This window comes from Pseudomonas sp. LS_2, from assembly GCF_042709235.1.
Taxonomy (GTDB): Bacteria; Pseudomonadota; Gammaproteobacteria; order Pseudomonadales; family Pseudomonadaceae; genus Aquipseudomonas.
Window position 1 is genome coordinate 1 of sequence record NZ_JAVAYC010000003.1, and the last position, 115,343, is coordinate 115,343.

General features: G+C 65.2%; 79 protein-coding genes (1 of these 79 running past the window's edge). 38 read left to right on the plus strand and 41 right to left on the minus strand.

Annotated elements, in window-relative coordinates; translation table 11 throughout:
* Positions 1–2,022, minus strand: a 2,022-nt coding sequence (locus RAC97_RS03455; RefSeq protein WP_375097877.1) for a condensation domain-containing protein, incomplete at its 3' end; no start/stop codon positions are given.
* A 426-nt stretch (positions 2,023–2,448) separates the two neighbouring features.
* On the opposite strand from RAC97_RS03455, the gene lexA reads away from it, so the two are divergent.
* Genes lexA through RAC97_RS03475 form a run of 4 tightly spaced genes read left to right on the plus strand, consistent with a single transcriptional unit; the run spans position 2,449 to position 8,169 of the window.
* On the plus strand, positions 2,449–3,063 hold the full coding sequence (gene lexA / locus RAC97_RS03460) for a transcriptional repressor LexA (protein ID WP_375097878.1): 615 nt from the start codon (positions 2,449–2,451) through the stop codon (positions 3,061–3,063).
* A complete protein-coding gene (gene imuA / locus RAC97_RS03465; protein ID WP_375097879.1) occupies positions 3,063–3,683 on the plus strand; it encodes a translesion DNA synthesis-associated protein ImuA in 621 nt (206 codons plus the stop codon). The genes lexA and imuA overlap by 1 nt, the downstream gene beginning before the upstream one ends.
* Positions 3,683–5,101 carry a DNA polymerase Y family protein gene (locus tag RAC97_RS03470; RefSeq protein WP_375097880.1) on the plus strand — a complete coding sequence of 473 codons (1,419 nt, stop codon included), beginning with the start codon at positions 3,683–3,685 and terminating at the stop codon, positions 5,099–5,101. Before imuA ends, RAC97_RS03470 begins: the two co-directional genes overlap by 1 nt.
* The gene (locus RAC97_RS03475) at positions 5,098–8,169 is read left to right on the plus strand and encodes an error-prone DNA polymerase (protein WP_375097881.1); all 3,072 of its coding nucleotides are present in this window, start codon (positions 5,098–5,100) and stop codon (positions 8,167–8,169) included. The genes RAC97_RS03470 and RAC97_RS03475 overlap by 4 nt, the downstream gene beginning before the upstream one ends.
* 1 nt (position 8,170) lies before the next feature.
* On the opposite strand, the gene RAC97_RS03480 is transcribed toward RAC97_RS03475, so the two are convergent.
* From RAC97_RS03480 to RAC97_RS03495, 4 genes are all read right to left on the minus strand, one after another.
* The gene (locus tag RAC97_RS03480) at positions 8,171–8,998 is read right to left on the minus strand and encodes an aldo/keto reductase (protein ID WP_375097882.1); all 828 of its coding nucleotides are present in this window, start codon (positions 8,996–8,998) and stop codon (positions 8,171–8,173) included.
* Complete coding sequence (locus tag RAC97_RS03485; RefSeq protein WP_375097883.1) at positions 8,995–9,822, minus strand: hypothetical protein; 828 nt, start codon at positions 9,820–9,822, stop codon at positions 8,995–8,997. Before RAC97_RS03485 ends, RAC97_RS03480 begins: the two co-directional genes overlap by 4 nt.
* Positions 9,819–9,947, minus strand: coding sequence for a hypothetical protein (locus RAC97_RS03490; RefSeq protein ID WP_375097884.1), 129 nt, complete (start codon positions 9,945–9,947; stop codon positions 9,819–9,821). Before RAC97_RS03490 ends, RAC97_RS03485 begins: the two co-directional genes overlap by 4 nt.
* Positions 9,948–10,215: 268 nt before the next feature.
* Positions 10,216–11,100: a LysR family transcriptional regulator gene (locus RAC97_RS03495; RefSeq protein WP_375097885.1), complete on the minus strand. Its 885-nt coding sequence runs from the start codon at positions 11,098–11,100 to the stop codon at positions 10,216–10,218.
* A 120-nt stretch (positions 11,101–11,220) separates the two neighbouring features.
* Between RAC97_RS03495 and RAC97_RS03500 the strand changes: the two genes are divergently transcribed.
* From RAC97_RS03500 to RAC97_RS03515, 4 genes are all read left to right on the plus strand, one after another.
* Positions 11,221–11,919, plus strand: a complete 699-nt coding sequence (locus RAC97_RS03500) for a CoA transferase subunit A (protein ID WP_375097886.1) — start codon at positions 11,221–11,223, stop codon at positions 11,917–11,919.
* 49 nt (positions 11,920–11,968) lie between these two features.
* Positions 11,969–12,625, plus strand: coding sequence for a CoA transferase subunit B (locus RAC97_RS03505; RefSeq protein ID WP_375097887.1), 657 nt, complete (start codon positions 11,969–11,971; stop codon positions 12,623–12,625).
* A 170-nt stretch (positions 12,626–12,795) separates the two neighbouring features.
* Entirely contained in the window at positions 12,796–14,214 is a 1,419-nt protein-coding gene (locus tag RAC97_RS03510) for a short-chain fatty acid transporter (RefSeq protein WP_375097888.1), read from the plus strand.
* A gap of 167 nt (positions 14,215–14,381) precedes the next feature.
* Positions 14,382–16,607: a TonB-dependent siderophore receptor gene (locus tag RAC97_RS03515; protein ID WP_375097889.1), complete on the plus strand. Its 2,226-nt coding sequence runs from the start codon at positions 14,382–14,384 to the stop codon at positions 16,605–16,607.
* Between the two features lie 110 nt (positions 16,608–16,717).
* Here RAC97_RS03515 and RAC97_RS03520 read toward each other — a convergent pair whose 3' ends face one another.
* Both RAC97_RS03520 and RAC97_RS03525 read right to left on the minus strand, forming a co-directional pair.
* Positions 16,718–17,611, minus strand: coding sequence for a dihydrodipicolinate synthase family protein (locus RAC97_RS03520; RefSeq protein ID WP_375097890.1), 894 nt, complete (start codon positions 17,609–17,611; stop codon positions 16,718–16,720).
* 34 nt (positions 17,612–17,645) lie between these two features.
* A complete protein-coding gene (locus tag RAC97_RS03525) occupies positions 17,646–18,428 on the minus strand; it encodes an aldolase (RefSeq protein WP_375097891.1) in 783 nt (260 codons plus the stop codon).
* 150 nt (positions 18,429–18,578) lie between these two features.
* On the opposite strand from RAC97_RS03525, the gene RAC97_RS03530 reads away from it, so the two are divergent.
* Positions 18,579–19,121, plus strand: a complete 543-nt coding sequence (locus tag RAC97_RS03530) for a helix-turn-helix domain-containing protein (RefSeq protein ID WP_375097892.1) — start codon at positions 18,579–18,581, stop codon at positions 19,119–19,121.
* 10 nt (positions 19,122–19,131) lie between these two features.
* A complete protein-coding gene (locus tag RAC97_RS03535) occupies positions 19,132–19,908 on the plus strand; it encodes a helix-turn-helix domain-containing protein (RefSeq protein WP_375097893.1) in 777 nt (258 codons plus the stop codon).
* A 37-nt stretch (positions 19,909–19,945) separates the two neighbouring features.
* Here RAC97_RS03535 and RAC97_RS03540 read toward each other — a convergent pair whose 3' ends face one another.
* A complete protein-coding gene (locus RAC97_RS03540) occupies positions 19,946–20,530 on the minus strand; it encodes a LysE family translocator (protein ID WP_375097894.1) in 585 nt (194 codons plus the stop codon).
* A gap of 259 nt (positions 20,531–20,789) precedes the next feature.
* On the opposite strand from RAC97_RS03540, the gene RAC97_RS03545 reads away from it, so the two are divergent.
* Positions 20,790–22,361 (plus strand): transporter associated domain-containing protein, encoded by a 1,572-nt coding sequence (locus tag RAC97_RS03545; protein WP_375097895.1) that lies wholly within the window; start codon positions 20,790–20,792, stop codon positions 22,359–22,361.
* Here the strand turns inward: RAC97_RS03545 and rarD are convergent.
* Both rarD and RAC97_RS03555 read right to left on the minus strand, forming a co-directional pair.
* On the minus strand, positions 22,324–23,211 hold the full coding sequence (rarD, locus tag RAC97_RS03550) for an EamA family transporter RarD (protein ID WP_375097896.1): 888 nt from the start codon (positions 23,209–23,211) through the stop codon (positions 22,324–22,326). The two genes, RAC97_RS03545 and rarD, sit on opposite strands and share 38 nt — an antisense overlap.
* Positions 23,212–23,238: 27 nt before the next feature.
* Entirely contained in the window at positions 23,239–24,825 is a 1,587-nt protein-coding gene (locus RAC97_RS03555) for an EAL domain-containing protein (protein WP_375097897.1), read from the minus strand.
* A gap of 312 nt (positions 24,826–25,137) precedes the next feature.
* Between RAC97_RS03555 and hppD the strand changes: the two genes are divergently transcribed.
* The gene (hppD, locus tag RAC97_RS03560; protein WP_375097898.1) at positions 25,138–26,214 is read left to right on the plus strand and encodes a 4-hydroxyphenylpyruvate dioxygenase; all 1,077 of its coding nucleotides are present in this window, start codon (positions 25,138–25,140) and stop codon (positions 26,212–26,214) included.
* 17 nt (positions 26,215–26,231) lie between these two features.
* Here hppD and RAC97_RS03565 read toward each other — a convergent pair whose 3' ends face one another.
* From RAC97_RS03565 to RAC97_RS03580, 4 genes are all read right to left on the minus strand, one after another.
* Positions 26,232–27,032, minus strand: coding sequence for a CSS-motif domain-containing protein (locus RAC97_RS03565; protein ID WP_375097899.1), 801 nt, complete (start codon positions 27,030–27,032; stop codon positions 26,232–26,234).
* A 211-nt stretch (positions 27,033–27,243) separates the two neighbouring features.
* Positions 27,244–28,845, minus strand: coding sequence for an ATP-binding protein (locus RAC97_RS03570; RefSeq protein WP_375097900.1), 1,602 nt, complete (start codon positions 28,843–28,845; stop codon positions 27,244–27,246).
* Between the two features lie 98 nt (positions 28,846–28,943).
* Complete coding sequence (locus RAC97_RS03575) at positions 28,944–29,999, minus strand: tetratricopeptide repeat protein (protein ID WP_375097901.1); 1,056 nt, start codon at positions 29,997–29,999, stop codon at positions 28,944–28,946.
* Between the two features lie 108 nt (positions 30,000–30,107).
* Positions 30,108–30,806, minus strand: coding sequence for a pirin family protein (locus RAC97_RS03580; protein WP_375097902.1), 699 nt, complete (start codon positions 30,804–30,806; stop codon positions 30,108–30,110).
* 175 nt (positions 30,807–30,981) lie between these two features.
* On the opposite strand from RAC97_RS03580, the gene RAC97_RS03585 reads away from it, so the two are divergent.
* From RAC97_RS03585 to RAC97_RS03595, 3 genes are all read left to right on the plus strand, one after another.
* A complete protein-coding gene (locus RAC97_RS03585; RefSeq protein ID WP_375097903.1) occupies positions 30,982–33,417 on the plus strand; it encodes a UvrD-helicase domain-containing protein in 2,436 nt (811 codons plus the stop codon).
* A 97-nt stretch (positions 33,418–33,514) separates the two neighbouring features.
* A complete protein-coding gene (locus RAC97_RS03590; RefSeq protein WP_375097904.1) occupies positions 33,515–33,925 on the plus strand; it encodes a VOC family protein in 411 nt (136 codons plus the stop codon).
* A 209-nt stretch (positions 33,926–34,134) separates the two neighbouring features.
* A complete protein-coding gene (locus RAC97_RS03595) occupies positions 34,135–35,811 on the plus strand; it encodes an MFS transporter (protein ID WP_375097905.1) in 1,677 nt (558 codons plus the stop codon).
* A gap of 36 nt (positions 35,812–35,847) precedes the next feature.
* On the opposite strand, the gene RAC97_RS03600 is transcribed toward RAC97_RS03595, so the two are convergent.
* Together RAC97_RS03600 and RAC97_RS03605 are read right to left on the minus strand one after the other, a co-directional pair.
* Positions 35,848–36,408, minus strand: coding sequence for a hypothetical protein (locus tag RAC97_RS03600; RefSeq protein ID WP_375097906.1), 561 nt, complete (start codon positions 36,406–36,408; stop codon positions 35,848–35,850).
* A 43-nt stretch (positions 36,409–36,451) separates the two neighbouring features.
* Positions 36,452–36,838, minus strand: a complete 387-nt coding sequence (locus RAC97_RS03605; protein ID WP_375097907.1) for a VOC family protein — start codon at positions 36,836–36,838, stop codon at positions 36,452–36,454.
* Between the two features lie 377 nt (positions 36,839–37,215).
* Here RAC97_RS03605 and RAC97_RS03610 point away from each other — a divergent pair, with 377 nt between their 5' ends.
* From RAC97_RS03610 to RAC97_RS03620, 3 genes are all read left to right on the plus strand, one after another.
* The gene (locus tag RAC97_RS03610; protein WP_375097908.1) at positions 37,216–38,589 is read left to right on the plus strand and encodes a hypothetical protein; all 1,374 of its coding nucleotides are present in this window, start codon (positions 37,216–37,218) and stop codon (positions 38,587–38,589) included.
* A gap of 185 nt (positions 38,590–38,774) precedes the next feature.
* Positions 38,775–39,248: a YbjN domain-containing protein gene (locus RAC97_RS03615; protein ID WP_375097909.1), complete on the plus strand. Its 474-nt coding sequence runs from the start codon at positions 38,775–38,777 to the stop codon at positions 39,246–39,248.
* A complete protein-coding gene (locus RAC97_RS03620) occupies positions 39,245–40,171 on the plus strand; it encodes a peptidylprolyl isomerase (protein ID WP_375097910.1) in 927 nt (308 codons plus the stop codon). Before RAC97_RS03615 ends, RAC97_RS03620 begins: the two co-directional genes overlap by 4 nt.
* Positions 40,172–40,225: 54 nt before the next feature.
* Here the strand turns inward: RAC97_RS03620 and alkB are convergent, their stop codons facing one another.
* The 12 genes from alkB to RAC97_RS03680 form a co-directional block, all read right to left on the minus strand.
* The gene (gene alkB, locus RAC97_RS03625) at positions 40,226–40,870 is read right to left on the minus strand and encodes a DNA oxidative demethylase AlkB (protein ID WP_375097911.1); all 645 of its coding nucleotides are present in this window, start codon (positions 40,868–40,870) and stop codon (positions 40,226–40,228) included.
* A gap of 113 nt (positions 40,871–40,983) precedes the next feature.
* Positions 40,984–42,936 (minus strand): acetoacetate--CoA ligase, encoded by a 1,953-nt coding sequence (locus RAC97_RS03630; RefSeq protein WP_375097912.1) that lies wholly within the window; start codon positions 42,934–42,936, stop codon positions 40,984–40,986.
* A 56-nt stretch (positions 42,937–42,992) separates the two neighbouring features.
* Positions 42,993–43,763, minus strand: a complete 771-nt coding sequence (hbdH, locus tag RAC97_RS03635; RefSeq protein ID WP_375097913.1) for a 3-hydroxybutyrate dehydrogenase — start codon at positions 43,761–43,763, stop codon at positions 42,993–42,995.
* Positions 43,764–43,773: 10 nt separating this feature from the next.
* Positions 43,774–45,165, minus strand: a complete 1,392-nt coding sequence (locus RAC97_RS03640; protein ID WP_375097914.1) for a GntP family permease — start codon at positions 45,163–45,165, stop codon at positions 43,774–43,776.
* A 292-nt stretch (positions 45,166–45,457) separates the two neighbouring features.
* A complete protein-coding gene (locus RAC97_RS03645) occupies positions 45,458–46,849 on the minus strand; it encodes a sigma-54 interaction domain-containing protein (protein WP_375097915.1) in 1,392 nt (463 codons plus the stop codon).
* 151 nt (positions 46,850–47,000) lie between these two features.
* A complete protein-coding gene (locus tag RAC97_RS03650) occupies positions 47,001–48,017 on the minus strand; it encodes an ABC transporter permease (protein ID WP_375097916.1) in 1,017 nt (338 codons plus the stop codon).
* Positions 48,017–49,075 (minus strand): microcin C ABC transporter permease YejB, encoded by a 1,059-nt coding sequence (locus tag RAC97_RS03655; RefSeq protein ID WP_375097917.1) that lies wholly within the window; start codon positions 49,073–49,075, stop codon positions 48,017–48,019. The genes RAC97_RS03650 and RAC97_RS03655 overlap by 1 nt, the downstream gene beginning before the upstream one ends.
* On the minus strand, positions 49,072–50,910 hold the full coding sequence (locus RAC97_RS03660) for an extracellular solute-binding protein (RefSeq protein WP_375097918.1): 1,839 nt from the start codon (positions 50,908–50,910) through the stop codon (positions 49,072–49,074). Before RAC97_RS03660 ends, RAC97_RS03655 begins: the two co-directional genes overlap by 4 nt.
* A gap of 7 nt (positions 50,911–50,917) precedes the next feature.
* Positions 50,918–51,199: a peptidylprolyl isomerase gene (locus tag RAC97_RS03665; protein WP_375097919.1), complete on the minus strand. Its 282-nt coding sequence runs from the start codon at positions 51,197–51,199 to the stop codon at positions 50,918–50,920.
* Positions 51,200–51,291: 92 nt separating this feature from the next.
* The gene (locus RAC97_RS03670) at positions 51,292–52,353 is read right to left on the minus strand and encodes a 3-deoxy-7-phosphoheptulonate synthase (RefSeq protein ID WP_375097920.1); all 1,062 of its coding nucleotides are present in this window, start codon (positions 52,351–52,353) and stop codon (positions 51,292–51,294) included.
* Positions 52,354–52,987: 634 nt separating this feature from the next.
* Positions 52,988–54,139 (minus strand): acyl-CoA dehydrogenase family protein, encoded by a 1,152-nt coding sequence (locus tag RAC97_RS03675; protein ID WP_375097921.1) that lies wholly within the window; start codon positions 54,137–54,139, stop codon positions 52,988–52,990.
* 17 nt (positions 54,140–54,156) lie between these two features.
* Positions 54,157–55,227 carry an enoyl-CoA hydratase/isomerase family protein gene (locus RAC97_RS03680; protein WP_375097922.1) on the minus strand — a complete coding sequence of 357 codons (1,071 nt, stop codon included), beginning with the start codon at positions 55,225–55,227 and terminating at the stop codon, positions 54,157–54,159.
* Between the two features lie 519 nt (positions 55,228–55,746).
* Between RAC97_RS03680 and hisN the strand changes: the two genes are divergently transcribed.
* Together hisN and RAC97_RS03690 are read left to right on the plus strand one after the other, a co-directional pair.
* Positions 55,747–56,538 (plus strand): histidinol-phosphatase, encoded by a 792-nt coding sequence (gene hisN / locus RAC97_RS03685; protein ID WP_377747874.1) that lies wholly within the window; start codon positions 55,747–55,749, stop codon positions 56,536–56,538.
* A gap of 130 nt (positions 56,539–56,668) precedes the next feature.
* On the plus strand, positions 56,669–57,400 hold the full coding sequence (locus tag RAC97_RS03690) for a hypothetical protein (RefSeq protein ID WP_375097924.1): 732 nt from the start codon (positions 56,669–56,671) through the stop codon (positions 57,398–57,400).
* A 106-nt stretch (positions 57,401–57,506) separates the two neighbouring features.
* Here RAC97_RS03690 and RAC97_RS03695 read toward each other — a convergent pair whose 3' ends face one another.
* Positions 57,507–58,391 carry an alpha/beta hydrolase gene (locus RAC97_RS03695; RefSeq protein ID WP_375097925.1) on the minus strand — a complete coding sequence of 295 codons (885 nt, stop codon included), beginning with the start codon at positions 58,389–58,391 and terminating at the stop codon, positions 57,507–57,509.
* A gap of 345 nt (positions 58,392–58,736) precedes the next feature.
* Here RAC97_RS03695 and RAC97_RS03700 point away from each other — a divergent pair, with 345 nt between their 5' ends.
* Complete coding sequence (locus tag RAC97_RS03700) at positions 58,737–59,693, plus strand: AraC family transcriptional regulator (RefSeq protein WP_375097926.1); 957 nt, start codon at positions 58,737–58,739, stop codon at positions 59,691–59,693.
* A gap of 128 nt (positions 59,694–59,821) precedes the next feature.
* Here the strand turns inward: RAC97_RS03700 and RAC97_RS03705 are convergent, their stop codons facing one another.
* Positions 59,822–60,418: a class I SAM-dependent methyltransferase gene (locus RAC97_RS03705; protein ID WP_375097927.1), complete on the minus strand. Its 597-nt coding sequence runs from the start codon at positions 60,416–60,418 to the stop codon at positions 59,822–59,824.
* A 12-nt stretch (positions 60,419–60,430) separates the two neighbouring features.
* Positions 60,431–61,183: a PIG-L deacetylase family protein gene (locus RAC97_RS03710; protein ID WP_375097928.1), complete on the minus strand. Its 753-nt coding sequence runs from the start codon at positions 61,181–61,183 to the stop codon at positions 60,431–60,433.
* A 248-nt stretch (positions 61,184–61,431) separates the two neighbouring features.
* Between RAC97_RS03710 and RAC97_RS03715 the strand changes: the two genes are divergently transcribed.
* The 3 genes from RAC97_RS03715 (at position 61,432) to RAC97_RS03725 (ending at position 62,561) form a co-directional block, all read left to right on the plus strand.
* Positions 61,432–61,839, plus strand: a complete 408-nt coding sequence (locus RAC97_RS03715) for a cupin domain-containing protein (protein ID WP_375097929.1) — start codon at positions 61,432–61,434, stop codon at positions 61,837–61,839.
* Between the two features lie 90 nt (positions 61,840–61,929).
* The gene (locus RAC97_RS03720; protein ID WP_375097930.1) at positions 61,930–62,391 is read left to right on the plus strand and encodes a phosphotransferase system, HPr-related protein; all 462 of its coding nucleotides are present in this window, start codon (positions 61,930–61,932) and stop codon (positions 62,389–62,391) included.
* Positions 62,392–62,393: 2 nt separating this feature from the next.
* Positions 62,394–62,561 (plus strand): metallothionein, encoded by a 168-nt coding sequence (locus RAC97_RS03725; protein ID WP_375097931.1) that lies wholly within the window; start codon positions 62,394–62,396, stop codon positions 62,559–62,561.
* A 12-nt stretch (positions 62,562–62,573) separates the two neighbouring features.
* On the opposite strand, the gene RAC97_RS03730 is transcribed toward RAC97_RS03725, so the two are convergent.
* The 4 genes from RAC97_RS03730 to RAC97_RS03745 form a co-directional block, all read right to left on the minus strand.
* Entirely contained in the window at positions 62,574–63,533 is a 960-nt protein-coding gene (locus tag RAC97_RS03730) for a lysylphosphatidylglycerol synthase domain-containing protein (protein ID WP_375097932.1), read from the minus strand.
* The gene (gene clsB / locus RAC97_RS03735) at positions 63,533–64,735 is read right to left on the minus strand and encodes a cardiolipin synthase ClsB (RefSeq protein ID WP_375097933.1); all 1,203 of its coding nucleotides are present in this window, start codon (positions 64,733–64,735) and stop codon (positions 63,533–63,535) included. Before clsB ends, RAC97_RS03730 begins: the two co-directional genes overlap by 1 nt.
* Positions 64,732–65,523, minus strand: a complete 792-nt coding sequence (locus tag RAC97_RS03740; protein WP_375098092.1) for an endonuclease/exonuclease/phosphatase family protein — start codon at positions 65,521–65,523, stop codon at positions 64,732–64,734. Before RAC97_RS03740 ends, clsB begins: the two co-directional genes overlap by 4 nt.
* Before the next feature lie 239 nt (positions 65,524–65,762).
* Positions 65,763–69,905: a CheR family methyltransferase gene (locus RAC97_RS03745; RefSeq protein ID WP_375097934.1), complete on the minus strand. Its 4,143-nt coding sequence runs from the start codon at positions 69,903–69,905 to the stop codon at positions 65,763–65,765.
* A gap of 305 nt (positions 69,906–70,210) precedes the next feature.
* On the opposite strand from RAC97_RS03745, the gene RAC97_RS03750 reads away from it, so the two are divergent.
* On the plus strand, positions 70,211–70,459 hold the full coding sequence (locus tag RAC97_RS03750) for a DUF6555 family protein (RefSeq protein WP_375097935.1): 249 nt from the start codon (positions 70,211–70,213) through the stop codon (positions 70,457–70,459).
* A 57-nt stretch (positions 70,460–70,516) separates the two neighbouring features.
* Here the strand turns inward: RAC97_RS03750 and RAC97_RS03755 are convergent, their stop codons facing one another.
* Together RAC97_RS03755 and RAC97_RS03760 are read right to left on the minus strand one after the other, a co-directional pair.
* A complete protein-coding gene (locus tag RAC97_RS03755) occupies positions 70,517–70,687 on the minus strand; it encodes a hypothetical protein (protein ID WP_375097936.1) in 171 nt (56 codons plus the stop codon).
* Positions 70,688–70,844: 157 nt separating this feature from the next.
* Positions 70,845–72,173, minus strand: a complete 1,329-nt coding sequence (locus RAC97_RS03760; RefSeq protein ID WP_375097937.1) for an MFS transporter — start codon at positions 72,171–72,173, stop codon at positions 70,845–70,847.
* Between the two features lie 161 nt (positions 72,174–72,334).
* On the opposite strand from RAC97_RS03760, the gene RAC97_RS03765 reads away from it, so the two are divergent.
* Both RAC97_RS03765 and RAC97_RS03770 read left to right on the plus strand, forming a co-directional pair.
* Entirely contained in the window at positions 72,335–73,432 is a 1,098-nt protein-coding gene (locus tag RAC97_RS03765) for a sugar diacid recognition domain-containing protein (protein ID WP_375097938.1), read from the plus strand.
* Positions 73,433–73,546: 114 nt separating this feature from the next.
* A complete protein-coding gene (locus RAC97_RS03770) occupies positions 73,547–74,680 on the plus strand; it encodes a glycerate kinase (protein ID WP_375097939.1) in 1,134 nt (377 codons plus the stop codon).
* A 47-nt stretch (positions 74,681–74,727) separates the two neighbouring features.
* Here the strand turns inward: RAC97_RS03770 and RAC97_RS03775 are convergent, their stop codons facing one another.
* From RAC97_RS03775 to RAC97_RS03785, 3 genes are all read right to left on the minus strand, one after another.
* Positions 74,728–75,672 carry a site-specific integrase gene (locus RAC97_RS03775; protein ID WP_375097940.1) on the minus strand — a complete coding sequence of 315 codons (945 nt, stop codon included), beginning with the start codon at positions 75,670–75,672 and terminating at the stop codon, positions 74,728–74,730.
* 94 nt (positions 75,673–75,766) lie between these two features.
* Positions 75,767–78,094 carry a putative bifunctional diguanylate cyclase/phosphodiesterase gene (locus tag RAC97_RS03780; RefSeq protein WP_375097941.1) on the minus strand — a complete coding sequence of 776 codons (2,328 nt, stop codon included), beginning with the start codon at positions 78,092–78,094 and terminating at the stop codon, positions 75,767–75,769.
* Positions 78,095–78,252: 158 nt separating this feature from the next.
* A complete protein-coding gene (locus RAC97_RS03785) occupies positions 78,253–80,445 on the minus strand; it encodes a TonB-dependent siderophore receptor (RefSeq protein WP_375097942.1) in 2,193 nt (730 codons plus the stop codon).
* Between the two features lie 257 nt (positions 80,446–80,702).
* Between RAC97_RS03785 and RAC97_RS03790 the strand changes: the two genes are divergently transcribed.
* The 10 genes from RAC97_RS03790 to RAC97_RS03835 all read left to right on the plus strand — a co-directional run bounded on the left by RAC97_RS03790 (position 80,703) and on the right by RAC97_RS03835 (position 114,301).
* Complete coding sequence (locus RAC97_RS03790) at positions 80,703–81,506, plus strand: ABC transporter ATP-binding protein (RefSeq protein WP_375097943.1); 804 nt, start codon at positions 80,703–80,705, stop codon at positions 81,504–81,506.
* On the plus strand, positions 81,503–82,483 hold the full coding sequence (locus RAC97_RS03795) for a FecCD family ABC transporter permease (RefSeq protein WP_375097944.1): 981 nt from the start codon (positions 81,503–81,505) through the stop codon (positions 82,481–82,483). The genes RAC97_RS03790 and RAC97_RS03795 overlap by 4 nt, the downstream gene beginning before the upstream one ends.
* Positions 82,480–83,526, plus strand: coding sequence for a FecCD family ABC transporter permease (locus RAC97_RS03800; RefSeq protein WP_375097945.1), 1,047 nt, complete (start codon positions 82,480–82,482; stop codon positions 83,524–83,526). The genes RAC97_RS03795 and RAC97_RS03800 overlap by 4 nt, the downstream gene beginning before the upstream one ends.
* Positions 83,527–83,549: 23 nt before the next feature.
* On the plus strand, positions 83,550–84,500 hold the full coding sequence (locus tag RAC97_RS03805; protein WP_375097946.1) for an ABC transporter substrate-binding protein: 951 nt from the start codon (positions 83,550–83,552) through the stop codon (positions 84,498–84,500).
* A 175-nt stretch (positions 84,501–84,675) separates the two neighbouring features.
* Positions 84,676–85,662 (plus strand): TauD/TfdA family dioxygenase, encoded by a 987-nt coding sequence (locus tag RAC97_RS03810; RefSeq protein ID WP_375097947.1) that lies wholly within the window; start codon positions 84,676–84,678, stop codon positions 85,660–85,662.
* 77 nt (positions 85,663–85,739) lie between these two features.
* On the plus strand, positions 85,740–90,320 hold the full coding sequence (locus RAC97_RS03815) for a condensation domain-containing protein (RefSeq protein ID WP_375097948.1): 4,581 nt from the start codon (positions 85,740–85,742) through the stop codon (positions 90,318–90,320).
* Between the two features lie 41 nt (positions 90,321–90,361).
* A complete protein-coding gene (locus RAC97_RS03820) occupies positions 90,362–99,868 on the plus strand; it encodes an amino acid adenylation domain-containing protein (RefSeq protein WP_375097949.1) in 9,507 nt (3,168 codons plus the stop codon).
* Positions 99,869–99,879: 11 nt separating this feature from the next.
* Positions 99,880–108,903 (plus strand): amino acid adenylation domain-containing protein, encoded by a 9,024-nt coding sequence (locus RAC97_RS03825; protein WP_375097950.1) that lies wholly within the window; start codon positions 99,880–99,882, stop codon positions 108,901–108,903.
* Entirely contained in the window at positions 108,900–112,658 is a 3,759-nt protein-coding gene (locus RAC97_RS03830) for an amino acid adenylation domain-containing protein (RefSeq protein ID WP_375097951.1), read from the plus strand. Before RAC97_RS03825 ends, RAC97_RS03830 begins: the two co-directional genes overlap by 4 nt.
* Positions 112,655–114,301, plus strand: coding sequence for a cyclic peptide export ABC transporter (locus RAC97_RS03835; protein ID WP_375097952.1), 1,647 nt, complete (start codon positions 112,655–112,657; stop codon positions 114,299–114,301). Before RAC97_RS03830 ends, RAC97_RS03835 begins: the two co-directional genes overlap by 4 nt.
* 12 nt (positions 114,302–114,313) lie before the next feature.
* Here the strand turns inward: RAC97_RS03835 and fhuF are convergent, their stop codons facing one another.
* Positions 114,314–115,048, minus strand: a complete 735-nt coding sequence (gene fhuF, locus RAC97_RS03840) for a siderophore-iron reductase FhuF (RefSeq protein WP_375097953.1) — start codon at positions 115,046–115,048, stop codon at positions 114,314–114,316.
* 98 nt (positions 115,049–115,146) lie between these two features.
* Here fhuF and RAC97_RS03845 point away from each other — a divergent pair, with 98 nt between their 5' ends.
* Positions 115,147–115,343 carry the 5' portion of an MbtH family protein gene (locus tag RAC97_RS03845; protein WP_375097954.1) on the plus strand. The gene runs 19 nt beyond the window's last position, so only the first 197 of its 216 coding nucleotides appear in the window; the start codon lies at positions 115,147–115,149; its stop codon lies beyond the right edge, outside the window.

Below are 115,343 nucleotides of genomic sequence, written 5' to 3' on the forward strand. Positions count from 1 at the left end.
ACCGCCGTTGAGCAGGGCACCCCAGATTTCCAGGGTGCTGGCGTCGAAGGCTGGGTTGGCGGCGAGGGCGATGCGGTCCTGGGCATTGAAGTCGGCAAAGCCGTTGTTGATTACCAGGCGCACGATGGCCCGGTGCGGCACTTGCACGCCCTTGGGGGTGCCGGTGGAGCCGGAGGTGTACATCACGTAGGCGATGTCGCCTGCGTTCATCGACTGCGCTGGGGTTGGCGGGCCGTCCTGCTGCTCGGGCAAGGCTTCGACATCGATGAACCGCACGCTGTCGGGCACTGCCGGGCGGGTATTGGCGACCAGCAGCCAGGCGCTGCCGCAGTCGCTTAGTACGCGCGCCAGGTGGGCCGGCGGTGCGTCCATATCGACCGGTACATAGGCTGCACCCCGTTGCACAATCGCCAGGATCGATACCACCAGCGATGCACCGCGCGGTATCCGTAGGGCCACCCGGTCACCAGGGCCGACACCACAGGCTTCCAGGTGTCGGGCCAGGTGCTCGACACGCTGGGCGAGCTGTCGATAGTTCAGGGTGCGCTCGCCTTCCACGAGCGCCAGGGCGTCGGGGCGATGGCGTACCCACTCGGCGAACAACGCAGGCAAGGGCTGCTCGGCCGGGTACTCGCGGGCAGTGGCGTTGAACAGCTGGAGTACCTGGTGCTGTTCATCGGCGTCCAGCAGTGGCCAGTCGTGCAGGGGTCGGTTGGGTTCGGCGAGCACCAGTTCGGTCAGGCGTTCCAGGCGGCGCAGGTGCGCTGCGATCTGTTCGGCACTGAACCGCTGTGGGTCGTAGTTGAATTCCAGGAAAGGCTCGGTCAGCGCTTCGTAGTCGCGCAGGTAGATCGCCAAGGGGTAACGCTCGTAGCCGTTGTGCCACGTGCGCAACACCGTGCGTGTGGCCCCGAACTGGAGGTCGCCTGCGAACTGCTCGACCGACAGCATCACTTCGAACAGCTGGCCGGCATGCCCGGCCTGGGTGCGTAGCTCGCGGTGCAAGGCTTGCAAGGGGTAGCGTTGGTGGCGATAGCTGCGCGGCACCTGGTTGGCGATTTGCTGCACGCTGTGGGCGAAGCCGGCCTGTGGGTCGACCTGGATGGCCAGTGGCAATACCGACGAAAACATGCCCGCCGTACGTTTTTGCAAGGCGTTGGCGCGGTTGTGCACCGGCAGGCCGATGACCACCTGCGGGCGTTGGTCGGTCATGCGGCTGAAGTAGTTCGCCAACAGGGCGCTCAGGCAGTGGCTCAGGCCCGCACCCTGGGTGCGGGCCAGATGCGTCAACGCCTCCAGGCGTCGCCTGCCCAGTGTCCAGGTGGCCTGGGCGCTGGGCCGGTGGGCGGTGCTGGCGACCTGCAGTTGCGCGGGGGTATCGAGCGGTTGGAACAGGGGGTCGGGTAGCGCCGGAAACTGCTCCAGCCAGTAGGCGCGTGCCTTGGCGTAGCGTTCGGAAACCAGGTACTGCTGGTCTTGCGCCGCGAAGTGTTGGTAGCCCTGGGCCAGTTGCTCATCCCACTCCGGTTGCTCGCCCCGCATCAGCTGGTCGTAGGCATTCGTGACCGCGTTACCGACCAGGCTCACCGAGGTGCCGTCGCAGATCAGGTGGTGGTAGCGGCTGTTCCACAGCGCATGGCTGTCGGAGAGCTGGAACCACTGCATGTCCCACAGTGGAGGTTCATACAGCGCAAAGGGCGTGCGGTTCAGTTCGCCGATGGCGGCCAGGGCCTGGGCATGGGCATCGGGTTCTGCGCGCAAGTCGTGGTAGCGGAGCGGGGGTTCAAGGGAGGTCAGCACCCGCTGCCGGGCTTGCCCGTCGTGCTCGCGGAACACCAACCGCAGGGCGTCGTGCTGGGCGATCACCGCGCGCACGGCGCGGTCGAAGACGGCCAGGTCCACCGTGCCATGCACTTCTATCGTGACGCCGATGTTGTAGGAGGGGGTCTCGGGGGATAACAGCTGGTCGAGCCAAACGGATTGCTGGGTAGAACTCAACGAAAACCAATGCGGTTCGATCATGACACGTCCATGAGATAAGAGGGCTGAGGCAAGCCGGCTCCATACCCCCGGAACCAGCACAAGCGTGTGGCGTTTTCCCTGCCACTTAAGCGTCGAAGAACACCGACGCTCGGCTCGGGTCGCTCACTTATCTACCCCTCATGACCTGTCCCGTTCTGGCCGTGCGCAAGGCTAAGCGTGGCTGTGAAGAAGGGTCAACGGGGTGAAAGGCCAGATGGTGAGAGATGTGACGTCTGACACGTAAAGTGGTTCTTGAAACAGTTCGTTCCATACGTGGAACAGTGTTTTGGGTGGCGTGACACCACGACCTGGCGATCCACCCGTTCGAACAGCAAAAGGTGAATCGGTTCCTCAATTGGGTGGGCGACAAAAGGGACTGAATGGGCGACAAAAGGGACTGGCCAGTGTTCGAGCAAAAGAGTACAAATGTGCTCCATGGAAAACATGTCCCCCAAACGCCGCGCCATCCTCGCGTTCATCCGCGAGCGTATCGACCAGGGCCAGCCGCCGAGCCTGGCCGATATCGCCGAGCGCTTCGGTTTCGCCTCGCGCAGCGTGGCGCGCAAGCACATCACCGCCCTGTGCGAGGGCGGCTTCATCGACGTCACGCCCAACCAGGCGCGAGGCATTCGCCTGGCCGAGCCCCTGCGCCGGCCGGAGGTGCTCGACCTACCGGTGCTCGGCCAGGTGGCCGCCGGTGCGCCGATCGGCCCGGACCTGGGTATCCACGAGCAACTGCTGCTCGACCCCAGCCTGTTCCGCCGCCCCCCCGACTACCTGCTCAAGGTGCGCGGCGACTCGATGGTCGACGACGGCATCTTCGACGGCGACCTGGTGGGTATCTGCCAGCAGGGCGAGGCGAGCGACGGGCAGATCGTCGTCGCCCGCCTCGATGGCGAGGTGACCATCAAGCGCCTGCAACGTGTGCCCGGTGGCTACCGTCTGCTGCCGCGCAACCCGGCCTATGCGCCGATCGACGTGGGGCCGGAGCGCGAGTTCTTCATCGAGGGCGTGTTCTGCGGCCTGCTGAGGCGTGACTGATGGCCGCGGCGGTCGACCTCGATGGGCTGCTTGAGCAGCGTCGGGTATGGCGCGGGCGCCAGGCTCAGGCACGCCCGCTGGGGCAGCAGCCCACCGGTCACGAGGCCCTGGATGCGCTGCTGCCCGAGGGCGGCTGGCCGGCGGCCGCGCTCAGCGAGCTGTTGCTGGCCGGCCCCGGGTGTGGCGAGTTGCACTTGTTGTGGCCCAGCCTGGCGCGCTTGACCGCGCAGCAGGGGCGGGTGGTGCTGGTGGCGCCGCCTTTTTTGCCTTATGCCCCGGCCTGGCAGGCGGCGGGTGTCGACCTGGGTTGGCTGGCGCAGGTCGAGGCCGAGCCTGGCGAAACCTTGTGGGCTGCCGAGCAATGCCTGCGCTCCGGCAGTTGCGCGGCGGTGCTGTGCTGGCCTGAACGTGCCGACGACCGGGCCTTGCGACGTTTGCAGGTGGCTGCCGAAACCGGCCAGGCCCTGGCCTTTGCCTGTCGCCCGCAGCAGGCTGCGCACAACCCGTCGCCCGCGGCCTTGCGCCTCGCCATCGATGCTCGCCCGGCGCAGTGGCGAGTACTCAAGTGCCGGGGAGGGCTGGCTCCAGCCAAGCCTATCGCCTGCCCAGGGTGGCGCTGATGCACTGGGCTTGCATCCTGTTGCCGCAGCTGGCGCTGGACACCGTACTGCGCGGGCGCAGCGATGCCGACTCACCCCTGGTGCTGGTCAATGGCCCGAGCCAGCGCCGGGTATTGCAGGCGGTCAACCCCGCCGCCGCTGCGCTTGGCTTGCGCGCGGGGCAGCGGCTTACTGCGGCTCGCGCCTTGGCCGAGGGCTTCACGTGTGTCGAGGCCGACCCTGCACGTATCGATCAGGTACAGCAGCTGCTCGCCGCCTGGGCCTACCGCTTCAGCGCCCAGGTAAGCCTGCATTATCCACGCACCCTGCTGATGGAGGTGGGTTCCAGCCTGAAACTGTTCGGCCCTTGGCCGGCCTTCGAAGCACGTCTGCGCCAGGAACTGCAGGCTCTGGGCCTACGTCACCGGATTGTCCTGGCCAGCAATCCAGTGGCGGCACGCATGCTGGTCAATGGCCATGACGGCTTGGCCGCCACAGGCCCCGAGCAGACCCGCTCTGCCTTGCTGCGCATGCCCTTGACGCGTATCGGCCTGCCCCCCGAGAGCGCCGAGGCCTTTGCCCGCATGGGGCTGCGGCGACTGGCCGAGGTGCTGGCGTTGCCCCGTGAAGCACTGGCCCGGCGTTTCCCCGCACAGGTGCAGTTGCATCTGGACCAACTGCTGGGCTTGCGCAGCCTGGGTCTGGCGTTCTACCAGCCGCCCGATCGCTTCGAGTCGCGTCTGGAACTGAATTTCGATGTCGAGTCACACCAGGCGCTGCTGTTCCCCTTGCGCCGGTTGCTCAGCGACCTGGCTGCCTTTCTTGCTGGTCGCGACTGCGGGGTGCAGCGCTTTGAGCTGCATTTGGAGCACGCCGAAGGGCCAGGCACGGTGCTCAAGGTCGGCCTGCTGGCCGCTGAGCGCGACCCCTCGATGCTTTTCGAACTGGCCCGTGGGCGCCTGGAGGCGCTGCGCCTTCGTGCGCCGGTGCGTAACCTGCGCCTGCTGGCCGAGGACCTGCCGACCTTCGTGCCGCAGCACCAGGCGTTGTTCGACCCGCGCGCGCAGCAGGCCCAGCCTTGGGAGCAACTGCGTGAACGCCTGCGTGCGCGCTTGGGTGATGATGCGGTCAAGGGCCTTTGCGCTGCCGCCGACCATCGCCCGGAACACGCCTCGCTGGCCATCGAGCAGCGTGCAAGGCCCTCCCTGGGTATTGCCCCAGGCAGCCGCCCCGGCTGGTTGCTGCCCCAGCCGCAGCCTTTGCCGCGCAGTGCGTTGCGTCAGCAGGGGCGACCCGAACGTATCGAGTCGGGCTGGTGGGATGGCGGTGACGTGCGCCGCGACTACTACCGCATCGAAACCCGTGAGGGTTTGCGCGGCTGGGCCTATGAAGAGCTGGCCCGGCCCGGCACCTTGTGGTTGCAAGGGTGGTTCGCATGAGCCTACCGGACTACGCCGAGCTGCACTGCCTGTCGAACTTCAGCTTCCAGCGCGGGGCCTCCAGCGCCGATGAGCTGTTCGCCCGGGCCAAGGCACAAGGCTACACGGCCCTGGCCATCACGGATGAATGCACCCTGGCCGGTATCGTGCGCGCCTGGCAGGCGGCCAAGGCCCATGGGTTGAAGCTGATTGTCGGCAGCGAGGTGCAGATACAGGGTGGAGCCAAGCTGGTGCTGCTGGTCGAAGACCTGGTGGGCTACCAGAGCCTCTGCGCCCTGGTTACCCGCGCTCGGCGTCGAGCCGAGAAAGGCACCTATCAGCTGCTTGCCGAAGACGTGCAGGCTCATTGCCAGGGCCTGCTGGCGCTATGGGTCGCACAAGACCCGGCCGATGCCTCGTGGTTACAGGCGTTGTTCGGCGAGCGCCTGTGGCTGGCGGTGCACCTGCACCGGGGCAGCGACGACGAGGCGCGCTTGCAGGACCTGCTGGCCATGGCCGGGCAACTGGGCATCCGCGCCGTGGCTTGCGGCGACGTACACATGCACAGCCGTGGGCGCCGCGCCTTGCAGGACTGCATGACCGCGATCCGCCAGCATTGCAGCGTGGCCGATGCTGGCGAGCACCTGTACCCCAATGGTGAACGGCACTTGCGCCCGCGTGGGCAACTGGCCGAGCTGTACCCCGCCGAACTGCTGGCCGAAACCCTGGCCATCGCCGAACGCTGTTGTTTCGACCTGAGCGAATTGCAATACCAGTACCCTCGTGAGCTGGTCCCCGCAGGCCACAGCCCGGCCAGCTGGCTACGTCATCTGTGCCAGACCAGGCTGCCCGAGCGCTGGCCGCAGGGGGCGAGTGACGAAGTCCTGCAAACCTTGGCGCGCGAGCTGGAGTTGATCGAAGAGCTCGGCTACCCGAGCTATTTCCTCACGGTGCACGACATCGTCATGTTCGCCCGCCACCAGGGCATCCTCTGCCAGGGGCGGGGCTCTGCGGCCAACTCGGTGGTGTGCTACGTACTGGGCATCACCGAGCTCGACCCCACGCTGCACCACCTGTTGTTCGAGCGTTTCCTGTCCCGCGAGCGCAACGAGCCGCCGGACATCGACGTGGATTTCGAGCACGACCGCCGCGAGGAGGTGATCCAGTACGTGTTCCGCCGCTATGGCAGGCACCGCGCGGCGCTCACGGCGGTGGTCAGCACCTACCACGCGGCCGGTGCGGTGCGTGACGTGGCGCGGGTGCTGGGGCTGCCGGCCGACCAGATCGATGCCCTGGCCAAGTGCTGTGGCCGATGGAGCGACCGGATTCCCGACGCAGCACGGCTGGCCGAGGCGGGCTTCGAGGCACAGAGCCCGTCGCTGCGGCGCATCCTGGTGCTGGCGGGCGAGCTGGTCGGCTTTCCCCGGCACCTGTCGCAGCATCCGGGCGGCTTCGTCATCAGCGAGCAGCCGTTGGACCAGCTGGTGCCGGTGGAGAATGCCAGCATGCCCGAGCGCACGGTGATCCAGTGGGACAAGGACGACCTGGACATGGTCGGCCTGCTCAAGGTCGATGTGCTCGCCTTGGGCATGCTCAGCGCCTTGCGCCGTTGCTTCGACCTGCTTGCCTTGCACCGCAATAGCCACTTCACGCTGGCGAGCATTCCTGCCGACGATGAACCCACCTACGACATGATCTGCCGTGGCGAGACCATGGGCGTGTTCCAGATCGAGTCACGGGCACAAATGGCCATGCTGCCCAGGCTCAAGCCACGCGAGTTCTACGACCTGGTGATCGAGGTGGCGATCGTGCGGCCGGGGCCGATCCAGGGCGACATGGTGCACCCCTACCTGCGTCGGCGACTCAAGCAGGAGCCAGTCACCTACCCCAGTGAAAAACTCGAGGCCGTGTTCAAGCGCACCCTGGGCGTGCCGCTGTTTCAGGAGCAGGTGATGGAGCTGGCCATGGTGGCCGCCGACTATACGCCGGGCGAGGCCGACCAGCTGCGCCGCAGCATGGCCGCCTGGAAGCGCCATGGGGGCCTTGAGCCGCACCGTGAACGCCTGCTTGCCGGCATGTTGCGCAATGGCTACGACCTGGAATTTGCCGAGCGCATCTTCGAGCAGATCAAGGGTTTTGGCAGCTATGGCTTTCCCGAATCCCACGCGGCCAGCTTCGCCTTGCTGTGCTACGCCAGCAGTTGGCTCAAGTGCCATGAGCCGGCGATCTTCACCTGCGCATTGGTCAACAGCTGGCCCATGGGCTTCTACAGCCCCGACCAGCTGTTGCAGGAGGCTCGCCGACAGGGCATCGAGGTACGTCCGGTGGACGTCTCGCACAGTGACTGGGATTGCACCCTGGAGCCGACCGGCGATGCCGAGTTGGCCATCCGCCTGGGCCTGCGCCAGGTACGCGGCTTCGCCCAGGATGCGGCGCAACGCCTGGTGCAGGCTCGTGCTCAGCGGCCTTGGCGCGACGTCGAGGACCTGTGCCTGCGTGCGGCGCTGGACAGCCGCGCCCGCGCCCGGCTGGCCGACGCCGGGGCCTTGCAGGCCCTGGCAGGTGACCGGCACCAGGCGCGCTGGCAGGTGGCGGCGGTGCAGGCGCCATTGCCGTTGTTCGCGCAGGTGGAGGCCACGCCGCAAACGCCGGTAAGCCTGCCGGTGCCGACGCTGGGAGAGGACCTGTTCGCCGACTACGCCACCCTGGGCACCACGCTCGGCCCCCACCCGCTGACGCTGTTGCGAGCGAAGCTGCGGGCGCTGGGGTGTCGCAGTTCGGCCGAGCTTGCCGGGGTGGAACATGGCGACAGCATCGCCGTGGCCGGTATCGTGGTGGGTCGCCAGCGACCGCAGACCGCCAGCGGTGTGACCTTCGTCACCCTGGAGGACGAGCATGGCATGCTCAATGTGGTGGTCTGGCGCGATCTGGCCGAACGCCAACGGCGGGCACTGGTGGGCTCGCAACTGCTGAAGGTGAACGGGCGGCTGGAGCAGGAGAATGGGGTGCGACACGTGATTGCGCGGCGTCTGGAAGACGTCAGCCCGCTGTTACGCGGGCTGGATGTGCGCAGCCGGGATTTTCATTGAGTCAAACCATCGCCAAGCGCTGCTTGCGGGTCGGCGCTGGAAATGCCGCGTCGATTTCCCGCAGGTCTTGCTCTGTAAGCACCAACCCTTGCGCCGCCGCATTCAAGCGCACGTGCATCGGGTTCACCGCCTTGGGTATGGCGATCACGCCCTTCTCACGCGTGACCCAGGCCAGGCTTACCTGTGCGGGTGTCACGCCATGGCGCTCGGCAACCTGCGCCAACACCGGGTGGCGCAGCAGGCGCCCGGCCTGGGCCAGCGGGCAGTAGGCCATTGTCGTGAGGCCCTGGGCCTGGCTCCAGGGCAGCAGGTCGAATTCGATGCCGCGCTCGGCCGGGTTGTACAGCACCTGGTTGGTGGCGCAGTCGGTGTTGTCCAGCTCGTGCAGGTCGGCCAGGTCGAAGTTGGAAACGCCCCAGTGGCGGATCTTGCCTTGCTCGCGCAAGCGCTCGAACGCCTCGACGGTTTCCTCCAGCGGGTATTGGCCGCGCCAGTGCAACAGGTACAGGTCGATGCAATCGGTACCCAGGCGCTTGAGGCTGCGTTCGCAAGCGGCCGGTACGCCGCGTTGGCTGGCGTTGTGCGGGTAGACCTTGCTGACCAGGAACACCTGGTCGCGGCGCCCGGCGATGGCCTGGCCCACCACTTCCTCGGCGCCGCCTTCGGCATACATTTCGGCGGTGTCGACCAGGGTCATGCCCAGTTCGATGCCATGTTGCAGGGCGGCCACCTCGGCGGCCCGCTGGGCCGGGTCTTCGCCCATGTACCAGGTGCCTTGGCCAATGGTAGAGACCCGTGGGTCCGTGCTGAAGGGGGTCGATGTCGTCATGGTTCCAAACCGTAGCTCTTGAAGACCATCCGGGCCACCGCCAGGAAGGGCTCGTGAGGTTCCAGGTGACTTTTGGCCTCGGACAGTTGCCTGGCAGCCAATGTGCGAAGCCAGGCCTTCGTCTCAGGGTCTTTCACCACTTGCATGCGCTCGGTAATTTCCAGTGCGCTTTCGATGGCCGCTTTGACACGGGTTTCCTTGCGTTCCCGCGCGGTCACCAGGTCGTCGCGCAGTAGACCATAGACCTTGATCGATGTTTCGCCCTTGCGGCTGAGCGACTGCACGCCGCCCTGGGGCAGGAATTCGAGGTGTTGCGACGGTTGATCCACACAAGGGTCGAGCAACAGCGCTTGCTCGCTGTTGGGCTTGTCGTGGTGGCGCCAGCGGGTCGCCTCATCAACGACCGGAAACAGGTTCGCCTTGCCCGACATGCCCGTGCTTTTGTCGGCGAACATCTTGGTGCGTTTGCGGTTGCAGTCCATGCAGGAGGGCAGCAGGTTGTCCCAGTCCGCCGCCAGCCAGTAATAGCCTGGCTTGGTCATTTTCCCCTCGATCACCACCGCACCCTTGGGGCGGAAGTGTTCGACATCTTCAGGGCCGCCGGCGGCATAGTTGAACTCGCAATAGGCGCATTTCTTGTAAAACAGGGTACGTAGCGCCTCAACGACATCGGCGCCTTTGTAGGCCTTGTAGTCGTAGGGAGGCGTAGGAATCCGATTCGGTGCGTTCATGACCTCACCGATGGCTTCCAGGGTTTCCGTATGGCCTTTCGACGTTTCACCGGTCAGGCTCGCTGGCGCGGGGCCGCGTGGGACGTGGATCATGCTTGATCCTCCTGCCCGTCGTTCGACACGCTGCCGAGCTTGCTCCACAGCGACTGGAGTTCGTTGATGGCGCCCTGGCTGACCTGCGGGGCGAGCGCCTGGCTGGTAGCCATGCGTTGCGGCATTTGTGCGTATCGCGCTCGCCCCACAAGGCCCGGATCGGCGGGTGCACCAGCGCAGCAACAGGCTGGAACGAGAAACGACTCTGCGCGCGCCTGGCCTTGGGTTGGCTATGAAACGCCACTGCCTGGGCACGCAAGTCCGCCAAGCGCTCTGAGGCAAACACATCCGGCGCTGGCCCTCGGTCGAATCTGATCATCCCTGATGCTCCTGTGGGGGCGAAGTGTTGGAACCCATCCTAGCGTAGAGGCATTTTAATGGCGACGCTCTGTACTAGACAGGCGGGTTTTCCATCAACACCTCCAGCAGCGCCTGGGCCGCGGTCGACAGCTTGTGGTCGGCCAGGGCGATCACGCCGATACGCCGCTCCACTGCCGGCTCCACCAGCGCCACGCAGCACGCACCCAGCTCCTGCATCTGCTCGATGCACAACGCCGGCACCGCGCTCACCCCCAGGCCATTGGCCACCATTCGCCCGATGGTCGACAGCTGGTGGCTTTCAAATGCCACCGCCAGCTTGCCGTGTGCAGCCGCCAGGTGCTGTTCGAGCAGCAGACGCACTGCCGAGGGGCGCTGCAAGGCGATGAAGTCCTCGGCCAGCAGTTCGCTCCAGCGCACCTCTGGCTGTTGCGCCAGGGGCGAGTCGCTGGGCACCACCGCGACGAAACGGTCCAGCGACAGCGGGTGAAAGCACAGCCCGTCGAGGTTTTCCGGCTCGAAGCCAATGCCCAGTTCGACGCGCCGATGGCGTACCAGCTCGATGACCTGTTCGTTGATCACGTCATGCACCGTGACATTCACCCGCGGGTAGTGCTGGCGGAACACCTTCAGCGAGCGCGGCAGCAGGTTGCCGGCAAAGGCCGGCATGGCCGCCACCGATACCCGGCCCAGTTGCAGGGTGAAACGTTGGCGCAGCATTTCCTCGGTATCGTCCCAGTCGGCCAGCAGGCGGCGGGCCAGGGGCAGCAATACTTCACCCTCGGCGGTCAGGCTGACGCTGCGGGTGGTGCGGGTGAGCAGGGCGCCGCCGAGGTTGTCTTCCAGCGCCTTGATGGTAAGGCTCAGCGCTGGCTGAGAGATGTGCAGGTGTTCGCCCGCTTGGGCAAAACTCTGGTACTTGGCCACGGTGACGAAGGCACGCAGTTGCTTGACGTTCATGGCTGGCTCGGTCGTTGTTTTGCAAAAGTTATCAATCGATGACGAAAACAAAATTAACAAATCAGTCGCCAGCGGTGAAGATGCCAGCACTCGCTCAAACAACTACAAAGGCGGATCAGCATGGCCGGACTGGACAAGCGCGTAGCAACCTATGAAGAGGCCCTCGACGGCCTGACCGACGACATGACCGTACTGGCCGGTGGCTTTGGTCTGTGTGGTATCCCTGAAAACCTCATCGCCGAAATCAAGCGCCGTGGCGTCAAGGGCCTGACCGTGGTGTCGAACAACTGCGGCGTCGATGGCTTCGGCCTGGGCGTACTGCTCGAAGACCGCCAGATCCGCAAGATGGTTGCCTCCTACGTAGGCGAGAACGCCGAGTTCGAGCGCCAGCTGCTCAGCGGCGAGCTGGAAGTGGAACTGACCCCGCAAGGCACCCTGGCCGAGAAGATGCGCGCCGGCGGCGCTGGCATTCCGGCTTTCTACACCGCAACCGGCTACGGCACCCCGGTTGCCGAAGGCAAGGAAGTGCGCGAGTTCAACGGTCGCAAGTACATCCTCGAAGCATCCATCACGGGCGACTTCGCCATCGTCAAGGGCTGGAAGGCCGACCACTACGGCAACGTGGTGTACCGCAACACTGCGCAGAACTTCAACCCGCTGGCTGCAACCGCCGGCAAGATCACCGTGGTCGAAGTGGAAGAGATCGTCGAACCGGGCGTGTTGCTGCCCAGCGAGATCCACACCCCGGGCATCTTTGTCGACCGGGTCATCGTCGGCACCTTCGAAAAGCGCATCGAAAAGCGCACCGTCAAGGCCTGAGCAGCGCCCCTAGAACAACCGCCCACAGAACAACAAAGAGACCCCGACCATGGCACTGACCCGCGAACAGATGGCGCAACGCGTCGCCCGTGAACTGCAGGACGGCTACTACGTCAACCTCGGTATCGGCATCCCCACCCTGGTGGCCAACTACGTGCCTGCCGACATGGACGTGATGCTGCAATCGGAAAACGGCCTGCTCGGCATGGGCGAGTTTCCGACCGAAGCCACAATCGACGCTGACATGATCAACGCTGGCAAGCAGACCGTCACCGCCCGCCGCGGTGCCTCTATCTTCGATTCGGCGCAATCGTTCGCCATGATCCGCGGCGGCCATGTCGACCTCACCGTGCTGGGCGCCTTCGAGGTAGACGTGGAAGGCAACATCGCCTCCTGGATGATCCCCGGCAAGCTGGTCAAGGGCATGGGGGGGGCGATGGACCTGGTGGCCGGTGCCGAGAACATCATCGTCACCATGACCCACGCCTCCAAGGATGGCGAATCCAAGCTGCTGACCCGTTGCAGCCTGCCGCTGACCGGTGCGGGATGCATTCGCAAGGTACTGACCGACCTTGCCTATCTGGAGATCGAAAACGGCGCGTTCATCCTGCGTGAGACCGCGCCGGGTGTGAGCATCGAGGAAATCGTCGCGAAGACTGCCGGCAAGCTGATCGTGCCGGACGATGTGAAGGAAATGACTTTCTAAACGCTGTACCCACCCGACCCTGTGGGAGCGGGTTTACCCGCGAATGCGTCAGTGAATTCACTGGCCTGTTCGCGGGTGAACCCGCTCCCACAGGGTTCAGTGCTGTTATACCGACATTTGACTGACCAACACGCAACATCCACCAATAAAACCAAAAAAGGAAAGACTCTGTGGCCGCTGAAATACAAGACAGCCGCTCTGCGCGGTTTGCCCTGCGTTGCTCCAACTGGGCTGAACGCTGGTTCCCCGACTCCTGGGTGTTCGCCGCTCTGGCGGTGATGATCGTGACCGTTGGCGCCTTGGCGATGGGCGCCAAGCCCACCGACACGGCCAAGGCCTTCGGTGACGGTTTCTGGAGCCTGATCCCCTTCACCATGCAGATGGCCTTCGTGGTCATCGGCGGCTATGTGGTCGCCAGCTCGCCTCCTGCGGCACGCTTGATCGACCGTCTGGCACTGCTGCCGAAGAACGGTCGCTCTGCTGTGTGCTGGGTCGCGCTGATCTCGATGATCGCATCCTTGCTCAACTGGGGGCTGTCGCTGGTGTTCGGCGGCCTGCTGGTACGTGCCCTGGCGCGTCGTACCGATCTCAAGATGGACTACCGCGCCGCCGGCGCTGCTGCCTACCTCGGCCTGGGCGCCGTATGGGCCCTGGGGCTGTCGTCGTCCGCTGCGCAGTTGCAGGCCAACCCGGCCAGCCTGCCGCCTTCGATCCTGGCGATCACCGGGGTGATTCCGTTCACCGAAACCATCTTCCTGTGGCAGTCGGGCGTGATGCTGCTGGCGCTGGTGATCGTCTCGCTGATCGTCGCCTACGCCACCGCACCTGGCCCGAACAGCGCCCGTAGCGCCGAGGACTGCGGCGTCGACCCAAGCTTCACCGCACCGCCTGCAGCCAAGCGCACCCGTCCAGGCGAGTGGCTGGAGCACAGCCCGATCCTGATCCTGTTGCTGGTGGCCCTGGCCGCTGGCTGGCTGTACCAGGAGTTCGCCACCAAGCCTGCGATCACCGCGATCTCCGGCCTTAACACCTACAACCTGCTGTTCATCATGCTCGGTGCCTTGCTGCACTGGACCCCGCGCAGTTTCCTCGATGCGGTGACCCGCGCCGTGCCGACCACCACCGGGGTACTCATCCAGTTCCCGCTGTACGGCTCGATCGCGGCCATCCTCACCCAGGTCAAGGGTGCCGATGCGCAAACCCTGGCGCACCATATCTCGGTGTTCTTCACCCAGATCGCCACCCACGACACCTATGCCTTGCTGATGGGCGTGTACTCGGCGGTGCTGGGCTTCTTCATCCCATCCGGTGGCGGCAAGTGGATCATCGAAGCGCCATACGTAATGCTGGTGGCCAACGACCTGCAATACCACCTGGGCTGGGCGGTGCAGATCTACAACGCCGCCGAGGCCTTGCCGAACCTGATCAACCCGTTCTACATGCTGCCGCTGCTGGGCGTGCTCGGCCTCAAGGCGCGTGAGCTGATCGGCTTCTCGTTCGTGCAGTTGCTCGTGCACATACCGCTGGTGCTGATACTGCTATGGGCATTGGGCACGACGTTGCAGTACACGCCGCCGGTCATGCCGTAAGCGATACACGTCTCTAGCGACACCAGGAAGGACGGGATCATCCCCGTCCTTTTTTTCGTTCTGAAGGATTATCGATAACGATTCCTATTGGAGATTCGTTTTCATATGACTGTCAGCAGTTGGCAGCCCATGGATATTCACCAGAACGAACAAGGAGAAAGGCCGCGATGTTTGCGCCCATCAACCGTCCCATTACCCTTGCACTGGGCCTGTGCAGCAGCGTCATCAGCCAGCAGGGCTTGGCCGAACAGCCTCAGGAGCACCCCACGAACGGCGTACTGGAACTTGGCTCCACTGAAATCCTCGCCCAGGGCCTGGGCAGCATCACCGAGCATACCGGGGCCTACACCACTGGCAGCATGAGTGCCGCCACCCGGCTGAACCTGGCGATCAAGGACACCCCGCAGTCGGTCTCGGTACTGACCCGCCAACAGCTCGACGACTTCCAGCTCGACACGCTTTCCGAAGCCATGGGGCGGGTCACCGGCGTGACCGTGCAGCGCAACGACTCGGAGCGGCCGACGTATTACTCGCGAGGCTACGCGATCAACAATTTCCAGATCGACGGCATGCTCAACACCTTCTCGGGGCTCAAGTCGGACTCCGACACCCTCATCTACGACCGTATCGAGGTGGTGCGGGGTGCCACCGGCCTGACCGCGGGGGCAGGGGACCCATCGGGCACCATCGCCATGGTGCGCAAGCGCCCGACCGCGCAGCTGGCAGTGAAGAGTGGCGTCAGTGCCGGCAGCTTCGACACCTACCACAGTTACCTGGACGTCGGCGGGCCGCTGGCCTGGGACGGCCGTCTGCGCGGGCGCACGGTGCTGGCCTACCGCGACAGCAAGTCGTTCATGGACAAGTACGCCAGCCAGCGCGAGGTGGCCTACGGCATTCTTGAGGCCGACCTCGGCGACACCACGGTGCTCGCGGTGGGCTACGACTACCAGAACAAGCACGTGCAAGGCGCGTCCTGGGGCACGGTGCCGTACTGGAACGCCGACGGCGGCAAGGCCAACCTGCCGCGCTCGACCAACCTGGCCACGTCCTGGTCGTCGTGGCCGCTCAAGGACCAGACGGTGTTCGTCACCCTCGACCAGCGACTGGCAGGCGACTGGCTGTTCAAGGCGGCCTACACCCATCGCCAAAGCGACAGCGACGGCAAGGTGTACTACGGCGGCAATGGCTTTCCGGCCGCCGACCGCAGCGGCATGACCGCCTGGAGCAGCCACTTCGCCGGTGTGGAGAAAATGGACGCGCTGGATTTCAACCTGGCCGGGCCTTACCCACTGCTTGGGCGCAGTCATGATTTCATGGTCGGCTATGGCGTATCGGAGCGGCGCAACCAGTCGCCGTTCTTCGCCGGGCGCGTGGATGCGCCGGGTTATTCGAGCATCGGCGACTGGAAGTACATGGGCGGTATTGCAAAGTTCAGCGACTACGACACCGGCCTCGATTCGTCGCGTTCGAGCACCGAGCAGAAGGCCGGCTATATTGCCACGCGCCTGAACCCCACCGATCGCCTGCACTTTGTGCTGGGCAGCCGCTATGGCAGTTGGAAGAGCCAGAGCAAGTCGTGGAGCTACGACGACAACCTGGCTTTGACACGCAGCAGCCGCAGCGAGCAGACCCAGAACGACCAGTGGACGCCCTATGCCGGTGTGCTCTACGACCTGACCGAGCAGTACACGGTCTACGCCAGCTATACCGATATCTTCAACCCGCAGACGGTCAAGGACGTCAGCGACCAGTATCTGGAGCCGATCGTGGGCAAGGTCTACGAAGTGGGCCTGAAGGGCAGCCTGTTCGACGAGCGCGCCAACCTCAGCACTGCGGTGTTTCGCAGCAAGCAGGACAACGTGCCGGAAATCGACGATTCCGTACCCCGTGGCCCGAATGGCGAGCAGTACTACAAGTCCGGAGGCAAGGGGGTGGTGGTCGAGGGCTTCGAGGCGGAGCTGGCAGGCGAGGTGGCCAATGGCTGGAACATGAGCCTGGGCTACAGCTATACCCACGCTGCGCGGGGCGACAGGAGCCGCAAGGACCCCGCCCAGCCGTTGAATTTGGTGCGCTTCTCCAGCACTTATGCCGTGTCACCCAAGCTGACCGTGGGCGGCACGCTCGACTGGCAGAGCAACACCTTTGGCTTGGGCCAGCGTCCGGTGGGGCGTGATGCCGCAGGGCGGATCGTCACCGAACCGCAGCGCATGAGCCAGCGTGCGTTCTCGGTGGTCGGGCTGATGGGGCGCTATGCGTTCGATGAACACCTGTCGGCGTCGGTGAACGTGAAGAACCTGTTCGATGAGCATTACTACAACAACCTGGGGTTCTATAACGGGGTGTACTACGGCGAGCCGCGAACCTTGATGGTAAGCCTGGACTGGAAGCTCTAGCCCACGGTGGCTGCTTCGCGGGCAAGCCCGCTTCTACAGGATCACCGGCAACCCTGTAGAAGCGGGTTTGCCCGCGAACACCGGCGCAGCCGGTGCCAGACGAGGCGCTATCAGCTTGCTGGCGCAAGCTCGGCCACCAACGCCGCCAACGCCGCCTTGCCTTGCTCATCCAAACCGAACACCGGACGACGCGGCTCACCCACCGGCAAGCCGGTCATGCCCAAGCCGGCCTTGATGGTCGCGGGCAACCCACCCTTGAGGATGAAGTCGAGCAACGGCAACTGGCGGTAGAACAGTGCCTGGGCCTTGGCCAGGTCACCGGCCAGCACGGCCTGGTACAGCTGCTGGTTGAGCGTCGGGATCAGGTTCGCTGCGGCGGTGCACCAGCCTTTTGCGCCTGCCACGAAAGCTTCCAGCGCCAGTGGATTACAGCCGTTGTAGAACGGCACCTGGCCTTCGCCCAGCAGTTGCAGCTTGTGCATGCGCTGGATGTCGCCGGTGCTCTCCTTGACCATGGTTACGTTGTCCACCTCGCGCACGATGTGCAGGATCAGCTCCACCGGCATGTCGGTGCCGCTGGTAGCCGGGTTGTTGTAGAGCATGATCGGCAGGTCGATCGCCGTACCTATGCTGCGGTAGTGCTGGACGATCTCTTCAGGGCTGAGCTTCCAGTAGGCGCTGGGCAACACCATCACCGCATCGGCGCCGTGCTGCTGGGCGAAGCGCGCACGGCGCACGGCCCCGGCGGTGGTGAGGTCGGAGACGCTGACGATACTCGGCACGCGCCCGTCGATGTGTTCCAAGCTGTACCGGGCTACCTGCTGCCACTCGCTGTCGCTCAGGTAGGCACCTTCGCCGGTGCTGCCCAGCGGTGCGATGGATTGCACGCCACCGTCGATCAGGCGGTCGATGGACTTGCCCAGGGCCGGCAGGTCGAGCTGATCGCCCTCCTGGCTGAAGGGGGTGATGGTGTAGCCGATGATGCCGTGGAATTCAGTGGTCATGGTTATGGGCTCCGCAAGCAAGACATTTAGGGAATCAGTTCAGGCAGTCGGGGTGACTACGCAGGCACTGCCGGGCGAAGTAGTTGAACGAGGCCGAGTGACGCTTGGGGCGGTCGATCCAATCATGGGCTTCGCGGCCCAGGGCCGGGTCGATCGGCTTGATGGTGCCGGCGGACATCGCCAGCAGTTGCAGGCGCGCGGCACGTTCGATCAGTTGGGCGTAGATGCACGCCTGCTCGATGCTGATGCCGGTAGAGAGCTGGCCGTGGTGAGAGAGCAGGATGGCGCGCTTGTCGCCCAGGGCCTGGCTGATGATCTCGCCTTCTTCGTTGCCCACCGGCACGCCGGGCCAGGCGCCGAGAAACGCGCAATCGTCATACAGCGGGCACAGGTCCATGTGCGATACCTCCAACGGTACCTCCAGCATCGACAGTGCGGCGACGTGGGTGGGGTGGGTGTGGATGATGCAGTTCACGTCCGGGCGGGCGCGGTACACCCAGCTGTGGAAACGGTTGGCCGGGTTGGCCATGCCTTGGCCTTCGAGCACCTCGAGGTCTTCGTTGACCAGCAGCAGGTTGCTGGCGCTGATTTCGTCGAAGCCCAGGCCCAGTTGCTGGGTATAGAAAGTGCCAGGTTGCGGGCCGCGGGCGCTGATCTGCCCGGCAAGGCCGGAGTCGTGGCCGTGGTCGAAAAGAATTCGGCAGGTCAGCGCCAGCTTTTCCCGCACAGTCCACGTATTATCGGCGAGCGAACCTTGCATCTGCGCCAGGGCCTTTTGCACCAGCTGGTCTTTGCTGTCGGTCAGGGTCTTGGCCATGGGGGCTATCCTCTGTGGCTGATGAAGTATCGATGCTTGCCCGCTCCCTTGCTTTGGACGGTGTGGGGGCGGTCAATCAGATGACACAAATAATCCTATATGACACAAAGTGTCATATGCAAGAGCGCTTTCTGGAGAAAATCGCGTCGCATGTCTATCCGCTTGAAATTGCTCAGAAAGAAATTGGGCGTCACCTTGGAGGTGCTGGCTGAGAAGTCGGGCATGACCAAGAGTTACCTCTCCAAGGTCGAGCGTGGCTTGAACACGCCATCCATCGCTGCCGCGCTCAAGCTTGCCAAGGCCTTGAACGTCAACGTCGAGGAGCTGTTCGCCGAGGACCACGCCAACCAGGCCCGCTACAGCCTGGTACGCCGCGACGCCCGCCAGGCGTTGGTCGGCGATGGCGCGGGGCCGGGTTATGCGGTGCTGACCTCGCAGGTCGGCCAGCGCAGCCTGCTGCCGTTCATCATCCAGCCGCCACGTGAATTCAGCGACCGCACGTTCAAGGAACACCAGGGCGAGGAGTTCCTGTTCGTCCATGCAGGCCAGGTGGAGGTGGACTTCATGACCGAGCGGGTGCTGCTGGAGCAGGGCGATGCCTTGCACTTCAACGCACAAACCCCACACCGACTGCGCTCGGTCGGCGAGCACCAGGCGCAGTTGCTGGTGGTGGTGCAGGGCGGCGACGAGTGAGGGCAGGGCGATGATCGAGGCCTCGCGTTTCTGGCGCGACCCGTGCCTGCCTTTCGTCGAGGCGCGGCGGGTGGGCGATGGGCGGCAAGCCTGCTACGGCGCGCATTCCCACGAGAGCTTTTCCGTTGGCGTGATCACCGGTGGACGCAGCACCTACCTCACTGGCGGGCAGTGGCGGGAGCTGGCGGCGGGCGCGACGGTGCTGATGAACCCAGGGGCGGTGCATGCCTGCAACCCTATCGAGGGCGAGGTATGGTCGTACCTTATGCTGTTCGTCGATATGCCTTGGTTGAACGGGCAGGGGTTCGTGCTACCGCAGGCCACCCATAGCAGCTCGCCTGCGTTGTATGGCCGGCTGCTGGAGGTGTTCGCCGGGTTGTTCGACGAGCAAGGGGAGGGTCGCGAAGCCATGCTCGCGGGGTTCTTCGCTGACTTGCCAGGGTATCTGGAGGCAGCGCCTGGGGCACGGCAGGCCCAGCATCCGCGCCTGGAAATGGCGGCAGCGTTCATTCGCGCGCACCGGCTCGACCCGCTGAGCCTGGAGGACATCTGCGCTGCCGCCGGGTTGTCGCGGGCCTACCTGATTCGAGCGTTTCGCCAGCGCTTCGGCCTGACGCCCCATGGCTACCTGGTGGACCAGCGGGTGCAGCATGCGCGGGCACAACTACGCAAGGGCCGGGGTATCGCCGAGGTGGCGCTGGAGGCGGGTTTTGCCGACCAGGCACACCTGCAACGGGCATTCAAGCAGCATTTGGCGGCGACGCCGGGGCACTATCGCAACGGCTGAGGCCTGTGTCGGTCGTGCTCGCGAACAGGCCGGCAAATCACCCCAGAATCAGGTAGACCGCACTGGCCACCAGCAGTACCGCCAACCCCCGGTTGAACAGGCGCATGCGCCGTGGCTCGGCCAGGTACTGGCTGATCACGCTGCCGGCCCAGGCCCAGCTGGCCACCGAAACGAAGCAGATCGGCCCATAGAGCCAGGTGAACAGCCACAGCAGGTGCTGCTCGCCGCCGGTGTAGGCGCCCACTCCAGCCACGGCCGCCAGCCACGCCTTTGGGTTGAGCCATTGCATCAGCGCGCCGTGCCAGGCTGATGGCGGGCGCTGGTCGTGGGCCTTGCCAAGTTGCCCATCGTCGCTGGCCAGCTTCCAGGCCATGTACAAAAGAAACGCCACGCCTCCCCAGTGCAACAGGCGGCCCAGCAGTGGCCAGCGTAGCAGCAGCTCGTGCAGCCCAAGACCCACCAATACCAGCAACAAACAGAAACCCAAGGTGGCCCCGGCAGCATGCGCAAGGCTGGCGCGCAGGCCATGACGGGCGCCGCTGCCCAGAGCGACGATATTGACAGGGCCGGGGGAGATGGAGGCCGCCAGAGCAAAGGCGGCCATGGACAGGGAGAGGCTCATGGAAGGTTTCCTTGTGGTCGTGAATGCCCCTCATCCTGGCTGACGGACCGAACCGTGTATTGAAGCAAAGTGCCCAAGGCTATTTGTTACAGGTTTTGAAATAGTTTCCCTCTGTCGGTAAAACCTGCTTCGATTGTAGGATCTACTCCCATTTTCTTACCAAGGTTTATATGAGCACCTTCGCGGAGCCCCCCAGTTTCTGGCCTTCCCGGCCTTCTTCCCCCCGTCTTCGTGACGCTTCCCTCGTGAGTACCCGCTAATGGAATGGTTAGCCGACCCCACGGCCTGGCTAGGCCTGCTCACGCTCATCATCCTTGAGTTGGTGCTGGGTATCGACAACCTGGTATTCATTGCCATCCTTGCCGACAAGCTACCGCCCGAGCAGCGTGACCGCGCTCGAGTCATTGGCTTGAGCCTGGCGCTGCTGATGCGCCTGGGCCTGCTGGCCAGTATTTCGTGGATGGTGACCTTGACCGAGCCGCTGTTCGAGGTGTTCGGCAAGAGCTTCTCGGGCCGTGACCTGATCATGCTGTTCGGGGGCGTGTTCCTGTTGTTCAAGGCCACCATGGAACTGCATGAGCGCCTTGAAGGGCATGTCGCGCAGGCTACGGGCGTGGTTCGCCATGCCGCGTTCTGGCCGATCATCGCGCAGATCGTGGTGCTGGATGCGGTGTTCTCGCTGGACGCGGTGATCACGGCCGTGGGCATGGTCGAGCAGTTGTCGGTGATGATGATCGCGGTGATCTTCTCCATCGGTATCATGATTATCGCCAGCAAGCCGCTGACTCGCTTCGTCAATGCCCACCCCACGGTCATCATGCTGTGCCTGGGCTTCCTGATGATGATCGGCTTCGCCCTCACCGCCGAGGGCCTGGGCTTCCACATTCCGAAAGGCTACCTGTACGCGGCCATTGGTTTCTCGATCGTGATCGAGCTGTTCAACCAGCTGGCACGTGCTCGCCGCAAGCGCAGCTTGCAGCAGCACCGCCCGATGCGTGAGCGTACCGCCCATGCGGTGCTGCGCCTGCTGGGTGGTCGCAAGGTAGAGGCCGATGAGGTGGGTGAGGAAATCGCCGACCTGGTCGAAGGTGGCGGGGAGCATGTGCTGTTCGACCGCCGCGAGCGGGTGATGATCAGCGGTGTACTGAACCTGGCGGAGCGGCCGATTCGCAGCGTCATGACCGTACGTGCGGAAGTCGACGCCATCGACCTGTCGCAGTCGCCGGAGGCGATTGCCGAGGCCTTGGCCAACTCACCTTACTCGCGCCTGCCGTTGATCCGTGACGGCCGCATCGAGGAACCGCTGGGCTTCGTGCACAAGAAGGAATTGCTCAAGGAACTGTTGGGCGGTAGCCAGCCAGACCTCGAGAGCCTGTCGCGCAAGCCGCTCAACCTGCTGGAAAGCTTCAGCATCCTCAATGCCATGGAGCAGATGCGTGGCCAGTCGACCCACGTGGCGTTCGTGGTCAACGAGTTCGGTGACTTCACCGGCCTGCTGACCCTGACCGACATTCTCGAGTCGATCGCGGGTGAGCTACCGGACGCCAGCGAGGTAGAAGGCCCGGGGATCGTCGAGCAGGCCGATGGTTTCGTGGTCAGTGGTGCCCTGAACCTCAGCCAGGTCCAGGCACGTACCGGCTTCGCCGCTCGCGCCACCGAGGACTACCAGACCATGGCTGGCCTGGTGATGAGTCTGCTGGACCGCCTGCCTGTGGTGGGCGACCGCCTGGCCTGGAACGGCTGGACCATGATCGTGGAAGAGGTGGAGGAGCGCCGGGTTCGCCAGGTGCGCCTTACACAGGACGCCGACGCTGACGCAGCAGGTGCTTGATGCCTTCGAGCACCAGCACCATCACCGCGGCCCAGATCGGCAGGTAGGTCAGCCACTGGTCGGGGCCGATGGTCTCGCCCAGTAGCAAGGCCACGGCCACCAGCAGCACCGGCTCGACATAGCTGAGCAGGCCGAACAGGCTGAACGCCAGCAAGCGGCTGGCCAGTACATAGGCGATCAAGGCACAGGCACTGATCGCCCCGAGCAACGGGATCAACCCATAGAGCGCGGGATGCTCGGCCAGGTCCGCGGCTGACAGCGGGCCCTGTACCACGAAGTACAGGGCCACTGGCAGCAGCAGGCACATGTCGCACCAGAGTCCGCCCAGATGCTCGGTGCCGCAGCGTTTGCGCAGCACGAAGTAGATCGGGTAGCCGATCACCACCACCAAGGTTTCCCAGGCAAAGCTGCCATGCTGGTACAGCTCGTGCCCCACTCCCAGCGCTGCAAAGCCTACCGCCAGTTTCTGCAGGCGTGACAGGCGCTCGCCATACACCAGTCGGCCAGTCATGACCATCGCCAGTGGCAGCAGGAAATAGCCCATCGACACTTCCAGGCTGCGCCCGTGCAGGGGCGCCCAGAGGAACAGCCACAATTGCACGCCCAGCAGCGCCGAAGTGCCCAGCATGCCCAGCAACAGGAGTGGAGCCTGGCGGACACGGGCCAGCAGTTCGCCAATGCGCTGCCAATCCTTGCTCAGCCACATGAACAGGGTCAGGCAGGGTAGCGTGAGCAGGGTGCGCCAGCCGAAGATTTCCTCGCCATCCAGCGGCGTCAACAGGGAGGTGTAGAAATACATCACGGCGAACAGGATGGACGCCATGACGGACGCGAAAATGCCTTTTGACACGGAGGCCTCGGTAGCAAGGGGTAGGGGTTAGCCGGGCATGATCTCAGGGGGCGCGGGCTGCGACAACTGGATGCCCGCAGGCGGGGCCGCCAGGGCTTGGAGGAAGTCTGCAAGGGGCATCGGCCGGGCGTAGAGGTAGCCTTGCTGGAAATCAACCTGGTGGCGCGCCAGGTAGTCGCGCTGCACCTCGGTTTCCACGCCTTCGGCGACGATGCCGAGGTTCAGCTTGGCCGACAATTCGATGATGCTGTCGAGGATGTGCTGGGACAGTGCATCGCCGCCGATCAGGGCAACGAAGCTCTGGTCGATCTTCAGGTAATCGACCTTGAACTGGCGCAGGTAGTTGAGGCTCGACTGGCCGGTGCCGAAGTCATCGAGGGCGATCATCACCCCTATGTCATGAAGTTTCTCGAACAGCTCGAGGGTCACGGGCGTGGCCTCGATCAGCTTGCGTTCGGTGAGCTCCAGGGTCAGTACCACGCGTCCTGGAGGGAAATGCTGGAGGAAGGTCTGGCAGTCGTCGAGCAAGCTCAGGTCGCGGCAATGATCGGCGGTGATGTTGATGCCGATGTGAAAGCCATCCTCCATCAACGCGGCGTAGGGGGCCAGGCCCTGGGCGGTGCGCAGCATCAGCGCGCGGGTCATGGCGACGATCTGCCCGCTGTGCTCGGCATAGGGAATGAACAGGTCGGGGCGCACCAGGCCTTCGCGGGGGTGCTGCCAGCGCATCAGTACCTCGGCCCCGGCCCAGCGGTAGTCGCCTTTGCGTACCACAGGCTGGAAGTACGGCAGGAATTCCTCGGCTTCCAGTGCCCGCTCCAGCTCGGCGCGCGGCGACGAGGCGCGGCGCAGTTGCCAGCGGCAGGCCACCCCGGCCGCCAGGCCCAGGGCCAGGAGCAGGCTGAGCAGGGCCGGGTAGTGGCTGTGCAGCACCTGGTGGGCCTTGCCTTCGGGGTAGCCGCCTTGAATGGAGAACGGGTAGCGGGCCGAGGTCAGCAGGGTCGGGGCGCTGGGGGCGGCTGGCGGTACACCGCGATGCACCACGCCGTCCCTGTCCATCCAGTGGCTGCCGACCTGCAATTGCAGCAGTTCATCGTCACCGATCAGGCGCAGGGCGGTGAGCAGGTGATCGCCATCGACCGTAGCGATGGCGCCGGTTGCTCCGCTGCCGGCGCGCAGTACCAGCAGTGGGTGGCCTGGGGTGACCGAGTTGCCGTCCATCAGCCAGAGTCGACCTGCCACGTAGTCGCTGCTGACTACCGGTTCCCGATAGTCGCCGAACAGCGAGCTGCAATACAGGTTGTTATCTTCAAACAGGTTGGTCGAGCGCACGAACGCATTGCGCGTGACCTGTTCGCGCAGGGCCAGTACCACCTCGGTGCAGGGTCTGCCAGCCAGGGGCAGCAACGCCTGTGACGCAGTGGTGAGGCTGTCGAGGATGTGCTCGACATAGCGCACCACCTGCTGCGTAGTGGCCTGGCTGTTGGCACGCAGTTCGCGCTCGATCTGCCACTGCATGATCGCCAGGCCGCACAGCAAGGGTAGGGTACCGACGGCCCAGGGCAGCAGGCTTTGCCAGTTCCAGCGGGATTTTCGTTTAACCGAGAGGGGCATGCTGACCTAGACTTGATGAACGATAGCCTGCAAAGAATAGCCGTTTGTCGAATCATACGTACGGAGAACTAACGCGCGACAAACCTTTTTACGCACTATAGAATCGCATTACGAATACAAGAATAAGATCTTCCGCCGTCGGAAGATCATTCCCGCCAAAAATGGGTCCATATGGCTTACCAAGGCTTCAAAGTGCTGATTGGTGACTTCCTTTCCCGCAGTGTGAGGGGCATCCCTTGCGCTCCACCTTGCCTGTTCGACATCCAAAGCATGTGACAGACGTTTTTTACCGCTGCAGATGAGGACACGAACATGGCTGATCTCTACGAAAACCCGATGGGCCTGATGGGCTTTGAATTCATTGAACTCGCATCGCCTGCTCCAGGTGTGCTGGAGCCTGTATTCCAGGCCATGGGCTTCACCAAGGTGGCGACCCACCGCTCCAAGGATGTCCACCTGTTCCGCCAGGGTGGCATCAACCTGATCCTCAACAACGAACCCAAGAGCATCGCGTCCTACTTCGCTGCCGAACATGGTCCTTCGGTATGCGGCATGGCGTTTCGCGTGCGCAACGCCCACGAAGCCTACGCGCGCGCCCTTGAGCTGGGCGCCCAGCCGGTGGAGATCGAAACCGGGCCGATGGAGCTGCGCCTGCCGGCGATCAAGGGTATCGGGGGGGCGCCGCTGTACCTGATCGACCGTTTCGAGGAAGGCAGCTCGATCTACGATATCGACTTTACCTTCATCGAAGGCGTCGACCGTCACCCAACGGGTGCCGGCCTCAAGGTCATCGACCACCTCACCCATAACGTCTACCGCGGGCGTATGGCGTACTGGGCCGGTTTCTACGAGAAACTGTTCAATTTCCGCGAGATCCGCTACTTCGACATCAAGGGTGAGTACACGGGCCTGACCTCGAAGGCGATGACTGCCCCGGATGGCATGATCCGCATTCCGCTCAACGAAGAGTCCTCCAAGGGCTCCGGGCAGATCGAAGAGTTCCTGATGCAGTTCAACGGCGAGGGCATCCAGCATGTAGCCTTCCTCACCGACGACCTGGTCAAGACCTGGGACGCCCTGAAGGGCATGGGCATGCGCTTCATGACCCCGCCGCCGCAAACCTATTACGAAATGCTCGAGGAGCGCCTGCCTGGGCATGGCGAGCCGGTAGAGCAATTGCAGGCCCGCGGCATTCTCCTCGACGGCGCCGCGGCCTCGGGCGACAAGCGCCTGTTGTTGCAGATTTTCTCGGAAACCCTGTTGGGGCCGGTGTTCTTCGAGTTCATCCAGCGCAAGGGTGATGATGGCTTCGGCGAGGGCAACTTCAAGGCGCTGTTCGAATCCATCGAGCGTGACCAGGTTCGCCGTGGGGTGTTGAACGTCGAGTGATGCCATGCATGACGCCATCACTTGTGGGTGGCGTCATGTACCGCTTTCTTGCGGCTGCGGAACAGGCCCCAGTAGGTGAAGGCGGAAGTCAGCAGGCCGACCAGTGCGAGTGATGGCAAGGTTTGCAGCGAGGCCTGGAGCAGTTCGTGCTGGCGGTAGCCCTGTGGGAAGCCGACGTTCACCGTGTACCCATACGTTGCCGACGTGTCGCGCTGGAAATACTCGGACTGAGAGGGGCGACCGGCCTCGCGGCTGTCACCGCCACTCCAGATGTAGTGGTCGCCGAACTCCAGCAGCAGCACCAGTCCGCTCTGGAAACCATTGAGCTCACTACGCAGCTTGAGCCCATAGACGCTTGCGATCACGCCGGGCTCCTGGTCGGGCAAGCGGTATTCCAGCATGACCTCGTTGGAAAAGGTCGGTACGTCAAAGGTCAGCTTTACATCCTGTCCCGGCTCGAAGTCGGGGGTCTTCAGCGTGAAGGTCGCGAGGCTGCTGCAATAGACTCGACCGTCCCGGGTCAGTAACAGCGAATGCAGGTGAGGGTTATGCGCGACCAGCTCCTTCAAGTCATACATCACCGACCTGCAAGGCTTGCCACTCAGCGGCAGGGCATTCAGTGCAGCCTGGTGCACCTCATCCAGGGCTCGGTCAATGACGAACAGCGCTTCGCGCATGGACGTGCTGGAAACCTGCTCCAGTTTCTTGTCCAATTGATAACTCATCACCATCAGGCCGGAAGCGATCGGCACCAGACCGACCGCAAGGGTCAACAATACTTCCAGTAAGCTACGTCCCGCATGCGTGGATCTCAGCATGGTCATCTCGCTCCCCGTGTCCAGCTCATCATGGTGGACGGCGAGGGTAGCGATGCTTGCCGGGAGCATACTGTAGGGCAAAGCTTCTTGTGTTGAAGGGCACGATGCAGTTTCCTGCGGGAGTGGCCTGCAATTGCGCCCGCTCCTGTTCTGCCTGCCCGCTGGCCAGACGCTCAACTGCGACCAGTGTCTTTCGATCCGACGGTTACGATCAGCGTTCGCCGAGCATCTGCGCGACACGTTGGCGCAGGCTCGACAATTCGAAGGGTTTGCACATCAGTTGCATGCCAGGGCCGAGGAAACCTTCGCGGGACATGGCGGCCTCGGCGTATCCGGTGATGAACAGCACCTGCAAGTCAGGGCGCAGGGTTCGGGCGATCTCCGCCAGTTGCCGCCCGCTGGTGCCCGGCAGCCCGACATCGCTGATCAGCAGGGCAATCGCTTGTGGCGAACGCAGGATCGTCAAGGCTTCCTCGGCATCGCACGCGGTATGGCAGAGAAAACCGTCCTCGCTGAGCGCCTGGTGCAGCAGCGCTCGCACATGGGGGTCATCCTCGACTACCAGCACCTCGCGGCCGCTGTTGGTCCAGGCCGTGACTTGTTCGCCGAGCGCCTGCGAGCTGCCAATGAAACGCGGCAGGTACAGCTCTACCCGTGTACCACGGCCTATCTGGCTGTGCAGCGTCACATGGCCATGGGACTGTTTGCTGAAGCCATAGACCATCGACAGGCCCAGGCCAATGCCCTGGCCCACGGGCTTGGTGCTGAAGAACGGTTCGAAGGCGTGCTCCTGGACACTTTCGGGCATGCCTTGGCCGTCGTCGCTGATGCTCAATTGCAGGTAGTCGCCACTGGCCAGGCCGCCACCGGCGAAGTCATTGGCGTCCAGTTGCAGGTTGCGGGCCTCGATGCACAAACACCCGCCGCTGGGCATGGCTTCGCAGGCATTGAGCAGAAGGCTTTGCACGGCGTCGCGCAGTTGTTGGTCGTCGGCGTCGACTGGCCATAGGCCCTTGGCCAAGTGCACCTGCAGGCGGATCGAATCGTTCAGGCATTGCCTCAGCCAGCTGGGTTGTAACAGCGTGTACAGGTCTACCGACTGGCTTTGCAGTGACTGGCGCGAAGAAAACGCCAGCAGTCGGTGGGTCAGCCGTGCGGCCCGGGCTACTGCTTCCTGGCCCCGCCTCAGCACTGTTTCGATACCTTCGGTCTTACCCTGTTTCAGGCGTCGGTCGATCAGCTCGAAGCTGCCGCCGATACTGGTCAGCAGGTTGTTGAAGTCATGGGCGACACCGCCGGCCAGTTGGCCGATGGCTTCCATCTTGCGGGTGTGATGCTGTACTTGCTCGTTGGCCAAGCGCTGCAACAACTGGTCCCTCTGGGCCTGGCACTGCTGGTCGAACTGGTCGCGTGCCAGATATTGGCGGCGCCGGGCTCGTAGGGCTTGCGCCACCAGCATCAGCAATTGCGCCTCCTCGAACGGGTAGGGCAGCAACATCAGGTTGCCCAGGCGCTCCCGGTGCGGGGCGCGCTCCGGGGCAGGCATAGGTGCGAGCAGCAGCACCGGCAGGTCGGACCACACCGGTTGCTGGTCGATGAACTGCTGCAGCGCCGATTGCTCATCGTCTGCCAGCACCTGCTCGGCGACGATCACCATGCCAACCCCTTCATTCAGCCATTGGCCCAGGTGCAACACGTTGTTGGTGCAACGCCAGCCGATTCCGGCGCCGGACAGCAATTTTGAGGCGACAGTACCCATCGATTCGGGTGCGAGAATCAACGCACGCTCATCAAGGAAAAGCGAACCCGCCAAGACGATTCTCCCGTGGCTTGGGCCAGCCGCGTATCGGCCTGGCTTAACCACTGGACCACAGCGCTTCGATCAGGGTTCAACGAAGCTGTACAAGACTTTTACAACCCTTGCTGAAGCAGCGGATCGTCAGGGTTCTGCCGCTCCAGTTCGGCCAGCAGCACCTGCACGTTCTGCAGTTGCCCGGTTTCCTTCCAGTACTGGATCAACAGCACCCGCGCGCGGCGGTTGGCGGGCTGCTGGTCGAGCAGTGTCTCAAGCTGCTTCTGCGCCGCCTCGACCTGTTCGAGGTCGTGCAGGGTGACTGCCAGCGTATAACGGTAATCGGTGTTGTCCGGCTCCAGTTCCACGGCGCGGGAAAAGGCCAGCAAGGCATATTCCCGTTGTTCGTGACGGGTCAGCCAGAGGCCCAGCTGGTATTGCAGGAACGCCGAGCCGGGGTTCTGCGCCAATGCCCTGGCCAGGACTTCGCGGGAGGCGTCGTGCTGGTTCTGGCGTTCGAGCAGGCGTACCTGTATGGCCAGGGCGTCGGGGCTTGCCGGGTCCTGTGCAAGGCTGCGTTGCAGGGCACTGGCCGCTCGGGGGTAATCGGCTTGATGCAGGTAGAGGCGTGCCAGGTGCACCTGGGCCTGGGCATCGTCGGGCTTGAGTGCCAGGGCTGCCTGGTATTGCTCCAGGGCATCCTGCAAAGGCCGGAAGTACAGGCCGATGGCGTCCGGTGGCAGCCCGACCAGGGCATCGACCGCCGCGAATCGTACGCTTTGTTCGTCGTCTTCCAGCAAGGGACCGAGCACCAGGCTGCGCTGAGCAGCAGGCACCAGGCGGCGGATGCTGGAAATGGCGGCACGGCGCACCAGCGGGTCAGCGTGCTCGAGGTCCAGGCGGGCCAGTTTCAAGGCCTGGGGCGAAGGATAGTTGGGCAGTTCGTCATAGAGTGCCGCGCGGCGGATGGGCGGCAGGTCGTCGCGTTGCAACTGTTGGTACAGCACTCGTGCGGCGCCGGGTTCGCCCTCATGGGCCTGGCGCAGTGCCTTGGCGTAGCTGTGTGGGGGGAGCGCTGGCTGTGCGGGTTGCGGGGTGCGCCACAGGTAACTGACGGCCCCTGCCACGGCAAGCGCCAGTAGCAGGGCGATCAGGTAGCGGTGGCGTCTGGGCATCGGCAGGTCCGGTGTGGCGTGAAGGGCAGAGCTTGGGGCAGGTGCCCGGCAAATGCAACCGACCCGCCCTTGCCCGGGGTCGCTGTACGACCCCGGAGCGCGCGGTGATCAGGTCACGTCGACCAGGACCAACTCGCTGTCCTGCAACGCGGTGACCTTGATCACGCTTTCCTGCTCTATGGCGACCCCATCGCGGGCATTGACCTGCAGCCCATTCACTTCCACCACCCCTTTGGCCGGCACCAGGTAGCCGCGGCGGCCGTTGTCGAAGCGGTACTCGGCGATTTCACCAGCCCGCAGGGTCGCGGCCGACAGGCGCGCATCGGTACGGATGCGCAGGCTGTCCTCGTCACCCGCACGGCCACTGGCCAGGGTTACGAAGCCTTCGCCGCGCTCACCCTTGGGGAATGGCCGGGTGCCCCACGACGGCGCCTCGCCGACCCGCTCCGGAATGATCCAGATCTGGAACAGACGGGTGTCGACCTTCTCCAGGTTGTACTCGCTGTGCACGATGCCGGTGCCTGCGCTCATGACCTGGACGTCGCCCGCTTCGGTGCGGCCTTTGTTGCCCAGACTGTCCTGGTGGGTGATCGCGCCTTCACGTACATAGGTGATGATTTCCATGTCGCGGTGTGGGTGCGGGGGGAAGCCACTGCCGGCCGCGATCAGGTCGTCGTTCCACACCCGCAGATTGCCCCAATGGGTGCGTGCCGGGTCGTGGTACTCGGCGAAGGAGAAGTGGTGGTGGGCGTCCAGCCAGCCGTGGTTGGCGTGGCCCAGGGTTTCGAAGGGACGAAGTTGCAGCATGATAGGGCTCCTCGGTTCGTTGGAATGGAGCCATCTTGCCTGAGTTAAATATCGAAAATAAGCGTAAATATCGACTTAAAAATATCGATTTATCAGATTTGTTTGCATGTTGAACTGCATTCGTTTCATCGCCTAATTCACTGATCTACAAGCATTAGCTGGTGCTTTTTCGCAGATGGGGCGAACATGCCCACTGTTCCAGAAATGCAATGGAGTGACCGTGTCCACCAAGCTTCCCCCCACACGCCAGTCGTGGTTGCAACGCCTGGCTGCGCGCCTTCTGGGTGGTGACTCGGCCGGCCTGCAGGCCGAGGCGTTGCGCCAGGCCTATGAGCGCGGCCTGGCGGATGGTCGCAAGGCTGCCAGAAAGCCGCGCCAGCCAGTGGCCTCCAAGCCTTCGACGCCGTCCAAGGTAACAACGGATGGCCTGCTGTTCGACGACTGGCGCCTACCGCTCACGGCCGCACTGAAAAAGCGCTTCAAGGCCGATGTGGCCCAACGCCTGCCCGCCGATGCACAACCCAGCACTGCGCAGTGGAAACTTATCTTCAGCGACACTCCCACGACGTCCGTAATAGCGGGTGCAGGCTCCGGCAAGTCGACTTCCCTGGTGCTGCGCTTGTTGCTGCTGCACCACTACCTGGGTTTCGAGCTGGACGCCATGACCGTGGTGACCTTTACCCGTGAGTCGCGCAAGGATTTCATCCGACGCCTGCAACAGGTCTTTGCTCTCTGGCAGCTCGACCTGCCCACGCCTCAGGCACGTGAACTGGTGCGTACCTTTCATTCGCGGATCCTGCCCATGTTGCGCAGCCTGCCTGGCCATGCCCGGGCCCGGGCGTTCGAAGCGCTTGGCAGCGAGGCAGCGGCAGGCCAGGAGGCCGATGCCGACGACAACCCGTTCGACCTGCGCCTGAACGACACCCAGCGCCAGCATATGAACCTCTGCTACCGCGACCTGCTGCGCAGCAGCCCGCGTTTTGCCGAACTGGTCGCCGCGATGCGTCGCGAGTCCTTGCAGCTCAAGCCCATCGACCCGGATCACCCGGACGTGCAGAAGCGCGTGCAGGTGACCCAGCTGGCCGCACGGCGCGACGAGGAGCTGTGCGACGTGATCGAGGACCTGTGGTTCGCTGCCGGTGTATGGCCCATGCCCGGCATCATTCCCTGCCGCGAAACCGTGACCATTCGCGGCAGCCGCTTCCATGTCCACGGTCGCCTCGAGGGTCTGGATGCTTGGGTGGTGCTGGGCTTCGATCCATCGGAAAGCGCCCAGTATCAACGCCCCGGTGCCAAGCTATCGGTGCGCGCCGAGTGGGCTGTAAAGCGCACCCTGTTTCAAGCTTTCTGTGATAAGCCTCTGATATGGCTGGACAACTACGAGATTGCGAAGCGCCTTTCTTCGTCCCTGGCTGGCGATGCCGTGGCCGGGCCTGGTTTCGAATACAAGGTCAAGGGCGAACTGGCCCCCGCGCCGCTGCTCGACGCCTTCGTAGGCGCCGCGAACTTCATCGAGAACCTGGGCCTGGAGGTCGGGGATGCGGTGGCAGGCCTGTGCTTCCCGACCGACGACGGCGATGCGGTGTTCTTCGAAGCCCTGGCCCTTTACTGGAAGGCGTTCGAAGCGCACTTGCAAGCCCAGACCCCGCCGGTAGTGACCTACAACCGCATGTTCGCGCACTTCGGTGAGCGCAGCTCGGAAAACCTGCAACGACTGCCCGATGCGCTGCTGCGTCCGATGGCGCACGTGCTGGTCGATGAATTCCAGGATGTCTCGCCCCAGGTTGTCAGCTGGTTGCGCGCGACCCTGGCGGAGGTCCAGAGACGTGGTGCGGCATTGCACGCCGGGCGACGCGCCGTGCACAGTTCGCTCATGTGCGTGGGCGACGACTGGCAATCGATCTATGGTTGGCGTGGCAGTTCCCCGCACTACTTCATGGCGTTCACCGAGACCTTCCCGTCGCCGACCACTACCCAGGTGATGCTGGTGGAGAACTACCGCAGCCAACAGCACATCATCGATGCGGCCGAGCACTTGGTCAAAGGCGCGCGGGCCATCCGCGGCAAGACAGCCAGGGCCGCAGGCCGGGCGGCGGAGTTGGCCAAGGTGCCGGTGAAGGTGTTCGAGCGGGACGAGGCCGCGTTGGGGCGCACGCTCGTCGAACACTACCAGCGGGGCGAATCGGTGATGATCCTGTATCGAAGAAGCTCTGATAAAGCATTGATTTCAGATCACATTTACGAAGTTGTTAAAGTTGATTCGAGGTTGCCGGTCGAACAGCGTCGCCTGCGCCAGCTTACCTATCACAGCGCCAAGGGCCTGCAAGCCGATGTGGTGTTCCTGCTTGGCGACTGTCAGTACCTGACAAGCTCGCCTTACAAGAACCAGGCCTACCGCCTGGCGGGCATCGGTCAGGCCGACGATGCGCAGCCGTTCGATACGGCACAGAAGGAAGAGGTGCAGAGGTTGGCTTATGTCGGCGTGACCCGGGCGATCAAACAGTGCTACTGGCATGTGGAAGCCAGCGACGGCGAGGCAGCCAAGCTACCTCGTGCGTCGAGCCGGGTCGAGGGACGGCAGGCATACTTCGAGGACCTGCGCGCGCGCTAGTCGTTCACGCGCTGCGGGTGGTCAATTCCCAGCAGCAACTGGTCAACGCGTGAGTGACCCTGCTAGGGTGATTGCCGTGACTACAGGGAACCCCGTCATGCGACCTTTCACCGTCAAGCACATCGACCATGTAGTGCTGCGCGTCAGCGACCTGCCGCGTAGCCTGGCCTTCTACCAGGACCTGCTCGGCTGCCAGCTGCGCCGTACCCGCGAGGACCTCGGCATGGTCCACCTCGCCGCCGGCACAGCGATGATCGACCTGGTCAGCCTCGACGGCCCGCTGGGACGCCCCGGCGGGGCTGCGCCACAGCGCGAGGGGCGCAACCTGCATCATTTCTGCCTGCGTATCGAGCCGTTCGACGAGCAGGCCCTGACGCTCTACCTGCACGCTGCCGGCGTACAGGTCGAACCTGCCGAGAAGCGCTACGGCGCCGAGGGCGAGGGGCTTTCGCTGTACTGCTTCGACCCCGATGGCAACCAGGTCGAGCTCAAAGGGCCTGTGCGCTAAACCTCTTCATCGGCACCTATAGCTATTCGCCATGCTGGCGAGTGGATATCCCCGCAAAGCCGATTATGCTTCAACGTACCTTGCTGCGATCCTGGGCGGTTCGCCTAGTCGTGCTTCGCGCAACCGTAGTCCTGTATCAGCCTAGGGGCCTGGGTGCGGCAATACTGGTGAGGTGCTCCGGCCTGAAAAGAACAATACGGAGGCAACCCATGGCGGCAATCGACAGCACCTCGACGGGCAGCACGCCCCAGCGTGGCATGAGCAAGGAGGAGCGCAAGGTCATCTTCGCTTCATCCCTTGGCACTGTGTTCGAGTGGTACGACTTCTATCTCTACGGCTCGCTGGCGGCGATCATCGCCAAGCATTTCTTCGCCGGCGTCAACGAAACCACCGCGTTCATCTTCGCCTTGCTGGCGTTCGCTGCAGGCTTTGCCGTGCGGCCGTTCGGGGCGATCGTGTTCGGGCGCTTGGGCGACATGATCGGGCGCAAGCACACCTTCCTCATCACCATCATTCTCATGGGTGTGTCGACCGCCGTGGTGGGGCTGCTCCCCAGCTATGCCACCATCGGCGTGGCCGCACCGATCATCCTCATCACCCTGCGCCTGTTGCAAGGCCTGGCGCTGGGCGGCGAGTACGGCGGGGCAGCCACCTACGTAGCCGAGCATGCACCGCCCGGCAAGCGCGGCTTCTTCACCTCTTGGATCCAGACCACCGCGACCCTGGGGCTGTTCCTGTCGCTGCTGGTGATCCTCAGTTGCCGCACCCTCCTGGGCAACGAGGCGTTCGAGGCCTGGGGCTGGCGTATTCCGTTCCTGCTGTCGATCCTGCTGCTGGCGGTCTCGGTGTACATCCGCCTGCAACTCAACGAGTCGCCGGTGTTCCTGAAGATGAAGGCCGAAGGCAAGGCATCCAAGGCGCCGCTGACCGAATCGTTCGCCCGCTGGGAAAACCTCAAGGTGGTGATCATGTCGCTGCTCGGCGGCACCGCCGGGCAAGCGGTGGTGTGGTACACCGGGCAGTTCTATGCACTGTTCTTCCTGTTGCAGACGCTGAAGATCGACCCACAGACCGCCAACCTGCTGATTGCCGGCTCGCTGTTGATCGGTACGCCGTTCTTCATCATCTTCGGCAGCCTGTCGGACCGCATCGGGCGCAAGAAGATCATCATGGCCGGCTGCATCATCGCTGCGCTTACCTACTTCCCGATCTTCAAGGCGTTGACCGAGTACGGCAACCCGGCCGTATTCGTCGCCCAGGAGCAGAACCCGGTAGTGGTGGTGGCGGACCCTGCGCAGTGCTCGTTCCAGTTTGACCCGGTGGGCAAGGCCAAATTCACCAGCTCCTGCGACATTGCCAAGAGCCTGTTGGCCAAACGCGCCATTCCGTATGAAAACGAGCGTGCAGAACCAGGCACGGTGGCGCAAATTCGCATTGGCGAGCGGGTACTACCGAGCTTCGACGGCAGCACCCTGGCGGCGGCCGACTTCAAGACGCAGAACGACGCCTTCGTCGCCACCTTGAGCGGTGCGCTGAAGGAAGCCGGTTACCCGGAAAAAGCCGACCCTGCGCAAATCCATTACCCGATGGTGCTGTTGCTGCTGACCATTCTGGTGATCTACGTGACCATGGTCTACGGCCCGATCGCGGCCTGGCTGGTGGAGCTGTTCCCTACGCGTATCCGCTATACCTCGATGTCGCTGCCGTACCACATCGGCAACGGCTGGTTCGGCGGTTTCCTGCCGACCGTGGCGTTCGCGATGGTGGCCGCTACCGGGGATATCTACTACGGGTTGTGGTACCCGATCGTCATCGCGGTGATGACGGCGGTGCTGGGGATCCTGTTCTTGCCGGAAACCAAGGACAGGGACATCAACCACGACTGAGGCAAAGGGAAAGGGCCGCATGGCGGCCCTTTCTGCCTATCCGCGCAGGGTAAACCGGTACCCCACGTCCACCCCCGCACCGTCGCCCTTGCGCCAGGTCTTCTTCAGCACGAACTCGAACGCCGGCTCGAACAACCCATCACGCCACACCGCACCGCCCAGCACCTCCACGTTGTACCAGCCATTTTCCAGCTCGATGATCGGCCGCCCTGGCTCCTGGTAGCGCGCCAGCAGGTCCCCCAATGTCTTGGGCGTGAGATGTTGCAGGATGCGCCAGGTAAACAGCATCACCGCCCGGTTTTCGACCCTCAGCACGTAACCCGTGCGCCGGTGCTGCACGCGGTTGCCAGGCTCCAGCAGCGCCGGGGTGGGCTCGCCGAGGCTGAAGATGATCCGGTAGGGCAGGTTCTCGATACCCGCCAGGGGCAGCACTACGCCTTCGAGCACCGCCTGATCGCCGATGTCGCTGGTGGTGAAGGCCCGGGCCAGGTCATCGGGCAGGTCGTGGTCCTGTTTGAAACGTTCGAGCAGTTGGATGTCGGCGACCAGGAAATAGTCGACCAGGTCGTTGAGGACTTCGCTGAATTCGTAGCGCATCGGTTTTTTCCTTGTTCTAGGTGCGCTTTGGAAGGGAGTGCGCTCAGTGGCGCTGGGCGATCTGGATCAGGTTGCCACAGGTGTCGTCGAACACTGCCACGGTTACCGGGCCCAGGGCCGTAGGGGGCTGGGTGAATTGCACGCCGGCGGCGCACAAGCGGGCGTATTCGGCCTTGATGTCGCGTACACCGAACGAGGCAGCGGGAATGCCGTCCTGCTTGAGCGCGGCTTTGTAGGTGCGGGCGGCAGGGTGGGCATCAGGCTCGAGCAGCAGCTCGACGCCATTGGGCTCGTTTGGAGAGGTCAGCGTCAGCCAGCGGTGCTGGCCCATGGGAAGGTCATGCTTGGGTTCGAAGCCCAGCACGTAGTGATAGAAGGACAGGGCTTTGGCCTGGTCATCGACAAGAACACTGGTGAGCACGATCTTCATAGGCGTCACTCCGAGGGGCAGTACTCCAAGCAAAGCACATTTGCCGCCGCTCACCGTCCCAGATTCGCGGATAGACAGTGGGGAATCGGCCCCAGGGCGCCACCCTCGGCGGCCAGGGTAGGGCGGGAAACGTCGCCAATGGCCTGTTCGGCCAGGTGGTGGTTTCCAAGGGCGGACGCACCTACCGCAACACTTGCGCCTCGACAGCGGCTCGTGGGTACCCGCGATGCTAGGCGTGGTTGGCAGGCACCTGGCATTTTTACCAGGCGCCTGTTTGTTGCAGGAATGGCTAAATGGCACGGCCGGATAGCGGCTTGCAGCCCTTTCTGCAGACCGCCGGAGGAGGTTCTGCTCCAGACCACCCGAGGAACGCCCCCATGCGCACGATGCCATTGCTGTTGATGCCCATTTTCGCCGGTTGTGCCTCCCACGCACCGGCACCAACGCCTACCTACCTCAGCACGCGAGTCACCGAAGCCGAGGTGATCGTCTCGCACGACCCGGTGTCGGCCACACTCGCCGCACTCACCCAACGCGGCCGTGTGGCGGTCGAAGACCTCAAGCGCTGGTACGACAGCGAAACCGACGACTGCGGCGGCCCGGACAAACCCGGCTACCTGTGTAGCGGCATCGCGCTTCGCACGACGGGCAGCAGCCCGGAATTTCTCCCCTGGAACCCCAGTGCCAGCCAGCTGGAAAAGGGCGCGGTAGCCTTCTCGTGGCTGCGTCATGACACCAACTTCGGCAAGCCCTTCGGCAACCAGAACGGGCTTATTCTCGCGCCACCCCAGGCCGTGCCAGACGGCAAGCTCGCCGCGCTGAGCGTGCTGTGCACCTTCCCGATAAACGCCAATACCAACCAGCGCCCGAGCCTCAATGGCTGCGGCCCGATCAGCGCCTACCCTGACACCGATACCTGCCAGTCACTGGACGTGAACACCGCGCAACAATGGCTCGACAAGTACCCGCAGGCTGGCAATTACCGGGTCTGCGGATGGGACCTTCGCCACTCTCCTGGCAGCTCGGCGCAGTGGTTCCAAACGGCGGTGGAGGCTCGCAAGGGCCTGGCCGATGAACTCTGGAGCGTCAACAACGAAGTGCTGATTTCGGTGTGGAGCCCAACCGACGGCGGCAGGTTGCCGCTGCATGCGTTCTTCTACGTGGAGGGCGAGCGCTCGGCGTTGGCCAAGGCGCAGTACGATCAGATCCGCTACGCGCAGATGTATCAGCAGTCGATCCCCGTGGTGCGAGTAAGCTTCCCCACCCACAAGACCGACGCCATGACCTTCACCTATGACGAGCATGACCAGGCCGTTGGCCGACCCACACCCATACCAGAGGTGGATTTTGATGAACTGGACGTCGGCTCACGTGCCACGGTGACGTCCAAGGGTGTGGAGTTCAGACTCGATCGCGGCCGTCGTGGGGTCAGTGACCAGCCCCATGAGGAAAGCGGCGGCAAGATCATCGGCAAGCACCTGGAGGCAGACACCTCGATTCGCTTCGTACTGGAGGGGCAGGGGCGTCGTGAAGTCACGTTCTCCTGGGGCTGCAACACCTATTGCGGAATGCACCAGGAAATCGCGGGGGAATGGGAGGAGTTGTCTGAAGAGGGGCCAGGCCAGTTCCATTACGGCACCCGCACCTTCACGGTCGATGGCCCAGAGGTAGTGGTGCTGACAGTCGATACGGAAGAGGACGACGCGCTGCTGGTGCTGGACAACCTGAAGGTCACCGCGGCCGGACGCTGACGGACGACTTCGGTAGGGAACTGGCCCTATTGGATCCATGTGCTACTACTTGAAGTCGACACGCGCGATTGCAGCACGGAGGGTCGCAGAGGCAGGGAGTTCGCCAGCGCTGATGTCCTGCCCTAGGTCCAGTCCTTTCCTGAATCGCGCGTGCGTGACGCATTCATCACCACAAGGAAGGCAACATGACCGAAGTCACCCTGATCGAAACCGTGAGCGCCGACTCTCTGACTACGCTGCTGCAGGATGCGGGCTGCCGGGTCAACCGCAACGAGCAGAACCAAGTAGTGCAGTTGCTCAGCGCCAGCCAGGGCGTGGGCTACGCCGTGCGCTTCGGCAACCCGGCGCCAGGCAAGGCTGGCGAGTTCTTCGATTTCACCTTCAGCTGCGCACTGCGCATCCAGGGCGACCTGCCTGCCGGGCTGGTGGAGCGCTGGAATGCCAGCCGGCGTTTTGCCCGCCTGTCCGTGCAGGGTGAATTCCTGGTGCTCGAGCAGGACGTCGTGGTCGCCGACGGGGTGAGCCAGAAATACCTGCTGGGCAGCCTGCTGCTGTGGGACCGGCTGCTCCAGGAGTTCATTGTCTACTTGCGCGACTACAGCCGCAATGTCGCCGACCAGACTTCGGCGCAAGGCGCTGGCGCGGCGCAAGCCTCGTGACGGCCCGTGCGCTGTGGGCCGGTGCGGGTGCACTGGCCCTGGTGGCCGCCGCTGCGGCGCTGGCCATGCGACCGGGCGAGCGGCCCGGCACGGTGGCGCAGGCGAGCGTTTCCGGGCCGGTGCTGGCGAGCCTTGGCGAGCAGCAGGTGGGCAGCGACGAACTCAAGGCCCTGCTGGCGCAATTGCCGCCAGACACCCGTGAGCGTCTGCTCGGCGACCGCCCGGCCTTGGAGGCGTGGCTACGCACCCGTCTGGCAGAGAAGGCGCTGTATCGTCAGGCCGCAGCCAAGGGATGGCCGCAGCGGCCCGAGGTGCAGGCGCAAACCCGGGCTGCCTCCGAGCAGATCGTGCTGCGCGATTACCTGGTGTCGATCAGCGAGGTCCCTGCCGACTACCCCAGCGATGCCGAGCTGCAGCAGGCCTACCAGGCCAACCAGGACGAGCTGCAGATGCCGGCGCGCTACCGCCTGAGCCAGATCTTCCTGCGGGTAGAGAACCCCAAGGACGCGCCAGAGGTGCAAAAGCGTGCGCACGCCTTGCTCAAGCAAGCCCGCGCAGGCGACTTCGCGGCGCTGGCCCGCGAACACTCCCAGGACAGCGGCAGTGCCGCGCAGGGGGGCGACACCGGGTTGCAACCCTTGGCCCAGCTGCTGCCGGAGGTACGTGAGGCGGTGACGCAGCTGAAGATCGACGGCATCAGCGAACCGCTGCGCAGCCCGGCGGGGTGGCATATCGTCAAGCTGGTCGAGCAGCAGCCGGCGCGCGCGGCCACCCTGGAGGAGGTAGCAGCGCAATTGCGCCAAGTGATGCGGGCGCAGCGTCAGGAGCAGTTGGTGAAAAACCATGTGGACGGCATGTTCGACAGTGCCACCTTGAGTATCGATGGCGCGGCGTTGAACCAGGTGTTGGAGGCCAGTCGTTAACGCTAGCCCTACCGCGGGCCTGTCCCGCGATAGGGCCACTGAACCTGTACAGGCCTAGCCGGCCTTGCGCAGGGTCAGGTTGATTCGCCGTTCCCCCATGCGCGGGTGCACGCCGGGCTTGATCGGCAGCACCCCATGAAACCTCAGGCGGTCCTCGCCACCCCACACCAATACGTCACCATGGCTAAGCGGCACATGCCGGGGGCGGTCGCTGCGCTGTAAGCCACCCAGCAGAAACACTGCCGGCAAGCCCAGGGAAATCGACACGATGGGCTGGCTGAAATCGCGCTCGTTGCGGTCCTGGTGCAGGCTCAGGCGGGTGCCGGGCACGTAGTGGTTGACCAGGCAGGCGTCGGGCACGAAACCCTCGAAACCGGCCGCTGCTGCCGCCCTGCCCGCAAGGTCCAGCAAGACCTCGGGCAGGGCGGGCCAAGGCCGACCGCTTTGCGGGTCGAGGGGGCTGTAGCGGTAACCCTGGGCATCGCTGACCCAGCCCAACGCCCCACAGTTGCTCAACGCCACCGCCATGTTCAACCCGCCAGGGGTCTGCATGTGCCGGAACGGCGCGACGCGCAGCACCGGGCGCAGGGCATCGAGCAACGCTTCGAGCGGCGCCAGGGCAACGCCGGGCAGCAGCACGGTGTGCGTGGCCAGGCGTTGCGGCTGGGGGCCGAACAGGTCGAGGTCGGACTGGATCATGAGGGCTATCGGTTTGGCTGAGTGCCAATGGTAGCTCGATTGGGGTGGTTGCTGAACGCAGCTTCGTCGTCTGGTCCAGGCAATGGCCCCGGCGGGTCGGCGTGCACCGGGTTTCATGCGCGCAGCTCCGGGCGGTCACGAAATTGCTCCAGTGCCTCGGGGTTGGCCAGTGCATCGGTGTTTTTCACCGGCTGGCCGTGCACCACGTTGCGAATCGCCAGTTCCACCAGTTTGCCGCTGATGGTGCGGGGAATGTCCTCGACCTGAGCGATCACCGCCGGCACATGGCGCGGGGTGGTGTATTGGCGAATCACCTGGCGGATGCGTTGGCGCAAGGCCTCGTCCAACACCAGCCCTTGACGCAGGCGCACGAACAGCACCACCCGCACATCGCCTTGCCAGTCCTGGCCGATGGCCACGCTTTCCAGCACTTCTTCGACCTTCTCGACCTGACGGTAGATCTCTGCGGTGCCGATACGCACGCCGCCAGGGTTGAGAACTGCGTCGGAACGACCATGGATGACCATGCCACCGCTGGCGGTCTGCTCGGCGTAATCGCCCTGTGCCCAGACCCCGGGGAACTGGCTGAAGTAGGCGTCACGGTAGCGGCTGCCATCGTCGTCGCCCCAGAAGCCCAGCGGCATCGAGGGGAAATTGCGGGTGCAGACCAGCTCGCCTTTCTCGCCACTCACCGGGCGTCCCTGGGCGTCCCACACCTCCACCGCCATGCCCAGCCCTTTGCCCTGTATTTCCCCGCGTCGCACCGGCAGCAGCGGGTTGCCCAGCACGAAACACGAGACGATATCGGTACCCCCGGACATCGAGGCCAGGCACAGGTCAGCCTTGACCTTGCCGTACACATAGTCGTAGCTGTGCGGCGACAGCGGCGAGCCGGTGGAGAGCAGCAGGCGCAGGGTGTCCAGGCGGTGGCTTTGGGCCGGTTCCAGGCCAGCCTGCTCCAGGGCCGCCAGGTACTTGGCACTGGTGCCGAAAGCGTTTACCCCTTCGGCATCGATCAAGTCGAGCAGGCGCTCTGGCCCCGGGTGGAACGGCGAGCCGTCGTACAGCACCAGGGTGGCGCCGACCGCCAGGCCACTGGCCAGCCAGTTCCACATCATCCAGCCGCAGGTGGTGTAGTAGAACAATACGTCTTCGGCGGCCAGGTCGTTGTGCAGCCCATGCTCTTTGAGGTGCTGCAACAGTACGCCACCGGCGCGGTGCACGATGCACTTGGGCACGCCGGTGGTGCCGCTGGAATAGAGGATGTACAGCGGGTGGTCGAAGGGCAGGGCGACGAAGCGGGGCTCGCCGCCAGGGGTGAAGAAGTCGTCCCACAGGCTGACCTGGCGTGCCTGGAATTCCTCAGGGCGGGTAGCCGAGCGGGTATGCGGTACGACCAAGAGATGTTGCAAGGTGGGCAGTTGCGCGACGACCTGGTTGACCTTGTCTACCTGGTCGATGGTCTTGCCCGCGTATTCGTAGCCAGCGCAGGCAATCAGCAGCTTCGGCTCGATCTGCCCGAAGCGGTCGATGATGCCGTGAGTGCCGAACTCCGGCGATGAACTCGACCAGATCGCCCCCAGGCTGGAGCAGGCAAGCATGGCCACCAGGGTCTGCCAGGTGTTGGGCATGACTGCCGCGACCCTGTCGCCGGCCTGGATCCCCAAGGCCTGCAAGGCGTTCTGCAACCCGGCGACCTGGGCTGCAAGTTGGGCATGGGTGAGTACCTGCCGTTGGCCATCCTCGCGGATGGCGACCACTGCCGGGTGCGCGTCGCGGCGGCGCAGCAGGTGCTCGGCGTAGTTCAGCGTGGCGCCCCTGAACCAGCGGGCGTCGGGCATGTGTGGGCCTTCTTCGAGCACCTGGGTGGGCTGCGTGTGCCACCGGACATCGAAATACTCGACCAGGGTCTGCCAGAAGTCGGCGCGCTGCTCGACGCTCCAGCGGTGCAGGCTGGGGTAGTCGTTCAACTGCAGGTTGAAGCGCAGGTTGACCTGGCGGCGGAAGGCGTCGATGCGGCTGGCGCCGATGCGCGCCTGGGAGGGTTGCCAGAGAGGTGTGTTCATGGCGTTTCTCCTTTGATGCCGGCGCCCCGGGCGCCAGCTACCAGCAAGGTTAGTCGCTACTGCGCCAGCCACCCACCATCGACATTCCAGGCCGCGCCGCGTACCTGGCTGCCGGCCTCGCTGCACAGGAACAACACCAGTTCGCCCAGATGCTGCGGGGTGACGAAGGCCAGCGACGGCTGCTTCTCGGCCAGCAGATCATGCTGCGCCTGCTGCGCATTGCCGCCCTTGGCTGCGCGGTCGTCGATCTGCTTCTGCACCAATGGGGTCAGTACCCAGCCCGGACAGATGGCGTTGCAGGTGACGTTGCTGGTGGCGGTCTCCAGGCCCACCACCTTGGTCAGGCCGATCACCCCGTGCTTGGCCGCCACATAGGCGGCCTTGCCGGTCGAGCCCACCAGGCCATGCACCGAGGCGATGTTGATGATGCGTCCCCAGCCGCGTTCGCGCATGCCTGGCAGGGCCAGGCGGGTGCCATGGAACACCGCCGAGAGGTTCAGGGCGATGATCTTGTCCCAGCTCTCTACCGGAAACTGCTCCACCGGTGCCACGTGCTGGATACCGGCATTGTTCACCAGGATGTCGATGCCGCCGAACTCGCGTTCGGCCAGGGCGAACAGCGCTTCGATCTGCCCTGGCTCGGCGAGGTCGGCCGGGTGATGGGCGACCTTCACGCCGTGCCCGGCGATTTGCGCGATGGCCGGGTTGGGGTCGCCGAAGCCGTTGAGCAGGATGTTCGCGCCAGCCTGGGCGAGCACTTGGGCGATGCCCAGGCCGATGCCGCTGGTGGAACCGGTGACCAGTGCTGTCTTGCCGTTGAGATTCATGCGCAGCTCCTTAGACGATGCCGGTGGCGTAGAAGGTCGCGATGACCACGAATACCGCCAGGGTCTTGATCAGGGTAATACCGAAGATGTCCTTGTAGGCCTCGCGGTGGGTGAGGCCGGTGACCGCCAGCAAGGTAATTACCGCGCCGTTGTGCGGCAGGGTGTCCATGCCGCCGCTGGCCATGGAGGCCACCCGGTGCATCACTTCCAGAGGGATATTGGCAGCATTGGCGGCCGCGATGAACGTATCGCCCATGGCCGCCAGGGCAATGCTCATGCCGCCCGAGGCGGAACCGGTGATACCGGCCAGCAGGGTAACGGTGATCGCCTCGTTGACCAGCGGATTGGGAATGGCTTTCAACGTATCGGCCAGTACCAGGAACCCAGGCAGCGACGCGATCACCGCACCGAAGCCATACTCCGACGCGGTGTTCATCGCCGCCAGCAAGGCACCGCTGACGGCGCTCTTGGTGCCTTCGGCCAGGCGCTGGCGGATCACCCCGAAGGCGCATACCAGCACCATCAGGATGCCCACCAGCAGCGCGGCCTGTACTGCCCAGATCGCCGTGAGCTTGGTCACGTCGCTTTGCAGCGGCGCGCTCATGCCCGGCAACTGCAGGCTATGGCTGGCGCCGTACCACTGCGGGATCCAGTGGGTGAACAGCAGGTTCATCACGCCCACCAGCACCAGCGGCGAAAGCGCCAGCCATGGGTTGGGCAGTGCGATGTCGTCGGCGGTCTCCGGTTCGTTGCGTAGCGAGGTGCCGTAGCCCTCGCCCTTGCGCAGGGCCTTGTTGCGCTGACGGTGCAGGAAGAGCATGCCGGCGCTGAACACGAAGAGGGTGCCGATCACCCCGAGCCAGGGCGCAGCCCAGGCATTGGTGTTGAAGAAGGCGCTGGGGATGATGTTCTGGATCTGCGGCGTGCCGGGCAGCGCGTCCATGGTGAAGGAGAACGCGCCCAGGGCGATGGTGGCCGGGATCAGGCGCTTGGGGATGTCGCTTTGGCGGAACATTTCGGCCGCGAACGGGTACACGGCGAACACCACCACGAACAACGACACGCCGCCATAGGTGAGCAGGGCGCAGACCAGCACGATCACCAGCATGGCCTGGCGGGTGCCGAGCAGGCGGATGGCGGCGGCGACGATCGAGCGCGAGAAGCCCGACAGCTCGATCAGCTTGCCGAACACTGCGCCGAGCACGAACACCGGGAAGTAGAGCTTGATGAAACCGACCATTTTCTCCATGAACACGCCGGTGAAGGCTGGGGCCACGGCGGAGGGATCGGTGAGCAATACCGCGCCTAGGGCGGCGATGGGGGCGAAGAGAATCACGCTGTAGCCGCGGTAGGCGGCGAGCATCAGCAGCGCCAAGGCGGCGAGAGCGATGAGCACGGTCATCTGGGTGTATCTCCTGGGTGAGTCTTGTTTTTATTGGGCCCGGTGGAGATAGCGGGAATCGTGCCAGGTTGTAACTTATTGATTTTAATTAGTTATTTTTTAAAGGGGCGTTGGAGTATCTCGGATGTGAGACTGCATTGTTCAAGTTTGCGCAAAACCCTGTGGGAGCGGGTTTACTCGCGAAGAATGCACTGCGGTGGATGGCACCGGCCTTGCCGGTGTTCGCGGGTGAACCCGCTCCCACAGGGGAGGGTGAAATGGCTGCAATCTCCTATTCGAAACGCAAGTCTCTTTATTGAGACGAAATGCCCAGCGCGACCATTTTCTTGTAGAGCGTCGAACGCCCCAACCCCAGCGCCTGCGCCGCCCGCGGTACATTACCCGCGTACTGGGCCAGGGTCTCGACGATCAACTGCCGCTCGAAGCGTTCGCACGCTTCCCGGTAGCTCGCTCGCCCAGCGTCGGGCGCCGCAAGGCTTACAGGCCCCAGCGCCGAATGCAGGTCCGCCAGGCTCAAGCGAGGCTGGTCGGCCAGCAAGGTCGCGCGCTCCAGTACATTGCGTAGCTCGCGGATGTTTCCTGGCCAAGCGTGACGGCCCAGCAAGGCCTGGGCATCGGGCTCCAGTTCGTACTGGCTGTCCAGTTCGGCCAGGATCGCCTCGCACAAGGCCGGCAGGTCTTCCAGCCGTTCACGCAGCGGCGGCACCGCGATCGGCAGCACGTTCAGCCGGTAGTAAAGATCGGCACGGAACCGGCCTTGGGCCAGGGCGGCCTCCAGGTCGATCGAGGTAGCGGCGATGATGCGCACATCGCTGCGCAGCATCTGGTTGGAACCCACCGGTTCGTACTCCTTCTCCTGCAACACCCGCAGCAGCTTGCTTTGCAGGGCCAGGGGCATGTCGCCGATTTCGTCGAGGAACAGCGTGCCTCCTTCGGCCAGTTGCAGCTTGCCGCTGCGGCCCTTGCGGTCGGCACCGGTGAAGGCACCGGGGGCGGTGCCAAAGAACTCGGCTTCCAACAGCGCCTCGGGAATTGCCGCGCTGTTGATGCTGACGAAGGCCTTGTGTGCCCGCGCCGATGCGGCATGGATGGCATGGGCCAGCAATTCCTTGCCGGTGCCGGTTTCGCCCAGCAACAGCACCGGGGAGTCGCTGCCGGCTCCGCGCCGGGCGCGGCGCTTGGCCTCAAGGCTGGCGGCGCTGCTGCCGACGAACTGGGCGAAGCTGTAGCGCGCCTGGCGCGCACGCAGTTGCGAGCGGGTCGAGGCCAGCTCCTGCTGCATGCTCGCGTAGCGCGTGAGCAGCGGCGAGAGGCTGCGCAACTGATCGAACAAGGCAAAGCCGATGGCGCCGATCAATTCGCCATGATCGTCATGGATCGGCAGGCGCATCACCACGAACGGCTCCTTGGCGGTGTCGAGCATGTCCAGCAGGATCGGCTTGCCGTTGCTCACCACCTCGCGCATCAGGCTGCCGGGAATCACCGCCTCGCAGGCCTGGCCGATGGCGCTGGCAGCATCGGCCAGGCCGAAGCGCCGGGCGTAGCGTTCGTTCATCCACACGATACGCGCCTGGCGATCGACGATGATCGTGCCTTCGCTGGACTGTTCGATGATCTCGAACAGCGAGCGGATCGCCAGTTGGCGAACCTGGGGGTAGTCCTTGAGGCTGTCGTTGTCGTGCATAGGGGGCCATTGAAAGAGTGGGGTGTCAGTAACGGCCTCTTCGCGGGTAAACCCGCTCCCACAGGCACCCCACCGCTCTTGAGTACAGTGGAGTTCCTGTGGGAGCGGGTTTACCCGCGAAAGGGCCGGTACTGACGAAAAAGAAAACCGATCAACGCCGCGGATCGAACGCCTCGCGCAACCCGTCGCCGATAAATACCAGCAGCGACAGGATCAACGCCAGGGCAAAGAATGCAGTAAAGCCCAGCCATGGCGCCTCCAGGTGCTGCTTGCCCTGAGTTACCAGCTCACCCAACGACGCGGAACCTGCGGGCATACCAAAACCCAGGAAATCCAGTGCGGTGAGGGTGGTGATGGCGCCAGTGAGCATGAACGGAATGAATGTCAGCGTTGCGTTCATCGCATTGGGCAGGATATGCCGCAGCATCACCTGGCCGTCGGTAAGGCCCAGGGCGCGCGCCGCCTTGACGTATTCCAGGCTGCGCCCACGCAAGAACTCGGCGCGTACCACATCCACCAGGGTCAGCCAGGAGAATAGCGCCATGATCCCCAGCAGCCACCAGAAATCCGGCTCGACGAAGCCCGACAGAATGATCAGCAGGTACAGCACCGGCAGCCCCGACCACACCTCGAGCAAACGCTGCCCGATCAAGTCGACCCAGCCGCCGTGGTAACCCTGCAAGGCACCGGCCGCCACGCCGATGACCACGCTGACCACGGTCAAGGCAAAAGCGAACAACAGCGATACCCGCGTGCCATACAGCACCCGCGCCAACACATCGCGGCCCTGGTCGTCGGTGCCCAGCCAGTTGGTCGCGCTGGGCGGGCTGGGGCTGGGCACTTGCAGGTCGTAGTTGGGCGTGTCGGCACTGAATGGAATGGGCGCGAACAGCATCCAGCCGTCTTGCTCTTCGATCAGTTGGCGCACATAGGCACTGCGGTAGTCGGGCTGGAACGGTAACTGGCCGCCGAACTGCTGCTCGGTGTAGCGCTTCAGGGCCGGGGTGTACAGCTCGCCCTTGTAGCCCAGCAGCAATGGCTTGTCGTTGGCCACCAGCTCCGCGCCCAGGCTCAGCAGCAGGAGCAGCGCGAACAACCACAGTGACCACCAGCCACGACGGTTCTCACGAAAACGCCGCAATCGGCGTTGAGCGATGGGCGAGAGCATCAGTGCGCCCTCGCGTCGAAGTCGATGCGCGGGTCGAGCAGGGTGTAGCAAAGGTCGCCGATCAGGCGAATCAGCAAGCCCGCCAAGGTGAAGATGAACAGCGTGCCGAACACCACTGGGTAGTCCCGCGATACCGCAGCCTCATAGCTCATGCGTCCCAGCCCATCGAGGGAGAAGATCACCTCGATCAGTAGGGAACCGGCGAAGAACACGGTAATCAGCGCCTGGGGCAGCCCGGCCAGTACCACCAGCATGGCGTTGCGCAGTACATGGCCGTACAGCACGCGGCGCTCGCTCAGGCCCTTGGCCCGCGCCGTCACGACGTACTGGCGCGAGACCTCGTCGAGGAAGGCGTTCTTGGTCAGCAGCGTCAAGGTGGCGAAGCCGCCGATCACCAGCGCAGCCACTGGCAGCACCAGGTGCCAGAAGTAGTCGGCCACCTTGCCCAGCAGGCTCAGTTGATCGAAGTCATCCGACACCAGCCCGCGTACCGGGAACCAATTCAACGAAGTCCCTCCGGCGAACAGCACGATCAGCAGCAGGGCGAACAGGAACGAGGGCAGGGCATAGCCGATCACGATCAGCGCGCTGCTCCAGGCATCGAAACGGCTGCCATGGCGCACTGCCTTGCGGATACCCAGGGGAATCGACACCAGGTAGGTGATGAGCGTCGCCCAGAAGCCCAGCGACAGGGTGACCGGGAGTTTCTCCAGGATCAGGTCGGTGACTTTGGCGCCACGGAAGAAGCTGTTGCCGAAGTCCAGACGAGCGTATTGGCCGAGCATCAGCCACAGCCGCTCGGGGGCGGACTTGTCGAAGCCGTACTGGCGCTTGATCTCCTCGATCAACTTCGGGTCAAGCCCTCGCGTGGCGCGGGACTCGCCCTGCACCACCTCGACCTTGGCACCGGGCGCGCCGCCGCCGATGCCTTGCAGGCGCGCCACGGCCTGCTCCACCGGGCCGCCGGGGGCGGCCTGGACGATGGCGAAGTTCACCAGCAGGATCGCCAGCAAGGTTGGGATGATCAGCAGCAGGCGCCGCAGGATATAGCCGGTCATGGTGAGTTCTTCCGGCGCTCGGCCATCTGCCGGTCGGTCAAGGCGTTGGGGCTGACCTCCCACCAGGTGTCCAGCCCTTCGTCATAGGCCGCCTGGATCTTGGGCAGGCCGAAGCGGTTCCACCACACCGTCGAGCTGCCCGGCGGGTAGTAATTGGGGATCCAGTAGTAGTTCCATTGCAGCACCCGGTCCAGGGCGCGGGCGTGGCGCAGCATGTCGGCCTGGGTGTTGGCGCGCACCAGGCCGTCGAGCAGGCGGTCGACGGCAGGGTCCTTGAGCACCATGAGGTTGTTCGAACCGGGGTCGTTGGCGGCCGCCGAGCCGAAGTAGGTATATTGCTCCGAGCCTGGCGACAGGGTCACCGGGTAGCCGGTGACGATCATGTCGTAGTCCCGGCCCATCAGGCGGTTGATGTACTGGGCCGAATCGACGTTGCGAATGTTCAGCTCGATGCCGATCTGCGCCAGGTTGCGCTTCCACGGCAGCAGCAAGCGCTCGAGCCCGGACTGGCCATTGAGGAAAGTGAAGCGCAATGGCTCGCCCTGGGCGTTGACCAGGCGGTCGCCTTCGGGCCGCCAGCCAGCCTCCTGGAGCAGCGCCAGGGCCTTGAGTTGCTGCGGCCGGATGATGCCCGAGCCATCGGTGACCGGCGCCTGGAACACCTGGTCGAACACCTCGTCCGGTACTTGCCCGCGCAGCGGCTCCAGCAGCGCGAGTTCCGCGGCATCGGGCAGGGCACGAGCGGCCAGCGGGGTGTTGGAGAAGATGCTCTGCTGGCGGATGTACAGGTTGCGCATCATCTGCCGGTTGCTCCATTCAAAGTCCCAGAGCATGGCCAGGGCCTGGCGCACGCGGCGGTCTTGGAACACCGGCTTGCTCAGGTTGAACACGAAGCCTTGCGCCGACTGGGGCTTGGCCGGGCCCAGGTGGGCGCGCTGCAGGCGGCCGTCGTCGAGCTGGGCACTGTTGTAGCCGATGGTGAAGGCGGTGGCGGAAAACTCGCGGTTGTAGTCATAGCCGCCGCCCTTCAGCACCTGGCGCGCGACTTCGGTGTCGCCGAAATACTCGATGCGTATTTTCTCGAAGTTGAAGCGACCGTTGTTGACCGGCAGGTTGCGCGCCCACCAGTTGGGGTCGCGCTCGAAGGTGATGCTGCGGCCGTTGTCGATCCGCCCGATGCGGTAGGGGCCGCTGCCGACCGGCTTGTCGAAGCCGGCGCCGTTGGCGAAGTCGCGGTGCTGCCAGTCGTGCTCGGGCAGTACCGGCAAGGTCGCCAGGTCCAGCGGCAAAGTGCGGCCGTGGGGCTGCTTGAAGTCGAAGCGCACGCTGCGCGGGCTTTCCACGGTGACCCCGGCCACTTCGGCGAACTGCGTGCGAAATTTCAGGCTGCCCTTGCTCATCAGCAGCTCGAAGGTGAAGCGCACGTCCTCGGCACGCACCGGCTTGCCATCGGCGAAGGTGGCGCGTGGGTCGATCTCGAAGCGCAGCCAGGCGTCGTCCGGGCCGCGTTCCATGCGCCGGGCGATCAGGCCATAGACAGTGTAGGGCTCGTCGAAAGAGCGTTCGGCCAGGGGAGCATACAGCCAGCCGTCGACCTGGGTGACGCCGGTGCCTTTGTCGATGTACGGCAGGATATGGTCGAACTGGCCGATCTCGATGGCCGAACGGCGCAACATACCGCCCTTGGGGGCACTGGGGTTGGTGTATTGAAAATGGGTGAAGTTGGCGGGGTAGCGCGGGGCTTCGCCGTAGACGGTGAGGGCATGGGTAGGGGCGGCCTGGGTCGTCGTGGCGAACCACAACGCCAGGCCCCCTGCCAGCAAGCGGGTGAACAAGTACGCCTCAGTCCTGGCGGCTGGTGACTTCCAGCAGGTGGTAGCCGAACTGCGTCTTCACCGGGCCTTGCACGGTGTTGACCGGGGCGCTGAACACCACGGTATCGAATTCCTTGACCATCTGGCCTGGGCCGAACGAGCCCAGGTCGCCGCCCTGGCGGCTGGATGGGCAGCTGGAGTTGGCCTTGGCGATTTCGGCGAAGTCGGCGCCAGCTTCGATCTGAGCCTTGAGTTCGTTGCACTTCTCTTCGCTGCTGACCAGGATGTGGCGGGCGGTGGCTCGGGCCATGGGAAATACTCCTTATAGGTAAAGCGGCAAGCCTAACGCACTTGCCTGCGAAATGTCTCGCAAGGCTTGCCGCTGCTTTCTTACAGGGCAGTCTACATACGCTCGGCCGCATCGCGCAGCAGTGCGGCAGTCGACTCCCAGCCCAGGCATCCATCGGTAATCGATACACCGTACTTCAGTGCGCCTTTGCCCAGGGCCTGGCAGCCGTCGAACAGGTGGCCCTCGAGCATCACCCCGACGATCGAGCGGTCGCCGCCCAGGCGCTGTGCCAGTACGTCCTCGAACACCGCTGGCTGGCGCGCCGGGTCCTTGCCGCTGTTGGCGTGACTGCAATCGACCATGATCCGCGGCGCCAGCCCGGCCTTTGCCAGGCCTTGGCGCGCCAAGGCGATGCTCTGGGCGTCGTAGTTCGGCCCTTGGTGGCCGCCGCGCAGCACCAGGTGGGTGTCGGGGTTGCCCAGGGTCTCGATGATCGCCGGGTAGCCTTGCGCGTCCATGCCGAAGTGGCGGTGCGGGTGGGCAGCGCTGCGCATGGCGTCGCAGGCGATGCCCACGCCACCGTCGGTGCCGTTCTTGAAGCCCACGGGCAGCTCCAGGCCGCTGACCATTTCACGGTGGATCTGCGACTCGGTGGTGCGTGCGCCAATGGCCGCCCAGCCCAGCAGGTCGTCGAAGTAGCCGGCGGCCATGGGTTGCAGCAATTCGGTGGCAATCGGCAGGCCACGTTCGAGCATGCCCAGCATCAGCCCGCGCGACAGCGCGATACCCGCATGCATGTCGTCGCTGCCGTCCAGGTGCGGGTCGTAGGCCAGGCCTTTCCAGCCCACGGTGGTGCGTGGTTTCTCCACGTAGGCGCGCATTACCAGTAGCAGCTTGTGGTCGACCTCGCGGCCCAGGGCTGCCAGGCGGTCGGCATATTCCAGGGCCGAGCGTGGGTCGTGGATCGAGCACGGCCCTACGATCACCAGCAGTCGTTCGTCGCGGCCTTCGAGGATGGCGCGTATGGCCTGGCGGTGCTGATGCACCTGTTGAGCAAGTTCGGTTGAAAGCGGCATCTGCTGCTTGAGCAGGTGCGGGCTTGGCAGGCGCTGGCTGACGGCGGTGTTGGCAGCCTGGGGCTGGGTCAGGGGCAAAGCGAGGTTGGACGATTGCATGGCATTTTTTTCCCAGGGCGGACGGCGGGTTCTGGCCCGCGCGGTCGGCCCTATCGCGGTGTTCGACAGATATTCGATTGATGACTGCGTGCAGCATTGCCACCGGTGGAGGACCGAACGGAGGCGGCAGGCTGGCCCGAACGGGATTGGCTAAATCGCCAGGCATAGGTGTCGGCGTAGCGGTAGTTGGCGTAGTTCATGGATCTGTCCTCAGTTCGAATCGGTCTGTAAAGGCCCGGAAAAACAAAACCCCCGGTCGGGGAGCCGACCGGGGGTTTGAGTATTCTCATGTTCGGCGGCCCCTCGAAGGTGGGCGCCGGGTGGGAATCGGCGCCTAGTGGCTAAACCAATACCCAAAATAAAAGCTGGCAACGGCGTTACGACCGGCAACGGCCAGCACAGGACGCGCAGTGCGACCGGTGGTGTTGGCGTGGTTGCAGGAACGTTTCGACATGTTGCTCTCCAGTGAATGAGCCCGAGCTTACTGCACCTTCAACGGCGGGTTCAATGGATAAATGCTATCGGCGCGATAATGCCCGAATCCTGCAGGCACGTGCTTGTCGGGACGCCGAGCCGCCGCGAAGGCAACGCCACGGTGTATGGCAGCGCCTTTGCGGGTGTTGGGCAAGCCCGCTCAGAGGCTGTAATGCTTGAGCTCCCGCGCAATGAGCATGCGCTGGATCTCGCTGGAGCCTTCGTATATCTGGGTGATCCGCGCATCCCGGTAGTACTTCTCCACCGGGTAGTCTTCAAGGTAGCCATAGCCGCCATGCACCTGGATCGCCATCGAGCACACCCGCTCGGCCATTTCCGAGGCGAACAGCTTGGCCTGGGAAGCTTCCGACAAGCACGGCTTGCCGGCGCTACGCAGACGCGCGGCGTGCAGGATGAGCAAGCGCGCGGCATTGATCTGCACCTGCATGTCGGCCAGCAGGTTGGCGATGCTCTGGTGCTCGGCGATCGGCTTGCCGAACTGCACGCGGTCCCGCGAGTAGACCAATGCCGCCTCGAACGCAGCGCGGGCGATGCCCAGGGCCTGGGCGGCGATACCGATGCGTCCGCCTTCGAGGTTGGAGAGGGCAATCGCCAGGCCCTTGCCCCGCTCGCCGAGCAGGTTGGCCTCGGGTATACGGCAGTTGTCCAGGGTCACCGCGCAGGTGTCGGAGGCGCGAATGCCCATCTTGTGCTCGCTGCGGTCGACCTTGAAGCCCGGGTTGTCGGTGGGTACCAGGAAGGCCGATAGACCCTTCTTGCCCAGGTCCGGGTCGGTGACTGCGAAGACGATCGCCAGGCCTGCCCGGCGGGCATTGCTGACAAACTGCTTGGCGCCGTTGATCACCCACTGCCCATCGACGAGCTCGGCGCGGGTGCGCAGGTTGTGGGCCTCGGAGCCGGCCTGGGGTTCGGTAAGGCAGAAGCAGCCGATCACCTCGCCGCTGGCCAGGCGCGGCAGCCAGGCCTGCTGCTGACCAGGCGTGCCATAGGCCAGCAGCGGGCCGCAGCCCACCGAGTTGTGGATGCTCATCAGCGCGCCGGTGGCGCCGTCGCCGGCAGATATTTCTTCCACGGCCAGGGCATAGGCCACGTAGTCGGTGTAGCTGCCGCCGAAATCTTCCGGCACGACCATGCCGAGCAGGCCCAGCTCACCCATCTTGCGCACGACCGCGTCGTCGATCCAGGCGGCCTTTTCCCAGGCCTGGGCATGGGGGGCGATCTCGCCACGGGCGAAATCCCGGGCCATGTCGCGGATCATGATCTGCTCTTCGCTCAGTTCCAGGTCTTGCATGCTGTGTACTCCGGTGCTCAAAGGCCTTCGAAGAATTGTTCAACGCGCTTGTGCGAAAGCCCCGCCAGGGTCGGAGGGTTCCAGCGCGGCTGCTTGTCCTTGTCGACGATCAGGGCGCGCACGCCTTCGACGATATCGCCGTGCTGGAACCACTGGCGGTCCAGGTGCAGCTCCATGGCGAAGCAGTCTTCCAGGCTCAGGTGACGGCCGCGACGCAGCATTTCCAGGGTAACCGCCATCGCCAGGGGCGAGCGGGTTTCCAGCTGGTCGGCGGTGGCCAGCGCCCAGGCATGGCTGTCGCCGATGGCCACGGCGCGCAGTTGTTCGACGATGCTGGGCATGTCCGGCAGGGCGAAGTAGTGGTCGATCACCGGGCGCAGGCGCTCCAGCGGTGCGTCCTGGAGCACCTGGGTGCCGAGCTTGGCCAGCAGGCCTTGCAGGTCTTTGAGCGGGTACTCGCCGAATGCCAGGTGGTCAAGGCCTTCATCCAGCGCGGCCAGTTGTTCGCTGGCCATGTACCAGTCGGCCAGGCCGCAGTACAGGGCGTCGGCAGCCTGGATGTGCGCGCCGCTTACCCCGAGATAGGTACCGAGCTCACCCGGGATGCGCGACAGGAAGTAGCTACCGCCGACATCGGGGAAGTAGCCGATTCCCACCTCCGGCATGCCCAGGCGGCTGCGCTCGGTCACCACGCGCAGGTCCGCCCCTTGGGCCAGGCCCATGCCACCGCCCAGGGTGAAACCGTCCATCAGCACCAGCACCGGCTTGCGGTAACGGTGGATGAGCAGGTCGAGGTCGTATTCTTCCACGAAGAAGGTTTCGTGCAGGGTATCTGCGGCCTTGAAACTATCGTGCAGCGAGCGGATGTCTCCGCCGGCGCAGAACCCCTTGGGGCCCTGGCCACGCAACACCACGGCCTGCACTTGGGCGTCGTCGGCCCAGGCGTCCAGGTGCTGGCGCAGGGTACGCACCATGTCCAGGGTCAGGGCATTGAGGCCGGCGGGGCGGTTGAGGGTGAGGTGGCCGATCTGATTGCGAACGTCGACCAGGATATGGCCCGACGTGTCGGGCTGAGCTTGCGCGGTCATCGCGGACTCCCTGCTTTGTTATTGATTTTCCAAGTGAAGCTGGAATGGCGCTGGAGGATCGAAGGATCCTGCCACGGCTATTTACGCCACACAATTGGCAATTCTGCAGAGGTTGGCTGCATTTTTACGAGACAAGCGCCGGTGTGATGTGTCGCATTGTCACATCGAGGGGGAGAGGAAAGTGAAAAGGGGGCTACCCACTACGGTCGACACAAGCCCCATTGCGAAGGCCATCAGCCCGGTTCGGCCGCTGCGCGCCCGGCTCAGGCATGCCGCTTGAATGCACGCGCCAGGCACGCACCCCGGATGTCGGGAACGGTGATAGCACTCGAATACCGTCGTTGTTCAAAAAAAACCGGCAGCAGTGAACAGATCGCGAGCCGCTCAGTTGACAGTGAGCGCTCACGGTAGGCGATGGTGACCGCAGCGTGGCTGTGGGGAGGGCTTGGGCAAGTGCAAGTGGCGTGGTCAATGATCGACTCAGGTATGATTCGCAGTTTTCCCCGTCGAGGTTTTGCCATGTCCCTGAACGCTGAACAGATCGTCGAGTTCCGCGCATTTGCCGAACAGTTGGCCGACGCTGCCGCTGCGGCGATCCAACCGTACTTCCGCGCAACCCTGGCGGTCGAGGACAAGGGCGGGCGTCTGTACGACCCGGTGACCATCGCCGACAAGGCCGCCGAGGACGCCATGCGCGCCTTGATCCAGGCGCGCTACCCGGAGCACGGCATCCTGGGCGAGGAGCATGGCGCGGCGGTCGGTAGCAGCCCACTCACGTGGGTGCTCGACCCTATCGATGGCACCCGTGCATTCATCACCGGGCTGCCGCTGTGGGGCACGCTGATCGCCTTGAACGATGGCCAACGCCCGTTGGTGGGGGTGATGAACCAGCCGTTCACTGGCGAGCGCTTCGTCGGCACCCCCGAAGGCGCCTGGCGCGGCGCTACGCCATTGAAGACCCGCGCGTGCGCCGATCTCACCTCGGCGACCTTGATGTGCACCACCCCTGACATGTTCGACACCCCGGCACGCAAGGCTGCCTTCGAGCAGGTGGCCGGCCAGGCGCGCCTGATGCGCTATGGCGGCGACTGCTACGCCTACTGCATGCTGGCTTCGGGGTTCGTCGATGTAATCGTCGAGGCAAGCCTGCAACCCTACGACGTGCAGGCGCTGATGCCGATTATCGAAGGGGCGGGCGGGGTGATCACTGCCTGGGACGGCAGCTCGGCGCAGAACGGCGGCTGCGTGGTGGCCTGTGGCGATGCTGCGTTGCACGCCCAGCTGGTACAGATGCTGCGCGGGGCAATGTAAGGCAAGCAGCTCTTGAGCCAGGCCGGGCCGCCTTCTGGCCCCGCCGGCACTTTTTCCGGTTTGCGCGCTCTATGCATGGTCAGGCTGCGCCGATAACCGGCTCGGCCGTTGACCCCGGACCCCGGTGCCAATGCCTGTTCTCGCCTCACGCCGCTGCGCGCACCTGCTGTTGGCAGGCGCTTTGACCACCCTGTGTGCCTGCACCCAGCAGCAGGGCGGCGACATGCTCAACCAACTGCGCGAAGGCAAGCCCAGCGAGCTGTTCCAGACCAGCGTCGACCGGCTGGCGACCCTGGCGATGCGCGACAATCTCGACAGCCTCTACCTACTGATGAACAAGCTGTACCTGCGCAACCCCAACCAGTGGCGGCAGGCCGGCTACCTCGATGCCGCGAGCGCCGAGCGGCAGATCCGCGTGGCCATCGAGCAGCGCACCCCCTTGACGCAACTGGGCGATCGCCGCGACCTGGCGGCCCTGAGCTATGCCTTGAGCCCGGAGTTCCAGGGCGATCGGGTCGGCGCCTTCATCTATGCCATCGGCAGCATGTTGATCACTGCCCACGGCGGGCGAACCGAGTTCTTCATGACCGATACCATCGACCCGCTGTTCGTCAACAACGCCGCGCGCAACATCGAGAAGGCCACCTGGATGCTCAGCCAGCGCCAGGACGCCAACGGCGTGCTGCTGCTGTTTTCCAACGAGATCTCCGAGGAAGGCAGCAACCTGAGCTTCGCCGTGGAGTTCGGCAAGATCGTCGCGCGCCTGGATTTGCTGGCGCACCTGCTGGACGAGCGCTACCGGCGCATCGGCCTGAACTATGCGCAGAGCCTGTTGCTGATGAATTTCTTGCCGGTGCAGTGAGTAAGTGCTGAATCGCCCTTTCCCAGAACTGCCAATAGCAGTTCTGGGAACGGCCCCGTGAACTTTGCGGATCCCAATACAAGAAATGACGCCGCCTTCATTGAGCTCAGAGCAACCCTTCGATTGCCTGTCGATACCGTTGCCCGGCCAACCGCATGCTGTTGTTGTGACTGGCGCCCGGCACCAGCAACAGGGTCTTGGGCTCGCGTGCGGCCTCGAACAACTGCTCGCTGAAACGTGGCGGCACGTAGCGGTCGTCAAGGCCATGCACCAGCAGCAAGGGCATGCCGACGTCCTTGATCTTGTCCAGTGAATCGAATTTCTGCGACAGCAGCCAGCGTACCGGCAGGCGGGTATCGGCGACCACTGCGGCAATGTCGCCCAGGGAAGTGAAGGTCGACTCGAGGATCAGCCCGCGAGCGGGTACCGGTTCACCTCTATCGGTGGCTTGCTGCGAAAGCTCGCGGGCCAGCTCCACCGCCACCGCGCCACCCAGCGAATGGCCGAAGATCAGGCGTTTGCCAGCCTGGGGCTGAAGCTGGGCGAAACGTTCCCAGGCGATGTGTGCATCTTCGTACACCGTGGTTTCGGAGGGCAGGTCGCCACGGCTCTGGCCGAAGCCGCGGTAGTCCACCGCCAGCACCGAGTAGCCCATGGCATGCAACTGCTCGATGCGAAACATCTGCCCGGTGAGGTTCCAGCGCACCCCGTGCAGATAGAGGATGGCCGGGGCATCGGCGCGTTTGGCCGGCCACCACCAGGCATGCAGGCTTTGCTCCTCGGTAAAGCTGCGCGGACGCAGCTCGAGCTCCTGCACGCCTGCCGGCAGGCCCTGGAACCAACTAGCCTGGCCGGGCTCGATACGGAACAGTAGCTCGCGCTCCTTGTGTTGCAGCACGCTACATCCCGCTGGCAGGCCAACGACCAGCAGGGTCACGGCAAGCCAACGAAACCAGCGGCGCTTGAGCGAGGACATCAGGGAATAGGGCATGGCTGACCATCGGTGGGGTGGGACCTGACGGTTTTTATCAGAAGCCTGAAATGCGCTGTAGGAAATATGCCCGAACGGCGCTCCCTGATGTTTGCAATCTGTTTCAAAAAAATGCGTTCGCTGATCGAACGGAGTTAGAGCGCCGCGAGGCGTTTTCGTCGCGCTGACGCCCGTGGTGGCATTGCCGGGTGCTACCGTTTTGCTTAGTGTGGTACCTCAGCCGAGCGTCGACTGCCCCGACGCTGCCTCACTGGCTGGGTGAAAAGCCATGAACGACCGCAACCACTGCCCCAAAGCGTGTAGGAAGCGGCGACCAGAACAATAACGATGCCGAGTGCCTTGCCTATGGAAAGCCGCCTGTTGAGCGAGCAAAGTCGCGTGTTCCTGCACGCCGACCCCTATGCCGTGTCCGACTACGTCAACCGGCACGTGGGCCAGCACTGCATCGGCCTCTCGCGCAGCACCCACCCGCAGGCCAGCCTCAGCCACCGCAAGTTCGCCGACCTGGACCTGTGCCGCATCAGCTATGGCGGCAGCGTGCGGGTCACGTCCCCTGCGCTGGAAACCATCTACCACCTGCAAGTGCTGCTCAACGGCAACTGCCTGTGGCGCGGGCACCAGCGCGAGCATTACCTGCAGCCAGGCGAGTTGTTGCTGATCAACCCGGACGACCCGGTCGACCTGACCTATTCCCAGGACTGCGAGAAATTCATCCTCAAGGTGCCCACCCGGGTGCTCGACACCTTCTGCGAGGAGCAACGCTGGCAACGCCCCAGCGGCGGAGTGCGGTTCCTGCGCAACCACTACCGGCTGGAGGAGCTGGACGGCTTCGTCAATCTGCTGGCCATGGTTTGCCATGAAGCCGAGGTCAGCGACTCGCTGCCCAGGGTGCAATCGCACTACAGCCAGATCGTCGCCAGCAAATTGCTCACCCTGATGAGCAACAACATCCGCCGCGGGCACCTGGACGCCCAGGGCGCCAGCCTGGAGCGGATCCTCGACCACATCGAGCGCAACCTCAAGCTCGAGCTGTGCGCCGAAACCCTGGCCGAGCAGGCCTGCATGAGCGTGCGCTCGCTGTATGCGCTGTTCGACCGCCACTTGGGCACTACGCCCAAGCAGTACATTCGCCAGAAAAAGCTCGAGCGAGTGCAGGCCTGCCTGGCGGATGCCAGCTGCCCGGTGCGCAGTGTTACCGAGCTGGCCCTGGACTATGGCTTCCTGCACCTGGGGCGATTCGCCGAGAGCTACCGGCAGCGGTTTGGCGAACTGCCCTCGGAAACCTTCAAGCGCCGCGGCTGACGCAACCCCTCCAATAGTCGCCCCCACGCTGTGGCGGGCGGCTTAGCAGGTCGCCACAGCGCCAACTGCCTTCACGCAGTGACCCAGGCAGCGGGCCTCGATATGGGCGCGAATGATGACCGCGATCATCAGCAGGTCTCGTCCAGGTCGACCAACGTCGGTTGGCTCGACCAATATTCGAGCAGGAAATCCGCCTCCTCGTGGCGCAGCAGTGGGTACAGCGGCACATGGCGTGAAAGCAGTGCGTGCACTTCGCGGCCATCCTGGGGGCAGCCAGCGATAGGGTGACGCCAATGGCAGGCCAGCAACCCGCCGGTTTCGCTGAGGCTCGCTACCGAACGTTCGATCACCTGCAGCCAGTCGGTTGGGTCGAGGTAGTAGCCGACTTCGCTGAGCACGATCAGGTCGAACTGGCCAGCGGGCCAATCACCAGGCAGTCTCGCCTGCTCCACACTGGCATGGGGAAAATCGTCCAGGCGCTCGCGGGCCAGACGTACGGCTGTGGGGTCGATGTCCTGGCATACCAAGTGGGCGCAGCGCTCGGCCAGTAGCGCGCTGAGTTCACCGTTGGCGCAGGCGGGCTCGAAGATGCGCTGGTAGCACTGCTGCGGCAGGCTGGCCAGCACCAGGTCGCGTTTACGCCGCTCGTACCAGCGGGTACGAAAGGCCCAAGGGTCGTCATGGTGGGCGTACAGCTCGGCGAAGTAACGGGCATCGAGACTCATGGCAGGTCCTTGTCAGATAAACACCAGTTCGAAGGGTTGCAGCAGGCAATCGCGTAGCGATTGCGGCAACACCGGTGGGCCGTCGTCGGCTTCCAGCTGGCTGGCATGGGCACCCAGGGCCTGGCGCTTGCGTGCCAGGCTGCTGTCATCGAGCTGGATGCGGTGGGCGCGGGGCCAGGGCAGGCGGGCGTCGTCCGGGCTCGCCCAGTGCCAGGCCCACACCGGCACTTCGACCAGTTGTGCGCCCCGGGCCTGGGCCGCCTGCGCGCAGGCGCGGCCAACGGCTTCATGGTCGCAGTGCCCATCGTCGCGCCAGGGGCACATCAGCAGGTCGTCGGCTTGCAGCACCTGGCTGAGGTGGTTGACCAGAAAGGCTTCGTCGCGCGGCACACCGCCATCCTTGAGATGCAGTCGGCGCCAATCCAGGGTGTTGAGGTCCAGGTCTAGCTGCTGCAAGGCATGGCGGCTTTCCAGTGGGCGCTGGTGGCGCAGACGGCGCTGGGGCCATAGGCTGGAGTCAGGGTGGCTGCCTTCGCCATCGGTGGCGGAGATCAGCAACAGGTCTTGCTCGCGCCCGCGGAAGTGACAGAGCAGGCCGCCAGCCATGAGGATTTCGTCATCCGGGTGCGGGGCCACCAACACCAGGCGGCGTCCTGGGGGGCAAAGCTGCTCGGGTGATATCCAGGTGGCGCGGGCCAGGTGCGACGAGTGCTGCCATTCACTCCAAGGGGTGCCCTGGGCGCTTTCGATCGGGTTGTCACTCATAGTTGCCAAGCTCCGTCAGGTCGAGGTCCTGGGTGATGCTCATGGTCGGGCTACCCGGCACCGCAAGGCTGTAATGCATGGAGGGGCGCAGGGCGGGCAGAGTTCAAAAAGAAGACCGTTGTATGCCTGTGTATCTCAGGGGCGCTCAGACGCATGCGCATGCAAAACCGCAGGTTTTCGACACATTCAGACCACGCCGTCCCCTTAGCCTGGGGCCTCGAATTTTCCACCTATCGAGGACACCACCCATGCATTACCGTCACCTGATCGCCGCTACCGCTCTGCTTGCCAGCTTCGCCCATGCCGGCGATGCAACGCCGGACAAGGCCTGGCAGCAAGGCATCCAGCGTACCGACCTGGCGCGGCACGACCTGTACATCCCCGGCCAGGAGGTGATACAGGCACGGGTAGACTTCGCGCCCGGCATCGCTTCGCCACGCCACTCACATCCGGGAGTGGAAGTTGCCTATGTGATTTCCGGAAGCTTCGAGTACCAGTTGGAAGGGCAGGCGCCCATACGGCTGAAGGCCGGCGAGTCGCTGTATATCCCAGCGGGAACGCCGCATGTCGCAACCAATATCGGCGATACGCCTGCCTCGGAACTGGCGACCTACATCGTCGACAAGCACAAGCCGGTGCTCAAGCTGGAGCCGTGAGATAACGGGATGCGCCTTCCAGCCGAAAGTGTGAATTTTCCACGTGCCCATGCAGTCGACCGCATGAACCCACCCCGATGGAGACTTCACATGGCCCGGCCAGATACCCCGAACCCCTATACTCCCCGCGAAATCGACACCACCGAGGACCGCATGGGCAGCGTGCACGAACTGGATTTCAGTGAGCGCAACGATGCCAGTGAAGGGCGCATCGGCGACGAGCGCCCGGCACGCGAGGAGGCCCAGGAATTTCCTCCGCAGCGCGTCGCCGAAGGTGGCATGACGGGCGGCGAAGCCTTGAGCGACAGCCTGCACGAGGACAACGTCACCTTTGACGACCTCAGCCCTGACACCCTCTACGACCAGAGCGGCGCCCGCGACCCTCATGAACTGGGGGGCGAGGGGCCGATAGACCAGCACCTGCGCAAGGTCGATGCCGAAGATATCGGTGGCGGCATGGGCCTGGACGAAGCCGAACTGGCCCGCTCCGCGCCGCTGGATGGCGAACCCTGGACCGACCGGGTGATCGATGACGAAGACCAGAGGACCTGACCATGGACAAGCGAGAATGTGCCTGCCCCGATTGCCACTGCGAGGTGCAGGCCGATGGCGTGGTGCAAAAAGGGTTGCTGTATTGCTGCGAGGCCTGCGCTACCGGGCACAGCGAGGGTGAACATTGCGTGCACGAAGGCTGTGAGTGCGCCGGTGGGGCCTCTGAATAAGTCGTAACCTGATCAGGTCTTGCCCAGCGTGCCCTCACCACGCTGGCGCATGGCCTTGGCACGTTTTTCCAGCACCAGGTAGGTCACTACCGCCAGTACCAGCGGAATCAGGTAGTACAGGGAGCGGTAGCCCAACAGCGCCGCCACCAGGCTACCCTGGCCAACCTGGCCCTGGAGCAGGGCGAGGAACACTGTTTCCAACACGCCAAGCCCGGCGGGAATATGCGCCACCACGCCGGCCACGCAACTGATCAGCAGGATGCCGAGAATCGACGGATAGAACAGGTCCCCCGGCAGCAGCCAATGGATCAGCACCGCCATCAAGGCCCAGTTGCTCGCCCCCAGGGCCAACTGGCACAGCGCCAGGCGCCAGGACGGCAGGGTGATTTCGTGCTCACGTACCTGCCAGGTGCGGCGCTTGGCGAAGGCGCAGGCCAGCAGGTAGCCCAGCGCCACGGCAATCATCAGCACGCCGATCAATTGCAGGCCCGTGGCGCCCACGGCCCAGCTTTCCGGCAAACGCACCAGGCGCAGGGTGAACACCGTGCCGGCCAGCAGCAGGTAACCCATCCAGTTGGTTAAAAGACCCAGTGTCAGGATCCGCGTGATGGTCGCAGTGTCCAGGCCGAGGCGGCCATACAGCCGGTAGCGCAAGGCGACGCCACCGACCCAGGTGGTGAAGTTGAGGTTGAAGGCGTAGCACACGAACGCCACCGGCAACACTTGCCGTGCAGGCAGCTTGTGTCCGGTGTAGGCGCGGGCCAGCAGGTCGTAGCTGGCGAACACCAGGTAGCTGGCCAAGGCCAGGATCAGGCCGATCGCCAGGGTGGAGGGCTTGTAGGCCAGCAGCGACTGGCGCACCTCGTTCCAGTCGAGGTTGCGCACCAGCAGGTACAGCAGCGTCGGCACCAACAACAGGAACACCAGGGTAAGCAGGCGTTTGGCCCAGGTTTGCCAGGTTTTCTGCGCCATCAGGTCCGGCCCTCATGACAGTCGCCGCGCGCCTCGGGCTCGGCCTGCAGCGATTGCAGGCGCTGGCGGTGGGCGGGGAACCAACCGGCGATGCGCGGGAAGTAGCGGGTGATATGAAAGCCCATGAAGATCAGCGGTGCCCGCCACCAATAGCCACGGACCATGCGCTCCAGGGTGACCACCTTGCAATGCTGTTCGGCCAACTCGCTAAGGTGCTCGTAAAGCTGCTGGTTGAAAGCCCGGTCGCGGATCAGCAGGTTGGCCTCCAGGTTGAACGACAGGCTCAAAGGGTCGAGGTTGCTCGAGCCGACCGTGGACCATTGATCGTCGACCAGCGCGACCTTGCCATGCAGCGGCCGCTGGCAGTATTCGCGAATGCGCACATCGTCGCGCAAAAGATAGTTATAGAGCAGCCGCGACAGCGCGCGCACCCAACGCATATCCGGTTGGCCTTGCAGGATCAAGGTGACCTCGACCCCGCGCCGGGCCGCATTGCGCAGTTCGCGCAGCAGGCGGTAGCCAGGGAAGAAATAGGCGTTGGCCACTACGATGCGCTGTTTCGCCTGGCGAAATTCCTTGAGGTACTGCGCTTCTATATCGGTGCGATGACGGCCATTGTCGCGCTCCACCAGGTATGCCTGGGCCGTGCCGCTGGTGGCGTTTGTCGGCTTCACCTGGTGTGGCGCTGCCAGCACGGCTGCCATCATGCGCTGGCTGGAGGCGTGTACCTGGGCCACCACCGGGCCGCGGACCTGCACCGCGTAGTCCTGCTTGGCCATTGGGCCGAAATCGCCGAGGTGGTCGGCGCTGTAGTTGATGCCGCCGATGAACGCCAGTTCGCCATCGATCACCAGGATCTTGCGATGCAGGCGGCGGAACAGGTTGGTACGCATGCCTACCAGGCGGGGTTGCGGGTCGAAGCTGTGGAAGCGCACACCGGCCTCGGTCAGCGACGACAGGAATGCCTGTGACAGGTCGGCGGTGCCGTAGCCGTCCACCGCCACCTCCACGCGCACCCCGCGCCTGGCCGCATCGACCAGTGCCTGGCGCAGCTGCTGGCCGACCTTGTCGTCGTAGATGATGAACGTCTCCAGCAGGATCTCCTCGCGCGCCTGGGCGATCGCCTCGAATACGCGTGGGTAGTACTGTTCGCCGTTGATCAGCAGTTCGACCTGGTTACCGGCTACCCATTGACTGTTCACAGGTTCACCTCCGCGGCCAGTGGGACATGATCGGAAAGGTGCGACCAGGGATATTTCGACAGCACCTGCGCGGCGCCCGGCAGGGCATTGCGCAGGTAGATGCGGTCCAGGCGCAGCATCGGCAGACGGGCCGGAAAGCTGCGGGCCGGGGTGCCGAAGCGCTTGCCGAACGCCTCCACCAGATGTTCGCCCAGCACCTCGTCGGCCTTCAGTCGCCAGTCGTTGAAATCGCCGGCGACAATCACCGGGGCCTGCTCGGGCAGGCTGTCGAGCAGCTCCAGCAACAAGGCCACCTGGCGTTGCCGGTGGCGCTCGCGCAGGCCCAGGTGCACGCACACCGCATGCACCTGATCGTGGCCCGGCACGTCCAGGCGGCAATGCAGCAGGCCGCGCTCTTCGTTGCCATCGATGGACACGTCCAGGTTGCGATAGTCGACGATGGGGAATTTCGACAGCAGGGCGTTGCCATGGTCGCCATGGGGGTAGACCGCATTACGGCCATAGGCGAACTGCGGCCACATGCTATCGGCCAGGAACTCGTACTGGGGTGTCTGCGGCCAGCCTGGGTGGCGCACCGCGTGCTGCTGATGGCTGCCATGTACTTCCTGGAGAAACACCAGGTCGGCCTGGGTGGCGCGTACGGCCTCACGCAGCTCGGGCAGGATGAAACGTCGGTTGAGCGCGGTGAAGCCCTTGTGTGCATTCAGGGTCAACACGTTCAGGCGGTGGACCGCAGTGGCCTTGGCCGTTGCTACCGGCGGGTCGAAACGCTCGCGCCCCGGGTTGATGTCGCTCACAGGTACTTTCCTTCGCAAATAGCAGATGAAAGTGCGACCGGAGAAGGTGGGCGAGGGTTCAGTTGGGGTTGACGAGTGGGTGCCAGTCATCAGCACGGCGCGGCCCCTGTGGGAACGGGCTTGCCCGGCGAACCCTGCACCGCCGTGACGGCAGCGCCTGCGCCACCGTTCGCGGCGATCCGGCGCCCCGACAAGCCCGCCCCTACGGGGTCGCAGGGGCTGCCTGGTTTTCAGTAGGGCAGGGAACCGCTCAAGGTCTCGATGGCGTCTACCAGGTCGTCGTAGCCCACCGGCTTGTTCAAATGCCGGTCGAAGCCCGACTGCCGAGACTTGTGCTGGTCGGCACTGGCGCCATAGCCGGTAAGGGCGATGGCGGGGGTATGGCGCAGGTGCTCGAGCGCGCGCAGGGCCTTGATCAACGCATGGCCGTCCATGACCGGCATGCCGATGTCCGAGATGATCACGTCGTACTGCTCGTCGGCGGCCGCTGTCAGCGCCTGTTGCGGGTCGCTGTAGGCCTGCACCTGGGCATTTTCCATTTCCAGCAGCTGTTGCATCACTTCCAGCACCTCGACCGAGTCGTCCACCAGCAATACCCGGGTGCCGCTCAGGCGTCCCTCCGCCTGCTGCTCGGCCGCATCGCCGATTGCCGCGACGGGATTGTCCGAAAGGGGCAGCATGACCGTGAAGGTGCAGCCCAGGCCCAGCCCCGGCGAACGCGCCTTGACCGTACCACCGTGGGCTTCGACCAACTGACGCACCAGGGAAAGCCCGATACCCAGGCCCTCGCGGCTGTGGGAGGAGGCTTGCGGCGCGGCCTGGTTGAACAAATCGAAAATCTTCTCCAGGTTCTCCTGGCTCAGCCCCACCCCGCGATCGATCACCTCCAGTTGCGCATAGGCATCCTGGCGGCCAAGGCGGATGCGGATCTCGCTGCCGACAGGGCTGAACTTCAAGGCGTTGTTCAGCAGGTTCCAGATGATCTGCTCCAGGCGCGTGACGTCGCCATCGATGAACAGCGGCCTGTCGTCCTGGGGCACGCTCAGCAGCACGTCGCAGGGGTGTTGCTCGCTGAGTACCACGGCATGGATGCCCGCCAGCACTGCGGCGAGGTCCACCGGTTCGGTCTTGAGCTTGAGCTTGCCGGTGCGAATGCGCGCCACATCGAGCAGGTCGTCGATGATCCGCGCCTGGCTGGACACTGCTTCGCAGATGGTACCGACCGCCTTGCTGGCTGCGCCGAGGCTCTTGACCAGCGGCAGACGGCGGAGAATCTCGGCATTGAGCTGGATCAGGTTCAGTGGGTGCTTGAGCTCGTGGGACATGATGGCGAAGAACTCGTCCTTCATGTGGCTGCTGCTCTGCGACTCGGCCAGGCGCTTGCTCTGCTCGTCGTGCAGGCGCTTGTGGCCGGTGAGGTCGCGGGCGATCTTCACATAGCCACGCTGGCTACTGTCCTTGAGCAGCGACACCTCGCCGCTGCAATAGAAGCGGCTGCCATCCTTGCGCAGGTGCCAGCGTTCGTCCTGCTCGCGGCCATTGACCCGGGCGCTGCGCAGCTCGCGCTCGGGGATGGCCTGCTCGCGGTCTTCTTCGGTGAAGATCAGTTGGTAGTGCTGGCCGAGCACCTCCTGCTTGGTGTAGCCGAAGATCAGCGCGGCACCGGTGTTCCAGTCGGTGATATGGCCGTGTTCGTCGAGCAGGATGATCGCGAAGTCATGGGTGCTTTCAGCCACCAGACGCATGCGTTCCTCGCCCAGGCGCAGGCGTTCCTCGGTCGCGCGGCTTTTGCTGATATCGACGAAGGTCAGCACCGTGCCGTCGATTTTCTGCTCGCTGGAGCGGTAGGGCAGCAGGCGGGCCAGGTACCAGCGCAGGTCGTGGGTGGCAATCTCTCGCTCGATGGTGGTCTCGCCCTGGGCCACGGCGCGGGCGTCGTCGGCCAGTTCCGGGTAGTCCAGGCGGTGGGTGATGTCGAGCAGCGAGCGACCGGTGTCCACCGGCAGCATGTTGAAGATGTCGGTGGCCCGCGGGGTGAACCAGCGGATGTGCAGGTTGCGATCAACGAATACCGTGGCGATGGCCGTGGAGGCGATCAGGTTGCTCAGGTAGTCGTTGACCTTGTCGGTTTCCTCGACCTTGTTCTTGAGCTCGTAGTTGACGGTGAGCAGCTCTTCGTTGATCGACTGCAATTCTTCCTTGCTGGTTTCCAGCTCTTCGCTGGCCGAGCGCAGTTCCTCGTTGATTGCCTGCATCTCTTCGTTGGAGGCGGTCAGTTCCTCGCTGGAGATTTCCGATTGCTCGATGGTTTCCTGCAATTGCACGCGGGTGCGTTGCAGCTCGCGCTCGAGGTTGGCCAGTACCATGCTGTCGGTCTGGCGGATGCTGCCGGCCAGGGGGAGCGAAGGGTCGGGCGCGCGTTCCTCGAACACCACCAGCAGGCATTCGTTGCCGCTGGGCTCGTCCTTGTGCGGGTGGACGACGATTTCTACCTGCGCGCGGGCATTGCCTTCCTCCAGGTCTACTGGCCGCGAGGTGACCGATTGGGAACCCTGGCGCGCCTGGAACAAGGTGCTGCGCAGGGCCAATCGCAGGCTTGGCAACACAAGGTTGAGCAGGTTGCGGCTCGGCTCGCCGCCGGCCATTTGCAGAAAGCGCCCGGCACCGTCGCTCATGTGCAGGATATTGCCCTCGCCGTCGAGGATCAGGCTGGGCGGGGTATGCCGTGCAAGGGCCCTGTGGTGCACTTCGGCGTAGGACAGCTTGCGGCTGGGGCGGGCCTTGGCGGTGGTGTCGGCGACGGCAGTAGGCAGGTCCGCGCCGGTCAGCTGGCGTCCGGAGCGGCGCTGCCCGCTGACCGTGTCGCGGGCGCGGAAGATGCGGTTGCGCTTGTCCACCGGGGCGAACAGCTCCTCGCTCAGGTCCGCCGACTCGGATGAGCCGAGGAACAGGTAGCCGCCTGGGCGCAGGGCGAAGTGGAACATGCGCAGGATGTCCTGCTGCACCTCGCGGTCGAGATAGATCAGCAGGTTGCGGCACACCACCAGGTCGATCTGCGAGAACGGCGGGTCGGACAGCAGGTTGTGACGGGCGAACAGCACCCGTTCGCGTACCTCCTTGCGTACCCGGTAGCGCTCGTCTTCCTTGACGAAGAACTGGCGCAGGCGGGCTGGGGGAACGTCGGTGACGATGGCCTCGGGGTAGCAGCCACTGCGGGCGTGGACGATGGCGCGTTCGTCCAGGTCGGTGGCGAACACTTGCAGCTTGGCCCCGCTGCGCTCCAGGGTCATCTGCTCGCTGACCAGCATGGCCAGGCTGTAGGCCTCCTCGCCCGTGGAGCAGCCGGCCGACCAGACGCGAATTTCGCTTGGTCCCTCGTCACTTGCGCTTGGGCTGACCAGTTCCGGCAGCACATTGCGCTCCAGCGCTTCGAACGCTTCGCGGTCGCGGAAGAAGTTGGTCACCCCGATCAGCATGTCGGCCAGCAATTGGGTCGACTCGTCGGAGTGTTGTTCCAGGTAGCGGTAGTAGCCGGGCAGGTCAGCCTGGCCGGTGACGTGCATGCGCCGCTCGATACGGCGCAGCACAGTGGCGCGTTTGTAGTGCTGGAAATCATGGCCGGTGTTAGTGCGCAACAGCAGCAGGATCTCTTCCAGCAGCGCCTCGCCGTGCTGCACGGCGTCGTCGCGTGTACCCAGGGGCGGCGGCATGTGCGCTTCGTCGACTTCGGGGAGGCGGACCTGGCGGGCGTTCAGCCACAGCTCGATGAGCTTCTGCGCCATTTCTGCGGCCGGCAGGATGAAGTCCGCCAGCCCCGTTGCGATGGCGGCCCGGGGCATGCTGTCGTACAAGGCGTCACCCGGTGCCTGCACCAGCGTCACGCCACCTTGTTCCTTGATGCGCGACAACCCCACCGCGCCGTCTGCGCCGGTGCCGGACAGCACCACGCAGAAGGCGTGGTCCTTGTGCACATCGGCCAGGTCGCGGAAGAACAGGTCGATGGCCACGTGGTCGCCACGCCGACGATGGGCCGGGGTGACGCGCAGGTAGCCATCGTTGGTGGAGAGCTGGTTGGCCGGGGAAATCACGTAGACGTGGTTGCGCTCGATCGGCACCGGCTGGGTGACCTGCAGCACCGGCATGCGGGTGACGCTCTGGATGATCTGGTCGAGCACGCTCTGGTGATCGGGCGACAGGTGCAGTACCACCACGAAGGCCATGCCGCTGTCGGCGGGCATTTGCGAAAAGAAGGTACGGATGGCCTCGATGCCCCCGGCCGATGCGCCGATGCCGACCACCGGGAAGTCCAGGTGGCTGACGGCCAGCGCCGGGTTGATGGGGGACGCCGGGGCATTTCCATTTGACGGTTTCATCGAGCAGAGCCTTCTGCAGACCTTGTGGTACGGCCCTTCGAGGCTTCGGGGGCGTGTGATGGGCGATTATAGGCAGGGCTTGGGCTGAAGGGCGAGCCAACAGGGTGAAACGTCGCTGGCCCAGGCTCGGGCTGCCTGCAGGTATGACCGCTGGGTCGCGGTAAAAGTCCGAACCTCGCCGACTGTTTCGAAGGCTTGGCAAGTTGCCATCAGCCACTCAGGTGAAAAGTTCCACAAACTTTTGAATTTTCTCGCGGCGCTCCGATCCACCCCTTTGTCATCCACGGAGAAGAGGAGGCCCCGAGATGCCAGCTCCACAGCTCTATATCATCGATTACCGGCTGCACGACGAGCCACGCAGTTTCATCATTCGCCTGGAAGCCTTGGACAGTGCTCAGGCCTGGCATTGGGCCAGTTGCGATGCCGGCGTGGGGATCATTCCCAAGTTCGGCCGCGAGAAAATCAGGAAGATCAGTCGCCCGATGGCCGAGCGCTATGGCATCACCGAGGTGCAATGGCGGGTTTCGGGAGAGCGTGCAGGCGCTGGGAGATAGGCCAAGGCGGGGCGTGCTGCCCCGCGCCTGAATTGGAAACTCGATTGAAAACTTCGTTCAAGCACCTGACTCAGGGTCGCTGGCCGGCACGCCGGGGCGTTGTTCGTCGTCATCGGTGAGGTTGGGGTCGGCATCCGGGTCGTCGACCCGGTCGTGACGTGGGTCCGGTTCAAGGTCCGGCCATTCGGTCTGGGCATCGCCACCGCCCATTCGCAGACTGTCGTTCATCAGCGCGCCCTCGCAGGTAAAAAGGCCCGCCTGAGGCGGGCCAACACAGGAGTAAGGGGCGATAACGACCACCCCTCATAGGCTCAGAACCCCAGCGCCACGAATGGCTTCATGCAATGCGCCCGGCTACCGACCAACGGTATCCGGGCGCATGCTTTCAACGTGCGGCGGCTGCGCTCAATGCCCCGGCACGGGTCGCCCGCAACGCCACCAGGCTACCCAGCACGATCACCGCAGCCAGCGAATACAGCGCCGCATCGGTGGAGCCGGTCTGGTCCTTGATGAACCCGACCAGGTAGGGGCTCAGGAAGCCCGCCATCTGGCCCACCGAGTTGATCAGTGCCAGGCCCGCCACTGCCGCGCCAGCACTGAGCAGGGCAGTCGGCATCGGCCAGAACATAGGCAGGCCGGTAAGCGCACCCATGGTCGCCACCGACAGGCCGAGCATGGCGATGACCGGGTTGCTGGCGAAGTTCGCGGCGATCAGCAGGCCGACGGCACCCATCAGCATCGGCACGACAAGGTGCCAGCGCCGCTCGTTGCGCAGGTCCGCAGAACGCCCCACGACGATCATGAACACGCCGGCCAGCAGGTACGGAATCGCGCTCAGCCAACCGATCAGCAGGGGGCTGTCGAAGCCCAGGTTCTTGATGATCGACGGCAGCCAGAAGTTGATCGCATAGACGCCGCTCTGGATGCAGAAGTAGACGAACCCGAACGTCCACACCAGCGGATTGGTCAGCACCGCCAGCACACTGTCGCCGGTGGTGGCTGGCTTGCGCGCGGCGTCGGCGGCAAGGTCCGCTTCGATGATCTGGCGTTCGCTCGGCGACAACCATTGGGCTGTCTTGTAGCCGTCGCTGAGCAGGGCCACGGCCATGAAGCCCAGCACCACGGTGGGCAAGCCCTGGATCAGGAACATCCACTGCCAGCCCGCCAAGCCATGCTGGCCGGCGGCGAAGTGGTCGAGGATCCAGCCGGAGAACGGGCCGCCCAGCAGCCCCGACACCGGGATCGCCGACATGAACAGCGCCATGATCCGGCCCCGGCGGTCAGTTGGGAACCAACGCGAAAGGTACAGCACCACGCCCGGGAAAAAGCCAGCCTCAGCCGCGCCGGTGAGCAGGCGCAACACGTAGAACTCCATGGGCGTGGTGACGAACAGCAGACAGGTCGACAGGCTGCCCCAGGCAATCATCATTACCGCGATCCAGCGCCGCGGGCCGAAGCGATTGAGTGCCAGGTTGCTGGGCAGGCCGCACACTACGTAGCCTATGAAGAAGATACCGGCGCCGAGGCCGTAAACGGTTTCGCTGAATTTCAGTGCGTCGAGCATCTGCAACTTGGCGAAACCGACGTTGACGCGGTCCAGGTAGTTGAACAAATAGCAGATGAAGATGAACGGAATCAGCCGCAGGGTGATGCGCCGGTACAGCGCATTGCGGGTGCTTGCGTCGCCTTGGTCAGGGGCAGGGCTGTGTGCCATGATGAAATTCTCTGTTGTTATGGTTGTTCCGCCGCGCCTGTTCCGGCGCTCGCCTGACGAGTCTCGGCGAGCGCGGCGCAGCTGTCTTTGTGCTTTTGCACAGCCCCTGGCGCACCCGGCTGTGCCGCCGTACAAACGCCTACGACCCTAAGGATGCCGCAATGTTCGAACTGGACCACGACCTGGCGCAGGATATCGTCGACAGGGCCATGGCCATCTTGCCGTGCAACGTCAACGTGATGGACAGCCAGGGATTGATCCTGGGCAGCGGCGAGCCGGAACGCATCAACACACGCCATGAAGGCGCGCAACTGGTATTGGCCAATGGGCGCATCGTCGAGCTCGACGGCGAGGCGGCCAAGTGTCTGAAGGGCGTGCAGCCTGGGGTGAACCTGCCGCTGATGCTCGATGGTCGGCTGATCGGCGTGCTGGGCCTGACCGGCGACCCGCAGCAGCTGCGCACCTATGGCGAGCTGGTGCGCATGACCGCTGAAATGCTCCTGGCCCAGCGTCACCAGCAGGTGGAACAGCAATGGCGACGCCAGCGCTGTGACGACCTGCTGGCGCTGCTGCTGGGCGGCACCGGCGACTCGCCACGGCTGCTGGACGAGGCCCGGCAACTGGGCCTCAAGCCCCAGCTTTCGCGGGTGCCATGCCTGTTCGAGCTGGATGCAGGACCGCCCGCCGAAGCGCTGTCGGCCTGGCTGATGAGCCGCTACCCGGACAGCTGGTGCGTCAGCCCCGCCCGGCAATCGCTGCTGTGGTGCCGGCCCGCCACCGTGGCGCTGGACGAAACCCGCCTGCTCGAACGCCTGCAGCGTCATGGCTGGCAGGTCCAGCGCCTGGCCCTGGGCAGCGCGGCACCGGGCCTTGAGCAACTGCGTCGCAGCTATCGGCGGGTGCGCGACTTGCTGGCGTATGGTCGCGAAGTGGTGCCGGGCGAGCGGCTGTTGAGCCTGTCGCGCTACCGGCTGCCTGCTTTGCTGTGGCGTCACCGCAACGACGATGCCCTCGATGAGTTGCTGGAGCCTTTGCAGCGTATCCGTGCCAAGGATGCCAGCGGCCAGCTGCTTGCCACCCTGCGCGCCTGGTGCGCCCATGACGGCCAGAGCCAGGCCTGCGCCGATGCCCTGGGTATCCACCGCAACAGCCTGCGCTATCGGCTCGAGCGCATCGCCGAGCTCAGCGAGGTGGACCCGCTGCGCCTGGAGGGCATGCTCAGCCTGTACCTGGGCCTGCAACTGCTACCGGTCGATTGATTCGCACCCGGCGCGGCATTTGCCCAACCGGCACCCCGCCGGTTTTGTGCAAGTGACCGAGGCCGCTGTGGCCCGCAGCTGTCAGCATGCAGCTCATCTGCACAGGAGATTCCCATGAAAGTCGTCATCGCCCCCGATTCGTTCAAGGACAGCCTCGACGCCGCCGCGGTCGCCCGCGCTATCGCGGCGGGCCTTGCCCAGGTGTGGCCTGAGGCCGAGCGTATCGAATGCCCGATGGCCGACGGCGGCGAGGGCACCATGGAGGCGATCCTCGCGGCCAGCCACGGCGAGCTGCGCCGCCAGCGGGTGCGCGGGCCGCTGGGGCGCGAGGTCGAAGCCGGCTGGGGCTGGTTGGCCGACAGCCGCACGGCGATCATCGAGATGGCCCAGGCCAGTGGCCTGCAACTGCTCGCCAGCAATGAACGCGATGCCTGCCGCAGCAGCACCTGGGGCACCGGCGAGCTGATCGCGGCGGCCTTGGATGCCGGTGCTTCGCGCATCGTGCTGGCGATTGGCGGCAGTGCCACCAACGATGGCGGCAGCGGCATGCTGCGGGCGCTGGGCCTGCGCCTGCTCGAGGGTGACGGGCAAGCGTTGCCCGAGGGTGGCCTGGCCCTTGCGCAACTGGCGCGAGTCGACGCCAGCGCCCTCGATCCGCGCTTGGCCGAAGTCCAGGTGGAAGTCGCGGCCGACGTCGACAACCCGCTGTGCGGCGACAACGGCGCCTCGGCGATCTTCGGGCCACAGAAGGGCGCGAGCCCCGAGCAGGTCCAGGCGTTGGATGCTGCCCTGGGGCATTTCGCCGACCATTGCGCGCAACTGCTGGGCGAGGACGTGCGCGACTTCCCAGGTTGTGGCGCTGCCGGCGGCATGGGCTTTGCGGCCAAGGCGTTCATGGGCGCGCGCTTCCGGCCGGGGGTTGAGGTGGTGGCGGAGCTTGCCGGGCTGGATGCGCTGGTGCAAGGCGCGGACCTGGTGATTACCGGGGAAGGGCGTTTCGATGCCCAGACCCTGCGTGGCAAGACGCCGCTGGGCGTGGCGCGGGTCGCCAAGCGCCACGGCGTACCGGTGCTGGTACTGGCCGGCACCTTGGGCGAAGGCTACGAGCAGCTGTATGGGCATGGCATCGATGCGGCCTTCGCCCTGGCCAGCGGGCCGATGACCCTCGAGCGGGCCTGCGCCGAGGCCGGGCAACTGCTGACGGCGCGCGCGCGGGACATTGCCCGTTTGTGGCAGCTGGCGCGCTAGCCAGGGCCGGCCCGCGAACACCGGCCAAGCCGGTGCCATCCACACCGTCACTCGCCGATGCGCAACACCGGCCCGGTAACCGCCAGCTCTCCAAACCCCTGCGCTGCCTCGATGTAACGCAGCGCTGACTTGGCATCCTTCCAGCCCACATAGCTCATCAATGCCTTCAGTTCCCAGCCATTGGCCGACGCCCAGGTCGCAAAGCCACGCCGCAGGGAATGCCCGGTATACAACGACGCCGGCACCCCGGCCCGTTCGAGCATGCGCCGCAACAGGCCGACCAGGCTGTTGCTGTGCAACGCCTCGTCGCCCAGGTTGCCCCAGCGGTCCAGCTTGCGGAACACCGGGCCCTGGGCGATGCCGGCCACTTCGATCCATTGCAGGTATGCCGTCACCGGGCACAACGCCTTGAGCGCCGGGGTGCGGTGCTGCACGCCCAGGGCCTGGCGGTCGCCCTTGCTGTGGGGCAGGAACAAGGTGATCCCGACTCCGGCCTCGGCTTGGATATGCTCCACCCGCAAGCGCGCCAGCTCATCGCCGCGAAAACCGCGCCAGAAGCCCAGCAGCAACAGTGCGGTGTCACGCCTGGCCCGCATCAGTGCAGGCAGGTCGTGGCGCTCGCGGGCTGCGAGCGCTTCCTGCTCGAAGCAGCGCACCGTTGTCTGCAAGTGTTCCAGCAACAAGGGCGCTGCCTGGCGAGGTGGCGCTGGGTGCAGCGTGCGAATACCGCGCAGCACCTGGCGCACCAAAGGCGCCTTGGTCGGGTCGGGAAAGCCTTGGGTCACGTGCCACTGGCTCAAGGCTGCCAGGCGCTGGCGCAGGGTACTGACGGCGTGGCTCTGGGCGTGCTCGGCCAGGTAGCGGGCAATGCTGTCGGCGGTGGCGGGCAGGAAACCGCCCCAGTGCGCCTCGAAATGCTCGACGGCCGACTGGTAGCTGCGGCGGGTGTTGTCACGGGTGGCGGCGCGGACATAGCGCTCGATATCGGTCATCGCGACACGATAAACCAGCGCAGCGCGGCTGTCTTGCGGCTATTGGGCGCTCAGGGCTGTCCGGCAGCATCCGAGGGTCCGCCTGCCAGGGCTTTCAACAGGCGCATGATTGCTCCCGGGTGGCAATGAAGGGCGGGTACTGGCGCAATTGCTCGGCCGACAGCGGCCGGCTGAAGTGGTAGCCCTGGGCGATATCGCAGCCAGCAAGCTTCAGGCACACCACCTGTTCGCGGGTCTCGACACCTTCGGCGACAACCGCCAGGCCCAGGCGCTTGGCCAGAATGATGGTCGAGGAGACGATCGGGCTGTCGTCATGGCTGTTGCACAGCGGGGCGATCAGCGCGCGGTCGATCTTCAGTTTCGACAGCGGCAACGCCTGCAAGTGGGCGAAGCCCGCATAGCCGCGCCCAAAGTCGTCCAGGCTCACGCCCATGCCCGCTGCGCGCAGGCGGTGCAGGTGATCGAGGGCAGTGCCCTCGGGGTCGAGCACCGTGGTCTCGGTGATTTCCAATTCCAGGCGCTGGGGGGCGATGCCGTGTTGCTCGAGGCTGTCGAGCAGGCGTTCGCTGAAATCGGCCTGACGCAGTTGCAGCGCCGAGACGTTCACTGCCAGGCAGGTATCCGGCGCCAAATGGGCCCAGTGCGCCAGTTCTTCGCAGGCCAGGCGCAGCACCTCCCAGCCCAGGTCGACGATAAAGCCGCTGCGCTCGGCCAGGCCGATGAACCGGTCGGGGTAGAGCAGGCCGAACTCGGGGTGGCTCCAGCGTACCAGGGCCTCGTAACCCAGAACCTGCAAGGTGTCCAGGCGAATCTGCGGCTGGAAGTGGAGGACGAACTGGCGCTCGACCAAGGCATTGCCGAAGGCCTGCTCGAGGGTAAAGGCCTGGATGTCCGACAGGTTCAGCGAGGGGTCGAAGAAGCGGTACTGCGCCCGCCCGGCCTGCTTGGCCGAGTACATCGCCGCGTCCGCGCAGCGGATCAGGCTGTCGATGTCCTGGCCGTCGCGCGGGGCGATGCTCACGCCGACGCTGGGGCTGGTGTTGACCTCCTGGCCATCCAGCGCGTAAGTGGCCGAGAGTTTCTCGACCAATGCACGTACCCAGGCATTGATGTGTTCTTCGCTGCGCTCGCCGGCCAGCAGCACCACGAACTCGTCGCCACCGAAGCGCGAGGCCTCGTCGCCCGGCTCCAGCAGGCGCTGAATGCGCCCGGCCACGGCCTGTAGCAACAGGTCGCCGATCTTGTGGCCGAGGGAATCGTTGATCGACTTGAAGCGGTCCATGTCGATGAACAGGATCGCCGTCAGGCGCCTGCGCCCGCGTTGCTGGGCCAGCACCTGGGCCGCGACCTCGACGAACTGGCGCCGGTTGTGCAAACCACTGAGGTGGTCGGTGGCGGCGGCATGGCTGCTACGTCGGTGTTCATCCTCGAGGCGGTCGATCAATTGCTGGTTGACCTGCTGGGCATGTTCCAGGGCGCTGAAGGCCTCCTGGCGTTTGCGCAACAGGCCCAAGCTACCGGCCAGGCCCGTCAGCATCAGCGCCGTCATGCACAGGTTCAGCCAGAACTGCCGGGCATAGGCCAGCGTGGTGGCGGCCAGGATTTCGTCGTGGCGCTGGCTGACCACCACGCTGAAGCCACGGTCCTCGACCCGGCGGTACAGGCTCTGGTAGTCGCCATCGTAGGCGTACTGGGTGAACTGCCCGGCATCGCTTTCACCCTCAGGCAGCGACGGGGTCAGCGACACGCCGGCGGCCACCACGCCGCTGCTGTCGATGCGCAGGCGCTCCTGGCCGTCGTCCTGCAACAGGCGCATCAGGCCGCTGCGGCCCAGGTCGATGTGCTGGAACAGCACCGCGAGGTAGCCGATATCCAGTTGCACCACCAGGATATTGTCGATTTCGCGGCCGTTGACGTCGGTCAACGGCAGCATGAACGGCAGGCGCCAGTTCGGCCGGCTCGATGGGCCTGGGGGCACGCCGATGCGCGGCAGGAACGGTTTGAAACCATGCTCGGCTACATGTTGTTGCAACTGTTCGACCCACTCTTGCGGCAGTTGCGGCGGCTCGTCGATATGGCTGGCGGACAACAACCGGCCGCTGCGGCCATACAGGCTCATGCGCTTGAACACCGGGTCTTCGGCCAGCAGCCGGGCCAGGCTGAGGTTGTCCTGGCGCAGGCTTTTCATATCGTCCTGGGTCACTCGGCCCACCGCCTGGGCGCGGTCCACCAGCTGGCGCAGGCTTTCCCCGACCATACTGGCCAGGTTCAGATGCTCGGCTGCCTTGGCAGCCAATGCGTCGTGGCGCGCGGCGGATTTCTGGGTGATGTGCAACCCCCACAGGAAGGCCAGGGTGATGGCGCACAACAGCAGCAGTAGCAGGGGCAGCAGCCCTGCGGCGGAGGGAGAACGGCGGTTCACGAGGGGTGCTTCCTGCCGGGGTGGTAGCAAGAAAATTAAGACAGGAATGTGACAAGGGAATGACTAGTGGCAAATCGCCTTATCTGCTGCGGGCCAGGTGCTGAATACACCAAAGGCCCGTCATGAGCCTTTGGTGCAGAGCGGGAGGGCGGCAGCGCTTACCACCTGAAGCTTACGGAGGTGACCAGTTCGCGCTCGTCGCCATAACGGCAGGAGGTCGTGGTTTCACAGTAGACGTAATGCTTGTTGGTCAGGTTGTTGGCGTTGACCGCCACGGTCCAGTTGTCGTCGATATGGTAGGTCGCCATGGCGTCGAACAAGGTATAGCCGTCGATATCCTCGGGGATGCCCGGGGCCTGGGTAGCGCCTTTGTAGCGAGCGCCGCCGCCGATGGTCAGCTTCGGCAGGCCGAACAGGGCGAGGTTGTAGTCCGCCCAGAGTGCCGCCTGGTGATACGGTGTGTCGGCGATGCGCTGGTCTTTTTCCGAAGCGGTGATGCTCTTGGTGATGCGCGCGTCCGTGTAGGCGTAGGAGGCGATCACGTTGAGTTGCGGGGTGACCTCGGTCTTGGCTTCGAGCTCCAGCCCGCGCGAGCGCTGCTCACCGATCTGGGTGTAATTGCCCAGGCCATCCTGGCGCAGGGCGTTTTCCTGGGTCAGCTCGTAAAGCGCTGCGCTGAGCAGGGTGTTGCTGCCGGGCGGTTGGTAGCGGATACCGATCTCGTATTGCTTGCCTTCGGTCGGTTCGAAGGTCTGCGGCCCGGCCGTTGCGACCTCGGCAATGGCGATCGGGAAGAACGATTCGCTGTAGCTGATGTAGGGCGCCAGACCGTTGTCGGCCTTGTACACGAGGCCCGCGCGGTAGGTGGTGGCTTCGTTGGCCTGCGAGCGGCTTGCGCCGGTGGCGAAGCCTTCGATGTCCTGGTCTGCCCAGTCGTGGCGACCGCCCAATACCATGATCCAGTGCTCGTCGAACTTGATCTGGTCTTGCAGGTAGACGCCTTTTTGCAAGGTGTCTACCTGTGAACCCCGGTCGCGGCTCAGGCGCTTGTCGACGACTACCGGCTGGCCGTAGTTGAGGGTGTTCGGGTTCAGCGTTGGCGCGGCCCCACGGAAGTTGTGCGAGTCGTAGGAGGTGTCGTAGCCGTCGAAGCCCACCAGGAAGGTGTGCTCCATCCCGGCCAACTGCCAGTTCGACTCGATGGCCGTGTCGCTGGTGACGTTGCGTGCGCGCTCGCGGCGGTCGCTGTACTGGCGCGTGAGCAGGCCGGCGCCGTTCACCCCGGTGATCATCAGGTAGTTCCACTTCACGTCCGACTCGTAGTACCGCGCCTTGTGAATCAGGCGCGTGTGTTCGTCGAAGCGGTGTTCGAACTCATAACCGGCGGCCCACATCTCGCCGTTCATGTCGTCGTAGTTGGGTTCGCCGAAGAAATCGTGACGGCCGAGGCGCACCGGGCCGTTACCGATGCCCTTGGTCATTTGGTAGGGCAGCGGTGCCGAGAAGCGCGTATCGCTCTTCTGGTAGAACGACAGCAGGGTCAGCGAGGTGTCCTCATTGGGGCGCCAGGTGATCGCCGGGGCAATATAAGTGCGGTCATCGTTGATGTGCTTCTGCTGGGTATCGCTGTCGCGGGTCAGCATGGTCAGGCGGTAGCTGAGGGTCTCGCTGTCGCCCAGGCGGCCACCGAAATCGCCGCTCAGTTGCTGGCGGTCGTGGTTGCCGACTTCCAGGTTCAGCTCGTGCAGCGGGGTTTCCGTGGGGCGCTTGCTCACGCCGTTGATCAGGCCCCCGGGGGTGAGCTGGCCGTACAGCACCGACGCTGCGCCGCGCACCACTTCCACGCGCTCGAGACCGTAGGGTTCCTGCACACCGTCGTAGGAGTTCAGTTGCAGGCGCATGCCGTCGCGCAGCATGCCGCCGGTTGCCGACTCGACATCGAAGCCGCGGATGCGGAAGCGGTCGGCGGTGCGGTTGAACGAACTGGGCTGGCTGGTAACGCCAGGGGTGTAGCGCAATGCGTCGGCGACGGTGTCGACCTGGCGGGCGCGCATCTCATCGCTGGTTACCACGGAAATCGACTGCGGCGTTTCGGTGATTGGCGTACGGGTCTTGGTGGCACTGGCATTCTCCAGGGCGACGTAGCCTTCGACACGGTCACCTGCCTGCTCCTGGGCGGTGATGTTGGTTGCATCCAGCTGTACTGCGTTGGCGGGGTCGTTGGTGCTTTCCTGTGCCCAGGCTTGCGTGCACAGGATGCTTCCCAGGGAAATCGCCAGCGTACTGAGCGCAAAGCGCGGCACGCTGGCGCCGCTTCGAACGGCACGACCTTTTCTTGTTGTGTATCGCATTTGAAAACAGTCCTTTGAAGTGTGTTGGGCAAAGGGGCTTGACGCACGACCGTGCGTAACGACGGCAGGGACAGGGCTGTCGGGTGGCGCCAACTTTATCTCAACTGAGAAAGATTTGTATTAGCTTTGATAAAAAAATCGGCATTCGGATCGTCTTGTCATATCCTCTAGCGCCGGAATGGGTAACGAGGCCGAAGGATGCGCGCAACAACGATGTATGGGATATCGGGTCAGCCCGTGCCGAAGGGGCACCTGGCATGCTGATCGGCACGGGTTTGCACCTGCGTTTCGGCGATTTGCAGGTACTGGACGATGTCAGCGTCGAGATCCCGAGCGGGCAGTTCACCGCGCTGATCGGCGCCAACGGCTGCGGCAAGACCACCTTGCTCAACGTGCTGGCACGCATGCAGAAGCCCGATGCAGGCGAGGTTCTGCTCGGCGGCCGCCCGCAGGGGCAGTTTTCACGACGCGAACTGGCCCGCCATCTGGCTCTGCTGCCGCAGCACACCGGCTCGCCCGCCGGCATGACGGTACGTGAGCTAGTGGCCCAGGGGCGCTTTCCCTGGCAGGGCTGGTGGCGGCCCTGGTCGGAGCGCGACCAGCAGGCTGTCGACCGCGCCGCAGCCCTGGCCGGTATCGAAACCCTCCTGGACCGGCAACTGAGCACCTTGTCCGGCGGCCAGCGCCAACGCTGCTGGATCGCCATGACCCTTGCGCAGGACACGCCGGTCATCCTGCTCGACGAGCCCACCACTTTCCTCGACATCGCCCACCAGGTCGCCTTGCTCGAATTGCTCGGCCACTTGCGCGAGCAAGGCCGTACCATCGTCGCCGTGCTGCATGACCTCAACCAGGCGGCGCGCTATGCCGACCACCTGGTGATGATGGGCAAGGGGCGCCTGCTGGCCCAAGGTGCGCCGAGGGCAGTGTTCACCCAGGCCAACCTCAAGGCCACCTTCGACCTGGATGCACATATCATCACCGACCCCCATTCGGGCGACCCCCTGTGCGTACCCATGACCTTGCAAGCACGGCGCGCCGTGGCGCAGGCCGCTTCATGAGAGGCATTGCAGGGCAGGGCGCCTGGCTGCTGCTGCCGTTGGCGATCGTTGCGGCGGCCATGCTCCATCTGCTGGTCGGGGCGCGCGACATTCCCGTGCACGAAGCCTGGCAGGCATTGACCGCCTACGTGCCCGGCAACCCGGAGCACAGTGTGATTCGCGGCTCCCGCCTGCCGCGCCTGCTGATCGCCATGGTGGTCGGCGCAAGCCTTGGCCTGGCAGGCGCCGTCATGCAGGCGGTGGGCGAGAACCCGCTGGCCGACCCCGGTATTCTCGGTATCAACAGCGGTGCGGCACTGTTCGTAGTGGTCGGCTTGCTGGTACTGCCCGGCAACGGCATGGCCGCCTTGCCGCTGTTCGCCTTCTCCGGCGCACTGGTGGCCGCAGCTGGCGTACTGCTGCTGGCCGGTCGCAGCCATAACCCGGTGCGCCTGACCCTGGCCGGCGCCATGGTGGCGGCGCTGTTCAGCGCGATCACCTCGATTCTGCTGTTGCTCGACCAGCAAGGGCTCGACAGCCTGCGTCGCTGGCTGACCGGCTCCATCGGGCTGACCGGTGGCGTACAGCCTTGGCTGTGGCCATGGCTGGTGCTGGGTGTCCTGCTATGCCTGGTCAATGTCGGCGCGCTGAATGCGCATCGGCTGGGCGCCCGCGCCGCCGCCGGCATGGGCGTGAACCTGTTGCGCATGCGCGTGTGCGGCCTGGCTGCCGTGGTGTTGCTGTCGGGCTGTGCGGTCACACTGGCGGGGCCGATCGGCTTCGTTGGCCTGGTGGTGCCACATATGGCGCGGTTGCTGGCCGGTACCGACTACCGTCGCCTGCTGCTGGTGGCGCCGCTGCTGGGCATGCTGCTGGTGATTCTTGCCGATGTGCTGGCGCGTGTAGTGGTGCGGCCCTACGAGGTGAATACCGGGATCGTCACGGCCTTGCTCGGCAGCCCGGTGTTCATCGCTTTGGTATTGAGGCGCGTAGCATGAGCCGGCCTGTCGTCGTGGCGGGGCCGTTGTCCCGCGCCACCCGCTGGGGCCGCCCACGTGACCTGCTGTCTGGCGCCTTGCTGGCGGCTCTGCTCGCATGGCTGGTGCTGCACGCCCTGACAGTCGGTAGCTATCCGCTGAACCTTGCGCAAGCGCTGGAAGCGGTGCTGAGCCCGTCGACTGTCGACCCACGCATCCGCGACGTGGTCTGGGAGCTGCGCCTGTCGCGCATCCTCCTGGCGATCCTGGCGGGCGCGGCGATGGCGCTGGCCGGGCTGATACTGCAGTCGCTGACCCGCAACCCGTTGGCCGCGCCAGGGCTGGTCGGTGTCGAGTCGGGCGCCAGCGTGACCATGCTGTCGATCATCGTGCTCTGGCCGAACCTGCTGCCGGTGGCGCTGTACCCCCTGGCAGCACTGGCTGGCGGCCTGTTGGTGGCCAGCTGCGTGACGGCGCTGTCATGGCGCCAGGGCATTTCGCCGCTGCGCCTGATACTGGTTGGCGTAGGCCTGACGGCAATGCTCAGTGCGGTCGCCGACCTGCTCATTACCTACGGCAATATCGACCAGGTCGAGTCGGCGCTGATGTGGCTGGGCGGCAGCTTGCACCGGGCGAGTTGGAGCCAGGTGTCGAGCCTGGGTTTCTGGTTGGTGCTGGCCGGTGCGCCATTGCTGTTCTGCCACCGACCCTTGAACCTGCTGCAACTGGGCGAGCGTGTCGCCCTCAGCCGTGGCCTGGATGTGCCCAGGCTGATGGCCGCGTTGCTGCTGTGCAGCGTCATGCTGACCTCGGCGGCGGTGGCCACCGTGGGCACCATGACCTTTGTCGGCCTTTTGGCGCCACACCTGGCGCGGCAGTTGTGCGGCGATCGCCACGCGGCGTTGTTGCCCCTGTCGGCGCTGACCGGGGCACTGCTGGTACTGGCTGGCGACACCTTGGGGCGCGGCCTGTTCGCACCGCTGCAAATCCCGGCCGGCCTGGTGGTGGCCATCATCGGTGCGCCATATCTGATCATTCTGTTGGCCCGAAGCTCATCACGCTGAGGGATGCCTGTCTGGAGGGCACTGTGGGAAGGACGTTCAAACACCTGGTTCGTGGTTTGTCGGCGGTGGCGTGTGCGGCTTGGGTGCTGGGCACAGGGCAGGCCTTGGCGAGTGAAACCAAAGCGTTCGAAAACCGCTTCGGCAAGGTCGAGGTGCCGGTCCAGGCGCGCTGTATCGTGTCGCTGCACGACCTGAGCATCACCACCCAACTGCTGGAACTGGGTATCACGCCTTGCGGCTCCACGGGGCGCAAGAAGCTGTTCTCCGAGGTGCTGTACCGCGGCACCGTGCCGCATTTCGACCCCGAGGGCATCCACTACATCGGCTCCCAGCAAGCGCCGGATCTCGAGGCCATCGCCGCGCTAAAGCCAGACCTGATCATCGGTCTGTCCTATCATCAGGACCTGCGCGAGAAGCTGGCGAAGGTGGCGCCGGTGGTGCTGTTGCCGGCCCGCGAAGCCGATATCAAGACCTACAGTGCAGAACTGGCCGAACTGGTCGGGCGCCAGGACCGCTACAAGCAGATGCTTGCCGAATACGACTGGGTGGTGCAGGAATTTCATAAGCGCATCAAGGACCCGGCCAGCATCACCGTCACCACCCTCGAGGTGTACCCGGACAGCTTCCAGTTGATCGGCCGTGGCGGGGTGGACGATGTGATTCGCGACTTCGGGCTCGGACGGGTGAAGGCCTACACCGAAGGGCGGCCCAACGTGCCCTACAGCCTGGAGCGCATCGCTGACTTCGACAGCGACTTCATCATCGACACCTACGAGCAACTGCTCGACTCCGAGGCCAGCACCGCCGCTTTTCGCCAGTCGCCGCAGTGGCAGAACCTGTTCGCGGTGAAAAACCGCCAGTTCCTCTACTTCAACCGCAGCCGCTATGCCGAAACGATGCAGGGCCTGATCGGTTCGGCCTACCTGCTGATGTCGCATATCGCCGAGCGTGACTACGTGCTCAAACCACGCTGAAGCCGGGTTCGGCAGCCCTGTCGAGGGTTGCTGTAACGCGGGGTTACAAATATTTACAAGAAGTGTCGACTACGTTGCAGAGACGTTAAAACTAATCATTATCGTTTGCTGTTACGGTCGGCTTGTACTACCGTACTCGCCTCGGAAATACCCCCTACCCAGGTGAGAACAACAGATGGACGTTGATCTGGCACTTCCCGGGCGGCACGCAACTGCCGCAGGGACCCCCACGCAAATTGATACGCTTCCGTGCACCATCCTCGGCAGTGGCGCTGGCTGGCGAAGCTCCGTAGAGACCATCCGGGAACAGGTCGATGCTTGCCTGGAGCGGGTCGGCGGCGTTCTGCTCAGGGGCTTTCGCTTCGACGGCGAAGCCGACTTCGAAGCGTTCTGCCGCAGCTTTGGCCATGACCTGCTGACCTACGACTACGCTTCCACCCCCCGAACCAAGCTCAACAGCCGCGTCTACACCTCCACCGAATACCCCGCCCACCAGGTCATCCCACTGCACAACGAGCAATCGTACTCGCAGAACTGGCCGATGAAGATCTGGTTCCACTGCGTGCAAGCGGCTGCCACGGGCGGCGAAACGCCTATCGCCGACAGCCGCCTGGTGTACCAACGCATCGACCCGAACATTCGCCAGCGTTTCGCCGACAAGCGCCTGATGTACGTGCGCAACTACGGCAACGGTCTGGACCTGACCTGGCAACAGGCGTTCAGCACCGACGACCGCGCCCAGGTCGAGCAGTATTGCCGTGCGGCCAACATCGAGTTCCATTGGAAAGACGACGGCGAACTGCGTACGCGCCAGGTGTGCCAGGCGGTGGCGCAGCATCCGCGTAGCGGGGAATGGGTCTGGTTCAACCAGGCGCACCTGTTCCACATCTCCAACTTGGCCCCGGCCTTGCGCGAGACACTGGTGTCGATCGTCGGCGAGGCCGGGGTGCCGCGCAACGTTTTCTACGGCGACGGCTCGCCGATCGAGGAACAGGCGCTCAACCACATCCGCGACGTACTGCAGCAAACCCAGGTGGTGTTCCCCTGGCAGGCGGGCGATGTGCTGATGCTCGACAACATGCTGGTCGCCCACGGGCGCTCGACCTTCCAGGGCGCACGCAAGGTAGTGGTGGCCATGGCGGACCCCGCCTCGGCGGCCTGATCCAACCGAATGACCATAGGCCGCACTCCTGTCGCCGCGGCCGGTAGACGCGTGCTCGAACAAACAAGGGAATGCAGATGCTTGAAGGTTTGATGCTTGATTGCCGCTTACGCGGCATCACTGTGAAAGTGCAAGGCGAGCGATTGCTGATTGCCGGGGCCACGGCCGATGCCGTCGATCAGCGGCTGGTCGTTGCCTTGGAGCAGCAACGGGCCGAGGTGATTCGCTGGCTCGACGCACACCCCGAGCACTTTCACTGTCGCCCCTTGACGGATAACGAGCAGGCGCTGTGGTTCCTGCATCAGGTAGAGGCGGGCGGCAACGCCTACAACATCGCCTACGCCGCACGCTTGAGCGCTGACGCCGCCAGCTGCGACCTGCCGGCCCGGCTGGCCGCTGCCTGGCAGGTGGTGCAGGCGCGCCACCCGCAGGTTTGCAGCCCTTACGCGCAGCTCGATGGCCAGGCGGTGCAGCTCGACCACCAGCCCAGGCCGCAGGCCCTGCAGGTGCAGGCAGTGACTGGGCTGGACGAGCCGATGCTGCGCCAGCAGATCCTGCAAGCCGCCGATGCGCCGTTGGCGGTCCATGATGGCGAGTCGAGTCGTGCGGTGCTGTGGTGCAACACGTGCAACGGCCAGGTCGAGTACGTCCTGTTGCTGGTGATACACCACATCGCGGCGGACCTGGCCACGTTCTACCTGCTGTTGGACGAACTGTTCGCCCAGCTGGACGGCAAGCCGTTGCCACCCGTTGCCCCCGATGCCTATCGCCAGTGGTGCGCCGACCTGCAGCGTCGTGCCGACCGGGACGAGCCGAGCGAATTGGACTGGTGGAAGCAGGCGCTCGACGGTGTCGTTGCCCTGGAACTGCCGACCGACTTCGCCCATGGCAGCAGCCAGGACTTTCGCGGTGGCGAGATGAGTCTGCGAATCGACCCGCGCCTGGCTGAACGCCTGCGTGGTCAGGCCAGGCAGCTGGGCGTTACGCCCTACGCCTACTGGTTTTCCTTGTTCCAGTATTGGCTGGGCAGTTTGGCCGGGCAGGACGATTTCGTCGTCGGCACGCCCACCGGCTGGCGCCTCAAGCGTGCCCAGATGGCCTTGCCCGGCTACCTGGTGAACCCGCTGCCCATTCGCTGCCGGCTCAATGCCAGCCTGAGCAGCAGCGCCTGGGCGCAGCAGGTTTCAGCCCATCTGGGTGAAGCCTTCAAGCATCGCCACTACCCATTCTCACGCTTGCTCAAGCACCTCGACCTGCCTCGACAGGCCGGGCGTGCGCCGCTGTTCCAGCATATGTTCACGCTCAACAAGGAGCGCGCCGCGCCGTTCGAGGCCCGCCTCGAACGCCTGTTGTCCGAGCAGCGCGGTGCGGCCCATGAGCTGAACCTGGTGGTGATCGACGACGAGGAAGGCTTCCTCCTACGGTGGCGCTACAGCCTGGCGCTTTATCGGCCGGAGACGATCCAGCACTACGCGCGCCTGCTTCTGAACCTGCTTGAGGCGGCACTGGAGCAACCCGATACACCGCTGGGGCAGTTGGATTGGCTTGGCGAGCAGCCATCTCTGCTGCGCGGCGAGCACTTGCCTGCGGCGCACGCCAGCGCCTGGGACGCATTCGTTGCGCAGTGCGGCACCCGCCCGGACGCCTTGGCGCTCGAGGATGCCTCTGGCGTCATGACCTATGCCGCCTTGGCGCAGGCCGTCGCCGCCCAAGGCCTGCGGCTTGCCGAAAGTGTCGACGGCAGGGGCGGCCGGGTTGTCCTGTGCCTGCCCCGTGGTCGTGAACTGGTCGTCAACATGCTCGCCTGCTGGCAGGCAGGGGCGGCGTACGTCGCGCTCGATCCCCATTGGCCGCAGAGCCGCCAGCAGGCGATTTGTGCCGATGCAGCGCCTCTGGCCTGGGTAGGCGAGGGTGCGCGCCCCCAGTGGCTGGCGCCTACGGTCGACTGGTATTGCGCCGGTGAGCGTCCAGTTACACAAAGGTTGGCGCTTCGTGAGGTCATGCCCGCGCATGCAGTGGCCTACGTCGTCTACACCTCTGGCACCAGCGGCCAGCCCAAGGGCGTACAGGTCACCCACGGCAACCTGCTGCACTACGTGACCGGAGTGCTCGCCCGCCTGGCGCTGGATCCCGACGCCAGCCTCGCCAGCCTGGCCAGTTGCGCCACCGACCTGGGCCATACCGCCTTGTTTGGCGCCTTGCTCAGTGGACGGCGGCTGCGTCTGCTCGATGAAGCATTGGCCTTCGATGCCCAGGCGCTGGCCGACACGCTGCAGCGAAGCTCCGTGGACATGCTCAAGATCGTGCCATCGCACCTCAACGCATTGCTGGTGGCCAGCGAGCCGCAGCGCCTGCTGCCACGCCAGTGCCTGGTCACTGGCGGCGAAGCGCTGAGCCCCGAGCTGGTGGCGCGGGTGCGCGCCCTGCGGCCTGGACTGCGTATCGTCAACCACTACGGCCCCAGCGAGACCACGGTTGGCGTGCTGACCCGCGAAATCGGCAGCGACGCGTCGATCAGCCTGGGCCGGCCGCTGCCCAACGTCGAAGTCAGCGTACGCAACCCGGCCGGGCAGGTATTGCCGGTTGGTGTCAACGGCGAGCTCTGGGTGGCGGGTCCGACCGTGGCGGCGGGCTACTTGAATGCACCGCAGGCAGACCGTGCACGCTTCGGCGCGCAAGGCTATCGCACCGGTGACCGCGTGCGCATCGATAGCCAGGGCCAGGTGCTGTTCCTGGGGCGCCTGGATGAGCAGGTGAAGATCCGCGGCTATCGGGTAGAGCCGGCGGAAGTCGCCGCGCAATTGCGCGCTGTGGAAGGTGTCGGCGACGCTCGCGTGCTGAACATTCCAGCACCACCGGCAGGTAACCGGTTGGTGGCGTTCGTGGTGGCCGCCGAGGCGGCGTTGGCCGAAATCCAGCAAAGCCTGCAGGCGCGCCTGCCCGACTACATGCAGCCAGCGCAATGGCATTGCCTGGACAGCTTTGCCTGGCTGGGCAATGGCAAGGTCGACCTGGGTGCCTTGCGTCGACTGGCGGAGCAAGCGCCTTGTGCACCGGCGAGCGCCGCACCGGCTACGACGTTGGCAAGCCCGGTGGAGCGACAACTGCTGGAGATTGCCGCTGATATCCTCGCGCGCCCGGACCTTGAGCTGGACGACAACTTCTTTGCCATGGGCGGCGATTCGATCCTCAGCCTGCAGATCATCGCCCGGGCCAAGCAGCAGGGCTTGCAACTGACGCCCAAGCAGATCTTCGAGCACCCGACGGTCGCAGGGTGGGCGCGCTGCGCCGTCGAGGTGGCTGGTCAAGCGGCCAAGACTGACAACCTCCAAGCCCTGCCACAGGGCACATTTGCCTTGACGCCCATTCAGCACTGGTTCTTCGCGCAACAGCCCCAGGCCACCCCGCACTGGAACCAGTCCTTGCTGCTGACGTTGCACAGCCCACTGGAGCCTGCGCGCTTGCGCCGCGCCCTGGCCGCATTGTTGCAACGGCATGCCAGCCTGCGGCTGGTGTTCGATACCGACGGCCAGCGCTACCAGCCCTACACGGCGCAAATGGCAGAGGATGTGCTGAGAAGCGTGTTCCAACCGTTGGATGACACCGTGCTGGAGGCCCTGCAACAAGGGCTGCGCCTGGACCAGGCCCCGCTGGTGCGTTTCGTCTGGTGCGAGCCTTCGCGCCAGTTGCTGTGTACCGCGCACCACCTGGTGGTCGACTCGGTGTCCTGGCAGTTGCTGCTGCAAGAGCTGGAGACCCTCTACGTCAACGGCGAGCAACAGCAACTGCCGCCGGTCAGCGCCAGCTTCGCGCAGTGGAGCGAGGCGTTGCAGCGTCATGCACAAACCCAAGCCGTGCTTGAGCAACTCGGCTACTGGCAGGAGCAACTGGCCCACGACGGCGACACGCCTCAGGCCGGAAACCGCTACGGCGATAGCCGGACCTGCGAGTTGCAGCTGTCCGCAGCGTCGACCCAGGCCCTGCTCGGCGACTGCCACCAAGCCTACGGCACCCAGGTGCCGGACCTGCTGGTGGCTGCGCTGGGGCAAGTACTGGGCCAATGGTTGCAGCGCGAGCGCATCACCATCGAGCTGGAAAGCCACGGCCGCAGCGCCTGGGAAGGCGCGCCGGAGCTCGCGACATCGGTGGGCTGGCACACCAGTCGCTATCCGTTCGCCTTGCCCTGCATCGACGACCCCGAGCAGGCCATTGTCGCGGCCAAGGAGGCCTTGCGCCGGGTGCCCGAGCAAGGTGTCGGCTATGGCCTGCTGCGCCAGGACCCGGCCCATGGGCTGGGTGCTGCGCGACTGCTGTCGTTCAACTACCTGGGCCGCGTCGACCAGTGGCTGGGGGCCTCGAACCTGTGGCGCCTGGCCCGCCCGCTGTGCCCCGGCATGCGCGACGCCGACAGCCCGCGTAGCCACTGGCTGGACATCAATGCCCTGGTGCTCGACGGCCAATTGCACCTGGAGTGGCGTTATTCGCCCCAGGCCCACGAAGCTGCGCGTATCCAGCAGTTGGCACAGCAGTTCATCGAACGCCTCGAAGGCTTGCTCGAGCACTGCCGCGACCCCCAGGCGGGCCGTGCGACCGCTGCCGATTTCGCCGACTCGGGGCTTTCCGACGATGAGTTCCTCGACCTGCTCGAACAACTTTGAGGCAACGCCTTTTCCAAGGATTTCCGGAGACTGCCCGTACCATGAATGACAAGGTCAAAGCGCTGTCGCGCAACATCGAAGCCATCTACCCGCTGGCACCGATGCAGCAGGGCCTGCTGTTCCACAGCCTGATGCACCCGGGCCAGGGGATGTACCTGTTGCAATACCGGCACGTCATGACCCTGCCGGACTTCGACCTGGCTGCCTTCCGCCAGGCCTGGGAACACGTGGTGCAACGCCACGAGCTACTGCGTACCTCGTTCGTCTGGAAGCAGCAGAAGCGACCGATGCAGGTGGTGCACAAGCAGGTCGAGTTGCCCATCGACTACCAGGACTGGAGCCACCTCGACGCCGCGGCCCAGCAGACGCGCCTCGACACCCTGCTGGCCGACGAGCGCCGCGACGGCCTGGACTTCACCAAGGCACCCTTGATGCGCGTGCGCCTGCTGCGCATCGGTCCGGACACCTACCAGTTCGTGCGCAGCTACCACCATATCCTGATGGATGCCTGGTGCTTCTCGATCATCATGCTGGACTTCCTCAACGGCTATCGCGCGGCCCGCGAGGGTCGCCAGCTGGCCTTGCCGAAACCGCGCCCGTACCGCGACTTCATTCGCTGGCTGGAACAGCAGAAGCCCGAAGACCACCGGGCGTTCTGGCAGCAGCGCCTGGCCGGTTTCGATACCCCCAACGCGTTCGGTTTCGGCCACGCCGGGCGCATCGCCGACGCCCCTGAGCCGGTGCGCGACTGTGTGGTACAGCTGGACGAGGCACTGACTGCGCGCCTGCAACGCGCGGCCAGCGGCCATGGCATCACCCTCAATACCCTGGTGCAGGGGGCTTGGGCGCTGCTGCTGGGGCGCTACAGCGGAGATCGCGACCTGGTGTTCGGCGTGACCGTGGCAGGCCGCCCGGTGCATATGGACGGCATGGAGAGCGTGGTGGGACTGTTCATCAACAGCCTGCCGCTGCGTTGGCAATGGCGCCCGGAGCAGGCGCTGGGGCAGTGGCTGAGCGACCTGCAATCGGAAAACCTGAGCCTGCGCGAACACGAGACCGTGCCGCTGGCGACCCTGCAAGGCTGGAGCGAGGTGCAGGGGCAAGACCTGTTCCAGAGCCTGTTCGTATTCGAGAATGCGCCGATTTCCGACGATGTCCGCCAGGGCGCACTGGACTATCTGATCAGCGACATGGCCAACCGCACCCACACCAACTACCCGATCACCGTGGTGATCGTGCCGGGCCAGCAGTTGCACCTGCAATTGACGTATCAATGCGACTGGTTCCAGCAGGGCGAGATCGAGGCCATGCTCGGTCATTTCCGTACCTTGCTGGTGAACATGGGGGCGGCATTGGCCGAACGGCCGGGCACGGCGTTGCAGGATATCGCCATGCTGGCCCAGGACGATGTACAGCGTCAGTTCCAGCTGTGGGCCAGCGGCGGCTTGCAGGCCGTTGACGCGCTGGCCGAAGGCACCTACATCGAACGCTTCGAACGCCAGGTGCAGCGCACTCCCCACCGTGTCGCCGTGGTCCACGACGGCCGCTCGCTCAGCTATGACGCCCTGAACCGCGCGGCCAACCGACTGGCCCACCGTCTGCGAGCCGCCGGCGTCAGGCACGATCAACTGGTGGCCCTGCTCGACGAGCGCGGTATCGACCTGTTGGTGATGATCCTCGCCACGCTCAAGGCCGGTGCTGGCTGGCTGCCACTGGACCCGCGCAACCCGCCCCAGCGCCTTGCCCAGGTGCTTGGCCAGAGTCGCACACCCTTGCTGGTGCACAGCGTGGCACTGGCCCCCTTGTCGGGTGAAGCGCTGGCACTGTGTGCCGATGCGCCCCAGGCATTGCGCTATGAACCTGCGGCACTGGCCGACCAGCCCGAGCACGACCTGCAACAGGCAGTCGACCCACGCTCGCTGGCCTATTGCATCTTCACCTCCGGTTCCACCGGCACGCCGAAGGGGGCAATGGTTACCCATGCCGGCATGCTCAACAATATCCTTGGCAAGCTCGCGGCCCATGACCAGGGGCAGGGCACCAGCCTTGGGCTGGATGAGCAGGACGTGATCGCGCAGACCGCGCCGCAGTGCTTCGACATTTCCGTGTGGCAGTTCCTGGCCGGCAGCATGCTGGGAGCGCGCACCGTCATCTTCCCCGATTGCCAGGTGCAGAACCCCCAGGCGCTGGCCGATGCGCTGGTGGAGCAGGGCGTGACGCTGTTCGAGGCCGTGCCTTCGCTGATGCAGGCATTGCTCGACTGCGGTCTGCAGCGCAGCGCCTTGCGCTGGGTGCTGGCGACCGGTGAAGCGCTGCCGCCGGCCTTGCTGCGTCGCTGGTTCGAGCATTACCCCGGCATCGCCCTGATGAACGCCTATGGGCCGGCCGAGTGCTCCGATGACGTGGCCTTCCGTGCCCTGCACCAAGCGCTGGAGCCCTCACGCACCAGCGTACCGATTGGTCGCGCCACCCTGAACAACCGCTTGTACCTGCTCGGCCCGGACCTGGAACCTCTGCCAGTCGGTGCCGTGGGCGAAGTCTGCGTGGCTGGCGTGGGCGTCGGCCGCGGCTATATGGCCGACCCTGGGCGTACGGCGGCGGTCTTCGTCCCCGACCCGATCGCTGCGGACGGCTCGCGGTTGTACCGTACCGGCGATCTGGCCCGCTTCCTCGCAGACGGCGAACTGGAATACGTAGGCCGCACCGACCACCAGGTGAAAGTGCGTGGGCACCGGATCGAGCTCGATGAAATCGAAGCCTGCCTGACCCGTCACCCGCGGGTGCGCGAAGCGGTGGTGCTGGCCCGGGATGACCGCCAGCGGGCCAAGGTGCTGGTGGGCTACGTGGTCGCGCAGGCCAGCGTCGAAGACCTGCGTGAGCACGTTGCCGAACACCTGCCGGCCTACATGGTGCCCGGCGCGTTCGTGCTGCTGGAGAAAATGCCGCTCAATGCCAACGGCAAGATCGACCGCAAGCAATTGCCAGCCCCGGACTTCGCCGCGCAAAGCGCTGCGCGCCATGTCGCTCCCAGCACCGCGCTGGAGCAGCAGATGGCCGAGGCCTGGCAGGAACTGCTGGGCCTCGAGCGGGTGGGCGTCCTGGACCATTTCTTCGAACTGGGCGGCCACTCGTTGCTGGCGACCCAACTGATCGGCCTGGTTGGCAAGCTGACCGGCAAGGACCTGCCCCTGCGTGTGGTCTTCGAACAACCGACCATCCGCGGCATGGCCGCGTGGTTGCAGGCGCATGACGACGATGCGCAACCTCGCGGGCCGCAGCGCCTGCCACGTCCCGAGCGCTTGCCGCTGTCGTTCGCGCAGCAGCGCATGTGGTTCCTGCAACAGCTCGAACCGAGCAGTCCGGCCTACAACCTGGCAGGGGCCGTGCGCCTGCTGGGCAACGTTCAGGTGTCGGCGATGCAGAGCGCCCTGGATGGGCTGCTGCGCCAGCACGAAGTATTGCGTACCCGGTTCACTGGCGGGTCCGGTGAGCCATGCCAGGTCATCGTTGCCGAGCTGGCCGCACCGTTGCGTACCCTTGAAGTGGCCAACGAACAGGTGTTGCGCGAGCGCCTGCACGACGACGCGATGACCCCCTTCGTCCTGGACCAGGCCCCCTTGCTGCGTGCTCGGCTGTATCGCCTGGCGGAGCAGGAGCACGTGCTGTCGCTGACCTGCCACCACATCATTGCCGATGGCTGGTCGCTGCAACTGCTGATCGACGAACTGTGCCTGCGCTACCGTGCGCAGCTGGAAGGCCAGGCCGTCCCGCCAGCCTCCGCCGACGCGCTTCAATACGCCGACTACGCGCTGTGGCAGCAACAATGGATGGACAGCGAAGACTGCCGCCAGCAGCTGGCGTTCTGGCGCGAACAGTTGGCGGGCGAGCTTCCGGTGCTGGAGCTTGCCAGCGATTTCCCCCGCCCGGCGCAACCTACCCAGGCGGGAGGACGGGTCGATATCGTGGTGGCCGACGGGCTGGCTGCGAAGCTGCGCAGCTTTGCAGCACTACAGGGCCTGAGCCCATTCGTCCCGCTGCTGGGTGCCTACCAGCTGTTGCTGCGCGCGCACAGCGGCCAGCAGGACATCCTGGTCGGCGTGCCGGTGGCCAACCGTCACCAGGCAGCTACCCAACATCTGCAAGGCTGCCTGGTCAACACCCTGGTGTATCGTCAGCCGCTGGCGGGCGGGCAAAGCCTGCAACAGCTGTTGGCCGAGCTGCAGCGCCGTTCGGCGCGTATCCAGGCCCACCAGGACCTGCCGTTCGACTACCTGATCGAGCAACTGGGCGTACCCCGCCAAGTCAGCTACAACCCGATCTTCCAGGCCATGTTCAATTACTTCCCAGGCCATGCACTGGAGCGCATCGAGCTGCCGGGACTGATCGGCGAGCCGATGGACAACCGGCCACGCACGGCCTTGTGCGACCTGCACCTGGATGTGCGCGACACAGCCCACGGTATCAGCCTGAGTTTCGCCTACAGCCAAGACCTGTTCCGCGAGGCGACGGTGGAGCGCATGGCCGCCCATTACCTGGCCCTGCTCGAGATCATGCTGAGCAAACCCTCGGTACTCGTCGGCGAACTGGCGTCCCACGTCGAAGGGATGGCGGCATCGGCGCTGGTCGGCAACCCGGTTGCAGGCAGCGAGGACCTGCTCGAGGCGTTCGACCGCCAGGTACGGCAACGGCCCGCTGCTGCCGCATTGTTGGTCGGCGAACAAAGGTTCAGCTATGCAGATCTGGCGCAGGCGGTACAGCGCCTGGCAGGTGCATTGCAGGCCCAGGGCGTCGGCCCTGAAGACCGCGTTGCGCTGTGCCTGCCCCGCGATCAGCGCCTGCCGATCGCGCTGCTGGCGATCCTGCGGTGTGGCGCGGCCTATGTGCCGCTGGCCGAGGATGCGCCTGCCGAGCGCGGCGCCTACGTGCTGCGCCAGGCCAGCCCGCGGCTGTGCCTGGTGACCGCCCAGAGCGCGGCGCTGGTAGGCGCATGGCGCGGCGACGTGCCGTTGCTGGATGTCGACAGCGCTGCCCACGACAGCCCGCTGGCCGCACCGCCAGTACTGCCTGGGCAACTGGCCTACCTGCTGTACACCTCCGGCTCCACTGGCCAGCCCAAGGGCGTGGCCATCGACCGAGGCAACCTGGCCAACCTGATGCTGGCGGTCGACGACGTAGTGCCGATGGGCCCCGCTGACCGAGTTCTGGCACTGACCACCGCCACCTTCGATATCGCGGTGCTGGAGTTGCTGCTGCCACTGGCGCGCGGTGCCAGTGTGGTGCTGGCCGGGCGCGACCAGGCCCGCGACCCGCAAGCCATCGACGACCTGTTGCACGCCATGCAGCCGACCGTGATGCAGGCCACGCCCGCCACCTGGCGCATGCTGGTGGCCCACACCCGCCGAAGCTGGCAGGGCGTGCGCGCGGTGTCCGGCGGTGAAGCGCTGCCAGTGGCGCTGGCCCAGGCCATGCAAGGCCGGGGCGCGCACATCATCAATGGCTATGGGCCAACGGAGGCGACGGTATACAGCACCTTCGAGGCGTTCCTGCACCCTGACGGCGGCGTGGAAGTGCCGATCGGCACGCCGGTTGCCAACAGCAAGGCCTACATCCTCGACGCCGACCTGCAGCCGGTGCCGGACGGGGTCGCGGGTGAGTTGTACCTGGCCGGGGCCAGCCTGGGCCGGGGCTACCACGCGGCGCCTGAGTTGACAGCCAAGGCATTCGTGCCGGACCCGTTCGGCAACGGTGGGCGCATGTACCGTACCGGCGACCGCGTGCGCCGCAATGCCCAAGGCAGCCTGGAATACCTGGGAAGGCTGGACTTCCAGGTGAAGTTGCGCGGCTTCCGTATCGAGCTGGGTGAAGTCGAGGCCGTGCTGGCCGCCGTGCCCGGCATTCGCGAAGCTGCGGTCGTGCTGTTCGGCACGGGCGAGCACGCCCGTCTGGTGGCCTACCATGCCGGCGAGCCGCTGGACGAAGCCGTCCTGCGTGAGCAGCTGGCCACGCGCCTGCCGGACTACATGCTGCCCTCGCAGTTCGTGCACCTTGAGCGCCTGCCCCTCGGGGCCAGCGCCAAGGTCGACCGCAAGGCCTTGCCCGAGCCTCAGGCACGCGCAGGGCAGGGCGGTGCGCCACTGAGCCTGTGGGAAGCGCGCCTCGCCGTCCTGTGGGAAGAATTGCTCGGCAGCCAGGGCATCGGGGCCGATGACCACTTCTTCGAGCTGGGCGGCCATTCGTTGCTGGCGGCTCGACTGGTGGCCCGTATCGCCGAGCGCTACCAACGCCAGCTGGCATTGCGCAGCGTGTTCGAAGCACCGACCCTGGCGGCGCAGGCCCAGCTTCTCGCCGAGGGCCATGACGCCAAGCAGGCTGTCGTGCGCGCTTTCGATGGCGACACCGCGCCGTTGCACTTCACTCAACAGCGCTTGTGGTTCATCGAGCACCTCGAAGGCGATGCAAGCGCCTGGCACCTGTCGCTGGCCTTGCAGCTCGAGGGGGAGCTGCGGGCCGACCTGCTGGAGCGCGCGCTGGTCGAGCTGACCACGCGCCAGCACAGCCTGCGAACCCTCTTTGAGTCGGGTGAAGACGGCCCGCGACAGCGTGTCGTCGCCGTGCATGGCCCGCTGCTGCAAGTCACTACCCTCGACACCGGCTGCGACATGAGCGTTGTGCTGCGCGAGCAGGCCCTGGCCGCCTTCGACAGCGCCGGCCGGCTGTGGCGCGCCTGCCTCTACCAGGGGCACGGTCGCAGTGTGTTGCAGATCACCCTGCATCACCTGATCGCCGACGCACGTTCTCTGGAGGTGCTGTTCAGCGAGTTGCAGGCGCTGTATCGCGCCCAAGCCGACGGCACCCCCGCAGCCCTGCCACCACTGCCGTTGCAGTTCCGCGATGTGGCGGCCAGCTGGCAAAGCCCCGAGGGCAGCGCCCTGATCGACACGCAACTGCAATGGTGGCAGCAATACCTGGCTGGTGAGCCGCCGGTGCTGAACCTGCCCACCGACCTGCCGCGCCCGGCCCGCCAGGGCTACCGTGGGCAGCGCCTGCGCTTCGAGCTGGCCGCCGAGCAGGTCGCCCGTCTGCGCACCGTCGCAAGCCAGCATGGCCTGACGGCCTTCGCCCCCTTGCTGGCCGCCTGGAACCTGCTGCTGTCGCGGCACAGTGGCCAGCGCGAGGTGTGGATGGGACTGCCGGTCGCGCAGCGCCACCAGGCGCACACCGAGCACCTGATCGGGTACTTCGCCAGCACCCAGGTGCTGCGCAGCACCGTGGAGCCGCTGCAATCGGTGCAAGGTTACTGGCAACAGCTGCACCAGCAGCACCTGGAGGCCCAGCAGCATGCCGACGTGCCGTTCGAGCGCCTGGTAGAGGCCTTGCACGTACGCCGCGAGTTGAGCCATACACCGCTGTTCCAGGCACTGTTCAACCTGATCCAGCGCGATGTCGCGGGGCAGCAGCCGAGCTTTGCCGGCCTGCCGGCGCAACGGCTGGACATCGACACCCATACCGCGCTGACCGACATCGGCCTGCACATCGAGCAGCACGGCGAGCAATGGCAGTGCGTGATCGAGTACAACACCGAGCTGTTCGTCGCCGCCACGGCGCACCGCTACGCAGACGAGTATCGCCATCTGCTCGATGGCATGCTGGCAGCGCCCAAGGCGTCGTTGTGGGACATCGACCTGGCCAACGCCGACCATGCACTGGCCCATCGTCCTTGGCACCAGCCAGGCGAAGCGCTCAGCGCCGCGCAGGATGTCATCGCCCGCTTCCAGCGCCAGGTACGCCAGGCCCCGCAGGCGCTGGCGGTCGACAGCCAAACGCAGCAGCAGAGCTACGCCACGCTCAATGCCCAGGCCAACCAGATCGCCCGCGCACTGGGCGAGCAGGGGGTAGGCCAGGATGACCTGGTCGCGGTATGCCTGAGCCGAGGGCCGTGGCTGCTGCCGACCTTGCTGGGCATCCTCAAGGCCGGTGCGGCCTACCTGCCGCTCGATCCCCTGCACCCGGCCGAGCGCCTGCGTTATATCGTCGAACATGCCGACGCGCATTGGCTGCTGGGCGACAGCGCCTGCGCGCAGAGGTTGGCGGCGCTTGCCAGTGACCGCTTGACCCCGCTTATGGTCGATAGCATGCCACTTGCCGAGCATGCCGATGGGGATCTCGAGCTCAAGGTCCACGGCCAGCAACGTGCCTACGTGATCTACACCTCCGGCTCCACCGGTCGCCCGAAAGGTGTGCAGGTGAGCCGGGAGAACCTTGCCAACCTGTTGGCCGGGCTAGACCGCCAGCTGCCGCTGACGGCCAGCGACACCTGGCTGGCCAGCACCACATACGCCTTCGACATGTGCAAGCCGGAGCTGTACCTGCCACTGGTCAACGGCGCCGCGATGCTACTGGCGCAACGCGAGCAGGTAGTAGACGGCCATCGCCTGTTCGAGCTGCTTCGCCGTGCCACGATCTTCCAGGCCACGCCAGCCGGGTGGCAGCTGTTGCTGGAAACCGGGCGCAACGACTGGCCGCCGCTGCGCGGGCTGATCGGCGGCGAAGCGGTACCGGCAGACTTGGTGCGGGCACTGCAGGCCAATGGCGTGCGGCTGATCAACGCCTACGGGCCGACGGAAACCACGGTCTGGTCCACCGTCCAGGTGCTGGGCAGCGCAGGCTTGAGCGGCGGTGTCGCCGAGATCGGTACGCCGTTGCTCAACACTCGCTGCTACGTGCTCGACGACATGCTCCGGCCGGTGCCGCTGGGTACCGTGGGTGAGCTCTACATCGGCGGTACTGGCGTCACCCGCGGCTATCACCAGGCGGCCGGGCTGACGGCAGGCGCCTACCTGCCAGACCCTTATGCCGACACGCCGGGCCTGCGCATGTACCGCACTGGCGACCTGGTACGCCGGCTGGCCGATGGCCGGCTGGCCTATATCGGGCGCGCCGACTTCCAGGTCAAGGTACGTGGCTTGCGTATCGAACCGGGGGAAATCGAGTCGCTGCTGCGGCGCTACCCAGGTGTGGAAGAAGCGCTGGTAATGCAGGACAGCTCCGGCAGCGCTTTGGTCGCCTGGCTACAGGTGCCGCAATCGGAAGGCCTTGATGACGCTGCGCTGCGCTCGTATCTGGAAACGACGCTACCGGCGTACATGGTGCCGACTCACTTCGTAGCGCTGCCGCGCTTCGTCCTGAACAGCAACGGCAAAATCGACCGCAAGGCCCTGCCGCAGCCCGAACAACAGGCGCGCAGCCAGGCGGCCGTCGCGCCGCAGAGCCCGCTGGAGCGCGAGCTGGTGCAGGTCTGGCAGGAATTGCTCGGGCTGGCAACAGTGGGCGTGACGGACAGTTTCTTCGAACTGGGAGGCCATTCGCTGCTGGCGATGCGCCTGATGACCCGTATCGAAACCCGTTACGGGGTAAGGCTCGAACTGCGTGGGTTGTTCCAGGACCCGACGGTCCGCGGGCTTGCAGCGCAGATCGAGCGCCCGCAGGGGCCGTCTGCCGACCAGGCGCTGGATGAAATGCAGCGCCTGCTCTCCGAGATGGAAGACTAAGGATGGATGCAATGACCCAACAGGCATTTCTTGAAATTGCCCAACGCCTGGCCTCGCTGCCAGCGGACAAGAAGGTGCAGTTCCGCCAGCGCCTGGCGCAAAAGGGCATCGACAGCTGGCGTTTGCCGATCGTGCCGGCAGCGCCGGGCGAGGCTGTGTTGTCCCAGGCCCAGCAGCGTTTCCTGGGTACCCAGGCCAGTGCCCGGGCGTTGTACAACCTGTGCTCGGTGCTGCGTTTCGATGGCGAGCTGGCGCTCGAACCCTTGCAACAGGCCTTGCAGCGGCTGGTGCAGCGGCACGAGATCCTGCGCACTTGCTACCCCAGCGACGCCCAAGGCAAGCCATTCGCCCAGTGCCTGGACCACTCGGTCAGCCTGCCCGCGGTGCAGCGCCTGGCGGCTGGCCTCGACAGCGAACAGTGGTGCGCCGACACCTACGCTGCCGAGCTCGCCCAGCCGTTCGACCTGACCTGTGAAGTGCCATTTCGCCTGGCGCTGTTCACCGATGCAGCGCAGCGCAGCACCTGGCTGTTCTTCACCATCCACCATGTGGCCTATGACGCCTGGTCGGCGCAGCAGCTGGCCCATGAGCTGGCTGACAGTTACCGCACGTTTGCCTCCGGCGAACCTTCGGCGCTGGCCCCGCTGCCGATCCAGTACCGCGACTTCGCAGCCTGGGAGCACGAGTGGCTGGCCAGCGAGCAATGCGCCGAGCAACTGGCCTGGTGGCAACAAGTGCTGGCTGATGCGCCGGCGGCATTCGAGCTGGATGGCGATCGACCGCGGCCACCTGCCGCACGCCGCACCCACAGTGGGGCGGTGGAGGTCCGCGAGCTTGAGACCGTGTTGTCGCAACAGATCGAATCGGCCATCCGACGTCAGGGCGTAACGCTGTACATCTATGGGCTCAGTGCCTTCAGCTGGCTGCTGGCTCGCTACAGCGACGAGCGCGACCTGTGCCTGGGGACTTCCGTGGCGCACCGTGACCGGCCCGAACTGATGCCCCTGATCGGCCCGCTGCTCAACACCTTGGTGATCCGCCAGCAATTGCACGGCAACCCTGATTTCAGCGAAACCCTGCGCCGCACCCGCGATACCTTGGCTGGCGCGTTCGATCACCAGACGCTGCCCCTGGAAACCCTGTTGCAGGCCTTGCCGCGCAACCGCGAAGCCCCGCTGTTCCGGGTGATGTTCGTGCAGGTCGACCTACCCGAAAGCCGACGCCTGGCCTTGCCTGGCGTCGAGGTGGAGGTGCTCGACCCACCCCAGCGTCATGCGCGCTTCGACCTTACCCTGCGCCTGCTGCGCAGCGCCGCTGGCCAGTTGCGTTGCGAGCTGGAATACAGCGACGAGCTGTTCGAGCAGGCCACCGCACGACAACTGCTCGACGACCTGGTTGGCTTGCTGGCCAGCGTGTCGCTAGACCCGACCCTGAGCCTGGATGGGTTGAAACTCTCGTCATCGTCCAGCGAATGGGCCGGGCCACCTGCACCGGCAGTGGTGCCGCTAGACGTTCGCGTGCAGCAATGGGCTGAGCGCCGCCCCGGTGACGTCGCGCTGATCGATGAGCGTGGCGCGGTCAGCCATGCCCAGCTGCAGGATGCGATCGTTGCGCTGGACCAACGGTTGCATCGCCATGGCGTCATGCCGGGTGATCGGGTGGCGCTGCTGATGCCCCGTTGCCGCGAGCAGGTCATCGCCATGCTGGCGGTTTGGCGTGCGGGTGCGGTGTGTGTGTTCCTCGACCCCAAGCAGCCCGAGCAGCGCCTGGCTCGCTTGCTGGCAGACAGCCAGGCGCGCCTTTGCCTGGGCCTGGACGGCCGCGGGCTGGCGGGCGTACCGGGTATGCAGGTAGACGCGTTCGGTGCGCCGCAGCCTGCCCTTCGTGCAAGCCAGAGTCAGCTCCACGCCGCGGCCTACCTGATCTACACCTCTGGCTCCACCGGCGCCCCGAAAGGCGTACAGGTCAGCCATGGCAACCTGGCGGCATATGCCGCCGGTATCGCCGAGCGCCTGGCATGCGAGCCTGGTAGCCGCTGGGCGACATTGGCCACGGTGGCCGCCGACCTGGGGCTGACCTGCGTGTTCGCCGCGCTGCACCAGGGCGACCCGCTGGTGCTGCCGGACGCCGAGCTGGCCTTCGACCCGCCAGCCTGGGCCGACTTCCTGCAACGCCAGCCGGTTGACTGCCTGAAGATCGCGCCCTCCCACTTGCGCGGCCTGTTGGCTCTGGAAAACGCCGCCCTAGCCCTGCCAAGGCGCTGCCTGGTGCTGGGCGGCGAAGGGCTGGACGCCAACCTGCTGCAACGGCTTCGCCAGTTGGCACCGATGCTGAAGGTGTTCAACCACTACGGCCCCTCGGAAACCACGGTTGGGGTGGTGAGCGGCGAAGTGCACGAGCTGCTCGACGAGCAGCAGGCCTACCTGCCGCTGGGCCAGCCGTTGCCCGGCGTGCGATTGCGTATAGTCGATCGCCAGGGGCGCCCGGTGCCGCACGGGGTCAGCGGCGAGCTGTGGATCGGTGGCCCCCAGGTCGCCATGGGCTACCTTGGCCAGCCTGGACAAACCGCGGCCTCGTTCATCACCGACGACCATGGCGAGCGTTTCTACCGCAGTGGCGACCGTGTGCGCCTGGATCGCAAGGGCAACCTGCTGTTCCTTGGGCGTGCCGATGACCAACTGAAAATTCGCGGCTTCCGCGTCGAGCCAGGGGAGGTGAGCGCCTGGCTTGCCGGGCAGGCGGGTGTGGCCCAGGCAGCGGTGCTGGGTCAGGTGATCGGCGAGCGCTTGCAGCTGGTGGCCTACCTGGCGCCGATGCTGTCGGCGCAACAACTGGATGCCTTGCAGGTGTCGGCACGTGAGCAGTTGCCCGAACCGCTGTTGCCGGCACACTGGGTGACCCTCGCAGGCCTGCCGCTGGCCGCCAACGGCAAGCTCGACCGCAAGGCATTGCCGTTGCCTGATATGTCGCAGGTGGCCGACGACTCAGCGCCACCGCAGGGTGCTACGGAAACCCAGCTGGCCGCGCTGTGGTGCGATTTGCTGGGCGTTGCCCATGTATCTCGCTTCGATGACTTCTTCGCCCTGGGGGGCGACTCTATCCTCGGCCTGCAACTGATCGGCCTTGCCGCTCGCCAGGGCCTGCGCCTGACGCCACAAGCGGTCCAGCAGCACGCGCAACTGGCAGACATGGCGCTGCAAGCCGACTTCGCCGCGCAACCTGTTCTGAAAATGCTGCTGGCGCTGTGGCGGGAATTGCTGCAACAGCCCGCGCTGGGCGCCGACGATGACTTCTTCGCCGCCGGTGGCGATTCGATACTCAGCCTGCAATTGATCGCCCGTTTGCGCCAGCAGGGGCTCGGCCTGATGCCCGCGCAACTGCAGCAGCACCCCACTGGCCGGCAACTGGCCGAGGTGCTGCAACCGGTGGCAGCGGGCAAACCTGCGGTCGAGGCCAGCCGGTTGCGGGCGGACACCCATCGTTTGTCCCATGCCCAGCAACGGATGTGGTTCATGCAGCAGTTCGCGCCCCAGGGCAGCGCCTACAACGTGACCCAGTGGCTGGCACTGGAAGGCGAGCTGGACTGCGACGGCCTGGCCCTGGCCGCGCAAGCACTGGTGCAGCGCCATGCCGCGCTGCGCTGCCGGTTCTTCGAGCGCGATGGCCAGGTGTTGCAACGCCTGGTCGAAGCCCGCGAACCCGTGCTTGTACAGCATGACCTGCGTGGTGCCTCGCCGCTGCAGGTGAATGACCGCATCGCCGAATTGGCCCGCCGTGCCTTCGACCTCCAGCACGGCCCCTTGCTGGCGCTGGATTTGCTGCGCATCGAGGAACACCGTTGGCAGCTGCTGTTCAACGTGCATCACATTGCCGTGGATGGCTGGTCGATGGCACTGCTGGTGCAGGATTTCGCCCAGCTGTATCGCCAAGCGCGTGAGCGACATCCACTGAGCGAGCAGGCGCAGGGCGGTGACCTGCTGGCCGTGATCGAACGGCAACGCGCCGAGCTGGAAAGCGAAAGCGGCCGCCAACTGCTGGACTATTGGCAGGCGCGCCTGGCCGGTGTGCCGGACGAGCCCTTGGCATTGCCGCTGGACCGCCCGCGTCCCGCTGTGCAGGACTTGGCCGGCGCACGTCTGCACCTGGCCTTGCCGAACGGGCTGATGAGCGCGCTGCAACAGCGTGCCCGCGACTGGGGCGTAACGCCGTTCGTGCTATGTTTCGCGGCCCAGCAGTTGCTGCTGTGGCGCCACGGCGCCGGTCGCGATCTGGTCATCGGTGTGCCGCTGGCCGGGCGTGAAGCGGCACAGGCACAGACCCTGGTGGGCCTGTTCGTCAACACCTTGGCCTACCGCGCCCGCATCGAACCGCAGCAGACGCTGAGCACCTTCGTGCGCGACACAGCCAATGCCTGGCAGCAAGACAGCCAGCACCAGGCGCTGCCGCTCGAGCAACTGCTCGACACCCTGCAGGTCCCGCGCAGCCTGGACCGCACGCCGCTGTTCCAGGTGATGTTCAACTACCAGGCCGACCATGACGCGCAGCGCCGCCTCGAACTGCCGGGGATGAGCGTGCAAGCGCAAGCGTTGCCGGACGCTGCCGTGAGTGCCAAGTTCGACCTTACGTTCAATCTGTTCAGCCAAGGCCGTGGCGAGCAGGCCCACGGCGAGCTGATCGTCGAATACGCCACGGCGTTGTTCCTGCCGACGACTGCTCAACGCCTGGCCGACGACTACCTGGGCCTGCTGGGCACCCTGGTGCAAGCGGCCGGTGAACAGCCGTTGGCCAACCTGACCGTGGCTTCGACGGCAGGCCTGCAAACCCGTGGCGACACCCTTGCCGTGCCAGCAGAAGCCGACCTGCTGCGGCGCTTCCAGTCTCAGGTGGCCCTGCACCCCGAGCGTATCGCGCTGGTTGCCAGTGGGCAGCGGCTCAGCTACGCCGAGCTGGACCAGACGGCCAACCGCCTGGCTCATTGGCTGCTTGCCCAAGGGCTGCCCACGCAGTCGCTGGTTGCCTTCTGCCTGCCAAGGGATGCCCGCATGTTGGTCACGCTGCTGGCCATCCAGAAGGCGGGCATGCAGTACCTGCCGCTGGACCCGGCGCAGCCTGCGCTGCGTCAGCGCGCGATCCTGGAGCGCGCATGCCCGGCGCTGTGCCTGTTCCAGCCGCAGGAGGGCGAATCGCCGTTGCCAGCTACCTTGAACGCCGTGGCCTGGGAGCAGGTCGAGCTGACCACCCAGCCGACCTCGGCGCCGGCCCTGTTGCTGCATCCCCAGGCGTTGATCTACACGCTGTACACCTCCGGCTCCACAGGTGTGCCCAAGGGCGTGGAGGTCAGCCGTGGGGCGTTCGCCAATTTCCTGCTGGCCATGGAGCGGGTGGTGCCTGCCAGCGAGTTGCAACGCGTGCTGGCCCTGACCACCATCACCTTTGATATCGCCGGGCTGGAACTGTATCTGCCACTGGTCAATGGCGGCTGCGTAGTGCTGGCCAGCGAAGCCGAGCGGGTCGACCCGCAGCTGCTGGGCGAGCTGGTCCGTCGCCATGAAGTGCAATTGATCCAGGCGACGCCTGCGACCTGGAGCCTGCTGCTCGAGGGCGACCCCGAAGCGCTGCACGGTCGCCTGGCGCTGGCCGGGGGCGAAGCCTTGGCGCAGGATCTCGCCACCCGCCTGCGACAGCGGGTTGCCCGCTTGGTCAACGTCTACGGCCCCACCGAAACCACTGTGTGGTCGACCAGCACCGAGGTCGCCAGCAGCCCCCATGCCGTGGTGTCGATCGGCCGGCCACTGCTCAATACCCGCTGTCATGTGCTGGACGAAACGCTCTGCGAAGTGCCGCCCGGCTGTGTCGGCGAGCTGTATATCGCAGGCAGCGGCCTGGCGCGGGGCTACGCCGACCAGCCTGGGCTCACCGCGCAGCGTTTCATCGCCGACCCGTTCGGCGCTGACGGTGGCCGTCTGTATCGCACCGGTGACCTGGTGCGTTGGCAGGCCGATGGGCAGTTGTACTTCCTGGGCCGTAACGACGGCCAGGTCAAATTGCGCGGTTTGCGTATCGAACTGGGCGAAATCGAAGCGGCCATGCTGGCCTTTCCCGGCATCGCTCAGGCAGTGGCCGTGGTGCAGGGGGAGCAACTGGCGGGGTTCTGGGTATCGTCGGCGAATGCCTCTGTGGACTCGGCAGCCTTGCGCGAGCACCTGGCAGCGCGTCTGCCGGTCTACATGCAGCCCGGCGCCCTGCTTGCGCTCGACAGCCTGCCGCTCAACAGCAATGGCAAGGTCGACCGTCAGCAGTTGCCGACCCTGAGCGCAAATGTCGCAGCACCTTCCGAGCAAGACCAACGGCCACTCAGCACCCACGAAACGCTGCTGCAGGATATCTGGCGGCAGGTGCTCAAGCTTGAATGGGTGCCGGCGGACGGGCACTTCTTCCACTTGGGCGGGCATTCGCTGATGGCGGCCCAGGTACGTGCGCGGCTGCGCGAGCACGGCCTGGACATCCCGCTGCGCTGGCTGTTCGAGACGCCCCGCTTGCACGAACTGGCCGCACGCATCGATGCGCACGCCCCCGGGCAGGCGCAGTCCTTGCCCGCCATTGTCGCGGTCGACCATGGCCAGGACCAGCCGCTGTCACCCGCCCAGCAGCGGTTGTGGTTGATGCAGTCGCTCAACCCCGCTGACACAGGCTTCAACATGAGCAGCGCGGTGCACTTGCGTGGCGAGTTGGATGTGTCGGCGCTGGAGCGCTCACTACATCGTTTGCAACAGCGTCACGGTATTCTGCGCACCACCTACCACGAAGTCGCCGGGCGAACCGTGCAGCGCTTGCACGACCCGGTTTCCCTGAGCCTGGCAATACACCCGAGCAGCGCCGAGCACTGGCCAACCCAGTTGCGCGAGCTGGCCCGGCAACCGTTCGCGCTCAGCCAGGACCTGCCACTGCGTGCGACCTTGCTGCAGGTGGCGCCGGGGTGGCACATCCTCCACCTGCTGATGCACCACATCGCCTCCGACGGCTGGTCGGCTGGGCTGCTGGTGGATGAACTGGTGGCAGGCTACCGCAACCCAGGCCAGACACCGGCACCCTTGCCGATCCAGTACGTCGACTATGCCGTCTGGCAGGGCAGCGAGGCCTTGCGTGAACGCCATCGCCAGGGTCAAGCCTGGTGGCGCATGCAGCTGGCGGGCATTCCCGAGCAGGTGCCGTTGCCGTTCGACTTTCCTCGGCCTGAGCACGACGACGGGCAGGGCGGCGCCGTGGATGCACGGCTCTCGCCCGAGACCCTGGCGCAAGCCAAGGCCTTGGCCCAGGACAACGGCGTTTCCCTGTTCATGCTGCTGGTCACGGTGTATGCCGTGGTGCTGCATGAGCAGACCCACGGCGAGGACCTGGTGATCGGCACCGACATGGCCAACCGCGAGCACGCCGACACCGAGGCGCTGATCGGCTTCTTCGTCAACCTGCTGGCCCTGCGTGTGCGCCTGCGCCCTGGGCGCAGCTTCCGCCAGCAACTGGAGGAAGTCGGGCAGCTGTGCCTGTCGGCCTTCGCGTGGCAGGACACGCCGTTCGAACAGGTGGTGCAAGCCCTGGAAATGCCGCGCCGCAGCAATGTGCACCCGCTGCTGCAAACCCTGCTGGTGCTCGATAACACCCCGCGCCATAGCCACCGCCTGGACGCGCTGGACATCACCCTGATCGACGCCGAGCAGCAGCATTCGAAGTTCGACCTGGCGCTGTTCGCCCGCGAAGACGAGCAAGGCCTGGCCCTGCGCTGGGTGTACCGCACCCGGCTGTTCCGCGCCGAGACCATCGAGCGCCTGGATGCGCGTCTGCACGCGATATTGCAACAAGTGCTGGGCAACCCGGATTGCTCGCTTGCGCAACTGATGTCGGCACCCACGCCCCAAGACAACCTGACTACCGGTGCCAAGGGAGGCACGTCCATGACCCTGGAAAACCCTGTGCAACGCAAGATGAGCAAACTGGGCAAGCTGCGCCAGGCCGCTCCTGCCGCGGTCCAGGACACCGTGCAGGCCGGGCCGTTGCGCGAGGGCTCGGCGTTCCCACTGCGGGTACGCAACCGCGAGCCGGAGCTGGCACCGGCGCTGTGGGCCGAAAACAATCGCGAGCGCGTCGAAGGCTGGCTGCGCGAGCACGGCGGCATTCTGTTCCGTGGCTTCGACCTGCCCACGCCTGCGGACTTCGAGCGCTTCTGCCAGGCGCTGTGCCCCGACCTCTACGGTCACTACGGTGACCTGCCGAAGAAGGAGGGCGGCGAGAAGATCTACAAGTCCACGCCGTACCCCAAGGACCGCATGATCCTGTTCCACAACGAGAGCGCCCACCAGCACCGCTGGCCGCGTCGCCAGTGGTTCTACTGCGAGGTGCCGGCCAGCGTCGGGGGCGCTACGCCGATCGTCGACAGCCGTACGGTGTACCGCGAGCTGCCGGCATGGTTGCAGGCCAAGCTGCGCCAGAAACAACTGATGTACGTACGCAATTTCACCGCCAACATCGATGTCAGCTGGCAGCACTTCTTCCGCACCGAGTCGCGCGACGAGGTCGAACGCATCTGCCGCGAGGGCAATATCCAGTTCGAATGGCGTGGCGACGACGACCTGCATACCCGCCAGGTGTGCCCGGCGGTGATCCTCCACCCCCTGACCGGCGAAGCCAGCTTCTTCAACCAGGTTCAGCTTTATCATCCGGCGTTCCTGGATGAGGACATTCGCCAGCAGTTCCTGCGTGCCGGCGAGCAGGCGTTGCCGCGGCAGGTGTTCTATGGCGATGGCAGCCCGCTCGAAGCCGAAGCCATCGAGGCGATCAACGCCGCCTACGACCGCTGCGCGGTGCGTTTCGACTGGCAGCGTGGCGATGTGGTGATGCTCGACAACATGCTCGCGGCCCACGCCCGCGACCCGTTCGAGGGGGAGCGGCGCATCGTGGTGGCCATGGGCGAGATCTACACCCGTGAGCAGGTCACTGCGGCACCGGCGCTCGCAGCCGATGAGCAGGAGGTACAGGCATGATCGACCTTGGCCTGGCCCTGTCGCCACAACAAAAACAACTGGCCGTTGCCCACGCTGCCGAACGCCACTGGGTGATGCTGCACCTGCCGGGCGCCCAGGGCGATGCGCTGCGCGAGCGGTTGCAGGCCCTGGCCTTCGAGCATGAAGCGCTGAGACTGCGCTTCGAGCGGCCGCACGGTGCTACCGGGCTGCGCCAGCGGGTTCGCGAGCACGTCCAGGTGCACTGGCATGACGTGCCGGGTATCGACCTTGGCAGCCTGCCGCGCGAAGGGCTTGCCTGGGAGGATGGCGCACTGTCGGCCTGGTGGCAGGGCCAATGGCTGCTGTTGGCGGCACCGGTCTGCTCGCTGGACCTGCGCAGCCTGCATGCGCTGGGTGCGCTGCTGGTGGGCGAGGTGGCACAGGCCGCCGAGGCTCCGATGCAGTACAGCCAATACGCCGATTGGATCAACGAACTGCAACGCGATGAAGACGCCGAGCAGGGCGCGCAGTTCTGGCGCAACCTGAACCTTGGCCAGGTGCCGGGGTTGCGGCTGGTCGAACGCTACGGCTTGCCGAGCGGCCGGGCCGGCCACGTCACCTGCGGGCTGCCGACGACCCTGCTCACGGGGTTGAAGGCGTTGGCCGCCCAGTCCGGTGTCGATGAGCCCGCGTTGCTGCTGGCCGCCTGGGGCACGCTGCTGGCACGGCTCAATGGCCAGGCCTGCGCGCAACTGGTGGTGCAGCACGATGCACGTGACGACTATGACGAACTGGCCGGCGCACTGGGGGTGTTCGAGCAGAGCCTGCCGCTGGTGCTGCGCGTCGCTGCCGAGGCCAGTTGGCCGGACACCGCGCGGCAACTGGCGCGCCAGCGTGACAATGCCCTGGCCTGGCAGGAGCACGTCAGCCAGCCGGCGGTGCTGCCGGACTGGCGCGATGCCTTGCAGGCCGGGCTGCGGGTGTCGCGCCCGGCCAGGCTCGAGGCGCAGCGCTCGCTGTCCTGGCACTCTGCGGTGGAGCTGCTGCTGCACGTCGAGATGGACGGGCAGGGGCAGGGGGCGCTGACATTGGCCTATGACAATGGGCTGTATTGCCTTGAGGCCATTACGCGCCTGCTGACGCGTTTCACGCTGTGGCTGGAGCAGTTGTTGGCGGATACCGGGCGCGTCATGCCCGAACGCCTGCCGTTGCTGGCCGACGAGCAGGCAGGGTTACGCGGTGTAGCCGAGCCAGGCGAAGACCTCGACCTGATTGCCGCACTGCGCGACCACGCCCACCGGCATCCGCAGCGCCCAGCCTTGCGCGATGGCGGCTGGCAGCTGTCGTATGCCGAGCTGGACGCCCTCAGCGACCGGGTCGCGCACCAGTTGCGCCTTGCCGGGGCTGGCCCTGAGCAAGTGGTCGGGCTGTACCTGCCGCGCAGCGGTCATGCGCTGGTGGCGATGCTGGCGTGCTTCAAGGCCGGCGCCGCCTACTTGCCGCTGGACCCCCAGCAGCCGCCACGGCGGCTGGCGGCGATTCTCGATAGCGCGCGCCCCTGCCTGGTACTGCACCTGGATGAGCTGCCCGCCCCCGAGGGCGTGCCAGGCTTGGCCTGGTCGAAGGCCAGCGAAGGGCCGCGCTTGAGCGCCGAGCCGGTAGCCCCGGCGGACCGCCTGGCCTATGTGCTCTATACCTCCGGCAGCAGCGGCACGCCCAAGGGCGTGCAGATCGAGCACGGCCAATTGCGTCATTACAGCAACCAGGTCGCCGAGGCCTTGCAGCTTCCCCATGCCGCTCATTACGGGCTGGTGTCGTCGTTGCAGGCCGACCTGGGCAACACCGTGCTGTTCCCTGCCTGGCTGCGCGGTGGCTGCGTGCACCTGCTGGCCCAGGAGGTGGTCACCGATGCCCGCGCTTTTGCCCAGGAATTGGCGCGCCACCCGCTGGATGTGTTGAAGATCGTACCGTCGCACCTGGAGGCCTTGCTCGGCCAGGGGCCGGTCGAGGCGGTGCTGCCGCGCCAGGTGCTGGTGCTGGGCGGCGAAGCGATCGGCGAACGCCTGGCGGCGCGCTTGGCCAGCGCTGGCGTGCACTGCCAGGTGTTCAACCACTACGGCCCCACGGAAGCCACGGTGGGCGTATTGTGGCGGGCATTCGACCCCGCGTCCGGCAGCCTTGGCAGCGCCTTGGACCGCGTGATCGGCGACAACCGCATCGACCTGCTCGATGCCGCCGGGCACCCCGTGCCGAGCGGCCAGCCGGGCGAGCTGTGCATCAGCGGACGCAACGTCGCCCGCGGTTACCTCGGCAACGTGGGGGGCCAGTCATTCGACGTCGATCCGACTTGTGGCCTGCGCCGCTACCGAACGGGCGACCTGGCCTTGCGCCAGGCCGATGGCGCGCTGCGCCTGCTCGGGCGCAATGACCAGCAAGTGAAGATCCGCGGCTTCCGCCTGGAGTTGTCCGAGGTAGAGGCCGCCTTGCTGGCCCAGCCAGGCGTGGAGCAGGCGGCAGTGCTGCTCGAGGGCGCTGGCGAACAGGCGCGGCTGTTGGCGTTCATCGTCGAAGATGCGCCGTCATCATCGAGCGTCGAGGCACGTCGCGCAGAACTGGCGCAACGCCTGCCGGACTACATGCTGCCCAGCGCGCTGCTGTCCTTGAAGGCACTGCCGCTAAACGCCAACGGCAAGCTCGACCGGCAACTCCTGCTGAGTCGTGCCCGGCAGGCGTTGCAACGCCAGCATGTGGCACCGGCGAATGCGCAGGAACAGGCGGTATTGGAGATCTGGTGCGAGGTGCTGGGCCTTGATGACCTCGGCGTTACCGACAATTTCTTCGCCAGTGGCGGCCATTCGCTGGCAGCCATTCGCGTGGTATCGCTGTTGCGCGAACGCCTGGGGCTCGACTTGCCGACCAACCGCCTGTTCGAGCGCCAGACGGTGCGTGCGCTGGTGCACGACCTGGAGCCAGTCGAACAGGGCGTATGTCGTCGCCTAGGTGCCGAAAGCGACAGCGGACCGGTACTGCTGCTGGTGCATGGTGCCCAAGGCCATCTGCAGATGTACCAACCGCTGTTGCAGGCACTGGGTGGGCACACCTGTGTCTACGGCCTGCAAGCGCCTGAGCAGGGTTGGGATGCATCGGCCGAGCTCGCGCCGTTGCTGGAGGCCTACGCCAGCAGCCTGCCCGCGAGCCTGAAGTCGCGCCCGCTGCTGCTGCTCGGCTGGAGCCTCGCTTCGCGGTTGGCCCTGTTGTTGTTGCCGCACCTGCAAGCCCAAGGCTTCAATGTGCAGGCGTTGTGGGCCATCGACCACGACCCGTCGCGCAGCCTCGATGGCGGCGATGACGAAAGCGGCCAGCTGCTGGCCGACTTGGCGTTCTTTTGCAGCGCTCGTGGCGTGCAGCCAGGGAATGAGCAGTGGCAGCTCATTTCGGCTGCGGCGCAGGGGCATGGGTATAAAGAGGCGTTGCTACGGGTAACTGCGTTGCCGCAGGTCCGGGCCTTGCTGGGCGAGCAGGCTGCCGACCGGCAGGTGCTCGAGCAACTGGTACGCTACCGTGACATCAAGGCCGCACTGTACGCTCAGCGCCTGCCGCGCACCGAGGTGCCGTTGCAGCTCTGGCGTGGCCGTGAGCATGCCGACCTGACTTCGGCCTGGCAGGCCTTGGCGCCCATACAGCAGCAGTGGCACGTGGATGCTGGGCACCACCAGATGCTTGAGCAGGCCAGCCTGGCGCAGGCACTGCGCGATGCCCTGCAACTTCCCATCGAAGGATCGTCGACACCATGAAGTTGTTGAGAGAGTTGTTGTTCGAGGCCCGCTGGCGCATCGTGCTGGCGGTCATCAGCAGTGCCCTGAGCGCTGTGGCGGGGGTCGGCCTGGTTGGCTATATCAACCACAGCCTGGCCCAGGGCATCACCCAGATGGGCGAGGCCATCGCGGTGTTCGCCGGGCTGCTGGTGCTGCTGTTCGTCAGCGGGATCGTGTCCCAGCGGCTGTTGGTGCAAATTGGCCATCGCTTGGTCTACCAGCTGCGCATGCGCCTGGTCGGTCGCTTGCTGGGCACATCGCTGGAGCGCGTCGAGCAACTGGGTAGCCCGCGGCTGTACAACGTGCTGACCAAAGACATCGCCACGGTGGCGACGGCGTTCAAGCAACTGCCGATCTCGCTGTACAACGGCTTGCTGCTGCTGACCGGGCTGGGCTACATGGCCTGGCTTAGCCTGCCGTTCTTCGGCCTGACGCTGCTGGTGATGGCGTGCGGCGTGGCGCTGGACGTGGCGCTGGGCAAGCGCATCAAGCGGTTGATGCGAGCGGTGCGCCAGCAGGACGACCAACTGGCCGAACAGTTCGATGCCGCCATCCAGGGCCGCGCCGAGCTGGGGCTGTCCCGCGCTCGCCGTGGCGTGTTGTATCACCTGCGGCTGGAGCCGGTGGCGCGGGCCTCGCGAGATGCCTCGGTCAAGGCCGACACCTTGTGGGCGGTGAACCTCAACTGGACCACGCTGCTGGTGTTCCTGCTGATCGGTACCCTGTTCTTCCTGGGGCAGGGGCTGGGCCTGCTGAGCCAACCGGTGGTGGTGGGCTACGTGCTGGCGATCATGTTCCTGCGCACGCCCATCGCGATCATCCTCGATGCGATCCCGGCGGTGATCCGCGGCCATGTGGCGTTGCAAGCCATCGATGAACTGGCGCTTGGCGAGATGGCCGTGCTCAAGGGCAATGCCCAGCCCGTACAGCCTTTCAGCGAGCTGCGCCTGGACAATGTCAGCTACCGCTATGGCGGCCAGGGCGAGGAAGGCGGCTTTACCCTGGGGCCGGTCAACCTGACCATTCGCCGAGGCGAGCTGGTGTTCCTGGTGGGCGGAAACGGCAGTGGCAAGTCGACGCTGGCCAAGTTGCTGACCGGGTTGTACACGCCCAGTGAAGGCAGCCTGTCGTTGAACGGCAAGCTGCTCTCGGGCGACGCCGATGCGGCATGGCACCGCGAGCACTTCGCGGCGATCTTTGCCGACTTCCACCTGTTCTCCGATGTGCTTGGCGAGGGTGGCAGCCTCGAAGGGCTGGATGGCCGTGTGCAGCACTACCTGCAACGCCTGGCGCTGGACCACAAGGTGCGCTTCGAGAACGGCCGGCTGTCGACCACGCGCCTGTCCCAGGGCCAGCGCAAGCGCCTGGCCTTGCTATTGATGATGATGGAAGGGCGCGAAGTGCTGCTGCTGGATGAATGGGCCGCCGACCAGGACCCGGTATTCCGCCATGTGTTCTACAGCGAGCTGCTCGCTGAACTGAAGGCTGCGGGCAAGACTGTCATTGCGATCAGTCACGACGACCGCTACTTCGACGTGGCCGACCGCGTCTACCGTCTGGATTACGGGCAACTGGTGGATTACGACCGGGGGCGGGAAACCCCGTTCCGCCAGGTGCAGTGAGGCATGGCCATGTCAGTCCAGCACCTGGCGGCGCGCCGGCTCGATCGGGCAACTGCTGCAGTAGCCGGCACCCTTGAGGTGATAGCGCACACAGCAGATCCGGCGGCGGCGGGTTTCTTCGTCCTCGCGCCCACCGGCGTAGGTTATCGGCTCGAACAACGGGTTGCGCCGGCCATCCGGGCGCAGGCGACTGCGCAGGATCTGCCGGGCCGGTTCCGTGCAGCCGGGCGTGGCCAGCGGGTGCAGCTCGGTACGGGTGATGGCGAACTCGAAGGTATTGCCGATGTTGCTCCAGAACAATCTTGGCGCACCGCCGCAGACCGCCGTCAGTGCCGCCACCAGGGGCTCGAGCTGACCCTCGATCAGGTAGCTGAAACGCTGGAAACCGTCGTCGCCGCCCGCGGCTTCGCCATCATGGCTCAGTTCCAGCGCCTGGGGCCGACCACTGGGCGCCAGTACCAGGCCCGTTTGCGCCAGTGTCACGGGCAGCGCACGCTGCAACAGCAGGTTGGTGGCGATCACCGGGACCAGAAACGTGCTGATGTACCACTTCGACCACAGCGACACGGCGGCAATACGGTGCTGGGCCGCGTGCTGGCGTTGCAGGTCATCGAAGAAACGCCCGAGGTGTTCGCGCTGGAAGAAGGCCTCGGTATTGACCGCCGTGCTGTCCTGGACGGGCAAACGAAGGTTGTCGGCATAGCGTTGCAGAGGGCCGCAAAGCAGCGGCGAAAGGCTGGCGATCATCGTTCCATCCGGGATCGAGGCAGGGCTGGAGTGTATCAGTTCACAAAACGGGCGCCAGTGCGGCAGCCCCCTACCTATTTCAACACAAGGAGTTTCCCATGAGCCTGGACAATCCCGACACCCTTTTCCTGGTGGTGGTCAACGCCGAACAGCAGTACTCCATCTGGCCGGGCTACAAGGCTTTGCCGCAAGGCTGGCAAAGCGTCGGGCAGGAACGCAGCAAGCAGGAATGCCTCGACTACATCGAGTCGGTATGGACCGACATGCGACCGTTGAGCCTGCGCCAGGCCATGCA

Coding starts and splice junctions, on each gene's coding strand:
- RAC97_RS03760 (WP_375097937.1), bottom strand. CDS start 72,173: ATGGCACACAGCCCTGCCCCTGACCAAGGCGACGCAAGCACCCGCAAT.
- RAC97_RS03545 (WP_375097895.1), top strand. CDS start 20,790: ATGGAATGGTTAGCCGACCCCACGGCCTGGCTAGGCCTGCTCACGCTC.
- RAC97_RS03605 (WP_375097907.1), bottom strand. CDS start 36,838: ATGAAGATCGTGCTCACCAGTGTTCTTGTCGATGACCAGGCCAAAGCC.
- RAC97_RS03645 (WP_375097915.1), bottom strand. CDS start 46,849: ATGCACGACAACGACAGCCTCAAGGACTACCCCCAGGTTCGCCAACTG.
- RAC97_RS03485 (WP_375097883.1), bottom strand. CDS start 9,822: ATGATCCACGTCCCACGCGGCCCCGCGCCAGCGAGCCTGACCGGTGAA.
- RAC97_RS03750 (WP_375097935.1), top strand. CDS start 70,211: ATGCCAGCTCCACAGCTCTATATCATCGATTACCGGCTGCACGACGAG.
- RAC97_RS03555 (WP_375097897.1), bottom strand. CDS start 24,825: ATGCCCCTCTCGGTTAAACGAAAATCCCGCTGGAACTGGCAAAGCCTG.
- RAC97_RS03755 (WP_375097936.1), bottom strand. CDS start 70,687: ATGAACGACAGTCTGCGAATGGGCGGTGGCGATGCCCAGACCGAATGG.
- RAC97_RS03650 (WP_375097916.1), bottom strand. CDS start 48,017: ATGCTCTCGCCCATCGCTCAACGCCGATTGCGGCGTTTTCGTGAGAAC.
- RAC97_RS03610 (WP_375097908.1), top strand. CDS start 37,216: ATGCGCACGATGCCATTGCTGTTGATGCCCATTTTCGCCGGTTGTGCC.
- RAC97_RS03580 (WP_375097902.1), bottom strand. CDS start 30,806: ATGCTGCAACTTCGTCCCTTCGAAACCCTGGGCCACGCCAACCACGGC.
- RAC97_RS03835 (WP_375097952.1), top strand. CDS start 112,655: ATGAAGTTGTTGAGAGAGTTGTTGTTCGAGGCCCGCTGGCGCATCGTG.
- RAC97_RS03820 (WP_375097949.1), top strand. CDS start 90,362: ATGAATGACAAGGTCAAAGCGCTGTCGCGCAACATCGAAGCCATCTAC.
- hisN (WP_377747874.1), top strand. CDS start 55,747: ATGTCCCTGAACGCTGAACAGATCGTCGAGTTCCGCGCATTTGCCGAA.
- RAC97_RS03710 (WP_375097928.1), bottom strand. CDS start 61,183: ATGAGTGACAACCCGATCGAAAGCGCCCAGGGCACCCCTTGGAGTGAA.
- RAC97_RS03640 (WP_375097914.1), bottom strand. CDS start 45,165: ATGACCGTGCTCATCGCTCTCGCCGCCTTGGCGCTGCTGATGCTCGCC.
- RAC97_RS03600 (WP_375097906.1), bottom strand. CDS start 36,408: ATGCGCTACGAATTCAGCGAAGTCCTCAACGACCTGGTCGACTATTTC.
- RAC97_RS03810 (WP_375097947.1), top strand. CDS start 84,676: ATGGACGTTGATCTGGCACTTCCCGGGCGGCACGCAACTGCCGCAGGG.
- RAC97_RS03715 (WP_375097929.1), top strand. CDS start 61,432: ATGCATTACCGTCACCTGATCGCCGCTACCGCTCTGCTTGCCAGCTTC.
- hbdH (WP_375097913.1), bottom strand. CDS start 43,763: ATGAATCTCAACGGCAAGACAGCACTGGTCACCGGTTCCACCAGCGGC.
- fhuF (WP_375097953.1), bottom strand. CDS start 115,048: ATGATCGCCAGCCTTTCGCCGCTGCTTTGCGGCCCTCTGCAACGCTAT.
- RAC97_RS03800 (WP_375097945.1), top strand. CDS start 82,480: ATGAGCCGGCCTGTCGTCGTGGCGGGGCCGTTGTCCCGCGCCACCCGC.
- RAC97_RS03490 (WP_375097884.1), bottom strand. CDS start 9,947: ATGCCGCAACGCATGGCTACCAGCCAGGCGCTCGCCCCGCAGGTCAGC.
- RAC97_RS03495 (WP_375097885.1), bottom strand. CDS start 11,100: ATGAACGTCAAGCAACTGCGTGCCTTCGTCACCGTGGCCAAGTACCAG.
- RAC97_RS03700 (WP_375097926.1), top strand. CDS start 58,737: ATGGAAAGCCGCCTGTTGAGCGAGCAAAGTCGCGTGTTCCTGCACGCC.
- RAC97_RS03540 (WP_375097894.1), bottom strand. CDS start 20,530: ATGAGCCTCTCCCTGTCCATGGCCGCCTTTGCTCTGGCGGCCTCCATC.
- RAC97_RS03475 (WP_375097881.1), top strand. CDS start 5,098: ATGAGCCTACCGGACTACGCCGAGCTGCACTGCCTGTCGAACTTCAGC.
- RAC97_RS03725 (WP_375097931.1), top strand. CDS start 62,394: ATGGACAAGCGAGAATGTGCCTGCCCCGATTGCCACTGCGAGGTGCAG.
- RAC97_RS03520 (WP_375097890.1), bottom strand. CDS start 17,611: ATGACCACTGAATTCCACGGCATCATCGGCTACACCATCACCCCCTTC.
- RAC97_RS03655 (WP_375097917.1), bottom strand. CDS start 49,075: ATGACCGGCTATATCCTGCGGCGCCTGCTGCTGATCATCCCAACCTTG.
- RAC97_RS03690 (WP_375097924.1), top strand. CDS start 56,669: ATGCCTGTTCTCGCCTCACGCCGCTGCGCGCACCTGCTGTTGGCAGGC.
- RAC97_RS03815 (WP_375097948.1), top strand. CDS start 85,740: ATGCTTGAAGGTTTGATGCTTGATTGCCGCTTACGCGGCATCACTGTG.
- RAC97_RS03720 (WP_375097930.1), top strand. CDS start 61,930: ATGGCCCGGCCAGATACCCCGAACCCCTATACTCCCCGCGAAATCGAC.
- RAC97_RS03630 (WP_375097912.1), bottom strand. CDS start 42,936: ATGAACACACCTCTCTGGCAACCCTCCCAGGCGCGCATCGGCGCCAGC.
- imuA (WP_375097879.1), top strand. CDS start 3,063: ATGGCCGCGGCGGTCGACCTCGATGGGCTGCTTGAGCAGCGTCGGGTA.
- RAC97_RS03730 (WP_375097932.1), bottom strand. CDS start 63,533: ATGGCGCAGAAAACCTGGCAAACCTGGGCCAAACGCCTGCTTACCCTG.
- RAC97_RS03575 (WP_375097901.1), bottom strand. CDS start 29,999: ATGCCCAGACGCCACCGCTACCTGATCGCCCTGCTACTGGCGCTTGCC.
- RAC97_RS03615 (WP_375097909.1), top strand. CDS start 38,775: ATGACCGAAGTCACCCTGATCGAAACCGTGAGCGCCGACTCTCTGACT.
- RAC97_RS03585 (WP_375097903.1), top strand. CDS start 30,982: ATGGGGCGAACATGCCCACTGTTCCAGAAATGCAATGGAGTGACCGTG.
- RAC97_RS03825 (WP_375097950.1), top strand. CDS start 99,880: ATGACCCAACAGGCATTTCTTGAAATTGCCCAACGCCTGGCCTCGCTG.
- RAC97_RS03670 (WP_375097920.1), bottom strand. CDS start 52,353: ATGCAATCGTCCAACCTCGCTTTGCCCCTGACCCAGCCCCAGGCTGCC.
- RAC97_RS03765 (WP_375097938.1), top strand. CDS start 72,335: ATGTTCGAACTGGACCACGACCTGGCGCAGGATATCGTCGACAGGGCC.
- hppD (WP_375097898.1), top strand. CDS start 25,138: ATGGCTGATCTCTACGAAAACCCGATGGGCCTGATGGGCTTTGAATTC.
- RAC97_RS03535 (WP_375097893.1), top strand. CDS start 19,132: ATGATCGAGGCCTCGCGTTTCTGGCGCGACCCGTGCCTGCCTTTCGTC.
- RAC97_RS03480 (WP_375097882.1), bottom strand. CDS start 8,998: ATGACGACATCGACCCCCTTCAGCACGGACCCACGGGTCTCTACCATT.
- alkB (WP_375097911.1), bottom strand. CDS start 40,870: ATGATCCAGTCCGACCTCGACCTGTTCGGCCCCCAGCCGCAACGCCTG.
- RAC97_RS03665 (WP_375097919.1), bottom strand. CDS start 51,199: ATGGCCCGAGCCACCGCCCGCCACATCCTGGTCAGCAGCGAAGAGAAG.
- RAC97_RS03695 (WP_375097925.1), bottom strand. CDS start 58,391: ATGCCCTATTCCCTGATGTCCTCGCTCAAGCGCCGCTGGTTTCGTTGG.
- RAC97_RS03590 (WP_375097904.1), top strand. CDS start 33,515: ATGCGACCTTTCACCGTCAAGCACATCGACCATGTAGTGCTGCGCGTC.
- RAC97_RS03795 (WP_375097944.1), top strand. CDS start 81,503: ATGAGAGGCATTGCAGGGCAGGGCGCCTGGCTGCTGCTGCCGTTGGCG.
- RAC97_RS03500 (WP_375097886.1), top strand. CDS start 11,221: ATGGCCGGACTGGACAAGCGCGTAGCAACCTATGAAGAGGCCCTCGAC.
- RAC97_RS03745 (WP_375097934.1), bottom strand. CDS start 69,905: ATGAAACCGTCAAATGGAAATGCCCCGGCGTCCCCCATCAACCCGGCG.
- RAC97_RS03790 (WP_375097943.1), top strand. CDS start 80,703: ATGCTGATCGGCACGGGTTTGCACCTGCGTTTCGGCGATTTGCAGGTA.
- RAC97_RS03775 (WP_375097940.1), bottom strand. CDS start 75,672: ATGACCGATATCGAGCGCTATGTCCGCGCCGCCACCCGTGACAACACC.
- lexA (WP_375097878.1), top strand. CDS start 2,449: ATGTGCTCCATGGAAAACATGTCCCCCAAACGCCGCGCCATCCTCGCG.
- RAC97_RS03785 (WP_375097942.1), bottom strand. CDS start 80,445: ATGCGATACACAACAAGAAAAGGTCGTGCCGTTCGAAGCGGCGCCAGC.
- RAC97_RS03565 (WP_375097899.1), bottom strand. CDS start 27,032: ATGCTGAGATCCACGCATGCGGGACGTAGCTTACTGGAAGTATTGTTG.
- RAC97_RS03675 (WP_375097921.1), bottom strand. CDS start 54,139: ATGCAAGACCTGGAACTGAGCGAAGAGCAGATCATGATCCGCGACATG.
- RAC97_RS03505 (WP_375097887.1), top strand. CDS start 11,969: ATGGCACTGACCCGCGAACAGATGGCGCAACGCGTCGCCCGTGAACTG.
- RAC97_RS03525 (WP_375097891.1), bottom strand. CDS start 18,428: ATGGCCAAGACCCTGACCGACAGCAAAGACCAGCTGGTGCAAAAGGCC.
- RAC97_RS03680 (WP_375097922.1), bottom strand. CDS start 55,227: ATGACCGCGCAAGCTCAGCCCGACACGTCGGGCCATATCCTGGTCGAC.
- RAC97_RS03515 (WP_375097889.1), top strand. CDS start 14,382: ATGTTTGCGCCCATCAACCGTCCCATTACCCTTGCACTGGGCCTGTGC.
- RAC97_RS03705 (WP_375097927.1), bottom strand. CDS start 60,418: ATGAGTCTCGATGCCCGTTACTTCGCCGAGCTGTACGCCCACCATGAC.
- RAC97_RS03470 (WP_375097880.1), top strand. CDS start 3,683: ATGCACTGGGCTTGCATCCTGTTGCCGCAGCTGGCGCTGGACACCGTA.
- RAC97_RS03830 (WP_375097951.1), top strand. CDS start 108,900: ATGATCGACCTTGGCCTGGCCCTGTCGCCACAACAAAAACAACTGGCC.
- RAC97_RS03770 (WP_375097939.1), top strand. CDS start 73,547: ATGAAAGTCGTCATCGCCCCCGATTCGTTCAAGGACAGCCTCGACGCC.
- RAC97_RS03595 (WP_375097905.1), top strand. CDS start 34,135: ATGGCGGCAATCGACAGCACCTCGACGGGCAGCACGCCCCAGCGTGGC.
- RAC97_RS03530 (WP_375097892.1), top strand. CDS start 18,579: ATGTCTATCCGCTTGAAATTGCTCAGAAAGAAATTGGGCGTCACCTTG.